100 protein-coding genes and 2 tRNA genes are annotated in these 107665 nt (G+C 35.9%); 47 read left to right on the top strand and 55 right to left on the bottom strand.

Annotated elements, in window-relative coordinates; all coding sequences use genetic code 11:
- Positions 1 to 192: hypothetical protein (locus BW951_RS23085; protein ID WP_228427567.1), on the bottom strand; the 192-nt coding region annotated here is incomplete at its 3' end.
- A gap of 389 nt (positions 193 to 581) precedes the next feature.
- Here BW951_RS23085 and BW951_RS18550 point away from each other — a divergent pair.
- Positions 582 to 962, top strand: coding sequence for a helix-turn-helix transcriptional regulator (locus BW951_RS18550; RefSeq protein ID WP_076395486.1), 381 nt, complete (start codon positions 582 to 584; stop codon positions 960 to 962).
- 291 nt (positions 963 to 1253) lie between these two features.
- Here BW951_RS18550 and BW951_RS18545 read toward each other — a convergent pair whose 3' ends face one another.
- The 6 genes from BW951_RS18545 to BW951_RS18520 form a co-directional block, all read right to left on the bottom strand.
- Positions 1254 to 2597, bottom strand: coding sequence for an ammonium transporter (locus BW951_RS18545; RefSeq protein ID WP_076395484.1), 1344 nt, complete (start codon positions 2595 to 2597; stop codon positions 1254 to 1256).
- A 109-nt stretch (positions 2598 to 2706) separates the two neighbouring features.
- On the bottom strand, positions 2707 to 3348 hold the full coding sequence (locus BW951_RS18540; RefSeq protein ID WP_076395482.1) for an alpha/beta hydrolase: 642 nt from the start codon (positions 3346 to 3348) through the stop codon (positions 2707 to 2709).
- A gap of 81 nt (positions 3349 to 3429) precedes the next feature.
- Positions 3430 to 4062, bottom strand: coding sequence for a YceI family protein (locus tag BW951_RS18535; protein ID WP_076395480.1), 633 nt, complete (start codon positions 4060 to 4062; stop codon positions 3430 to 3432).
- A gap of 78 nt (positions 4063 to 4140) precedes the next feature.
- The gene (locus BW951_RS18530; RefSeq protein WP_076395478.1) at positions 4141 to 4707 is read right to left on the bottom strand and encodes a YceI family protein; all 567 of its coding nucleotides are present in this window, start codon (positions 4705 to 4707) and stop codon (positions 4141 to 4143) included.
- A 151-nt stretch (positions 4708 to 4858) separates the two neighbouring features.
- A complete protein-coding gene (locus BW951_RS18525; RefSeq protein ID WP_076395476.1) occupies positions 4859 to 5908 on the bottom strand; it encodes a glucokinase in 1050 nt (349 codons plus the stop codon).
- 114 nt (positions 5909 to 6022) lie between these two features.
- Positions 6023 to 6586 carry a hypothetical protein gene (locus tag BW951_RS18520; RefSeq protein ID WP_076395474.1) on the bottom strand — a complete coding sequence of 188 codons (564 nt, stop codon included), beginning with the start codon at positions 6584 to 6586 and terminating at the stop codon, positions 6023 to 6025.
- A gap of 284 nt (positions 6587 to 6870) precedes the next feature.
- Here BW951_RS18520 and BW951_RS18515 point away from each other — a divergent pair, with 284 nt between their 5' ends.
- Positions 6871 to 8256 (top strand): DUF1800 domain-containing protein, encoded by a 1386-nt coding sequence (locus BW951_RS18515; RefSeq protein ID WP_076395472.1) that lies wholly within the window; start codon positions 6871 to 6873, stop codon positions 8254 to 8256.
- 90 nt (positions 8257 to 8346) lie between these two features.
- Positions 8347 to 9531 (top strand): DUF1501 domain-containing protein, encoded by a 1185-nt coding sequence (locus BW951_RS18510; RefSeq protein ID WP_076395470.1) that lies wholly within the window; start codon positions 8347 to 8349, stop codon positions 9529 to 9531.
- Between the two features lie 382 nt (positions 9532 to 9913).
- Here BW951_RS18510 and BW951_RS22905 read toward each other — a convergent pair whose 3' ends face one another.
- From BW951_RS22905 to BW951_RS18500, 3 genes are all read right to left on the bottom strand, one after another.
- Entirely contained in the window at positions 9914 to 10057 is a 144-nt protein-coding gene (locus BW951_RS22905) for a hypothetical protein (RefSeq protein WP_165763009.1), read from the bottom strand.
- Positions 10058 to 10109: 52 nt separating this feature from the next.
- On the bottom strand, positions 10110 to 11132 hold the full coding sequence (locus tag BW951_RS18505) for a helix-turn-helix transcriptional regulator (RefSeq protein WP_076395468.1): 1023 nt from the start codon (positions 11130 to 11132) through the stop codon (positions 10110 to 10112).
- Between the two features lie 260 nt (positions 11133 to 11392).
- Positions 11393 to 11725: a HopJ type III effector protein gene (locus BW951_RS18500; RefSeq protein ID WP_076395466.1), complete on the bottom strand. Its 333-nt coding sequence runs from the start codon at positions 11723 to 11725 to the stop codon at positions 11393 to 11395.
- Positions 11726 to 12084: 359 nt separating this feature from the next.
- Between BW951_RS18500 and BW951_RS18495 the strand changes: the two genes are divergently transcribed.
- The 11 genes from BW951_RS18495 to BW951_RS18450 all read left to right on the top strand — a co-directional run bounded on the left by BW951_RS18495 (position 12085) and on the right by BW951_RS18450 (position 22722).
- On the top strand, positions 12085 to 13467 hold the full coding sequence (locus BW951_RS18495; RefSeq protein ID WP_076395464.1) for an RtcB family protein: 1383 nt from the start codon (positions 12085 to 12087) through the stop codon (positions 13465 to 13467).
- A 344-nt stretch (positions 13468 to 13811) separates the two neighbouring features.
- Positions 13812 to 13920: transfer RNA gene (locus BW951_RS22900), tRNA-OTHER, on the top strand.
- 301 nt (positions 13921 to 14221) lie between these two features.
- Positions 14222 to 15973 (top strand): hypothetical protein, encoded by a 1752-nt coding sequence (locus tag BW951_RS18490; protein ID WP_076395462.1) that lies wholly within the window; start codon positions 14222 to 14224, stop codon positions 15971 to 15973.
- Between the two features lie 399 nt (positions 15974 to 16372).
- Positions 16373 to 17122, top strand: a complete 750-nt coding sequence (locus BW951_RS18485; RefSeq protein WP_076395460.1) for a nucleotidyltransferase domain-containing protein — start codon at positions 16373 to 16375, stop codon at positions 17120 to 17122.
- 16 nt (positions 17123 to 17138) lie between these two features.
- Positions 17139 to 17870: an ATP-grasp domain-containing protein gene (locus tag BW951_RS18480; protein ID WP_076395458.1), complete on the top strand. Its 732-nt coding sequence runs from the start codon at positions 17139 to 17141 to the stop codon at positions 17868 to 17870.
- 2 nt (positions 17871 to 17872) lie between these two features.
- A complete protein-coding gene (locus BW951_RS18475) occupies positions 17873 to 18307 on the top strand; it encodes an AAA family ATPase (protein ID WP_076395456.1) in 435 nt (144 codons plus the stop codon).
- Complete coding sequence (locus tag BW951_RS18470; RefSeq protein WP_076395453.1) at positions 18297 to 19046, top strand: tRNA(His) guanylyltransferase Thg1 family protein; 750 nt, start codon at positions 18297 to 18299, stop codon at positions 19044 to 19046. Before BW951_RS18475 ends, BW951_RS18470 begins: the two co-directional genes overlap by 11 nt.
- A 10-nt stretch (positions 19047 to 19056) precedes the next feature.
- Positions 19057 to 20004: a hypothetical protein gene (locus BW951_RS18465; protein ID WP_139326209.1), complete on the top strand. Its 948-nt coding sequence runs from the start codon at positions 19057 to 19059 to the stop codon at positions 20002 to 20004.
- A gap of 6 nt (positions 20005 to 20010) precedes the next feature.
- Positions 20011 to 20721 (top strand): hypothetical protein, encoded by a 711-nt coding sequence (locus BW951_RS18460; RefSeq protein ID WP_076395449.1) that lies wholly within the window; start codon positions 20011 to 20013, stop codon positions 20719 to 20721.
- A 3-nt stretch (positions 20722 to 20724) separates the two neighbouring features.
- The gene (locus BW951_RS18455) at positions 20725 to 21636 is read left to right on the top strand and encodes a hypothetical protein (RefSeq protein WP_139326208.1); all 912 of its coding nucleotides are present in this window, start codon (positions 20725 to 20727) and stop codon (positions 21634 to 21636) included.
- Entirely contained in the window at positions 21637 to 22722 is a 1086-nt protein-coding gene (locus tag BW951_RS18450) for a nucleotidyltransferase domain-containing protein (RefSeq protein ID WP_076395445.1), read from the top strand.
- 41 nt (positions 22723 to 22763) lie between these two features.
- Here the strand turns inward: BW951_RS18450 and BW951_RS18445 are convergent, their stop codons facing one another.
- Positions 22764 to 23198, bottom strand: coding sequence for a cold shock domain-containing protein (locus tag BW951_RS18445; RefSeq protein WP_076395443.1), 435 nt, complete (start codon positions 23196 to 23198; stop codon positions 22764 to 22766).
- 423 nt (positions 23199 to 23621) lie between these two features.
- Here BW951_RS18445 and BW951_RS18440 point away from each other — a divergent pair, with 423 nt between their 5' ends.
- The 3 genes from BW951_RS18440 to BW951_RS18430 all read left to right on the top strand — a co-directional run bounded on the left by BW951_RS18440 (position 23622) and on the right by BW951_RS18430 (position 25959).
- Complete coding sequence (locus tag BW951_RS18440; protein ID WP_076395441.1) at positions 23622 to 24641, top strand: pYEATS domain-containing protein; 1020 nt, start codon at positions 23622 to 23624, stop codon at positions 24639 to 24641.
- A 321-nt stretch (positions 24642 to 24962) separates the two neighbouring features.
- Complete coding sequence (locus BW951_RS18435; protein WP_076395439.1) at positions 24963 to 25529, top strand: hypothetical protein; 567 nt, start codon at positions 24963 to 24965, stop codon at positions 25527 to 25529.
- 25 nt (positions 25530 to 25554) lie between these two features.
- Positions 25555 to 25959, top strand: a complete 405-nt coding sequence (locus BW951_RS18430; RefSeq protein ID WP_076395437.1) for a hypothetical protein — start codon at positions 25555 to 25557, stop codon at positions 25957 to 25959.
- Positions 25960 to 26230: 271 nt separating this feature from the next.
- Here BW951_RS18430 and BW951_RS18425 read toward each other — a convergent pair whose 3' ends face one another.
- Entirely contained in the window at positions 26231 to 26782 is a 552-nt protein-coding gene (locus BW951_RS18425) for a hypothetical protein (protein WP_076395435.1), read from the bottom strand.
- A gap of 133 nt (positions 26783 to 26915) precedes the next feature.
- On the opposite strand from BW951_RS18425, the gene BW951_RS18420 reads away from it, so the two are divergent.
- From BW951_RS18420 to BW951_RS18400, 5 genes are all read left to right on the top strand, one after another.
- A complete protein-coding gene (locus tag BW951_RS18420) occupies positions 26916 to 28934 on the top strand; it encodes an AAA family ATPase (RefSeq protein ID WP_076395433.1) in 2019 nt (672 codons plus the stop codon).
- A gap of 2 nt (positions 28935 to 28936) precedes the next feature.
- A complete protein-coding gene (locus BW951_RS18415; RefSeq protein WP_076395431.1) occupies positions 28937 to 29839 on the top strand; it encodes an HNH endonuclease family protein in 903 nt (300 codons plus the stop codon).
- 87 nt (positions 29840 to 29926) lie between these two features.
- Positions 29927 to 30247 carry a hypothetical protein gene (locus BW951_RS18410; protein WP_076395429.1) on the top strand — a complete coding sequence of 107 codons (321 nt, stop codon included), beginning with the start codon at positions 29927 to 29929 and terminating at the stop codon, positions 30245 to 30247.
- A gap of 261 nt (positions 30248 to 30508) precedes the next feature.
- A complete protein-coding gene (locus tag BW951_RS18405; RefSeq protein ID WP_076395427.1) occupies positions 30509 to 31234 on the top strand; it encodes a hypothetical protein in 726 nt (241 codons plus the stop codon).
- 106 nt (positions 31235 to 31340) lie between these two features.
- Entirely contained in the window at positions 31341 to 31769 is a 429-nt protein-coding gene (locus tag BW951_RS18400) for a hypothetical protein (protein ID WP_076395425.1), read from the top strand.
- Between the two features lie 197 nt (positions 31770 to 31966).
- Here BW951_RS18400 and BW951_RS18395 read toward each other — a convergent pair whose 3' ends face one another.
- Positions 31967 to 34231 carry a polyribonucleotide nucleotidyltransferase gene (locus tag BW951_RS18395; RefSeq protein ID WP_076395423.1) on the bottom strand — a complete coding sequence of 755 codons (2265 nt, stop codon included), beginning with the start codon at positions 34229 to 34231 and terminating at the stop codon, positions 31967 to 31969.
- 230 nt (positions 34232 to 34461) lie between these two features.
- Positions 34462 to 34731 carry a 30S ribosomal protein S15 gene (gene rpsO / locus BW951_RS18390; RefSeq protein ID WP_076395421.1) on the bottom strand — a complete coding sequence of 90 codons (270 nt, stop codon included), beginning with the start codon at positions 34729 to 34731 and terminating at the stop codon, positions 34462 to 34464.
- Positions 34732 to 34904: 173 nt separating this feature from the next.
- Here rpsO and BW951_RS18385 point away from each other — a divergent pair, with 173 nt between their 5' ends.
- The 5 genes from BW951_RS18385 to BW951_RS18375 all read left to right on the top strand — a co-directional run bounded on the left by BW951_RS18385 (position 34905) and on the right by BW951_RS18375 (position 38353).
- Positions 34905 to 35456, top strand: coding sequence for a pyruvate decarboxylase (locus BW951_RS18385; protein ID WP_076395419.1), 552 nt, complete (start codon positions 34905 to 34907; stop codon positions 35454 to 35456).
- A gap of 289 nt (positions 35457 to 35745) precedes the next feature.
- Complete coding sequence (locus BW951_RS22895) at positions 35746 to 35895, top strand: hypothetical protein (protein WP_157967233.1); 150 nt, start codon at positions 35746 to 35748, stop codon at positions 35893 to 35895.
- 15 nt (positions 35896 to 35910) lie between these two features.
- Positions 35911 to 36054 carry a bacteriocin-like protein gene (locus BW951_RS22890; protein WP_165796558.1) on the top strand — a complete coding sequence of 48 codons (144 nt, stop codon included), beginning with the start codon at positions 35911 to 35913 and terminating at the stop codon, positions 36052 to 36054.
- 212 nt (positions 36055 to 36266) lie between these two features.
- Entirely contained in the window at positions 36267 to 37589 is a 1323-nt protein-coding gene (mgtE, locus tag BW951_RS18380; protein ID WP_076395417.1) for a magnesium transporter, read from the top strand.
- Positions 37590 to 37615: 26 nt separating this feature from the next.
- On the top strand, positions 37616 to 38353 hold the full coding sequence (locus BW951_RS18375; RefSeq protein ID WP_076395415.1) for an ABC transporter substrate-binding protein: 738 nt from the start codon (positions 37616 to 37618) through the stop codon (positions 38351 to 38353).
- A 212-nt stretch (positions 38354 to 38565) separates the two neighbouring features.
- Here the strand turns inward: BW951_RS18375 and BW951_RS18370 are convergent, their stop codons facing one another.
- Both BW951_RS18370 and BW951_RS18365 read right to left on the bottom strand, forming a co-directional pair.
- Positions 38566 to 39015 carry a GAF domain-containing protein gene (locus BW951_RS18370; protein WP_076395413.1) on the bottom strand — a complete coding sequence of 150 codons (450 nt, stop codon included), beginning with the start codon at positions 39013 to 39015 and terminating at the stop codon, positions 38566 to 38568.
- A gap of 12 nt (positions 39016 to 39027) precedes the next feature.
- Positions 39028 to 40455 (bottom strand): nicotinate-nucleotide adenylyltransferase, encoded by a 1428-nt coding sequence (locus tag BW951_RS18365; RefSeq protein WP_076395411.1) that lies wholly within the window; start codon positions 40453 to 40455, stop codon positions 39028 to 39030.
- Positions 40456 to 40509: 54 nt separating this feature from the next.
- Between BW951_RS18365 and BW951_RS18360 the strand changes: the two genes are divergently transcribed.
- A complete protein-coding gene (locus BW951_RS18360) occupies positions 40510 to 41277 on the top strand; it encodes an MBL fold metallo-hydrolase (protein WP_076395409.1) in 768 nt (255 codons plus the stop codon).
- Positions 41278 to 41356: 79 nt separating this feature from the next.
- Positions 41357 to 41436: transfer RNA gene (locus BW951_RS18355), tRNA-Leu, on the top strand.
- 135 nt (positions 41437 to 41571) lie between these two features.
- Here BW951_RS18355 and BW951_RS18350 read toward each other — a convergent pair.
- The gene (locus BW951_RS18350) at positions 41572 to 46260 is read right to left on the bottom strand and encodes an Ig-like domain-containing protein (protein WP_084196483.1); all 4689 of its coding nucleotides are present in this window, start codon (positions 46258 to 46260) and stop codon (positions 41572 to 41574) included.
- A 741-nt stretch (positions 46261 to 47001) separates the two neighbouring features.
- On the opposite strand from BW951_RS18350, the gene BW951_RS18345 reads away from it, so the two are divergent.
- The gene (locus BW951_RS18345) at positions 47002 to 48432 is read left to right on the top strand and encodes a helix-turn-helix domain-containing protein (RefSeq protein WP_228427566.1); all 1431 of its coding nucleotides are present in this window, start codon (positions 47002 to 47004) and stop codon (positions 48430 to 48432) included.
- 17 nt (positions 48433 to 48449) lie between these two features.
- Here BW951_RS18345 and BW951_RS18340 read toward each other — a convergent pair whose 3' ends face one another.
- The 3 genes from BW951_RS18340 to BW951_RS18330 all read right to left on the bottom strand — a co-directional run bounded on the left by BW951_RS18340 (position 48450) and on the right by BW951_RS18330 (position 50720).
- Positions 48450 to 49556, bottom strand: coding sequence for a calcium:cation antiporter (locus tag BW951_RS18340; protein WP_076395403.1), 1107 nt, complete (start codon positions 49554 to 49556; stop codon positions 48450 to 48452).
- Positions 49557 to 49594: 38 nt separating this feature from the next.
- Entirely contained in the window at positions 49595 to 49864 is a 270-nt protein-coding gene (locus BW951_RS18335; RefSeq protein ID WP_076395401.1) for a hypothetical protein, read from the bottom strand.
- Between the two features lie 295 nt (positions 49865 to 50159).
- A complete protein-coding gene (locus BW951_RS18330) occupies positions 50160 to 50720 on the bottom strand; it encodes a helix-turn-helix domain-containing protein (protein ID WP_228427565.1) in 561 nt (186 codons plus the stop codon).
- Between the two features lie 167 nt (positions 50721 to 50887).
- On the opposite strand from BW951_RS18330, the gene BW951_RS23145 reads away from it, so the two are divergent.
- The 4 genes from BW951_RS23145 (at position 50888) to BW951_RS18310 (ending at position 55311) form a co-directional block, all read left to right on the top strand.
- Positions 50888 to 51010 (top strand): hypothetical protein, encoded by a 123-nt coding sequence (locus BW951_RS23145; protein WP_256040334.1) that lies wholly within the window; start codon positions 50888 to 50890, stop codon positions 51008 to 51010.
- A complete protein-coding gene (locus BW951_RS18325; protein WP_076395397.1) occupies positions 51010 to 52038 on the top strand; it encodes a glycoside hydrolase family 130 protein in 1029 nt (342 codons plus the stop codon). The genes BW951_RS23145 and BW951_RS18325 overlap by 1 nt, the downstream gene beginning before the upstream one ends.
- A 40-nt stretch (positions 52039 to 52078) precedes the next feature.
- Positions 52079 to 54346: a glycosyltransferase gene (locus tag BW951_RS18320; protein WP_084196482.1), complete on the top strand. Its 2268-nt coding sequence runs from the start codon at positions 52079 to 52081 to the stop codon at positions 54344 to 54346.
- 161 nt (positions 54347 to 54507) lie between these two features.
- A complete protein-coding gene (locus tag BW951_RS18310) occupies positions 54508 to 55311 on the top strand; it encodes a hypothetical protein (RefSeq protein WP_139326206.1) in 804 nt (267 codons plus the stop codon).
- 175 nt (positions 55312 to 55486) lie between these two features.
- Here BW951_RS18310 and BW951_RS18305 read toward each other — a convergent pair whose 3' ends face one another.
- Entirely contained in the window at positions 55487 to 55753 is a 267-nt protein-coding gene (locus BW951_RS18305) for a hypothetical protein (protein WP_076395391.1), read from the bottom strand.
- Between the two features lie 87 nt (positions 55754 to 55840).
- Positions 55841 to 56071, bottom strand: a complete 231-nt coding sequence (locus BW951_RS18300; protein WP_076395389.1) for a hypothetical protein — start codon at positions 56069 to 56071, stop codon at positions 55841 to 55843.
- Positions 56072 to 56230: 159 nt separating this feature from the next.
- On the opposite strand from BW951_RS18300, the gene BW951_RS18295 reads away from it, so the two are divergent.
- Both BW951_RS18295 and BW951_RS18290 read left to right on the top strand, forming a co-directional pair.
- Entirely contained in the window at positions 56231 to 56530 is a 300-nt protein-coding gene (locus BW951_RS18295) for a helix-turn-helix domain-containing protein (RefSeq protein WP_076395387.1), read from the top strand.
- 211 nt (positions 56531 to 56741) lie between these two features.
- Positions 56742 to 57236, top strand: a complete 495-nt coding sequence (locus tag BW951_RS18290; RefSeq protein ID WP_076395384.1) for a hypothetical protein — start codon at positions 56742 to 56744, stop codon at positions 57234 to 57236.
- A gap of 21 nt (positions 57237 to 57257) precedes the next feature.
- Here the strand turns inward: BW951_RS18290 and BW951_RS18285 are convergent, their stop codons facing one another.
- The 4 genes from BW951_RS18285 to queG all read right to left on the bottom strand — a co-directional run bounded on the left by BW951_RS18285 (position 57258) and on the right by queG (position 61682).
- A complete protein-coding gene (locus BW951_RS18285) occupies positions 57258 to 58556 on the bottom strand; it encodes a cryptochrome/photolyase family protein (RefSeq protein WP_076395382.1) in 1299 nt (432 codons plus the stop codon).
- A gap of 498 nt (positions 58557 to 59054) precedes the next feature.
- Complete coding sequence (locus tag BW951_RS18280) at positions 59055 to 59702, bottom strand: murein L,D-transpeptidase catalytic domain-containing protein (RefSeq protein ID WP_076395380.1); 648 nt, start codon at positions 59700 to 59702, stop codon at positions 59055 to 59057.
- A 6-nt stretch (positions 59703 to 59708) separates the two neighbouring features.
- On the bottom strand, positions 59709 to 60392 hold the full coding sequence (locus BW951_RS18275) for a TIGR02117 family protein (protein ID WP_175608846.1): 684 nt from the start codon (positions 60390 to 60392) through the stop codon (positions 59709 to 59711).
- 345 nt (positions 60393 to 60737) lie between these two features.
- Positions 60738 to 61682 (bottom strand): tRNA epoxyqueuosine(34) reductase QueG, encoded by a 945-nt coding sequence (gene queG, locus BW951_RS18270; protein WP_076395378.1) that lies wholly within the window; start codon positions 61680 to 61682, stop codon positions 60738 to 60740.
- A 120-nt stretch (positions 61683 to 61802) separates the two neighbouring features.
- On the opposite strand from queG, the gene BW951_RS18265 reads away from it, so the two are divergent.
- On the top strand, positions 61803 to 62102 hold the full coding sequence (locus BW951_RS18265; protein WP_076395375.1) for a rhodanese-like domain-containing protein: 300 nt from the start codon (positions 61803 to 61805) through the stop codon (positions 62100 to 62102).
- Positions 62103 to 62134: 32 nt separating this feature from the next.
- Entirely contained in the window at positions 62135 to 62767 is a 633-nt protein-coding gene (locus tag BW951_RS18260; RefSeq protein WP_076395373.1) for an HD domain-containing protein, read from the top strand.
- Between the two features lie 89 nt (positions 62768 to 62856).
- On the opposite strand, the gene BW951_RS18255 is transcribed toward BW951_RS18260, so the two are convergent.
- The 13 genes from BW951_RS18255 to BW951_RS18195 all read right to left on the bottom strand — a co-directional run bounded on the left by BW951_RS18255 (position 62857) and on the right by BW951_RS18195 (position 82001).
- Positions 62857 to 63633: an alpha/beta fold hydrolase gene (locus BW951_RS18255; RefSeq protein ID WP_076395371.1), complete on the bottom strand. Its 777-nt coding sequence runs from the start codon at positions 63631 to 63633 to the stop codon at positions 62857 to 62859.
- Positions 63634 to 63650: 17 nt separating this feature from the next.
- Positions 63651 to 64595 (bottom strand): NAD(P)H-dependent flavin oxidoreductase, encoded by a 945-nt coding sequence (locus tag BW951_RS18250; protein ID WP_076395492.1) that lies wholly within the window; start codon positions 64593 to 64595, stop codon positions 63651 to 63653.
- 126 nt (positions 64596 to 64721) lie between these two features.
- Positions 64722 to 66092, bottom strand: coding sequence for a peptidylprolyl isomerase (locus tag BW951_RS18245; protein ID WP_076395369.1), 1371 nt, complete (start codon positions 66090 to 66092; stop codon positions 64722 to 64724).
- 87 nt (positions 66093 to 66179) lie between these two features.
- Positions 66180 to 67103: a PfkB family carbohydrate kinase gene (locus BW951_RS18240; protein WP_076395490.1), complete on the bottom strand. Its 924-nt coding sequence runs from the start codon at positions 67101 to 67103 to the stop codon at positions 66180 to 66182.
- 28 nt (positions 67104 to 67131) lie between these two features.
- Positions 67132 to 67689, bottom strand: coding sequence for a gliding motility lipoprotein GldD (gene gldD / locus BW951_RS18235; RefSeq protein WP_076395367.1), 558 nt, complete (start codon positions 67687 to 67689; stop codon positions 67132 to 67134).
- Positions 67690 to 68455: 766 nt separating this feature from the next.
- Positions 68456 to 69517 (bottom strand): A/G-specific adenine glycosylase, encoded by a 1062-nt coding sequence (mutY, locus tag BW951_RS18230; RefSeq protein ID WP_076395365.1) that lies wholly within the window; start codon positions 69515 to 69517, stop codon positions 68456 to 68458.
- 120 nt (positions 69518 to 69637) lie between these two features.
- Complete coding sequence (locus BW951_RS18225; protein ID WP_139326205.1) at positions 69638 to 70090, bottom strand: hypothetical protein; 453 nt, start codon at positions 70088 to 70090, stop codon at positions 69638 to 69640.
- Between the two features lie 75 nt (positions 70091 to 70165).
- Entirely contained in the window at positions 70166 to 71527 is a 1362-nt protein-coding gene (locus BW951_RS18220; protein WP_076395361.1) for a DUF5458 family protein, read from the bottom strand.
- 21 nt (positions 71528 to 71548) lie between these two features.
- A complete protein-coding gene (locus BW951_RS18215; protein WP_139326204.1) occupies positions 71549 to 72097 on the bottom strand; it encodes a type VI secretion system contractile sheath small subunit in 549 nt (182 codons plus the stop codon).
- 157 nt (positions 72098 to 72254) lie between these two features.
- Positions 72255 to 74354: a M13 family metallopeptidase gene (locus BW951_RS18210; RefSeq protein WP_076395359.1), complete on the bottom strand. Its 2100-nt coding sequence runs from the start codon at positions 74352 to 74354 to the stop codon at positions 72255 to 72257.
- A 519-nt stretch (positions 74355 to 74873) separates the two neighbouring features.
- A complete protein-coding gene (locus BW951_RS18205; RefSeq protein ID WP_076395357.1) occupies positions 74874 to 76901 on the bottom strand; it encodes a M13 family metallopeptidase in 2028 nt (675 codons plus the stop codon).
- A gap of 359 nt (positions 76902 to 77260) precedes the next feature.
- Entirely contained in the window at positions 77261 to 80659 is a 3399-nt protein-coding gene (locus BW951_RS18200) for a trifunctional glycoside hydrolase family 18/polysaccharide deacetylase/glycosyltransferase family 2 protein (protein ID WP_076395355.1), read from the bottom strand.
- A gap of 91 nt (positions 80660 to 80750) precedes the next feature.
- Positions 80751 to 82001: a CinA family nicotinamide mononucleotide deamidase-related protein gene (locus BW951_RS18195; RefSeq protein WP_076395353.1), complete on the bottom strand. Its 1251-nt coding sequence runs from the start codon at positions 81999 to 82001 to the stop codon at positions 80751 to 80753.
- Between the two features lie 114 nt (positions 82002 to 82115).
- On the opposite strand from BW951_RS18195, the gene BW951_RS18190 reads away from it, so the two are divergent.
- Positions 82116 to 82592, top strand: a complete 477-nt coding sequence (locus tag BW951_RS18190) for a DUF7832 domain-containing protein (RefSeq protein WP_076395351.1) — start codon at positions 82116 to 82118, stop codon at positions 82590 to 82592.
- Positions 82593 to 82829: 237 nt separating this feature from the next.
- Here the strand turns inward: BW951_RS18190 and BW951_RS18185 are convergent, their stop codons facing one another.
- Positions 82830 to 83693 (bottom strand): AraC family transcriptional regulator, encoded by an 864-nt coding sequence (locus tag BW951_RS18185; protein ID WP_076395349.1) that lies wholly within the window; start codon positions 83691 to 83693, stop codon positions 82830 to 82832.
- A 160-nt stretch (positions 83694 to 83853) separates the two neighbouring features.
- Here BW951_RS18185 and BW951_RS18180 point away from each other — a divergent pair, with 160 nt between their 5' ends.
- Positions 83854 to 85056 carry an MFS transporter gene (locus tag BW951_RS18180; RefSeq protein ID WP_076395347.1) on the top strand — a complete coding sequence of 401 codons (1203 nt, stop codon included), beginning with the start codon at positions 83854 to 83856 and terminating at the stop codon, positions 85054 to 85056.
- Between the two features lie 51 nt (positions 85057 to 85107).
- Here the strand turns inward: BW951_RS18180 and BW951_RS18175 are convergent, their stop codons facing one another.
- Complete coding sequence (locus BW951_RS18175) at positions 85108 to 85452, bottom strand: mannan-binding lectin (RefSeq protein WP_076395345.1); 345 nt, start codon at positions 85450 to 85452, stop codon at positions 85108 to 85110.
- 176 nt (positions 85453 to 85628) lie between these two features.
- Complete coding sequence (locus BW951_RS18170) at positions 85629 to 86009, bottom strand: SpoIIAA family protein (protein ID WP_076395343.1); 381 nt, start codon at positions 86007 to 86009, stop codon at positions 85629 to 85631.
- 111 nt (positions 86010 to 86120) lie between these two features.
- Here BW951_RS18170 and BW951_RS18165 point away from each other — a divergent pair, with 111 nt between their 5' ends.
- Positions 86121 to 87326, top strand: coding sequence for an NAD(P)/FAD-dependent oxidoreductase (locus BW951_RS18165; RefSeq protein WP_076395341.1), 1206 nt, complete (start codon positions 86121 to 86123; stop codon positions 87324 to 87326).
- Positions 87327 to 87540: 214 nt separating this feature from the next.
- Here the strand turns inward: BW951_RS18165 and BW951_RS18160 are convergent, their stop codons facing one another.
- From BW951_RS18160 to BW951_RS18140, 4 genes are all read right to left on the bottom strand, one after another.
- The gene (locus BW951_RS18160) at positions 87541 to 88725 is read right to left on the bottom strand and encodes a VWA domain-containing protein (protein WP_076395339.1); all 1185 of its coding nucleotides are present in this window, start codon (positions 88723 to 88725) and stop codon (positions 87541 to 87543) included.
- Positions 88726 to 88736: 11 nt separating this feature from the next.
- Complete coding sequence (locus tag BW951_RS18155; RefSeq protein WP_076395337.1) at positions 88737 to 89411, bottom strand: SIMPL domain-containing protein; 675 nt, start codon at positions 89409 to 89411, stop codon at positions 88737 to 88739.
- A gap of 261 nt (positions 89412 to 89672) precedes the next feature.
- Positions 89673 to 90026 carry a hypothetical protein gene (locus BW951_RS18145; RefSeq protein ID WP_076395333.1) on the bottom strand — a complete coding sequence of 118 codons (354 nt, stop codon included), beginning with the start codon at positions 90024 to 90026 and terminating at the stop codon, positions 89673 to 89675.
- A 123-nt stretch (positions 90027 to 90149) separates the two neighbouring features.
- Complete coding sequence (locus BW951_RS18140; RefSeq protein ID WP_076395331.1) at positions 90150 to 91535, bottom strand: vWA domain-containing protein; 1386 nt, start codon at positions 91533 to 91535, stop codon at positions 90150 to 90152.
- A 208-nt stretch (positions 91536 to 91743) separates the two neighbouring features.
- Between BW951_RS18140 and BW951_RS18135 the strand changes: the two genes are divergently transcribed.
- The 4 genes from BW951_RS18135 to BW951_RS18120 all read left to right on the top strand — a co-directional run bounded on the left by BW951_RS18135 (position 91744) and on the right by BW951_RS18120 (position 95808).
- Positions 91744 to 93447, top strand: coding sequence for a tetratricopeptide repeat-containing sensor histidine kinase (locus BW951_RS18135; protein ID WP_228427564.1), 1704 nt, complete (start codon positions 91744 to 91746; stop codon positions 93445 to 93447).
- Positions 93448 to 93454: 7 nt separating this feature from the next.
- On the top strand, positions 93455 to 94171 hold the full coding sequence (locus BW951_RS18130) for a PA3715 family protein (RefSeq protein WP_076395327.1): 717 nt from the start codon (positions 93455 to 93457) through the stop codon (positions 94169 to 94171).
- A 43-nt stretch (positions 94172 to 94214) separates the two neighbouring features.
- Positions 94215 to 94949, top strand: coding sequence for a LytR/AlgR family response regulator transcription factor (locus BW951_RS18125; protein WP_076395325.1), 735 nt, complete (start codon positions 94215 to 94217; stop codon positions 94947 to 94949).
- A 319-nt stretch (positions 94950 to 95268) separates the two neighbouring features.
- Entirely contained in the window at positions 95269 to 95808 is a 540-nt protein-coding gene (locus BW951_RS18120; protein ID WP_076395323.1) for a lipocalin family protein, read from the top strand.
- 65 nt (positions 95809 to 95873) lie between these two features.
- On the opposite strand, the gene lipA is transcribed toward BW951_RS18120, so the two are convergent.
- Positions 95874 to 96740, bottom strand: coding sequence for a lipoyl synthase (lipA, locus tag BW951_RS18115; protein WP_076395321.1), 867 nt, complete (start codon positions 96738 to 96740; stop codon positions 95874 to 95876).
- Between the two features lie 107 nt (positions 96741 to 96847).
- Here lipA and BW951_RS18110 point away from each other — a divergent pair, with 107 nt between their 5' ends.
- Positions 96848 to 97480 (top strand): hypothetical protein, encoded by a 633-nt coding sequence (locus BW951_RS18110; protein WP_076395319.1) that lies wholly within the window; start codon positions 96848 to 96850, stop codon positions 97478 to 97480.
- Between the two features lie 258 nt (positions 97481 to 97738).
- On the opposite strand, the gene BW951_RS18105 is transcribed toward BW951_RS18110, so the two are convergent.
- The 7 genes from BW951_RS18105 to BW951_RS18075 form a co-directional block, all read right to left on the bottom strand.
- Positions 97739 to 100252: a M1 family metallopeptidase gene (locus BW951_RS18105; protein WP_076395317.1), complete on the bottom strand. Its 2514-nt coding sequence runs from the start codon at positions 100250 to 100252 to the stop codon at positions 97739 to 97741.
- A gap of 15 nt (positions 100253 to 100267) precedes the next feature.
- Positions 100268 to 100486 carry a hypothetical protein gene (locus BW951_RS18100; RefSeq protein WP_076395315.1) on the bottom strand — a complete coding sequence of 73 codons (219 nt, stop codon included), beginning with the start codon at positions 100484 to 100486 and terminating at the stop codon, positions 100268 to 100270.
- A gap of 4 nt (positions 100487 to 100490) precedes the next feature.
- The gene (locus BW951_RS18095; protein ID WP_076395313.1) at positions 100491 to 101810 is read right to left on the bottom strand and encodes a serine hydrolase domain-containing protein; all 1320 of its coding nucleotides are present in this window, start codon (positions 101808 to 101810) and stop codon (positions 100491 to 100493) included.
- Positions 101811 to 101891: 81 nt separating this feature from the next.
- The gene (locus tag BW951_RS18090; RefSeq protein WP_076395311.1) at positions 101892 to 102197 is read right to left on the bottom strand and encodes a hypothetical protein; all 306 of its coding nucleotides are present in this window, start codon (positions 102195 to 102197) and stop codon (positions 101892 to 101894) included.
- Entirely contained in the window at positions 102194 to 102436 is a 243-nt protein-coding gene (locus BW951_RS18085; protein WP_076395309.1) for a hypothetical protein, read from the bottom strand. Before BW951_RS18085 ends, BW951_RS18090 begins: the two co-directional genes overlap by 4 nt.
- Before the next feature lie 44 nt (positions 102437 to 102480).
- Positions 102481 to 103275 (bottom strand): thymidylate synthase, encoded by a 795-nt coding sequence (locus BW951_RS18080; RefSeq protein ID WP_076395307.1) that lies wholly within the window; start codon positions 103273 to 103275, stop codon positions 102481 to 102483.
- A 114-nt stretch (positions 103276 to 103389) separates the two neighbouring features.
- The gene (locus BW951_RS18075) at positions 103390 to 103830 is read right to left on the bottom strand and encodes a hypothetical protein (protein WP_076395305.1); all 441 of its coding nucleotides are present in this window, start codon (positions 103828 to 103830) and stop codon (positions 103390 to 103392) included.
- 626 nt (positions 103831 to 104456) lie between these two features.
- On the opposite strand from BW951_RS18075, the gene BW951_RS18070 reads away from it, so the two are divergent.
- A complete protein-coding gene (locus tag BW951_RS18070; protein WP_076395303.1) occupies positions 104457 to 105923 on the top strand; it encodes a hypothetical protein in 1467 nt (488 codons plus the stop codon).
- Positions 105924 to 106080: 157 nt separating this feature from the next.
- On the opposite strand, the gene BW951_RS18065 is transcribed toward BW951_RS18070, so the two are convergent.
- The gene (locus BW951_RS18065; protein WP_076395301.1) at positions 106081 to 107430 is read right to left on the bottom strand and encodes an alpha-amylase family glycosyl hydrolase; all 1350 of its coding nucleotides are present in this window, start codon (positions 107428 to 107430) and stop codon (positions 106081 to 106083) included.
- Positions 107431 to 107665: the final 235 nt, after the last annotated feature.

The raw sequence follows: 107665 nt of genomic DNA, 5'->3' as shown, positions 1-107665 counted from the left end.
AAATTTGTATCTTTGAGAAAATAAAAAGCCCCGAAAAGGGGCTGTATGATGGCGGAAATCTTTTTTTAATAGTAATAAAATGGTAGCAAATAGTAATTTTTCGGCGTTTCGTTTTTTCTCAATCCGAGGGTTAAATATGCCCAAAACCCTTTTATTAATGGGCTTTTTTAGCTTTTTTTGCGTATTAATCAATTTCGCTTTTTCGTTTTAAGGGGAGTATAATTGTTAAAATTATTCTTGTACTCAGATCAAAATTTAGATTTAATAAATTAATTATACTCATATTTTATATAGAAATCAGTATAATTATTTTTTATTATTCAAGTTTTGGAGGAATCACAATACTAACAACTTTCTATTATATTCCTATCATAATTTCTCTTATAATTCTTTATAACTTTAGAACAGATTTAAAGTATATTCTTGTTGTCTTCCTTTTTATAATAGCACAAATTCTTATTCTAAGCATTACAAGGTATTCTTTGTTTCTTTACCCTTTTTTAAATAATGAATACCCAATAATATTATCATTAATAATCTCATTTAATGTTATATTACTTACCATTATTTTTACAATCTTGATGCTGAGAAACGAATCACAACTTCTTAACCTATCCAATGTAAATGAAAACCAGGATTACATAATTAATGATTTAAAAATTAAAGTTAATGAGTCGTTTACGGAACTGAACGAATTAGCCATGAAAAATTCACCTTCATTTGCAGTAAGATTTAATGAGGTCTATCCTTTTTTCTTTCATAAACTAAAAGAAATACAACCTGATTTAACATCACATGATCTTTACTTTTGTGCTTATCTAAAGCTTAATTATTCTTCAAAAGAAATAGCAAATTATACTCATGTAACCCTACAAGCGGTTCAAAAGAAAAAAAATAGGTTAAGAAAAAGCTTACGTATATCTTCAGACGAAGATATTTATCAATGGATTAGTAATATTTAAAAAGTAAGCACAATACAGTAAAGCATCATTTACGTTATATCAAAAACCGATATTGATTCCATATAGAAATTTGCTCATTTTTCCCAAACACAAAGATACACGATAAATCGAGATGCAAAAGCCGGAGTTGAAAATTCAGCTCCGGCTTTCTAATTAAAACTATATGAACACTTGTAGATAATCTTTTTTGTGTAAATGACGAATAGTGAATTTGTTTCGCATTCAATTGTTAATTGTTTTTAAGCTTAAATAAATTCACAATTGACCATTTACTATTCAACATTCTCTTTCTCAGCAGAGACTTTCCTCATGCTGCGAAATATCCAGTCCCATATCTTCGGATTCTTCTGAAACCCTTAAAGTGATAATACTGTCGGTAATTTTATACAAAAGCAATGATCCGAAAAACGTAAAAACAGAGACCAACAGTAATGCAGCCATATGATGGGCAAAAACTTCAAAACCACCGTGAAGAAGACTTGCTTTTTCGCCGTGTGCAAAAATTGCGGTTAAGATCATTCCCATGATTCCTCCTACTCCATGACAGGCAAAAACGTCTAAAGTATCATCAATTTTCTTTAAAGCTTTCCAATTCACCATTAAATTAGAAACAATAGCGGAAATAAACCCTATAAAAAGACTTTCTGCAACGGAAACAAAACCACAGGCGGGAGTAATTGCGACTAAACCGACAACGGCTCCGATACAGGCACCTAAAGCAGAAACTTTTCTTTTATTAATTCTGTCGAAAAAGATCCACGTCATCATCGCGGAAGCTGAAGCTATTGTTGTTGTTCCGAAAGCCGTTGCTGCCGTTGCATTGGCTGCCAAAGCCGAACCTGCATTAAAACCAAACCACCCGAACCAGAGCATTCCAGTTCCCAACATGACATAAGAAATATTGGAAGGATCGTGATGAGGTTTTTTTCTGTTTCCAACCACCATTGCGCCTGCTAAAGCTGCAAAACCTGCACTCATGTGTACAACAGTGCCTCCTGCAAAATCTTTTACACCAAAATATTTATTCAGTAATCCGTCCGGATGCCAAACCATGTGACAAAGCGGCGTATAAATAAACAGACTGAAAAGCACCATGAATAAAAGGTAAGAGATGAAACGTACCCGTTCTGCAAAAGAACCCGTAATTAATGCAGGAGTAATGACCGCAAATTTCATCTGAAACAACGCAAAAAGAATAAAAGGAATCGTAGAAGCCATCGCTTTATGCGGCAATACTCCTACTCCACTGAAAAAAGGATAGCTCAAAGGGTTGCCGATGATTCCGTAATGTTCTCCATTGATGGTAAAACCAATAGAATCTCCGAATGAGAGGGAAAAACCAACCACTACCCACAAAATAGAAATTACTCCCAAAGCAATAAAACTTTGAAGCATCGTAGAAATTACGTTTTTCTTTCCCACCATTCCTCCGTAGAAGAAAGATAAGCCGGGAGTCATTAATAAAACAAGACCTGCCGCCGCAAGAATCCAGGCAACATCTGCCCCTACAATTTTATCTTCACTTAAAAATGCTCCGGTATTCGGGAAATCTGTAATGGGACTCCAGAATAGTCCGCCAACGGCAATCAAAGCAATTATCGTAAAAGAAACGATCCATTTTAAACCTACTGTCATAAAAATTTGTGTTTTACCCCTTCAAATGTAAGGATAAATTTTTAAAAACAATAAAAATTTAAAACAAACCCCTATAAAATTAATTGAAATTTAATTTTAAAAATAAATTCTATTCTAACACCCCCTTTAAAATAGATGCAACTTCTTTAAATTTTGTAATTGGGAATAAATGGCTCCCTCCTTTGATTACATAATCGGGTTTGGAATTTTTGATCGGGAAAACAATATCGCGGTCTGCCAAGATCTGTACCACATCGGGATTTTCTTCGAACTTCCAGTCTGAGATCTTTTCAATCGACCATTTTAAATAATACGGATCTCTTACCCTGAAGTATTGCAAAACTTTAGGATTTCGGGGATCAAAGAATTTTCTTACGACGGAATACATATTGGTGGTTCTTTCGTTGAAGAAAGTAACAGGCAGAACTTTTGGAATTTTCGTGATCTGTCCGGCTTTGATGAGGCGGGATTTTTCTTTATCGGATTTAATACTTCCGAGGATCACCACTTTTTTGGCAGGTTTCAGCCTGTTGATTTCCTGCACCATAATTCCCCCGAAAGAATATCCCACCAGATAAAAAGGCTCCGAATCATCAATCTTTTCTGCCATTCTTTTTACATAATCTGAGAATTCTTCATTTTGATGAGGAATCAGCCATTCGATAAAAACCACTTCGTGATGCTTTGGAAATTCAATTTTCTCCAAAACCTTAAAATCTGCACCAAGTCCGCTTACTACATAAATTTTCATACTACTAAAATAAAAAAATCAGTCAAAAAAAATGAGCGGTTTCCAAAGAAATCGCTCATTTTGATTTATTAAAAGGTGTCCTTATTTCTTTTTAACAGGCGTTCTGTTTTCGTTATCCAAAACTGCTGTTGAAATTCTGAACTGGATATCCATTTCGTTTTTGATGAAATAATCTTTCAGAGAAGACTGGTAGAATACTTTGAAGTCTCTTCTGTTCAGTGAGAATTTAGCAGACTCGATTACTACGGTAAACTGAGTAATATAAACGTTTGCAGGGAAAGTGATGGTTTTTCTCACTCCTTTAATCGTTACATCTCCGTAAACGGTAGAATTGTACTCGCTGTTTGCCAGAGGAATAATTTTTGTTAAATGGAATTTCGCCAACGGAAATTTCTTAACGTCGAAGAAATTTGAACTTTTAAGATCGTTCGTTAATTTTACCATATCTTCATCCTGGCTTGAAACATCACCCGCCATTAAGGATTTCATATCGATAACGAATTCTCCGTCCACCAAAACTGTTTTATCAAAAGTGAATTTTCCACTTTTCAGCTTTATGGTTCCGGAATGAGTAGTAGGAACTGTTTTTACAACTTTATATCCCCACCATCTGATGTCCGACGATGTTACTTTTACCACTTTATCTCCTTTCTTCTGAGCGAAAACAAATGACATACTTACGCACATCATAGCAAACAATAGTAATCTTTTCATTCTTTTTTATTTACAATTCAACAAAAATAAAAAAAAGTGTAGAACTTCTACACTTTTAACAATCTTTTTTTGATTAAATTATTTAGCTGTTACCTTTACAAGCAAATCCATATCATCTTTCACAAGAACATCCTGCATTGTAGATTTGTAAGCCACATCAAATTTCTGTCTGTCGATAGAGAATTTATTAGACATTAAGCTTACTGTTCCGTTTGCGTATGTAATTTTTGCAGGGAAAGAAATAGCGTTGGTTTTTCCTTTTACCGTTAAGTTTCCTGTAACTAAAGAAGTATACACTTTATCGTTGTTTTTCTTTACTCCGGTGATTTTGAAAGTTGCCGTAGGATATTTTTCAACTTCGAAGAAATCTCCGTTTTTAAGGTGACCGTTCAGTTTCTGCTGATATTCTCCGGAAAGATCTGTTGCGTTGATAGAAGTCATATCCAATACGAAAGAACCGCCAACCAACTGGTTTCCTTTCAATACCATTTCTCCGGATTTTACTTTTACCGTTCCGTTGTGAGAGCTTGCCTCAGATTTTGCGATTTTATAACCCCACCACTGTACATCAGAGCTTACTACTTTTTTTGCCTGTCCGAATGCTAATCCGCTTGCTAAAACTGCTAATAAAAATATTTTTTTCATTTGAATAAAAGTTATTTTCTTGTTTGTTATTTACTGGTGCAAATGTAACTAACTGCTTTGAGAGATTTCATTGATGTACATCAATAAATACAATTTTTTTCATGAGTAATATCATCCATAAAAAAACTCCGAATTTCTTCGGAGCCTTGTTTTATTCTTGATAGTAAGCGGTGTAAAGTGCTGCACCATTCAGTGCCGTATTCGGATTTCTGTTCAGATAAATCGGAATATTTCTCAGCATTTCTTCCATCTTATCGCTGATTTTAAATTTTTCGTAAAATTTATCCTTGTTGATGTAATCTGCAATAATCTGCGGAATATCTCCGGAGATAAATAAACCGCCTGTCGCTTTTAATTTAAGCGTAAGGTTGTTGGCTTCTCTTGCTAAAAATTCAAGGAAAGTGTCCAGCGCAATCTTACAGATCAGTACATCTTCTTCTATTGCAGCTTTGTACAGTTCTTCTGCAAAGTTGCCATTTGCGAAACGATCGGCAAGCCATTCCGGTTCCGGATGTCTTTTCACGTCTCTCAGGAATCTGTAAATATTGAATAAACCTCCTTTAGACAATACATTTTCCCAGCTTACGATTCCGTAAATATTATTCAGGAACTGATAAAATTCTACCTCAACGTTTGTTCTCGGAGAAAATTCCGAATGTCCTCCTTCGGTTGCAAAAGGTCTCAGATATTTTCCGTCGAAGAAATATCCGGCTTCACCCAGACCATTTCCCGGAGCAAGAATTGCCACATTTCCGTTTTCGAGGTGTCCGCTTGTGTAGATCGGATCAAGATCTGCATCTTCTAAAAGCCCCATTCCGTAAGCCGAAGCCTCCAAGTCATTCAGCATATCCACTTTTTCGAATCCGAAATCTCTTTTGTATTCTTCAACATCCAGATTCCAGCCTAATCTTGCCGGACTGCTTTTTCCGTTCAAAACAGGTCCCGGAACGGCTATTCCAAGCCTTTTCACGTTTTCCAGATGGTTGTCCTGAATAAATTTCTTTAAAATTTCTGAAAAAGAAGCATATTCTTTCGTAGGGTAATTATTCTGGATTTCAATCTCAAGACCTCCGTTACCGGAGACGAAATATCCTAAAGTTGTAATATCTTCACGAAGGTTTGCGCCAATGATAGAAACGTTATCATTGCTACCGTTTTTTACTCCTGGTAAATAAAGTGGAAATTTTGGATTCAAAATCATAACCTCAAATTTTATCAAATATAATAATATCTTTTGTAAATTTTCGTTAGAAATAAAAAACCTTCTCAAAAATTCGAAAAGGTTTGGTTAATAATTGCTTATATTTAAATCTAACTACTTCCCTAATGGAATGTTGTAAGAAAATCCTACTCCAATGTTACCCACATTGTAGTCCTGATTAGGCAAATCGCCCTTGCTTCCTACAAAAACTTTCTGGTACTGCACAAAGAAATTCCAGTCCTGATTGTGATATCCGATCTCCGGTTTCAGATAGAAACCTCCGTTCGGTCTGTCTAAAGCAACATTAGAAGCCACTTTATCATCACCTACCAAAAATCCGTATCCTAAGTCTGTCCCAAAATAAAATCCTGTCTGTTTCGGATAAATTCTCAATAAAGCAGCCACAGGAACTACTCCTACATCATTATTAGTATATCCGTTATTATCTTTACCGAAATAGTGTGTATATCCTGTTGCGATCCCCAATCCGAATCCCGGAGTTACAAGGTTCTGATAGGCTACATCCACACCTACTGCCATAGAAGTATTGTCAGAAGGAACTGCTAAACCAACATTTGCTCCTACCTTTATCATATTATTCATCTGTGCACTTTGTGCGCTCAATGCTCCTGCAGTCAAAATTCCGGCAAATAAAATTGCTTGTTTAAACATTTTCATAACTCTGATTTTTTAAATTTTACTAAGCTGAAAGATGTAAAAATCGTGCCAAGCAAAGCCTTTACAACAACTTTAACAATGCTTAAAAACGTAAAAACATGAAATTCAATTCATTATTTTGATTAAAAAATTAAATAAGCGTTTAAAAAAATCGTTTAGTTTTCAGCTAAAGGTTAAACATTTAATCGGAAAATATTTAAAAACAGCTCTCAATATTAACAATACTTAACCGTTATTAATTTTAACCTTACTCCATCACACCCATCAAAAAGTAAATAATTGATATGATTTCTCCATCATTACCCAACAATAAACACCTTCTCTGGCGCGCAGGATTCGGACCGGGAATCAATCAGCTTGAAGATCTTTATAAAAAAGACACCAAAAGCCTGATGAATGATTTATTTAAAGAAGAAACATTTCTTTATGTAAATTATGATACGCCCGATATTGCAGAAACCGGAGATTACATGATGAATGATCAGACTCCGGCAGAAAAGAAAAAAGAAATGCAGAGAATCAGCCGACAGCAGAACGAGGAACTCAATCTGAATTTTCTTGATAAAATGGTGAACAGCAAAGAGCAGGTGAGGGAGAAAATGGCATTTTTCTGGCACGGACATTTTGCTTCCAGAGTGGTGAACCCGAAATTTAACCGACAGATTTTAAATGTCATCCGAAAAAATGCACTCGGAAATTTTAAAGATCTATTATTTGAAGTCAGTCAGGCTCCTGCAATGCTGAATTTTCTTAACAATCAACAGAATAAGAAAGATCATCCCAACGAAAATTTTGCCCGTGAAGTGATGGAACTTTTCACGATGGGACGCGGAAATTATACAGAAAAAGACATCCGGGAAGGTGCAAGAGCCTTTACAGGATGGGGATCTGATAAAGAAGGAAATTTTAAAGAAAGAAAAAATCTTCATGATGAAGGCTCAAAAACTTTCCTCGGAAAAACCGGAAATTTTACAGGCACAGATGTTTTAAATATCATTCTTGAAGAGAAAGCAACGGCAAAATTCATCACCACAAAAATCTATAAATTCTTCGTGAATGAAAATGTTGATGAAAACATTGTAAAATCTTTGAGCGAAAGTTTTTACCAGTCCGGTTACGACATTAAAAAACTCATGATGGATATTTTTTCGAGCTCATGGTTTTATGATAAAAAAAATATCGGCAACAGGATAAAATCTCCGATTGAACTTATGGCAGGAATCATGCGATCACTTCCTATGAATATTCAGAATCCTGAAAACCTCATCGTTTATCAGAAATTATTGGGACAGATGCTTTTGTACCCTCCGAATGTTTCAGGCTGGCCGAACGGGAAATCGTGGATCGACAGCTCGACTTTAATGTTAAGACTTCAGATTCCGCAGATATGGTCTGGTTTGCGACCTTTGGATTACCGTCCGAAAGAAGATGATGATTTGGATATGGGCTTGAAAAACAACACGAATTCTTTAACGAAAAGTTTTAAAAATCCAAATATTACGATCGATTGGACTCGTGTAGAAAAGATTTTTAACGGAAAGAATGTGGAGGATTATTTAATTCAGAGTTCAAAATCTCTGGATATGAATTCGGTGAAAAATTTCTCCGACAGCAGTGTGAAAATGAATGTCATTAATCTCATGTCGACACCGGAATATCAGTTAATGTAGTTTTCAGGTCGCAGTAGCAGATTTTAGCTTGCCGTTAAAATAGAGCTTTAAAACCTGCAACCTGTCATCTTTACCCTAAAACCTAAATTTATGTTAATCAAAAGAAGAGAATTTCTAAAAATAAGTTCATTGGCAACCGCATCGTTTCTGATGCCGAATTTCCTGAAAGCCATGACATTCGATGAAGCGCTGGAACCCAATCAGAAAATATTGGTGGTTCTTCAGTTTACAGGAGGAAACGATGGTCTGAATACGATTATTCCTACAAAAAATGATATTTATTTCAGGGAAAGAAATAAAATTGCCATTCAGAATTCCATGCAGCTTACGGACGAAGCGGGGATTAATCCTGCCCTCTCCTATTTCAAAGAACTTTACGATCAGGGAGAACTTTCTGTGATGAATAATGTCGGTTATCCGAATCCCGATAAATCACACTTCCGAAGCATGGACATTTGGCATTCTGCAAGCAGAAGCGATGAATATCTTGACACAGGCTGGCTGGGAAGATTTCTTGATGAAGAATGTTACAAATGCGATCATCCTACTCAGGCTCTGGAAGTGGATGATATGCTGAGTTTAGCTTTAAAAGGTGAAAAAAATAAAGCATTTGCCTTTAAAGATCCGAAAAGATTATATCAGACCAGTCAGGAAAAATATTTCAAATCGCTGTATGATCATCATCATGACGATGAAACGGTTTCCTATTTATATCAGACTTTAGGTTCCACCATCAACAATGCAGGATATATTTTCGAAAAAAGCAAGGCAAAAGATACGGAACAAGTCTACCCAAATTCTCAGCTCGGAAAAGACTTTAAAACCGTTTCTTCTTTAATTAAATCTGACATCAATACGAGAGTGTATTATCTTTCCATCGGAAGTTTCGATACACACGTCAACCAGAATGAAAGACAGCAAAAACTGTTTACAGATATTAATGATGCGGTAAAAGCATTTGTGGCGGATATGAAAAGCAACGGACTTTTTAATGATATTTTACTGATGACTTTTTCAGAATTTGGCAGACGTGTTGCCCAGAATGCAAGTAACGGAACCGATCATGGAACGGCAAATCAGATGTTTTTCATCAGTGGAGGTTTAAAGAAAAAAGGAATTCTGAATGCACTTCCCGATTTACAGAATCTGAATGAAGGCGATTTAGTCTACACCGAAGATTTCCGGAAAATTTATGCTACTATCCTTAAAAACTGGCTGAAAGCAGACTCTTCTAAAGTTCTGGGCTGGAAAAACGGGGTTTATGATTTTATATAAAAGCTTTTGATCATCCGTTATTAATTATACTACTTTTTAACGCAAAGGATCGTTAAGATTCTTTATATACTAACTGTTTTTAAGTTCGCAAAGGCGTTTCACTCAGCAAAGAACTCAAAGGTTTAATGATGAAAAATCACGGACAGTCATAAAAACTTTGTTTTAACTTTTATATAGAATCAATGAATACAAATGCAAAAGTTAACACAAATTTAGAATAACTAATCATTACATTTTGATCATATTTTGCAACTTTTGACTCCGTTGAACCTTCAGTTTGCATCAAATTTTAAAATCATTTAGAAAGCTTTAAAAATAAAAAGAGGCTGTTGCAAAAATGAACAGCCTCTTTTCTATAATTTAAATCTAACTACTTGTCATGTTAATTCGTGGATGCAGGAAGTTGCTTAGGATCTTCTTTTTTCTGACTTTTCTGATCAATTTTCTCAGAAATCTTCTTCACGATAAATTCGATAACCAAAGGCGCAACTACTGCTACAACTGCTTTTAATATTCTTGATTTCATACTGTTTATTTTTTTTATGATTCATGCAATACAATTTCTAAGCCAAGAATTATTATGAATCTTCTTCAGGAATGATAAGATTCTGATAGTTTTTTGCCGCCGCTTTGAATTTTTCTTCTAACCGCAAGCGGAGTTTTCTCGGTTTATGCACAATCAGGCTTTCTCCAAACCCCAAAAGAAGCCTTTCCAATTCAAAATTCAGCTGTACGCAGATTTTAAAAATGGTTCCCTCATTACTTTCGCTTACAATTTCCTGACTTGCATGAAACGGTTTGGTCTTCACATAAGGCGCATTGGAAGAATCTACAAAGAAAACCACATTTCGCGGAGCCATCGTTGGCGAAACGCTTACTCCCACAATATCTTTAAAATATTCGTCGCCGTCGAGATTCATATCAATATAATCAATATTTTCATCGGTCTGAATGTCTTCCATTCTGTCCAGAGCAAGATTGTAGACATACTGCTTATTGGAACAGATCAAAAACCAGCGGTTGTTAAATTCCTTCAGCAACTGCGGATGAACAATATAAGAGTCTGATTCTCTTGCCTTAAAACTTTTATATGTGATGTTCAGTACTTTCTTGTGCAAAATCGCATCATACAGAACATCAATATATTCCAATCCTTTCAATTGCTCATTTTTATCTAAATGAATAATTGATTTTTGGTTGGTGGAATGAATGGAATCTTCCAGCTTCTGGATCACCCCGTTCATTTCCTTGAACATCGAAAAATCTTTGAACTGTTTTAAAATCTGCACCGCATTATTCATGGCTTTCAGATCACTTTCGTTGACCGAAATATTATGAATGCTGTAATCCGGATCGCTGTAGCGGTAGTATTTTCTTTCGTATACTTCAATCGGTGCTTCATAACCGAATTTTTCGCTCCGCATATTCTGCAGATCGAGCTGAACAGTTCTTTTGCTTACAAAAGATTCTTTCCCTTCAAATTCAAACAAAGCTTCGGAACATTCGTCAATAAGATCTTCGAGAGTATATTTCCGGTATTTATTTTTCAGGCATTTATCCAGTGTTTTGTACCGGATGAGCGCGTTTTTGTTGGATGACATACGATGAGGTTAAGGTTTAAGTTAAGATTAAGACTGAGATTTAGATTGAGGTTGAATTTAATATAAGGCGTTGAAATTCCCCTCCTCTGGAGGGTTGGCGAAAAATCTTCGATTTTTTGACGGGGTGGTTAATAGTTGTCATTTTTCATGAAATCTTTTTTACCAAGGAAGCACTCAATCAATCTCTTCCAAATTGTTTGAGATTGCTTCGTCATTTCTGAACTGCGTTCGCAGACCTCCGGTCTATTCGCAATGACAGTTTACTTTCTACTTAAAGCTTTTCCTTCAAAAGAAATTCCTTCCCAGCCGGATTCCATAAAGTTTCTGATATTCTGATGATCCGTTCCTTCAGGATTTTTAAGAACATCTTCCCTGTAAAATTCTCCGAAAAGATTCAGCGTTTCTTCTTTAGATAAATCATTTAATTTCGCAAAACTAAAAATCTTACAGGAACCGTTATTCTGATTGGCTTCATTTACTGTATTTCCGTTCGTAAATTTTGTGGGAGTAAAATCGTAATGTTCATCAATAAAAGAAATTACATCCTTAAACTGAATTCCCTCTGCCGATTTTTCTAGTTGTTCAAATAACATATCTTAATTTTTTATTTATAAATAATTCAATTTTAAAACAGAAATCCGCTCGATCGGAGCAATATCTGTGTAGAAAAGTTTTAAAAAACTATTTCTCGTTCCTTAAGGACACTATTTTTTGAAATGATTCAGCATCCACTTTAGAGCTTTATTTGTTCCTCACAAAAATCTTTGATTTTTAAATCTGATGTGCTCTAAAATATTCTCAATCATTTAACTTAAAACTAATGTGACTCATGTGTCTACAAACTTTTATGCCTTTTGTGGTTAATTCGTCAAAAATAATTAAAATAATTTTATCTGCGCAAAAAGATTGCACACTTTAGTTCTTACTTTGCATCATCAAAATGAGAGAACACATGGAATTTAACGGAAATCATTTAATCGAATTAGGATACAGACCAGCGAAATGGTTTAAAGAAGCGATTGAATTCATCAACGAAAATAATTTAGACGAAACTCAGATAAAAGAATATCTGGAACAGTTTAAACAGCCCGAACTGATTCCGCTTCATGAAACGGCAAAAGATTTTGTGATCAACATCAGAGCAGAACACGAAAGTGAAAATGATAACGTAGAAAAAGTAATCAACACAATGAAAGTCCTGATGAAAACGCCGACTCTGGAAAACGGAGCCATTATGCCGGATGCCTGTCCTACAGGTCCTGCAGGTCATATTCCTGTTGGCGGTGTGGTTGTGGCAAAAAATGCGATTCATCCGGGATTCCATAGCGCAGATATCTGCTGTTCTGTGATGCTGACGGATTTTGGAAAAGCAGATCCTAAAGAAGTTTTGGATGCAGCCCATTCTATCACGCATTTCGGATACGGTGGAAGACCGAGAGGAGAACAGATGCCAATGTCTCAGGAATTGATGGATGCTTTCAGAGAGAATGATTTTCTGAATGACGAAAAATTAATCAGCATTGCGCGTTCTCATATGGGAACTCAGGGCGACGGAAACCATTTCCTGTTTGTCGGAATTTCCAAAAATATAGGAAACACGATGTTGGTAACACACCACGGTTCAAGAGCTCCGGGCGCAGCTTTATATGATAAAGGAATGAAGGTTGCAAACCAGTTCAGAATGGAAATTTCTCCTGAAACCTTAAGAGAAAACGCATGGATCCCTTATGAAACGGAAGAAGGAAAACAATATTGGGAAGCCTTGCAGTTAATCAGAAAATGGACGAAAGAAAACCATATTTCCATTCATGATGCCGCTTTGAATAAATTGGGAATCGAGAAAGAAGACCGATACTGGAACGAGCATAATTTTGTATTCAAAGATGGAGATTTATTCTACCACGCAAAAGGTGCAACGCCTTTGGATGATAAATTTATGCCGGATATTACAGGTCCGAGACTGATTCCGCTGAATATGGCGGAACCGGTTTTGATTGTAAAAGGAATTACCAACGAAAGAAATCTGGGTTTTGCGCCTCACGGAGCGGGAAGAAATTTCAGCAGAAGTCAGCATAAAAAATCGTTGGCGCATAAGACTATCGAAGAAGTTTTTGAAGAAGAAACCAAAGGATTAGATATCCGTTTCTTCACCAACGAAATTGATATTTCTGAGCTTCCAACTGCTTATAAAAGTGCAAAAAATGTGAGAGCGCAGATTGAAGAATACGGACTGTGTGAAGTTCTGGATGAAGTGATGCCTTATGGATGTATTATGGCGGGTGATGTTCAGAAAAATGCACCGTGGAAGAAAAAGAAGAAGTTTAGAAAAGCATAGAATTTCTTTTGTCTTGAAACAAAAGAAACAAAAAGTTCAAGACCTGGAAATTTCCGCTAAAAATTAAAACTTAATCCTAAAATTCCCAAAACTTGCGCGAATTCAAGATAAGTTCTTCGGTTCAAAAGTGCAGTCGCGCTTCAGACAATGGGAATTTTTTAACGGATTAATTTTAAATTTTCTTAACGCTTCACTTTCCGAAGTCAGATTATTGGAAGTTAAGAGTTCAAAATTATCCGTAAAAACAGATTAAGAACAATGCGTTAACAAAAACAAAACTAATAACCAAACCTTGCAGGTGTAAAAGCCTGTAGGGTTTAATGAAAACCTTTAATCATAAGGTAGGAACAGTAGCTCAGATGGTAGAGCAACAGATTACTTTTCGCTTTTGGCAAATAAAGTTCCTGTAAACTTCAAAGTTGTGGGTCGCAGGTTCGAGTCCTGCCTGTTCCTCAAAAGAATGAAAAAAAATTGTTAGATATACACAAAGGCGCAATTTATTTTAACAACTACAATTTTAAGGCGCAAGGATTTTATCTTCGATAAAATTTAATGCTGAATATTTTAGCTAAAAATGTTACACTGAGCTTGCCGAAGTGTCCGCCTTTTTAAAAAACTTTAAGGCAAAGGGAGTTCCTATAAATTATTTGGAAAATTACTCCCCGCCTTTTAAAAATTATAGGTAAAAGGAGTTCCTATAACACTTCACTTTTAATGAACCTTACTCCTCACTTATTTTTTTAAACTAAAAACAATGCAAACATTAAAATTATTCAACGCTGTACTGGCAAAAGAATCGGATGCTGAAGTATTTATTTCTCAGGATGGTTTCATCATCGAACCTTCTGCATTGTGGGCAAAAAAAGAAATTATTTCTTACTACGCTAAAGAAAAGCTGAACGGAAATGATCTCAACAAAACCTTCCATAAATCTTGGCAGAAGATTAAAGAAAGTACTAGATTCGAACTGTTGATGGAACAGCTCTTTCATTATTTTTCCACTTATGGAAGTAGATTTCAGGGTGAAGTATACATTCTGGATGAAGTGTTGAATATCCCGGATCTGAAGCTGAATTTCAAAGTCATTAAAGCCTACTCCGAAGAAGAACTTCAGGAAAAATGTCTTGCTATCCTAAGATCTGGAATCGCTTTGAAGGAAGAAACGATTGATGATTTACTATCTATTCTGCACGACGAACTGGAATATGATTTTACAGGAAAAGAAAATGTCAGAAACAAAGAAGCCATCATAAAAATTGCCGACCGTTACGATGTTTATCCTGAAAATAATGTTGAATTTTTACGTTACGTGATCTACAAAACCACAAAAGAAACATTATTAATTAAAAACAATGATTTGATTAATGATATTAAGCAAAGCAAATTCAATCCGACTTATCTTTTTGAAAGTTTCGGACTGGAAAAAATGGCGGAAATTTTTAACCGTTTCAAGCCTTTATTTTTAGCCTATAAAAACAGGGCGCCAAAGGTGATTAATAAAATTTCGAAGCTGTCAAAGGTTTATCATAAACCATTAATTTCGAATCCATTGAATAACGCAACCAATATGTTGCTGGAAAACAGCGATCTGCACTGGCTGGAAAATGCCACTCCGTTTGCTTTGTTTAAAGCTTTATCGGCTTGTTATTCAAGAATGTACGGTCAGGATACTTTTGTGTACAGAATCCGGAACGGAAAATCGTGGACGAAAAAATCAATTGCAACTTCTGTGAATGAACTGAACTACGATTTTATTTTAAGCTATTTAAAATCAAAGTATCGTTTTGAAGGAAAGAAATTCTATTTCCCTGAAGATGTAGAATTTGCCTTACCGACTTCTGAAAAGATGTTTGTAGGAAATATTCCGACGGGAACAAGATTCTTCGGAGAAAGATTAGCGGTAGGAATTTACTGGGAAAATGCATGGGGAGCTTATGATTTGGACCTTTCAGGATTAAATATTGCCGGAAAAATCGGATGGAATGCAGCTTACAACCAAAATGCCGGTCAACTGATGTATTCCGGAGATATCACTTCTGCTCCAAACGGTGCTGTAGAATATCTTTACGCAAACACAGGTTTAATGGCTCCGACTCTGGTAATGAACAACGTTTTCAACGGAAACAGCGACTGCGGATATAAAATAGTTATCGGAAAAGGCGATGCCGTTTCTTACGATTATATGATGAATCCCAACCATCTTTTTGCGGAAGCAAAATGTCAATCCGTACAAAAGCAGACCGTTTTGGGAATATTGCTGCCAAAAGACGGAAGACAGTGTTTCGTATTGCTGAATTTCGGAGCTGGACATACCCATGTTTCAGGAAATACAGAAATTTCCGTAATGGCGACGAATGCATTGTATCAGCAATGGTACGAACCGATATCCTTCAATCTTTTGATTCAGGAATTAGGGGCTGAAATCGTTTATGATAAAGAAAATGCCGACTTTGATTTTTCTTTGGAGAATCTGGAGAAAGACAGTTTTACGAAGATTTTTAAATGATAAATTTTTAAGGTTAAATAATTTTAACGCAATACACACAAAGTTATATTTATTAAAATGATTTTATTTATTTATTCGCAAGGGCACTTCGTTCATCTAATGATAAAAACAAGTCTGTTTAAACTTTTATTTAACCGCAAAAGTAACAAAAGATCTACTAAATTTTTTATTTAAAGTTGATCATTATAAATGAAAAAGCTCACAATAGTTTTTAAAAATCTTTGATTTTTTTTTAACTTATGTGCTCTTGCTTTCCATTTAAGTATTAAACTTAAAAAACTAAAGTGTAAAATCTTTTGCATCTTTTGTGGTAAAAAGTTTAGACGAGTTTTACATAAAATAATCCTGCGTAAAAAGATTGCGCAGGATATTTTTTATTTTGTATAAAATTTAAAAATCATGACACCCAAAATAATAGAAAAACTAAAAGAAGTCGAAGCAAAGCGCGGTGTAGAAATACTGCTTGCCGTAGAATCGGGAAGCCGCGCGTGGGGATTTGCTTCTCCGGACAGCGATTACGATATACGCTTCATATACCGACACGAAAAAGACTGGTATCTTTCGCCGTGGGATAAAGATGAAACCATAGAATTTATGACGGAAGACGATCTGGACGGTTCCGGATGGGATCTCAGAAAAACGTTCCATCTATTGTTGAAGTCAAACGCGGCTTTATTGAGTTGGTTCTACTCTCCTGTCGTTTATGTGAAAAATGAAAAATTTTACGATCTGTTTAAACCTTTGGCGGACAAATGCTTTTCTCCGATAGCGGTATTTTATCACTATTCAAGCATGAGCAAAAAATATCTCGAAGCATGCAGACTTGATGAGGTGAAACTGAAATCTTACTTTTACTGCCTAAGAACTACCTTAACCGGAAAATGGATATTGGATAAAGGGACAGTTCCGCCTGTTTTGTTCAGTGAATTACTGGTTTTGGTCGATGATTTTACAAGAACGAAAATAGAAAATTTAATCGCTTTAAAATCTACCAAAGGAGAATCTTACCATCATCCGAATGACTGGGAACTCTTCGGATTTTTAGAGAAGACCATACTGGATAATGAAGAAAAAGCGAAAAGTCTGAAAGGAGGAAATTCGGATAAAAACGAAATGGAGAAGGTTTTTAGAGAAATATTAATACATTAGAAATAAAAATAATGCCATGAAAAACCTCATCGCGCTCTCTCCCATGTACACGGAAGACAGCAACAATCTGAAAAAAGCATCCCTCAATTCACCCTACGAGTTGAGCCGATTCAATGCAAAATGGAATGTTCCCGAAGAATTTCGTGCAGACGTGATTGCGGTGTATGGCGAAGATATTTATGCTGAAATTGTGGCGGAACAATGCAATCTTACGTTGACAAAACCTGATGACGACTGGCTTTCAAAAGTTTCGGAGGAATTTACCCAAAGGAAAATTTCTTACGGAAAGCTGAAAGATTTCGTGCATGAAGAAAATATTTTCATCAAATGTTCCGATTTTAAAAATTTTAAAGCCGGAGTTTTTGATAAAGTCACCAACATTAAAGGTTTTGACACACTGGATCTGGAAAGCAGGGTTTTTACTTCCGAAGTGGTAGAATGGGAACTGGAAGTAAGATGTTTTGTCTTAAATAATCAAATAAAAACCCATTCTTCTTATTGGAGAAATGACGTTTTTGACACCGATCCGCTTTCTGAAAACGAACAGAAAGAACTTTTTGATTTTTTCAAAAATTTTATTCAGCAATACGGGGAAACGCTACCCAAAGCGATTGTTCTGGATTTCGGGATCATCAAAGGAAAAGGCTGGGCTTTAATTGAAGCCAATCCTGCTTGGTGTTCCGGTTTGTATAGTTGTGATGCGGAGAAGGTTTTGGAGGTTGTTGTGAAAAGCTGTATAAAGAATTAAAAATGCAGATCATCATATTCATCGGGATTCCCGCAAGCGGAAAAAGTTCCTTCTACAAGGAGCTTTTTTTCAATTCGCACATCAGGATCAGCATGGATTTGCTGAATACCCGAAACAAAGAAGGAAAACTGCTTAAGTACTGTTTTGAAACACAGTCCAAAATAGTTATTGACAATACAAATGTGACCAGAGAAAGCAGAAGAAAATACATTGAACCTGCCCGACAGAACAAATACGAAATCATTGCATATTATTTTGAAAGCAGCATTCAGGATTCTCTGGAACGGAATAAAAACAGAAAAGACTCCATCAGCGAGATCGGAATAAAAGCAAAATACACAGACCTCGAAAAGCCTTCCATTGAAGAAGGTTTTGATAAAATATTCCATGTGAAAATAAGAGACTACAAATTTGAAATCAGCGATTATGAAGTTTGAAGAAATTGAAGCGCTAATGCGAAAAAACGAAATCCTTTCGGAACAGTATATCCTTCCGGAAAACTTTATTATCGTGAGACTCGACGGAAGAGGATTTACCAGACTTACCAAAGAAAAACTGTCGCTGGAAAAACCTTTTGATTCGAAATTTAGTCAGGCAATGATCGATACCACGAAACACCTTTTTACCATCGGGTTTAGAGTGTTGTACGGTTACACGCAGAGTGATGAAATTTCTTTACTGATCCATAAAGACGACCAGACTTTCAGCAGAAAAGTAAGGAAGATCAATTCTGTTCTGGCGGGAGAAGCCAGTGCTTTTTTCAGCCTGCAGTTTCAGGAAATCTGTGTTTTCGACTGCAGAACGATTTCCATTCCGAATCGTGAAATGATCGCGGATTATTTTTGTTGGAGACAGGAAGATTCCCACAGAAATTCCCTTTCAGCCTATTGTTACTGGACGTTGAGAAACAACGGATTCAACGCAAAACAAACCACCGAAAGAATTGAAAGAATGTCACCATCCGATAAAAATGAACTGCTTTTTCAGTACGGAATCAATTACAACGATCTTCCGTCTTGGCAAAAACGCGGTGTCGGAATATTTAATAAGGAAGTTAACAAACAAGGCTACAATCCTGTAACACAGGAAACGGTAGATTGTATGAGAAATGAATTGTTTGTGGAAAAGGAATTGATGATACGAGAAGATTATAGATTATTTTTGAATGAATTTTAAAAACATAACCATGGAAAAAGAAAGTATTATCACCATCAACCAACCCCATCAGGAAACTGATTTTAATTGGGCAATAAAGCGTTATTTACCAAATTTTAAAGATAGAGAGTCTACAATTATTGGTATGCAATTTCCCTGGAAAAAAATATTTGAGGATGTCAAAAATTTTAATGAAATTTCACAAAACATAACCGACTTATACAATGAATTTACACGAGGTAATTTTTTCAAAAGCATAAATTACACGCCACAGTTTAGGGATGTTTTTATTCTAAAAACAGAACAGTTTTCCGGTTATTATTGGATTGAATTTATTTTTACTAAAAATAAATGGAACCTTAAAACAAAAAATTACTCTTGGGAAAATGAAACCTTTGTCTATGCAAACGGATTAAACAAAAAAGACGATTTTATAGTTTCTAAAATATCTTATGAAGTTTTATTTTTCTCCTTTAGAAATCCAGTGAAAGATGAAAATGGTTACAGAAAAAGGAAATACCGATTACCTGTTTACATCAATGATGAAGGTTTTTCTCAAAGTAATTATATCTTTTATTTTAGTAAAAGTGATGGCTTAAGAGGAGACCTGAGAGTAAGAAGTATTCGTTTATTAATTGATGAAGATTTTGATTATTATTTGCATATTTGTTCAAATGAATTTTCTGAAAGCTCCGGAAGAAAACTAGATTTTGTTAATCAAGGACAAATTCCGCTGAAAATTTTATTTCAATTTCTAAAAACAGTTCATGAAAATAATACATTTGGCTATTATGGCGGCGGTGCAATATTAGATCTTCCACAAACACATTTTATCTTTAAAATTAAAGAAAAAATACATAAAGCAGGTATATTATCACATTCAGACAAAAAAAATTACGAACTCGAAAATTTACAAGCACTGGAAAATACTATTTTGGAATGGATTGATAAGGTTATTGAATTTCAAAAACAAAATTAAAAACCAATGAACTACAAAATCATACACAACGAAGAAAAATTACAGCAATTCATAGACTGGCTTCCAGAACTACTGCCCAATGAACAATATTATGTTGCCCTTCTTGCAAGAAAAAAATACAACCCAGAAACAGGGCTGAAAGCCGATAAAGCACAGTTAAAACGATTTACCTCAACCAAAGAAAGACTGCTTCAGAAAATCAGGCAGCTCGAAATTCCGGCAGGTTTGTACGAATCCGGAAATACCGAAGTTTCTCAGGATAACCTCGCGATTTACATCACTCCCAACCCGCGCGACCTTCACAATGCTTCATTGTTTTTAATGAAAGAAATTTCGGAAAAACTCATCCGGAAAGATAACGCCATCAATCCCCATACGTTGGCTTTAAATCTTATTCAGACCACCACTTCACGAAAAATATTCTTTGATCTCGATATTGATTTCCGAATAGAAAACCATCAACAAGCCATTGAGAAATTCAGAGAAGACATTGCAGACTGCTTAAACCCAGACTGTCTTACCTTTATCAAAACCAATGGCGGACTGCATTGTTTAATTAAACTGGACAACATTCAGAAAGAACACCAGAAAAGCTGGTATCAGAAAGTTTCACAGCTCACCTGCGAAGAATATGAAGTCACGATGAACGGCGATAACGTTTTGCCAATGGCAGGCTGTTTTCAGGGAATTGATTTTTCACCCTATTTTTTAGATTAAATTATGTGTACCCCCAATACAGAACTACAATTCTGCACCTGTGCTGAAGGAAACATAAATGACATAAAAGACATTTACATTTGGTCTATATACCGTTATCATGGCTCCCGGGAATCATTAATACGCGGAAAAGTCATGATGCCTGTAAAAGATTTTGAAAACAGAATCTCTGCAGAACATATGACATCCAAACTTAATCACGGAAACATTTTCGATTTCGATTATACTCCTCAGGAAAGAGATACAATTCATATCAGTTTTAATGCTAAAAACAGAGCCGAATACAAATATTTCACCTTAATCTTTAGAGATGGAGTTTGGCAGGAGGGACGAAATCCATTGTTCGTAAGTATTGAAAAAAATATTGCCAAAGGAGAAGTTAAAGTTTTGTACAAAGAAGAAAATGAGTTTCTAAACCATTGCGAAAATCTAAGATGCCAATACGGAATCGAAATCCCCGAATCCGTTAAAGTTACATGTGCGAACCTCAAAGACGATTCTCAGGATCCGATTTATTCAGCCATAAAAAACTTTAAAGAATATAAAATTTTCTATAGACAGGAATTTATAGAGTATATTGTAAAAACTTATTTTAAAATTTATCCTGATGAAAATTCCGATAGGTTACAAGCAATGATTGATTCAGCGCAAAATAAATTTTCTATATTGGAAGAGAAATTTATTTCGGAAACAGAAAACTTTGCTTTTCTTAACAGATGCTTTAAGGATCTTGACAAAAACCTCGAAAAATGTTTTTTTATAACGATTCCTTTCCAAAACAAAGAAACACATCTTTTTATTAATAGTAATTTAATCGGAAGAACAGGTTTTAAAAGCAACAGAAATAACAGATATTTTAAGAATAAATCTCAAAAAATAAAATTTGAAGATTTTGAACTTTTTAAAGATTATTAAATGACCATCCAGGACCTTAAAAACAAAAACCTCATCCTTTTCGAAGCCATCTCCGGAAGCCGTTCTTTCGGATTGGCAACAGAAAATTCTGATACAGACATTCGCGGCGTGTATTATTTACCGAAAGAAGAATTTTTCGGGTTAAATTATATTCCCCAGATTTCTAACGAAACCAACGACATCACCTACTATGAAATCGGAAGACTCATCGAACTGTTACAGAAAAACAATCCCAACATCCTCGAAATTATCGCCAGTCCGGAAGACTGCATCTTACAGAAACATCCCTTAATGGATCTCCTGAAACCCGAAGATTTCCTTTCCAGACTCTGCAAAGACACCTTTGCAGGATATGCCGTTTCCCAGATTAAAAAAGCAAAAGGACTCAACAAAAAGATTCTCAATCCGATGGATAAAGAGAAAAAATCCATCCTCGATTTCTGTTATATTTTGCAGGATCAGGGCTCCGTTCCGTTGAAAAAATGGCTGCGGGAATCCTCTTCCCCCGAAAATAAGAATGGTTTACAGCAGGAAAAATGCGGCTTGGTAAGCATCGACAATACCAAAGGAATGTTTGCCCTGTTTTACGATCAGTCCGGCGATTTCAGATACAAAGGAATCATCCAGAACCTAGAAGCAAATCAGGTCTCTGTTTCCTCCGTTCCCAAAGGACAGCATCCACTTGCCTATCTTTTCTACAACCTAGATGCCTATTCTACCTACTGCAAAGATTACCGCGAATACTGGAAGTGGGTTTCCGAACGCAATGAAGACCGCTACAACGTCAATCAGAATCACGGACAGAATTACGACAGCAAAAACATGATGCACACGATTCGTTTATTACAGTCGTGCGAACAGATTTTTAAAAACAATTCTCTGAATATCCGCGTGGAAAACCGCGAAGAATTACTTGACATCAAAGCCGGAAACCGGTCGTATGAAGAAGTATTAAAAAAAGCGGAAGACCTTATTGCTTCTATTGAACATTATCATGCTGCTTCTACTCTACCCGATGTTCCGGATCTGGAAAAAACCACAAAAATATTAGTTCAGATCCGCGAGGAACTCTATAAAAACAAATAAAGCTTCATTTCTGAAGCTTTATTTTATCTATTATCTGATATTTATTTTACCAATCTGATCTCCATTGCAGAAAAACCTTTCGGAGATTTTTCCTTTTCGAAAGAAACTTTATTTCCTTTCTTAATCTGGTCAATGCAGTTGTTGTTGTGGAAGAAAATATTTTCTTTAGTCTTATCTTCCGTGATGAAACCGTATCCTTTTTCGCTTAAAAAAGTTACAATTCCTGTTTTTACAGTTTCTTCAGCCTCAATAGGAGCTGCTCCCAACTGGATATTGTTGATATCAATTTCCTCTCTTTCAGCCTGATCCGGTGGTGTAGAAGTAAGTTGTCCGTTCGCATCTACATACATGAACATTTCGTTCAGGCTTTTCCCTTTATCATTGTTTTCCTTACGCTCTTCACGGCGCATTGCTTTTTCTTTTAGTTTTTGCTGTTTTTTCTTGAAATTTTCTTTTTTAGAGAAAGAATCTGCCATATATTTTATTGAATTTTTATTTTACAGTTATTTTAAGCTTCGGAAAAATCAGGGAAATCGCCCTTTTCAATGATGGTATCCACCAAATTCCGAACCTGTTATTAAAGGGTTTCTGAGTGCTTTTATTAATGTGAATGCCCTTAAAAAGGCATAAATTGAAACGGAAGTAAATAAAATATTCTAAACGATCACAGAAAGTAAAGACAGAGATTTCTTTTAATAAGTTAACAAATATACGAAAAATAAGCACACCAAACAAATCTTTGGAATTTCAATTCATTGAATTTCAATTTATTTTAGAGATTGAATTTTAAATGAAGCCTGATGAAAAAGTAATCCGAAGATTCCAACAAAAAATAACACAAAATAGTAATGGATTAATTCTGGAATATGTAAGAATTTCGTATAAGAAAATTTATAATCATGCCAGAATTAACATTAAAACAAAAAAACAGAGATCTTAAAAGCATTTGGGATTTCTTACTCTTTTCCATTATTGTCGGAATAGTAATCTGCTTTCTTATCGGCTTAAACACCTTGAATATGAAAGGAGGAATAATGGCTTATCTGGAACTTACAGGAGCATGCATCTTTATTGGAGGAGCCAGTTTTGGAATTGGGGGGCTTTCAGGATTTTTATTTGGAGTACCAAAAATTTTAAACTCAGATACAAATAATCATGACAGAAAACCTTCAGTTACGCAAAATGATAATCTTGTTCAGATCAGTGACTGGCTTACAAAGATTATTGTCGGAGTGGGCTTAACTCAATTGAATAATATTCCTGAATTTTTAGCGCGTGTGGGAAAATATTTTTCGATAATATTTCAGAATAAAGATTCTGGCGAAAAAATAGCCATCGCTGTAATATTGTATTTTCTTATTATTGGCTTTTTATCCGTTTATCTATGGACAAGACTTCATTTTATTGGTATGGTAAAAAAAGTAGAAGATGATTTAGATAAAAAAGTCAATGCAATGGCTGAAGTCATTAATGATACACAGCAAAAAATGACCGATTTAGGCGGCGGAAAAACAATCTCTGAAAAGTTTGATGAAGTAAAAGCAGAAGTAAACAATATTGCTACGAATGATCCGGATGACCCTCAAAAATCAAAATGGGGTGGAAAATCTGAATGTAATGAAAGAAAAATTACGGCAAAAATAGAACCTTCAGAAAATCCTGCATTATATAAGGTAACCCTTGAAGTATGCAGTACAAATCCGGCAAATCCTCTTACCGGGTTTGTTAAATTCCATTTACACCCTACTTTTAACAATGATAACCCCATCATTGCGGTTACTGATGGAATTGCAAGGCTGGTTTTAAATAAAGTATATGGAGCATTCACCGCAGGAGCTGAAGCAGATGAGGGAAATACCCGCTTAGAAATAGATTTGGCAGAATTATCCGGTGTTCCACAGGAATTTAGAGACAGATAAACCTTTTTAATGATTAAATGGTTTAAAATAATAAAAAAGCTGCTCCTTTAGGAGCAGAATCTGTGTAGAAATAAAAATAAATCCGGCAATCAATCCGTAGGATTGGTATATTTAATGCGGCAATTTTTTAAAGATAGCGTTCCTACGGAACGCCGGGCTTATTTCGAATACCGCTTCTGTGTAAAAAACAAGTTTGCGAAATATCATAATTATACTTAATTTGCTCAGGATATAAAACTTTACCCCGTAGAAATTCTGCATAATAAATTCAGAAACTCTGCCCATTTAAAGTTCTCACTATAATTTTTAAACAAACAGACCATGGTTCTCGAAGGATTAAATACAGAAGGCGTACTTATTTTTGCTAATATAACCAGGTGTAAAAACTATTATTCGGATAAAGAATTCAATTATGACTATCCCGATGGATTATCAGAATTATTAAAACAGGGAATCATCCACATTATTACTACTGATGAAGCAGTAGAACAGGTCGATTTTGTTTTTAATAAAGACGAAATAGACAGCAATAGATGGGAATTTCACGATTCTTACAACTACTTAAAAGCAGAACCCGGAGATCAAATCCGCGCTGTTTCTCATGCAGATTTTACCCAAATGTGCCATAATCATAACGGTGATTTAGAAGCCCATATCGACAGCTCATTAACCCTTAAAAACATTTTAAACGGAAGCGGAGATGTAACAAAAGAAGAATATTTTAAATATGAATTGCCATTGATAGAAATACCAACGGGAATCTGGAAATTAAATGTTTATTCCCTTAAAGAAGAGCATATCCTTAGCTGGATGGAATTTTTAATCCACTTAGAAAAAATAGAATCCGTCGATATCGATAAAATCACCCTGAAGCCGCTTGAAATCTAAAATACTTTTCGAGAGCAGAAATAATATGAATTATATAGACGACAGCACAGTACCCCAATGCAAGATTGAAGAAAAGAAATTCGAATGGGGAGAACCTTACAAAGTGTATACTCCTGTTTTTCATTTTCCACATTTGTTAAATACCACACTGGAAAATTCGATCATTTTATTTGGCGAAAATAACTTTAAGAATCAATTATTGATGTTATACAATACGATCAATAATCATGAAGAGTCTGAAAGACTTACAAACTATCAGGGAGAAACATTGAACAGGAAGTCAATATTGGAATTGATAAACACATATCTTAAAAAAACTGAGACTTTAACTGCCCCTTGGGAAAAATACAACATTGGATTAACAGAGGATGATTATATAAGGCATCTTGAAGATAAGCTGGGAAAATCCCTGTATTATGTAAAAGTCTGATTGCCAAATAAAGTCTTCTCTGTTACAGTTTATTGAAAACCTTTCGATAGCGCGGATTTGAAACCGTGCTGTACTCCCAAACCGCGCTGCGCAAAGTTTCCCGACTTTGAGCAATATCAAACCCGATAGCGCGGATTTACAATCCGTGCTGTACTTCCAAGCTCAAAAATGCTTTGGTTATATCCCATTTCTTCATAAAATCCTATACAAATTCTTCTCTTTCTATGGAAGATTTCCTGATTTCCGGAACAGTAACTTTATGGGACGTAAATCATTTTTTCGCATTCGTATAAAACGAATAATAATAAAAAACAGGATACTTTTCAAAAGTTTCTGATTTACCCATGGTGTAGGCATCATGTTCATATATATTTGAAAAATCAAGAATAAGAGATTTCTTTTCCGGGAAATTGAAGATGAACTTTATTAAACTGCTCACAGCAGTTTCCGTCTCATAAGTAAATAAAAGTTGTTTTCCGTCAGCGCTGTATACTTTCTTATTATAGACTCTCGCATTCAGTTTTTTATCCACCCCCGTATCACTGGATTTTACCTTGTACATCAATGTTTCCTTACCATTCTTCATAATGTATACATCTGCATTTTTATAACTTTCATCATACTTAAAAACAACGGCTTCATTGATTTTCGTAATCATATCTGTGAATTTTTCTTCATTAGGGATCGACTGCGTTTCCGTGCCTGCAGGCATTTCGATAGGTCCTGATTTTGAAGCTGCTGCCGGTTTCTTTTTTTGTGCATTGATAGTAACCCCGAAGAATACAATTGCAGTTACAACTGAAATAAATTTGAAAATTTTCATGGAATATTTTTTTTTGCAATGTTATGTAAATTATTTAGAATAAATGAACACCGGATTGATAGTAATTAAAAGTTACGGCTTTCCGTAATATTTTTTTTGTGGAGAAATCATATCTTTATCAAAACAAAAAACCATGAGACTTGTAGCAATCTACACAAAAGACCATTTTTTATTTTCTGAATCATTAGTAAATCTTGGAGGTAAGTACATTTACAACATACAATATAAACAAGAAAATAAATATGAAGTAATAAGAACCCCTAATAGCAATTATATTGAAAACTTTTGGAGTAATAATATATCATTAGTTTCAGCAATTGTGGGAGAAAATGGAGCCGGAAAAACTAGTGTTTTCAGAAATCTAAATAAAATATTCTCACCTTATGATAGACAAGATAGAATGTTTGATGCTATTTTCATTTTTGAAAATTTATTAGAAGATAGTTATTGTTATTTCTCTGAAAAATTTGAAATTGATGAAGTTACTAAAATTCAAAGAAATCAAATTGAAACAATTTATTATTCTCCAGTTATTGATTATGATTTAACGGACATCAACTCACCAATAAGTTTGATCTATCATTACAGCGATTCAATTTCTACATTCTATCTTCAAAACATTCAAAGACATTTATTTTTTCTGAAAAACACTGAACTAGTTGAAAATCTAAAAAAATCATATGACCATTTTCCTTTTTATGAAAAATTAATAATTAAAGCGAACTCTCTCTATAAAGATGACTTTGAAAAGGTTTATATACAGACCACAATAGGAAATAACTTTTACAGAGTTAGAAATGATTTGATGGAATTGGCAAAATATAAACCCTATTGCTTTTCTAGTGAAGATGCTGTTGAGGAATATTTTAATAATCATAAAGGTGTACAAGAAGAATTGCATGAGATTTGGGATATTTATAAAAACTCAGAAGAAACATCTCATCTTCTTCATGACGGAAAAGATTTTAAAAAAAATTTGGAAGTAAACCTTCTCTCATTCTTAGTTATCAATGATACTTTTACTATGAATAATGATAATGGAGGATATGATTTTAATAAAATTTTAGAAGCAGAAAATTTTACAGACAAATTGCATCATTTTTTCAATAAATATATTATTCAAACAAGCAAATTCTTTTATAACGTTTTACTAAACGGCAAGGATGAACTAAATATTAAAGATTCTGAAATTTTATTAGAAGAATTAAAAAACAACAATAACTTGATTAAAGGCAAAATATCTGGATTTGAAAAAGTATATATAAATGAAGCAATAAAAAAGCATATAATTATTTTTAAAAATATATTAGATTTTATTGAGCAGATAAATCAATTTATAGATGATGATTCAACTACAGAATTTGAAGGTGGACTTGAAATAGATATTCAAAAGTTGGACTTGGAAGCTTTCAATAAATTTATCAAAACATATGAGTTCCTTAAAGACGAATTAACTGATTCTCTTCCTAATAAAAGCCGAGATATTTTAGAAATTAGATCGACAAAAAAGTTATCAACAGGAGAAAAAGCTCTGATTGACTTATATTCTTCTATATATGATTATTTGAAAGCACTCAGAGATCATCAATATAATGAAAATTGTATTTTTTTATTAGATGAAGCTGACTTAGGATTTCATCCGGAATGGAAAAAGAGATATATCAATGCTCTCACAACAACTTTACCTATTCTAATAAACTCTTTGAAAGATAAAATTAAAAATATCCAGATAATTTTTGCAACACATGATCCATTAACTCTGTCCGATATTCCAAATACCAATGTTGTTTATTTAAAAAAAGAACCAGCTACAACTAAAGTTTTATCAGAAGGCGAAAAACCCACGAAATCTTTTGGAGCAAATATAACTGATCTTCTTGCTGATAGCTTCTTTATAAAAGATGGTCTAATCGGAGATTTTGCAAAAGAGAAAATTGATTACCTTATTAAATATTTAAATGGTGACGAAAGTAGTCTAATAACAGATAAGATAGAAGCAAAAAAAATAATTGACATAATTGATGAGCCTGTTCTAAAATACAAATTAGAAGATATGTACTTTGAGAAATTTCCTGAAGAATATAACAAGGAAAAGGAAATAGAGGAATTAATGAGAAAAGCACAAGAATTAGGACTAAATATTCAAAGGTAAGCATGCTACATATAAATCCAACAAAAGAAGCAATTGAATTCCACAGGGAAAAAATTCTTAAACTCTTTGAAGAAACTATTAATAAAGGATATATTCTAAGAAAAAAAATTCAAAAGAAGCTTTCTAAAGAATTTCTAGTTTTTTTAGATAAATACAAATATGAATTGATAAGTGCTAGACCCGACAGATTGTTACAAATAAGTCAAGAATTTGAAAAGAAAAGAATATCAACTTATCAATTAAAATTAATAAAAAGCTTTTTTATTCAGACTGGCTATAAAAACTTTCCGAATAAAGAGTTTTTAAACTTATTAGGAATTGACACCTGTATATATTGTAATAAAAATTATACTTTAGATTTAGATAATTTAAATAATGCTCGTGCTGAGTTAGATCATTGGTTTCCCAAAGAGACCTACCCCATTCTAGCATTAAGTTTTTATAATTTAATTCCTAGTTGCCATTCTTGCAATCATATAAAACATAACAATGCCCCAGAGGGAGGCTGGGATAATGCCTTACAAAATATTAATCATCCATATTTAGAAGATAAAACTTCTACATTTTCTTTTAGTTATTTTTTCACCTCTCTTAATCAACCAAAGGCAATTATAAAATCAACTAGTGAAAAAGCAAAAAACACCATTGCATTTAATAAAATTGATAAGATTTATGAAGCTCAATCCGATAGAGAACTTAAAGACTTATTAGACTTACGTTATAAGTACTCTCAAAATTATTTAAATATTTTATTAAATAAAACATTCACAAGAGAATTCTCAATGTCTAAAGAAGAAGCATATAGAATGGTTTTTGGTATAGAAACTAAAGAAGAAGATTATCATAAACGACCTTTTTCCAAATTCAAAAAAGATATTATTGATGAATTATTAAGAAATAAATAATTTAGAAGTTAAACTATCTTAAACAATAAACTTTCACTTCACAAAGTCTGAAGACTTTACGAAACGGGTTATTTAAATTAATTGATAATGAAATCATTCAACATAAAAGAAACAATCGGAGATAAAGGTAAAATAGTATTCGATGACTTAAGTACAATAAATATATCGCTGGGCATTGAAAATAATATTGACGATTTAAAAGAAGATTTGCTGCAAGTTGAATTGGCAAACGGCAATGTATTAGATGTTGGATGGTATCCTTCATCGGATATTGAAGGATATTTTAGCGTTTGCATAATAAAAAATTATGACTGGATGGAACCATTCTATCTAAAAAAATGTAATCAATGGAATGACTTAAATGAATTAATAAAAGAAGCAATAAGTTTTAACTTGGAAAACAGCTAAAAAACAGGCTGAAAGATGTCAATGAACAAGAGGAAACAATACCCTGCTTTGCAAAGTCTCCCGACTTTGTGCAATAATAATTTAAAACTCAAAAACAGATTTTACAAGCTCTACTTTCAAAACATCCCCCTCGCCTCACCGCGAGGGTTTTTTATTTTAAAATTTAACATAATATCCTGACTACAAAATATTTACCGAAAAATAATGACCATTTCAAAATAAATTTTAAATTTGAAAGAATTTAAAAAAACACAAACATTTATGTCTTCAAGATCAGAAATAGGGCACGCCAAAAATGTGGCGAACCTGCAAAAATTAATTCAGCAGATTTCCGTTTATCCCCTTTACAATCCGCCGGTTCCCGAGCTTACCATCGATAGTCTCCAGAACCTGTACACCACTGCCAATGCGAAACTTACGGAAGTCGAGGAAAAACGCAATGCCAACAAAAATGCCATCGCTTTGCGTCAGGACGCATTCAAAAACCTGAAAACAAACTGTACCCGAATTACCAACCGTTTAGAAATTCTCGGGTTATCACAGGGAACCTTAAATCAGGCAAAATCATTGAACCGCACCATACAGGGGGCAAAAAAGAAACCCGCTGCCGTACCCGAGGAAGGCAAAGAAGCACCCAAAATCATTTCCTCTTCCCGACAGTCTTACACCCAGCAAGCTGAAAACTTCGGCATTCTTGTACAGTTGCTCGAAACCATTCCCTCCTACACACCGGATGAAGAAGAACTGAAACTAACAACCCTTAATACCTACAAACAATCATTGGTAACCACCACTCAGGCAGTAGACCAGACCGAAGCAGAACTTAACCTCAAGTTCATCGAAAGAAACAGAATACTGTATGCAGAAGGAACCGGACTCTATCCCATCGTCCAGAACGTAAAAAAATATGTAAAAAGCCTTTACGGAGCCACCTCTCCCGAATACAGCAATGTAGCGGCAATTAAATTTTCGATGATAACAGAATAACATCCTTCTAAAGAACAGAGGATTAAAACCAGAAATCTTTTTGTAAAAGTTAACAACTAAAATAAAAACATCCTGACGAATATTCAGTCAGGATATTTTTTATATTTTGATCGCTAAAAGTTATATTGGAGCAACTGAAAGTTATATTCTTCCAACTGTAAACAATATTCTTACTCCTGAAAGTTATATTCGATCAACTGAAACATATATTCTTCCAACTGTAAACAATATTCTTGCTCCTGAAAGTTATATTAAAGCAACTGAAACTTATATTCTTCCAACTGTAAACAATATTCTTGTTCCTGAAAGTTATATTAAAGCAACTGAAACTTATATTCTTCCAACTGTAAACAATATTCTTGTTCCTGAAAGTTATGTTCGATCAACTGAAACTTACATTCTTTCAACTGTAAACAATATTCTTACTCCTGAAAGTTATGTTCGATCACCTGAAACTTATATTTTTTCAACTGTAAACAATATTCTTTATTCCTTCAATTTAAACTTTAAAGTCAAATATATAATTCTTCCTTAAACTGCTCCGTAGGAGCAATATCTGTGTAGAAAGACACATCCCCCACAATAACAGAACTCCGAAGGAGTTCAATATCACCCCTCCGATATCATCACAACGCAATCTGAAACCTCATTTTCCCTATCTCCACCGACAAACCCCATAAAAAAACCACCGGAAATCCGGTGGTTTTCATATCTGTTAATATCAGAATAATCTTAAGCTTCAGATGAAGGATTATTATCTCCCGCAGGTTTTTCACCTTCCGGTCTTCTCTGTCCTTCCGGTCTGTTTGGTCTTTCAGATCTGTTGTTCTGTCCTTCCGGTCTTGGTCCTCTTTGTTCACCTTCTTTCTTCTCAGGTCTTGGAGGTCTTGGCAACAAAACTTTTCTGGAAAGCTTCATTTTCTTACGGTCATCATAACCCATAAATTTCACTTCCACTTCATCACCTTCGTTATAAGGAACTTTGTCTAAACGAGCCCATTCGATCTCAGAAATATGAAGAAGACCTTCAGTACCTTTAGCAATCGCTACGAAAGCACCGAAATCCATTACCTTCACAACCTTACCTTTGTAAACTTCCCCTACTACAGGAACAAAAGTAATCTCATTGATTTTTGCAATCGCCTCGTTGATTTTTTCTCTGCTGACACCGGAAATTTCGATTCTTCCGATTTCTCCAATTTCTTCAATTGCAATAACAGTATCTGTATCCTTCTGCATTTGCTGAATGATTTTTCCACCAGGTCCGATTACAGCACCGATGAAATCTTTAGGAATTTCCATCATTACCATTTTCGGAGCGTGAGGTTTCACATCTTCTCTTGGAGCAGCAATTGTTTCAGTAATTTTATTTAAGATATGGATTCTTCCGTCTTTAGCCTGTAAAAGCGCTTTCTCCATAATATCCATTGATAATCCCTGGATTTTGATATCCATCTGACAAGCTGTGATTCCGTCTGCAGTTCCTGTTACCTTAAAGTCCATATCACCTAAATGATCTTCGTCTCCTAAGATATCAGAAAGTACCGTGAATTTCCCTGATTTTACATCAGTTACCAACCCCATCGCAATACCTGAAACTGGTTTTGTAATCTGAATCCCCGCATCCATCAATGCCAATGTTCCGGCACAAACTGTCGCCATTGAAGAAGAACCGTTTGATTCTAAAATATCAGAAACGATACGGATCGTATAAGGATTTTCTTCAGGGATCATATTTGCCAAAGCTCTCTGAGCAAGGTTTCCGTGACCAACCTCTCTTCTTGAAGTTCCTCTCAAAGGTCTGGCTTCACCCGTTGAGAACGGCGGGAAGTTATAATGTAAGAAGAATCTTTCGTCATAGTTTGCCATTACGCTGTCTACCATGTTCGCATCTTTTACCGAACCTAAAGTTACAGCCGTTAAAGATTGCGTTTCACCTCTTGTGAAAATTGCAGAACCGTGCGCTCCCGGTAAATAATCGATTTCGCTCCAGATCGGACGAATCGTTTCAGGATCACGACCATCAAGACGGATTTTATCATTCAAAATCATCTGACGCATCGCTTCTTTTTCCACATCGTGGTAATATACTTTTACGAAAGGAGTTACTCTTTCAAGCTCTTCTGCATCTTCTGCATACTGAGCAAGGAATTCTTCACGGATCGCCTTGAATTTTTCGCCTCTTTCTTCTTTGCCTGAAGGAGTTTTCGCTACTTCATATACTTTATCGTAAGTTTCTTTCCAAACTTTTTCACGGATTTCCTCGTCATGAGTTTCGTGAGAATATTCTCTTTTCGGGAATGATTTTCCTACTTTTTCAGCTAATCTTTCCTGAGCTTCAACTTGTTTTTTAATTTCAGCGTGAGCGAAAGTGATTGCTTCCAGCATTTCCTGCTCAGAGATTTCTTTCATTTCACCTTCCACCATTACGATAGAATCTTTAGTAGCTCCCACCATAATATCAAGATCAGAATTCTTAAGATCTTCGAATTTAGGATTAATAGAAAGCTCACCGTCAATTCTTACCACTCGTACTTCAGACATCGGTCCGTTGAAAGGAATATCTGTAATAGCAATCGCTGCAGACGCCGCCAAACCTGCTAAATCATCAGGAATCGACTGTCCGTCATAAGAAATTAATGAAATCATTACCTGAACTTCCGCATGGAAATCTTCAGGGAACAAAGGTCTCAAAACTCTGTCTACCAAACGCATCGTAAGGATTTCCTGATCAGATGGTCTTGCTTCTCTTCTGAAAAAGTTTCCGGGGATTTTACCGCCTGCATAGAATTTTTCTCTGTAATCTACTGTTAAAGGTAAAAAATCTACACCAGGATTGGCTTCTTTGTTGGCTACAACAGTTGCTAAAAGCATTGTTCCGCCCATTTTTACGACTACAGATCCGTCAGCTTGCTTAGCTAATTTACCTGTTTCAATTGTGATTTCTCTGCCGTCTGCAAGAGTAATCAGCTCTGTAATTGCTTGAGGTACACTCATAAATTGTTTTGTGTTGTACTCCGTATTGAGTACTTTAATTAATTATATTTCGTCTAAATTTTCGTTTGCAAAGATAATGTATTATAATGATTTTTTTAAATTTTTGTCTGTAAAATCTTACCTGTCTATCCCATAATTTCCATATATTCTGCACCGAAAACCACTTCTGATTACGAAAACAAAAAAGCAACCTCTTCCGAGATTGCTTTTTATGTGAAAATCTTTGTAGATTATTTTCTTAAACCTAATTCAGCAATAATTGCTCTGTATCTTGCGATATCCTTATTTTTAAGGTAATCTAATAAACTTTTTCTTTTACCTACCAGTTTCACCAAAGATCTTTCTGTGTTGTAATCTTTGTGATTGCTCTTTAAATGAGCAGAAAGGTGGTTGATTCTGAAAGTGAAAAGTGCAATTTGCCCTTCAGCAGTTCCTGTGTCCTGTGCAGATTTTCCGTGTTTTGCGAAAATTTCCTGCTTTTTTTCTGTTGTTAAGTACATTCCAATATTGTTTAATGATTATTATGTAACGGGTGCAAAAGTACGACTATTTTTTTATTCTGCCAACATTATTGATTTCATTTATTGATTTTGATAGAAAAAAATGTTAAAAATTTCTTAAAAAAATTATGCTACCCCACTAAAAGGCAGTAATTTTGCATACGAATTTAGTGATGAGAAAATTAATAACATTTACCACCTTTACTTTAGCTCTTTTTGCAGGTTTTTCTTTATTAAAAGCTCAGAAAAGCCATGAAAACAAGATCAAAAAAGTTTTATATTTCAATCCTGAGGTAGAACCCGACCTTCAGGAAATTAAAGAACCTACCAATACGGCTTTCTTCAGCGCAGTTTCTGATAATTTAAGCGAAAGAAAAAACAAAATGCTGAGAACGGAAACCCAGATTTCTTTTGACAGCATCGACAAGCAGACCGTTTGGGATTACTGTAAAAACAACGATGCCGATTTTGCCATTGTTCCGAAAGTAAAATATTTCAAAGTGGGAATCGGAAAATATGTTTTTTCCAATCAGGTCGTGGTAAGCATGAAACTATTTGATGCAGAAGGCAATCTGGTTACCGAAACGGATTATGACACGTATAAAAAGAACATGAGATTGCTTGGTTCTACTGTAAATTCTGTAAAAATAGGAACCAACGGAGCCATCAAAGGAATTTTAAAACAGCTAAAAAAAATTAAACCTTCTGCAGAATCCGGATTTTAATTTCCGGCAGTTAAAACTATCATGCAAATCATTGAATCTTATAAAATTAAATTCATCCCTGTGTGAATAATTAAAAATATTTTATTAATTTAGTCTGAAACAATTCATTCAAACTATCTCAATTGAAATTTCTTAGCATTTGCAGTTTTTGCAGGTGCTTTTTTATTGAATTGTTTTTATTTAAATATATTCATCGGTAATCCAACGAATTAAAATCACTTAATTTTCATTTATAGGTGAATAATTAAAACCTTTTTTGTATTTTTAGCTTACATTAAATCTAAATAATATGAAAAATTCAAACCTGAAAAAGCTCACCAGAAAAGAGCAGGAAAAGATCAACGGCGGAGGTCTTCAGAAATGTCATTACCATTTTGAATGTCCGGGAGGATCCTGCTGTCAAAATGTTTGTGTCTACTACAACTGTCCAGAAGTTTAACCCAAAAAGATTGTTATGAAAAATCTAAAGAAACTAACAAGAAAGGAGCAGGAGAAAATCAATGGAGCCGCTTTGGTACAGTGCACGAAAAATTCGCATTGCTTCGGTGGATACTGCTGCAATTATGCGTGTTATATGTATGCATGCATTGAACCTTAGTGTTTGAGAATGCATGCTGAATGGTAAAGTTCAGCAATGCCGTAAAAAAACAATAATCTATTACTTTTGAAATTTAATTTTTTCAAAGCATCCGCTTTTTTGCAGATGCTTTTTTTATTCTCAGAAATTTAAATAATCCTTAAATTTTGCAGTTCTTTGGGCAATTTTAAAAATTTGGGTTATTTTTGCACTACTCTTAAAAATTTGACGTTTTGAATTCTAAAGACGAACTTATCTTCAACCCTGCCGATATTGCCGAAACTCTTAGCGAACTTCACGCAGATGAGAGGCTTTTGGCATTTCTGAAAGTTCCGAAAGAATACAAAGCAGATGTTTTTTCGCATCTTGATCCCGATTTTCAGGAAGAAACGATCAGAAGTATCGGGAGCGATGAGGTTTCAGAAATCCTGAATGCGATGACGCCGGATGACAGAACAGCTCTTTTTGAGGATTTTCCGGATGAGCTTATTAAGTATTCCATCAATCATCTTAATCCACAGGAACGCAGAATAGCCCTTAAATTATTAGGCTACGATTCTGATTCTATTGCCCGTCTTATGACGCCTTATTACATCCAGATCCGTAAAGAATGGACAATTAAAAGATGTCTTCAGCAGATTAAAAAAGTGGGAAGTAAGGTAGAGACGATGAATTATCTCTACGTTGTGGACGAAAGAAACCGGCTGATCGATGATATTGCTTTGGGAAGTCTTTTGTTGGCAGAAGAAGAAACTTTGGTTTCAGAAATTACGGATAATCATTTTGTTGCGATTACCACAACGACGACTAAAGAGGATGCTGTACAATATTTCGAAAAATACGACCGTGCTGCACTTCCTATTATTACAGAAGCGGGAGTTCTGGTAGGAATTGTAACGATTGATGATATTCTCGACCAGATCGAACAGCAGAATACGGAAGATATCCAGAAATTCGGGGGATTGGAAGCTTTGGACGTTCCTTACACGCAGACTTCTCTAATCGAAATGGTAAAAAAGAGAGGAATGTGGCTGATTATTTTATTTTTCTCTGAAATGCTTACGGCTTCGGCGATGGGCTATTTTGAGGATGAAATTCAGAAAGCGGTTGTTCTCGCACTTTTTGTTCCTTTGATTATTTCCAGCGGAGGAAATTCCGGTTCACAGGCTGCAACTCTGATTATCAGAGCAATGGCACTTCAGGAAATTACTTTAAAAGACTGGTGGTACGTGATGAGAAAAGAAATTTTCACAGGTTTATCATTGGGCGGTATTTTAGGAATCATCGGTTTCCTGAGAATTATGATCTGGCATAAAGCAGGTTTTTTCGACTACGGAATTCACTGGGCTTTTGTAGGGTTAAGTGTAGGCGTTTCTCTGGTGATGATCGTCCTTTGGGGAACACTTTCGGGTTCTATGGTTCCTTTTATTCTTAAAAAATTAAAACTCGATCCGGCAACTTCTTCCGCTCCTTTTGTGGCAACGTTGGTGGATGTAACAGGATTAATCATTTATTTTTCTGTTGCAGGACTTTTCTTAACGGGCAAACTTTTGTAATTTTAAGCGACATCTAAAATAGTACAATGAAGGTAGTTTCTTTGGTTCCCTCAATTACTGAGGCTTTATTTGATTTGGGTTTAACTGAAAAAGAAGTGGTCGGAAGAACGAAATTCTGTATTCATCCCGCTGAAAAGGTAAAAGATGTACCGGTTATCGGCGGTACGAAAAACATCAATATTGAAAAAATAAAGGCTTTACAGCCTGATCTTATTTTAGCCAATAAGGAAGAAAATGTAAAAGAACAGGTGGAAGCTTTAATGCAGGACTTCAAGGTAATCGTCACCAATGTTGAAAATATTGAGGACAATTATTATATGCTTAAAAATTTAGGTAAAATCTTTCATCAGGAAGAAAAAGCACAGCTTTTTAATCTTAAAATCTATGATGTTCTCAACCACGCAAAAATTGAATCTCCCATAAAAGTTGCCTACTTAATTTGGAATAATCCTTATATGACGATAGGTTCCGATACTTTTATTCATAAAATTCTGGGTGAGATCGGTTTTGAAAATATTTTTAAAGATCGGAAACGTTATCCTGTTATTCAGACAGAAGATCTTGCGGAAGCAGAACTCATAATGCTGTCTTCCGAACCTTTTCCTTTTAAAGAGAAACATATTAAGGAACTAAAAAAGTTTTATCCTGATAAAAAAATAATGATTGTAGACGGAGAGGCTTTTTCCTGGTATGGAACGCACATTGCGAAGTGCGAAAATTATTTTAAGGAACTTATTTCTGATCTTAAACACGAATTTTACTAATTTTTTTCACGAATGGCACTCACTCTTTTTTTATAGATTTTCTAAGTTTTGGCTGATGTCAATTATTCGTTTGTTTATGAAAATGGACTAAAGTCTGTTTCTATTGATCCCATTTCAAAAGGAAACTTTGATCTATCCTATCCTATCATACAAAAGACTCCGGCTCTTCGAGCCGGAGTCTTATATTTTACACACTTTAAAAGCGAGAGTTTTTACAAAATTTTAGAAACTTCGTTACACAGCCATTCCAATAATTCTCTGTCTTCTTCTGTAAAAGGATCAATCTTATGAGAATCGATATCAATCTGACCGATATTCTGTCCGTCTTTGAAGATTGGAACCACGATTTCTGCTTTGGTATCGATAGAACAGCTTAAATAATTACTTTCTTCGTGTACATCGGGAACAACAAACGTTTCATTGGAAACGGCAACCTGACCGCAGATTCCTTTACCGTAAGGAATGATGGTGTGATCCGTAGGAGCTCCAACGTAAGGTCCCAGTTTCAACTCATCTTTATCTCCGTTTTTGAAATAAAAACCCGTCCAGTTGAAATAGGATATTTCCTGATCCAAAAGGTGACACACTTTCTGAAGTTTCTCTTCTGTATTATGTTTCGGACTTTCAAGAATAGACGAAAGTCGTTTTTTTAATTCTGACATTTTTTTACTGTTTTAAGAAAATTGTTTTAAGGAAAGTTCTTCTTTGTAGCCGAACATTCCACGCTCTTTTATCATCTCTGCCACTCCTTCCGGAAGCTGATTTTCCCATCCTTTCATATTGCATCCGATTTTCTTCAGGATATCTCTGGAATAAATTTCCAAAAATTCCGGATTATAATTGGTAATATCTACAATACGGTTGTTATGCTTGAAATATTTATATAATTCCTTAAGGTTTTCTTCCACTTTAAGGTTATCGGAATCCAGTAATTCGTGAGTTTCCGGATCTTTATAAGGATAGAGGTATACTCTCATGCCGTTTCGGAAAAATTTCCCGAAAGCTTCCAGAATTCCTCCCGATAAATTTTTATAATATTTTTCGTCGAATACCATCAAAAGGTTATTCACCCCCATTGCAACGCCGATTTCTCCGCTTGTGTAGGAAGCAAAATAATCAATCAGTCGGTAATATTCAGAATAATTGGATACGATTACGGTATATCCCAATTTGCCGAGAACATCTACCCTATCGAGAAAATCTCTTTCATTAATGTCTCCGTCCGCTCTAAGGTTTGAAATGGTAATTTCTATTAAAACTTCAGTTTCATCCTGAGTACAGGTTACTTCTTTCATGAACATATCGAGCCCGTTCTGAAGCATATCGATGTTCACCTTCGTTACAGGTCTGAAGCTTCCTCTTACCGCAAAAATATTTTTCTTGTACAAAATATCCGCAGGAAGCATATTATTCCCTTCCGAATTGAAAATCACGGCATCCGTCATTCCGTTTTTAACCAACTGTAAAGACATCAGTCTGTTATCCACATACGCAAAAGCCGGTCCGCTGAAATCGATCATATCAATTTCAAGATTGTCTTTTGCAACGTCGTCGTATAAAGATTCTATTAAATTTCGTGGATTGTCGTAGTAATGAAAGGCTCCGAAAATAAGATTTACCCCCAGATTTCCAAGGGTTTCCTGCTGCAACGTGGCATCATTTTCCTTGAATTTTACGTGAATAACGATTTCATTGTAATCTTCGTTCTCCTTTACCTGAAAACGGATTCCTACCCAACCGTGACCTTTCACTGTTTTATCGAAATTAATGGTGGTAACGGTATTGGCGTAAGAAAAATATTTTCTGTTGGGGTTGCTCTCTCTGGAAATTCTTTCTTCGATAAGGGCTACTTCATAGCGAAGCATTTTTCGAAGTCTGTTTTGGGTAACGTATCTGTTTTTTACCTCTTTTCCGTAGATGGCATCACTAAAATCTTTGTCGTAAGCCGACATCGCCTTAGCAATTGTACCGGAAGCTCCCCCTGCTCTAAAAAAGTGTCGGACTGTCTCCTGCCCTGCTCCAATTTCTGCGAAAGTACCATAAATAGTAGGATCTAGATTAATTGTTAATGCTTTTTGTTTAGGAGTTAGTTTCTGATACATTAGGACATTAAATTTTTCGTAAATTTACCAAAATTAAACCAACCTCAAAAGAAAATGAAGTTGAAATTTTTAGGAACGGGAACTTCGCAGGGTGTTCCTGTGATTGGCTGCAGTTGTGAAGTGTGTACTTCAAGTAATCCCAAAGACAGTCGTCTTCGGTCTTCTGTGATGGTAACCACCGATGAAGACAAAAAAATCCTTATCGACTGCGGACCCGATTTCAGACAGCAAATGCTTACCCACAAGGAAGATCATGTAGATATTGCTCTGCTTACTCATGAACATAATGACCATGTTATCGGCCTTGATGATATGCGTCCCCTTATTTTTAAAACCGGAAAAGATATTCCTTTGTACTGTTCTTCAAGAGTTGCCGACGAAGTTAAAAACCGTTTTCCTTATGCGTTTGCGGACGAAAAATATCCCGGAGCTCCGGCTTTTGAACTTCATGAAATTGAAAATAAACCATTCACAGTTGTAGATACAGAAATTACCCCGATTGAAGTCATTCATTTTAAAATTCCCGTTTTCGGTTACAAATTTAAAAAGCTTGCTTATATTACAGATGCAGGATTTATTTCTGAAGCGGAAAAAGATAAGCTGAAAGGTCTGGATATATTGATTTTAAACTGCATCCGTAAGTCTGATCCCCATCCTGCCCATTTCATTTTGCCGGATGTTATTAAATTATTTGAAGAACTGAAACCTGAAAAATTATTTTTAACCCACATCAGTCATCATTTAGGATTGCATGACGTTGAAGATAAACTACTTCCATCCGGAATGCACCTTGCCTACGATGGTTTGGAGATTATTTTTTAAAATTTTTCTTTAAAAAACTTTGGAAAATAAAGAAAAGTTTCTATATTTGCACACCGATTCAAAACAAGGTAACACACTTGCCCAGGTGGCGGAATTGGTAGACGCGCTGGTCTCAAACACCAGTTCTTAGGAGTACCGGTTCGATCCCGGTCCTGGGTACAAAAAACCTCTGAAATCATTTGATTTTCAGAGGTTTTAAATTTTTAGGGTGGTTACTGGCCTAAAGTTTTTAATACGTAAAGTCATTATTCAAAATAAAAACCGCCCCATTTAAAAACGAGACGGTTTATTTATTTAATTTTTAATGATTTTCTTAACCTTTATTATGTTCTTATCCGTTATTATTTTTAGCAGATACTCACCTTTAATTAAGTCATTAGTATTAATCGTTTTCTGCAATAAACTTCCTTGTTTGAGGAGTTTGCCAGATATATCATACAATTCATAAGATTTCAGACCTTCTCCTTTAACCGTAATGAAACTGTTAAAAGGATTTGGATAAACATCTATAATGTTATCTATTTCTACATCCGGATTTTTTTCCAAGGTATTTTTTGCTGTACGATTTGTACCTGTAATAATTCCTGTATTAGAAGCAGTTCCTAAAAGTTGTCCAAATTTCGATTCCTCTTTTACGCATCTTACATTCATTGCATTCATCGGATGATTAATAAATGCATCATTCATTGATACTAGTTTGGATGAGGTAAGACTGTTTGTAAGAAAAGCCAGATTATAGGCGGTTCCATAGGAATTAGCAGATCTTAGTGTAGCTGTCCATACTCCTGAAATACCTAATTTCATAGCTGCAGATATCACATCATTATTACTAAAGCCTCTAAATCCTGTTACGGGATAGTTTCCGATTTTATATTTCAGGTTCGGATTACTTGTATTAGCAGAATTACCAAACTGATATCCATAGACCGTGCTAGTATTTTTAACCGTATTGCCTAAATAATAAGGAACACCACCATTATAAATATCTGTTGGATTTTTAATCTCAAAATCCACTTCCTGTACAATCCCCATACTGTGAATTCTAAACGGATCTACTGATGCATTCTTTTTATAAAACCCATTATACCATGGAGAACTTCCTTTATTATCATCTAAATGATTCGGGTCATTAGGATCATTGTCCACTACTCCAATTGAAGTATCCGGAACTCTCCATCCTCCCGGACAAGGATCAAATACAGACTTAGATGCAGCATGCCCCCATCTGTCCATCATTTGGTTAGGAGTAGAATACAGCCAGTCTTGTCCATAAAAAGCATTAAGACTTGCACGGTTTGTATATTTTGTACCCGGAACCATAAAAGCCAAAGGATTTTCTGCAGAATATTTCAGATTATTCATGATGTTTTCTGCTTTAGTAATTCCAACATTACCATAATCTGTATCTCTTCGTTTGATATAGGTATTTCCATAGGTATTTCCCGTAAGTTCAGAAAACGATGATGGATATACATTTCCACTGGCATCAGGTCCTGATGAAGTCCAAATACTGTAATTTCCTGTAGCAGCCATTCCATTAGAGACAATTAGACCTGGAGTAATAAAGCTGGGTATAGGATCTTTTCTACCCCACTGATACTGCATTCCGCCAGAATTATTAATCATTATTAATTCTGCCGGTGTTACAGATTCTGGATTAATAACATTCGAAAAAGCATCAGTAGCACCAAGATTTCTATCCATAAAGATATTTTTCATTGGCTGAGCTCCGGAATTTGTAAAATTAACATAATTGGCATTAGCAGGCAATAATACATCTTCTGTCTGATATGCAACTTCATCTACATTGGTATTGGTTACCCAAATATGCCAACTCCAGTAAGCAGGAGCAGAAACATTTCCGTTATGTAATGAAACTACCGCATTTCCGGATTGATCGGGAGCTACTTTTACCGAGATGTAAGCGTCTTTTATATTTTCCTTATTAGCTGGAGCATTAATTACTTTGATATTAGAGATTAAAGATCTGTTGTCTGACCAATAAACGTTTACTTTAAGATTACTGAAATCACGCATTCCATGATCTGAAAGATATTGATTATAAACAGAAAATGCTTTACTAATCGGAATTTTTATTTCCCTTTCTGTAGTCGCTCTTGTAACTAAATATGTATTCGGATCTTTAAGTCCTTCCGTATAATTTACATCCGCTGCATTGGTAAAGAAGCTTGTCGGGAAATCATATCCTTTTGCATATTTATCTTCTACACAACGGCATGCCATAGCTCCTGACAAAGCGCTAGATTCATATGCATGGGTATAATATCTACCTATCATATTTTGGTATGGTGGTGTAGCTGGATCGGGTTTTGATGTAAACTGTCCCGCATCTCCATACGCAGAAAAAAAGTATGAGTAAGGAGTAGATGAAGCAGTAACAGTTGCAGACTGAATAATAATTTCGTGAGGGTCCTGATGATAAAAATCACCGGTAGAGCCTACTACATACTTACCATTACCCGGATAAACCCCCATATTTCTCGGAAAACTTCCTGAATAGGTATTTGTAAAATCTATCCCTAAATTAGGATAAATTTTCACTCCGTTCAGAGCCTGATTAATTGTGGTTGGCTTAGTATTAACAAAAGATGCCAGATCATTCGCTGGACTGCCGGAATCTCTTCCCCATGGAGAAAAAGTATTGCTAACTGTTGTTGCAAATGTATTGTTGATGTAAGACGGTACTCTCCAGTTATTCGGGCAAGGATCATAAGATGTTTTTGGTTTGTATGTATTGACAGTACTTCCTGCTGTATTGATAGCAAGCTGAGAATTATCTCCCCAAAGATCAGATTTTTTTCTTGTCGCATTATCTGTTCCTATGTTTTGAACAAACCATGCATGTCCGGCTACTGTATTTGTAAAAATGAGATCCAGAGGATTATTTACAGAATACTTAATATTACTATTAATATCACTGTAAGGTCTTTGCATACTGGTTATCTTATTCGTTGTTCCGTTTCCTGTATAATCATACAAATGTTTTTTTGTACCTATGGTTCCACTGATCTCGTATTTCGAGCTATCTTTATATTCAAAGGCAGGAAAAGGATCTTTTCTTCCCCACTGATACATTAACCCACCGGATTTATCCCAGTTATAACCGGTAAAGTCTTTATTTGTAGCACCTAGATTTCTGTCCATCCACTTCGGAGTAAACTTCTTTACCACTCCATTTTCTAGATAACTTGCTGTCTCTGCGCCCGCTCTAACATTTCCATAGGTTACACCATTTGATGGATTATCTGTAACCCAAACATGCCAGCTCCAAACAATTTTATTATTAATTTTCAATGCTACAACAGCATTTCCCTCACCTTTTGCTTTATTTATCTCTACCTTAATTTTTGCATCCTCGCCGGATCCTTCCATTGGGAGACTATAATTTGTAGAACGGATAATACCGGCAACATCTTCCCAATAAACTTCTGCTGTTGGCGTACCATTAAGAACTGTGGCATCATTTAGCAACCCATTCTGATCTTTCCACATCGCATAGGCTTTTTTTACAGGAATATAAAATCCGTCATTATTCAGATTAGGATCGAAAATATAACTGTTGGGCGCCAATCTCCAATCTCTTGCTGCCGTAACATCTATTTTCCCGTTTAATGTTATCTGTCCACATCCCCCATTTGTAGCAACTGAATAATTAAATGTACCTACAGCCGTTGGTGTTTCGCTAATTGTAAGCGTATTATTATTTACAACCCCTGTAACTCCTGAAGGCAGACCGTTTACAACTATATTTGCAGCATTACTAAATGTGTAAACAATTGGCAGAATCGGTGTATTTACATCTACCGTCTGTGTATTGGATCCTGATGATAATGCTAAAGTTGCCGGAGGATTTACCACCACATCTATTTTTGCTCTTGTGCTCTCGCAGCCGTTTACTGTTTGGCTTACATAGTAAGAAACTGCACCGGAGTTGGCTGTTGACGGTGTAGGCGCTGTAGCACTTCCCGTTCCTCCTGTAGCTGTTGTATACCACAATAATCCTGTTCCTGTGGCAGAAAGCGGAGAAGCTGTATCATTCTGACAATAAGTAATAGGTGTCGTTATTCCGGGTGTATCCGGAGTAGCATTTACTATAACGTCTATTTTTGCTCTTTCTCCCTCACAGCCGTCAATAGTCTGGCTCACATAATATGATGTAGTACCTGAATTTGCTGTAGAAGGTGTTGGTGCTGTATTACTTCCCGTTCCTCCAGTAGCTGTGGTATACCATAACAATCCTGCTCCTGTAGCAGAAAGCGAAGACGCTATGGTGTTCTGACAATAAGTAACAGGAGAATTTACCTCCGGTACAGGACTTGTACAGGACTGTGGAGTATAGCCTACCAAACCATAAACATTCAGAGCGTTGGTTACCCCTCCATTATTTGTGAACAATTTTACTTTTATAATGTATGTTCCGGCAGAAAGCGGTTTATTCAAAACTTCCGGACTCCGTGAATTTAGCCAGCCTTTAGCCCCATCACTCATCCATGCGGTCTGTGTAATTAATTCTTCTGTATTAGGCGAAACATCTGTCCTAACGAGATAAGTCCAGTTTCTCACAAAGCTTAATGACCGGAAATTAAGCGTAGCATTAACGGCACCATTGGGTATTGTAAAACTCTTGCTGTAATAATAGTAATAGCCATCTCCTGCAGTAGCCCAACCATCTTTATCCGTAATCCATCTGCTTTGTGACGCACTGCCAGTAACCGTTAAGCCTGGAGAAGACCATCCCGGATAAGTATGTCTGGTTTTGGTATTTACCGGAGTCGTTTCCCCCGGTCTTACAACTGACCAATCCGGATCAGTTACGGAAACTCCGTCGGTGACATCCGGCGGCGGCGCATTCATCAGTGTACCATCATCATTTTTACCGGTACTCAGATCTATTGTTACGGTTTGGGACAATAAAAATCCCTGAAATAACAATAATGATAACAGAAATAATTTAGTTTTCATTTGTTGTTTATTAATTTACACTACTCTTTTTTAAGGATTTTCGTTTACTCCTGGTTTTATAGGTTGATGTGATTTTTAAATTTTTTGATGTTTTTAGGCAGATTGACCAATTGATCCGCTATTCGGATTTAAAAAAATTCGAAAGACATTTTGAGCTTTGGTTTTAATATTTAGAAACTTTAATAACAGATTATTCTTTATGCAAGACGCAATATTAATTCTGACTTTGGTGAAATTTTATGTTCAAACTTATTTAAACATTTGGCTAGGTAAAATAAAATGTTCATCATATTTATAAATTTGGAATTCAATTTCATAAATAGTACAACAATTAAAACAATGATAAACAATATTTTAAAATTGAAATTAAAATATTATTACCGCAAAGATGCTTTTGGGTAAAAAAACATTTGTTCTTTCGAAGATTGTTAAATTTTAAGTACATTTGAATAGAAAAAAACACATATGCTCTTAAAAAAAATACTCGTTATATTTTTTTTTATTTCTGTAAAAATTTATTCTCAAAGCCTAACTGATCTAGAAGAATCATATAAGATCGACAGTTTAATAAAGAAAGATCAATGGGAACTTGTACATCACAAACTGAGTAACGAAAACATCAACTTCAAAAGAATTTCAAAATATAATATAAAGTATGATTTGCTGATTAAAATTGATTCAGCTTCTTCTTTATATCGAAAAGGAAAATTTTCGGAGGCTGAAAAATCGGCAATATCTTTTTTGAATTTACTCCAAAAAAATAAGAATAAAATAGCGTTTTCTTATTATGAAGCATTAAGGCATATTGCCATTACGCGGCTGTTTTATATTGAAAAGAGAAAAGGAAACATCGCACAAGGACTGAAATTTCTTAATAATTTGTCCATCGGAATGAGCCCGGTATACAAAAAGAAGCAATTAATTTTTTTTGCTGTAGCATACATAGAGCTAAGAGATTATAAAAAAGGGATTGATCTTCTCAACATACACCTAAACAACATCCGTAATGACAGCAACAACGTGCTTTATACCAAGTTTCTAAAGGCAAAAGAAACTGCGGCAGCTTATAATACAAAAAGTGATGCTTTTATCAATTGGTACAAAGATACGGGCGCAATAAAATTTCTGGATTCCGCACAGAAAAACTATGAGAAAGCTTATCTTCTAATGAAAAACTCTGAGAATTTTTCAGCATATTCCCAATCCCTTCACAAAAGCAGAAAGGCTCAAATAGCTTTACTTAGAAAAGAATATGACCTATCGTTATCTCTTTTTAATGAATGTGAAAAAGATTCGGTTTTAATGGAAAAAAGTTTTTCAAGAGAAATGGTTTGGCTCGCTAAAGCTGAAATCTATACCCATCTTAAAAAAAGCGATTCGGCATTTAAATACCTTGAAAAATTAACTGCTGATATTCAGAAATCCAGATGTTCGCACGAAAATAAGCTTAAAGTCTATTATTTATTAAGTATCAACTATGAACATACTGGGAATATCGAAAAGGCTTATAAGTATTCAAAACTGAGCTTGTCAGAAATAAAAAAAGAAAACGTTCAAAAAAATGCAGGAAATTTTTTTCTGGGAGTTTATGAAAAAGAAGAAATAAAAAATAAATCTGAAGAAATGCTCCAAAAGAATAACACGAATTTATTATTATTGTTTGCATCATTACTCCTGATTTCTACCATTTTTTATAAAATATATTACCAGAAAAGAAAAAATAAAGAAGAAATTATTAATATCAGGAAAATCGAAAGTAATATTCCAGATATACAGCCTATTACAGATCAAAAAGTTACAATCTCCACATCAATAGAAGATGAAACCGTTGCTTATATCCTTTCAAAACTCGATTCGTTAGAATTTAAAAAGAGATTTTTATCCAACAGCTTCAAACTCGCCAACATTGCCAAACAGTTGAATACCAATACCACATATCTGTCGCAAATAATAAACCAGTATAAAGGGGTATCCTTTTCTGAATATGTAAATACTCTGCGAATAAATTATATTATAACAGAATTGGATAAAAATCCTCTAATCCGTAAATATAATATTGAGGTAATCTCTAAAGAAATAGGATATAAAAGCTGTACAACTTTCATAAATGCCTTTAAAAAAAGAACCCAAATGACGCCTTCTGAATATATCAAAAATCTGGAAAAAATGTAAAAATTTAAACTGCCTCTTTATGGCACAAGCGTCGTAAACAAATAAAGAAAAAATATAGAGAGCAGAACCAGTCCCTGCATGATATTGGTGCGACCTGTGGCTAAAGAAATGGTGATAATAAACAGCGACAATCCCAAAAGCAGTGTTGATTTTATACTGATGCCCAACGTCATACGGAAGTCGGCAAACACCGAAACTAAAGCAACTGCAGGAATGCTGAGACCTATACTTGCCAAAGCCGATCCGAAAGCGAGATTAAGACTTGTCTGCAACCTGTTGTTGTAGGCTGCCCTTATGGCGGCAATTCCTTCAGGCAGCAGGACAATTCCGGCTATAATAATTCCTACGATTGATTTTGGCGCTCCTGCTTTCAGGACAAGAACATCCACATCTTTCGAAAGGTATTTTGCAAGCAAAACTACAATCCCAAGACATAAAATAAGAAATAAAACGCTCAAAAGCATTACTTTCCGGCTGGGTTTTTCGGGGAGAAAATCCGTTTCTTCAGAAAGTTCATCATTGCCTGTTTTGGGAATCGGTGCTATAAAAAAAGCGCGGTGCCTGATTGTCTGAACCATTGTAAAAGCAATATAAAGCGCCAAAGAAATGACCGATATAAAAACAAGCTGAAGAGAAGTATATTCTCCATTGTCGTGACTTGTGGTATAATTGGGAAGAACCAGAAGAAACACTACGACAACGATAAGCGTTATCATAGCCGTTCCCACTCCCTGAAGCGTAAAAAGCTGCTGTTTGTAGCGAATAGATCCAACGATGATACAAATTCCTATAATCCCTGTAAGAATAATCATCACCGCTGCAAAAACTGTGTCTCTGGCGAGACTTATTGTTTCCAGACCTTTTGAACTGAGCATAATTGAAATAATCAGTGAGACCTCTATCACCGTTATGGCAAAAGCAAGAAGCAAAGTTCCGTAAGGTTCTCCCAGTCTGTATGCAATGATCTCGGAATGATAAACTGCCGCCAATACAGATCCTACAAGAAAAACAGTAAGCAACAGAGAATACCAATGACCGCCGACATAATAATGTGCGAGATAAGCAACCCAAGCTATTAAAGGAACAATAACTGTCCAGCTGAGCAAATGTATTTTGTTATTCATAGAAGAAAAATATGGGATGAACGAATGATAGCCAACTGTTATATGACATCATAATCATTCGTAGTGGTTATGAAATGATGCTCTATAAAATTTTCACAGCCATCACAAAGAGCAACTAACTGTTGTCTGCTGCAATTCTCAATATCAAACTCTTCTTCCACTTCAATGGTAAATTCTGTTACCTTTTCTGTATTAATAAGCTCCAACCCCATCAGTTCATTGAGTGAAGAAAGCACTCTGCCTTCATTAAAAAGCGGCATTTTGCGCATAACAGAATCTTTGAATCTGTATAGTTTTATTGTTTTCATATGTTGATTTTTGTTGAAATAAAAAGACAGGGCACAAAGCACCTGCCCTTTTCATAAAGTCCGTTAAAACATATTTACTATTTGATAGACCTTATTGCAATCCGTATAAAATGAGCGTTATTGAAATAACAATCTGCACATCCCTGTTATTTAATAACACCTTAATGAAATTAGAATCAGCGGGCTGGGATTTTTATCCGTAAACGCCTGCAATATATTGATATTCAAAGATGATGAAATAGTTGGCGTGGATGCTACACATTTCTGGAAAAAACTTACATATTTCACAGGTTTTTTAAAGATCCTCAAGATTTTTAAGCCGTTGTTTTTTCAGATTTCTGTAGAAGGAAGGCGACAGTCCCGTTATTTTTTTGAACTGGTTAGAAAGATGTGCAACGCTGCTGTAGTTAAGTTTATAGGAAATTTCGGTGAGGTTAAGCTCACCATACAAAAGCAGCTCTTTCACTTTTTCCACTTTGTTAATGATGATGAAATGCTGCAGTGTCATTCCCTTTACTTCAGAAAATGTATTGGCAAGATAAGTATAATCGTAGCCCAGTTTTTTACTCACATAATCTGAGAAATTTTCTTTCGGAAGAGCTTCAGAAAAATGGATCATTTCTGTGACTACATTTTTGATCTTTTCGATCAGGATGCTTTTCTTATCATCCAGCAGTTCCAGTCCGGTTTTAAGCAGATTGTCTCTCAACTGCATTCTTTGTTCTGCGGTAATATCATCCAGCGTTTCCACCAGACCGAGATCTACCACCGCATTTTTTATGTTCAGTTTTTCCAGCTCCTGATGGACAACCATTTTGCAGCGGAGACTTACCATATATTTTATGTACAGCTTCATAATCCAACCCTGTTTTCAGCCCGTTAATCCATACGTCAACAGCCACTCTTTCAAAGTTAGCGCTTTAATTTTTAATATCTATGATTTATGTAATAAATTGAAAGACAATTACAAAGAATTCTTTTTTTAATAGACCATCTTTACGTATAGATAAAAATATTTTTAAAATGTCAAAAGAAAAGGAAACAAAGAAAAAATCCGATAAAACACCACCGGCAAAATCATTAAAGGAAAAACGCCAGGACAAACAAAACAAGAGGAAGGATAAAGAAAACGAGAGCCGAGAATAATGCTGAAAGTAAAAAAAGAAGGAATTATCCTCAGAAAAACCGAACTGAGTTTCGAAAACGAAGGCGTTCTGAATCCCGCAGTTATTAAGGAAAACGGAAAAATACACCTCTTCTACCGCGCCGTTGCCAAAGGTAATTTTTCAAGCATCGGATATTGCGTACTTTCGGATCCGACAACGGTGGAAGAAAGATCAGAATCTCCGGTCATCGTTCCCGAATCGGATGAGGATAAACACGGCATCGAAGATCCGAGAATAGTAAAAATAGAGGATGTATTCTATCTTACGTACACCAGTTACGACGGAATCAACGCCTTAGGAACCTTATCTGTTTCCAAAGACCTGAAATTCTGGGAAAATAAGGGAATCATTGTTCCGAAAATCCCTTACGAAAAATTTAAACTGTTATCTGAAGCTGAAGGCTTGATCCCTGAAAAATATAAAAGGTACAACCAGTTTCAGATCAGCCATACCGACAGCGATCCTATTTTTTTGTGGGACAAGAACCTCATCTTTTTTCCAAGAAAAATAAACGATAGATTTTATTTCATTCACAGGATAAGACCCGATATTCAGATTGTAAGCACAGAGAACATTGAGGATCTTACTACCGAATTCTGGGAAGATTATTTTTTTCATTTTAATAATCATATCCTTTTATCTGCCAAATACGACCACGAGTCCAGCTACATTGGCGGAGGCTGTCCTCCCATAGAAACAGAATACGGCTGGCTGATGATCTATCACGGCGTTCACGATACGGTTAACGGTTATGTATACAGCGCCTGTGCCGCCCTTCTGGATCTTGAAAATCCTGAAAAAGAAATTTCCAGACTTCCCAACCCGCTTTTCAAACCGGAAGAAGAATGGGAGCTGGAAGGCGAAGTCAGCAACGTCTGTTTTCCCACCGGAGCCGTAGTAGAAAAAGATCGGCTGTACATCTATTACGGTGCTGCAGACGAGAGAATTGCCGTCGCATCATTAAGCATTGATAAATTACTGAAAGAGCTGATGATGTACGCCGTATAATCATCATTTAATAAAGAATCAGTAAAAAAAGAAATAATTTATGAGTAAAGATATCCAATCAGACGTGGAGGAAAAAGCAATAAGACAGGCTGAGAAAAACAAAAAACACAAAACTTATCATAAATCAGAGATTGTCTTTGTAAGTACTTTTCCTCCAAAGGTGTGCGGAATTGCCACGTACACGCAGGATCTTGTAAAATCGCTCCGTTCGAAATTCGGGGAATCATTCGATATGCTGGTTTGCCCGATGGAAACAGAAGAGGAAAATTATACCTATGAAGAAAAAATCCATTATAAGCTGAATATCTCAGATGCTTTTTCGTATCTCGAACTGGCAGCGCAGATTAATAAAAACAACAAAATAAATCTTGTGATGATTCAGCACGAGTTTGGATTCTTTAATGAAACCGAGAACGGGCTTTATCTTTTCCTCAGAAACTTAAAAAAAGATATTGTGGTAACTTTTCACACCGTTCTGCCGGATCCCGATGAAGAACTGAAGCTGAAAGTAAATGAAATCGCCGGATTTTCTAAGCATATTATCGTGATGACGGCTATCTCTGCCGAAATTTTAATTAACGAGTATGAAATTTCTCCGGATAAAATTATGATGATTCCGCACGGAACACATCTCCTGCCTTTTACCGACAAAACAGCGCTGAAAGAAAAGTACGGACTTAAAGATAAAAAAGTTCTGTCGACATTCGGGTTACTGGGACCGGGAAAAAATATCGAGACCACCTTAAAAGCATTACCCAAGATTATCGCCAAAAATCCTGATGCTGTTTTCCTGATCCTCGGTAAAACCCATCCTGCCATCGTAAGAAATGAGGGGGAGAAATACCGTGAATTTCTGGAAGACCTTACCTGTAAGTTTCATCTGGAAAACAATGTGCGCTTCATCAACGAGTATCTTCCTTTGCCGGAACTGCTGGAATATCTTCAGCTTACCGATGTTTATCTTTTTACCTCCAACGACAGAAATCAGGCGGTAAGCGGAACGTTTTCCTATGCCATCAGCAGCGGATGCGCCATTGTTTCTACGCCAATTCCTCACGCAGTGGAAGTTTTAAAAGAAGAAACCGGAATTATCATCGGTTTTGAAGCACCGGAACAATTGTCTTCCGCAGTCAATGTTTTATTGGCAAATGAAGAAAGCCGGAAAAAACTCCGTCAGAAATCATTGGAAAAAATGGCTCTGACCGCTTGGGAAAATGCTTCTATCTCGCACGCTTTACTGTTTCAGAAGTTCAGAAATGACGAAACAGCGCTTCATTACAGCTTACCGGAAATCAATCTCGGACACATCCAGAATATGACCTCAGATTTTGGAATGATACAGTTTGCCAAAATCAACGAACCCGACATCAGCTCCGGTTATACACTGGATGATAATGCACGGGCAATGATTGCGATGTGCAGACATTTTAAGATAACCAGAGACAAATCTGATCTTCAGCTGATTTCAATTTATTTAAAATTCATCAAATTTTGTCAGCATACCGATGGAAGTTTCCTGAATTATGTAAACGGACATAAACAGTTCACCAATCAGAATTATGAGACCAATCTGGATGATTCCAACGGAAGGGCAATCTGGGCTTTGGGATATCTGGTTTCATTAAAAGAAATTCTGCCTTTGGAATATTCTGAAACCGCTGAGAAAATTATTGAAAAAAACCTGATCTGGGCAGAAAAAATTCATTCTACAAGAGCGATGGCGTTTATGATTAAAGGACTATATTATCAAAATTCAAAGAACAATCTTCCTTTGCTGAAAGAATTTGCCGACCGGCTTGTAAAAATGTATCAGCACGAATCCGGAAAAGACTGGCATTGGTTTGAAAGTTATCTTACCTACGGAAACAGCCTTCTTCCGGACGCGTTGCTTTGTGCGTGGATCGCTGCTAAAGAGGAAATTTATAAGGAAACAGCTAAATCTTCTTTTGATTTTTTGCTGTCTAAAATTATGATCAACGGAGAGATCAAAGTAATTTCCAACCATGGATGGCTTCAAAAAGAAACCTCTGAAAACGACTTCACCATTGGTGGAGAACAGCCGATTGATGTTGCCTATACCATTTTGGCATTGTCTACATTTTATAAAGTTTTCGGTGATGAAAAATATCTGCAAATGATGATGAATTCCTTTGAATGGTTTCTGGGAAAAAATCACCTGAAACAAATTATCTACAATCCGGTAACCGGTGGCTGCTACGACGGGCTTGAAGAGAAAAATGTCAACCTCAATCAAGGCGCAGAATCTACCGTAAGTTATCTGATGGCGAGACTGAATATGAACATTTAAAAGGGTGTTCAGCCTAAAAAACATTTGTTATCCGTAATTTTTCATACCTGAAATAAAAATTTAGCAGTCAAAAATCCTTGTGAACCGGCGTTAAAATTCAGCATTGTGATTAATAACGGATAAGCCCTGAAGATTATGTCTAAAAAATAAAAATCCTGAAAATGAACCATCGAGTCCCAACCAGAAAAAATAAATTCCGCCAGCTCGGAAAGAAAAATGCCATTAGTAAAATCCGCCACGCCGAATTTGTATCGCTAATTTACATCAGAAATACCAATATCGCGATGGATAAGGATCTGCAGGAAATTCTCCGGATTCTGAAGGAACTTCAAGTGCTTAGCCGAAAATCGAGAATGGTATTTAAAACCAACTGTACGCTGAGCCAGCATATTCTTTGGGAAGTTTTAATTAATAAAATCAATGATAATATAAACTGCATCCGGTTGCAGGTAGAATATATAAAAGAGAATACGATTAAAATAAATCATTTCAACCATTCGCTGTTCTGGAAGCAGAATGAAACTTTTCTGAATTTACTGAAGGAAAGCTTTGAAAAGATAGATGAACTGAGTTCTCAAATTCTGCCACAGGAGGAAAGACTGACGTGGAAAACAAATATCGGAAGCAATCAGGAAGAATTCTTTTACATGATGCTTCCACTCTTAAACATCTGCAAAATAGAGCTAGATTTTATTAAAACGCACACTCCCGCCAATCTGAAGAAAGTGATGCAGAATGTAATTGAAGATATCCCCCAAATCAGTTTCAGGAGAAAATACAACAGATACGGACACGCTTATATACAGGCGTTAGAACAATACAAGAAGGAGTTTGGAGAAAAGCACAGTTTCTGGGATATTCTGGTGAAGGTTTTAACAATCGATATGAGAAAATCGCCTTCGGAACTCGTCATGCTTGGCAGATGGATTGATGGTAAAAATAAACATATGATTAACAGCAAGTAAAGGGTTTCATCTTTTTGCGATTACAGAAGCACAGTTTCATCTTACGTTCAGCTCCAAAAAACAATCAAAGTTCAGGCGATTTTCCACATCTCTTATATAGAATGGTGATTGATGGTCGCTTTATTTTAATTTCTCATCCGCATTTCAGGATTTCTCCTGCCTTTTTCATCATGGTCTACAAGATTTCAGTTTCAGCCTCATTCTGAAGATTTTCCTTTGGTTCTGGATTTTCTTCTGCATCTTCTGCAGCATCTTCATTCAGAAATTCGGGTTGAGGTTTAGATAATGAGCTTAAAAAAGTGATGGTGGTACGGTTTCCGTTTTCGTCTACTTTTACCACCAGTGATGTGCAGCAGGGCGATGCTTTGAAATAATTTTCAAATCTTCTGCCGCATTTAAAGCATTCTGTAATAATGACTTCCTGTGTCTCGAAATTTTCCATGGCAATTGTGTGTTTTTTTTGTGGAACAGCTCTGTAAAGAGCAAAATATAATTTTTCATCAAATAATTGTGTTTTCAGAATCCGGGCTTAAGTCTCAGTCTCTACCTGTATCTTATTGAACAACGAAACTTTGTAAAGGGCATCAATCACCGCTTCATCATTTATCAATCTGTTTCTCACTTTTCTTATATAATCGGGATCTTCTTGTTTCTTCAGAATTATATTAACAGAACCTGTGTAGCGCGCTGGTAACCATTTATCAATAAAATCAAATCTTTCATTGATGGTGTTCTGATAGGGATATATCAATTTGCTCATACAAATAAATATTTTTGTTTAACCTTTTTTCGTAATTTTGTGTCTATCTCCATGAGATAATTATAAAACAAATATACAAATATATATTTAAAAACAATAATTAATTGAAGTTTTAACAATTATTTATTAAATAAAATTAAAAAGAAGAAATTATTCGATATGAAAATTCACGAGAAGATACGCGAGTACAGCAAATCAAAAGGAGAAACTCTGAGAGAAATAGCCGAAGAATACGGTATGACGCCGCAGGCTATTCAGCTTTATTTTTCAGGAAAAAATGCAATACCTCTCAATTTTCTGGTTTGGTACCTAGAAAAACATCCGGATCTGGATCTTTATGCGCTTTTTGATAAGAACAGGGAAAGCATTGTTTCTGAACCGAAAACGCCGTACAATAAAAAAACTAAAAAACAGGAAGTAATAGACCGCATTGTAGAAATCCTGCAAAAAGAAATGTAATATACACTGAAGATTAATTACCCAAATACATCAACCGGAAAAATTAAAACAAATAATCTTTCCGGTTTTTATTTTTCTGTAACTGAGGAAAGTAGGAAGCCTGAAATTCTTTTGCCAATTAAAACAAAATTAGTTTTCCTCTTTTTAACAATTTATTTATCTTCGCACCTCGAAATTTAAAAAAGTTAGTGGCTCAAAAAAAATCACAAATATGACCAATGCTTCCCATAAACTGATTCCTATGACGGATTTTGTTATCGAGTATTATTCGCATGAAGGATATGCAGACCTTCAGACGCTTAAGTTGATGAACAATTACGCCAATCTTCTGAAAAAGGAGCTTACTTTGGGAATGTTTGTTCCCGTAGATTCTTCCGGCGAAATCCTGAAAGAACCCAAGAACTACGAATCCTGGAAATCTCTTGAGCACAATTCCAAAAAAAGAAACGATGAAGAAAGCAAGGCTTTCGAAGAATATAAAATCTATCAGAAAGCCGAAAAAAAATGTCTTTTTGAAGGATTTAAAATTGCTTACAACGGGTATTCCGTAGTGAGAATTGTTGCTTCTTACAATACTTCAATCGAACTTTCCTTCAATAAAAACGAAAAGACATTTCAAAACTTCAAAGACATCGAATCGCTAACTTCTTTTAATGAAATCTATCTGAACAGTGCCGCTTTAAAGAAAATAGGCATTCATAAATAGCTCTCAGTTAAACTTTCAGTATTACTCTTTCACCGCTTTTCCGTACACTTCCAAGGCTCTTTTTCTGGCAAAAGTATGCTCCACGATCGGTTCTGCATTGATGTCCTTTTCGGAAAGCCATGTTTTGATGTATTTTAAATCTTTATCAAATTTTTTCGTCTGCTCAGAAGGATTGAAAACCCTGAAATAAGGCGCTGCATCGCAACCGCATCCTGCAGCCCATTGCCAGTTTCCGTTGTTGGAGGACAACTCGTAGTCCAGAAGTTTTTCTGCGAAATACGCTTCTCCCCATCTCCAGTCGATTAAAAGATGTTTGGTAAGGAAACTCGCGACAACCATTCTTACCCTGTTGTGCATAAATCCGGTTTCATTAAGCTGTCTCATTCCCGCATCTACAATAGGATAGCCGGTTTTTCCTTCACACCATTTTTTAAATTCTTTTTCATCATTTCTCCACTTAATGCCATCGTATTTTTCTTTAAAAGACTGGTTCACCACTTTCGGGAAATGATATAAAATCTGCATAAAAAATTCTCTCCAGATCAGCTCATTCAGCCAGACTTCATTGTGTTTCTCTGCAAATTCCACACATTGTCTTACGGAAATGGTTCCGAAACGAAGCGCAATTCCTAAACGGGTTGTATGATCCATTGCCGGAAAATCCCTGTATTGATCGTAATCATCAATAGTCTTTTTCTCCAGTGAAGGCTTTTTAAATTCCAGATCTGTTTTTTCAAAGCCTAAATCTTTAAGCGTTAAAAATTTGGAAGGCGAATATTGATGAAATTTTGAAAAATCGACCTCCATTTTTTTGAAGGTAACGGATTTGAAATTTTCTTTCCATTTTCTTGAATAAGGAGTGTAAACGGTGTAAGGTTTACCGTCATTTTTTACCACATCATCCTTTTCGAAAATAACCTGATCTTTAAAATCCTGAAAATTAACATCATTTTTTTTCAGCAGATCCTGTATTTCTTCGTCTCTTTTTATTGCCTGTGGTTCATAATCCCTGTTGCAGAAAACAGTATCAATTTCAAAATCTTTAATTAATTTTTTGAAAGCTTCAACAGGCTTATCGTGAAAAACCGTTAATCCGCTTTTATGTTTTTTAAGCTCGGTATGAATTTCTTCCAGAGCCTGATAAAAATAATCTACTCTTCTGTCTGATTTATCTTCAAGCTTATCAAGAATTTCCTTATCAAAAATAAAAACCGGAACTACTTTTAAACCGGCTTCAAATGCATGAAACAATCCTGTATTATCTTCCAGTCTGATATCTCTTCTGAACCAGAAAATATTTACTTTTTCTTTTTTAGACATAATGATTTGTTAACCCTGTTTTCTCTACAAAAATCAGACTAATTTTTCTAATTGTAAAGAGATTGTATTTAATTTATAATTTATTTTTACCATTAAGAAATTAAGCCTCTTTAGCTTAAAAAACTTAATAAAAATCAATGTGTTGATTCCTTAATTATAATCAGTTTAACTAACTTAAATTCTTAATGTTAAATTTAAAAATTAACAAAGTTTATTTTAGAATTTAAAATTTTTTTGAAATAAAAATATTCTTATTGGAAAACGCAAAGTTTTTTAATTTTAAACAATGTTTTAAGGCGCAAGAAAATCAAAGATTTTCAATAAGGATTGATGCTTAATTTTATCGCAGATAAAATCTTTGCGCCTTAAGATAAGACAGTATTTAAAGAATATTTTGCGTCTTTGCGCTGGTTACAGCTATTAAGTTTAAACAAGTTTTTAATCAAGAAAAGCTATAAAACTTTTATTTAGCAATATTTAAATAGGCTCTAAATTTTTTTAATTATAAATCCACATCAGAACAGGCTTTTTAGATTTCTGAAGCATCAAATCTATTTCTTTCATCGCATTATTGGAGATGGTAGGACAACCCCAACCTTCGGGCGAACCTTTAGGGAAGACTTCTTCATCGCTCATCAGATTCCAGGAATGAAAGACGATGAATCTTTTCAGCGCATTGCTGTTGGTTTTTTCCAGACCGTGCATGAGATATTTTACATGAATTCCCCAGTCGCTGTAACCTCTCCCCTGAATTTTGTATTTGCCGAGTGATGAAAGATGACTTCCGTCTTCATTGCTGAATTTCGGATGGTCTTTAGATTCGTCACTGCTCCACTGGTTTTCTCCGCAACCGTGACCAACCAGATATTTTTTTGAAGCAGAGTTTGTTTTAAAATCCCACACAACCAGTCTTTTCACTCCGGAATGCAGACTCATATCAATCAGAATGCAAAAATCTGTACTGAACTGATTGGATTTGCAGAATGTAAGTGCTTCTTCGGCTTTCGATTTTGTTTTATTTAAATCAATTTCCGGTTTCTTTTCCTGCTTTGAGATTTCTGAAATCTGTGGCTTGATGGTATTTTTCGCTTCCTGTTTGCATGATAACAGGAAAAGAAATGCCGTTATCCAACTTAAAAAATTCACAGAAAACTATTTGTAATGTAAGAAAATTCCGTAATCTGAAGGTGTCCAGAATGCCGCTTTCTGATCCGCCGCTTTCAAGGCATCATTTGCCCAGGTGTTGCAGGTATTCAGGAAGCTGTATTTTCCCTGTGCATCATAGAACGCATCATCATTACCGTAAACAGCATTTGTAGGAACAAGATTGTAGTTTCCGTTTTGGTCTTTATCAAATTTAGCATCTACAAAATCTACCAGTTTTTTATACTGATCCTTGCTGATCATAATTTTTTTACAGTCGTCGCCTTTATTCATGGTTTTATAGAAAGTACAGTGCATTGCCGATTCGCTAAGCCAGAAAGCGGCTTTAAAAGCCGTCGAAAATTTAAGATCCGCCCACGTCGGAGTGTCGAGATAGAATCCTTTATCTCCCCATCCTACTCCTACATAATTGTAATCTGTACTTTTGGATTTTGTATTGCTGAACGGGATTTTTGTACTCCAGTCCTGTACATCATTTTTTACAGGCATTACAATATCCGTATGAACGCCGTTGGTATAAATATAAACAGGAATTTCTTTCTTCTGTCCGTCATCCTTCGCTGAAACTTCAATGAATGGTAAAAAGTAGCCTAAGGCGACATACAGAACAACAATTCCTACAATAATTCCTATGGCTTTTATAATGAGAAGTAACATCTTTTTCACGTTCATGGTTTTTAAAGTTAATAAAATTTAATTAATAATTTTTCGCAAAAGTATTTGTTTCAATCGGAATTTTCGCTAAATTTAAGTACCAAATATTCAAAAATATGCACAAAAACATGAAATCCAACAAAAGATTTAAAGTAAGAGTAAAAGTAGCGCCCAAAAGAATCCAGAAAAAACGCTAGTTTTTCAGCCGCCTAATTTTCAGAACAAAGTTTTTTGATCTGAAAGTTTTTTAAAATTCTTACCCACTCTTTCCCTCCTTAAAAATCTATTTAAGGAATGGGCGTTCAACCTTATTATTCTGGAACTTCAAAAATTCCAGATAAGGGTTTATCCGCCAAAATGTAATTATTTTTTCTCTGAGGATTTTTCCAGAAACTCTATATTTCTTTTCAGACCTGCAAATTTTGTTCTTTTAACAGGAGATTTGCGGAAAATCTCGGAAAAAAGCTCCTGCGTGAGCTCCTTCCATTCTCCTTTTTTAAAGTTTTTTAAAGCTTGGTTCGGTTTGAATTTGGTTTGCTGATGAGGTAACGAAAAGCGGTTCCACGGACAGACGTCCTGACAAACATCACAGCCAAACATCCAGTCGTCCATTTTATCCTGAAAATAATCCGGAATGGAGTCTTTCAGCTCTATCGTTGCGTATGAAATACATTTGCTTCCGTCAATCAGCTTTTCTGAAACAATCGCATTGGTAGGACAAGCATCAATACATTTCCTGCACGTTCCGCAATGATCGGTCACCGGATGATCTGCAACAAGTTCCAGATCGCAGATAATTTCGGCTAAAAAATAAAATGAGCCGCTTTGTCTGGTAATTAAATTTGCGTTTTTTCCTACCCATCCGATTCCTGATTTTCTCGCCCAGCTTCTTTCCAGAACCGGCGCAGAATCTACAAAAACACGAAATCCGAATTCCCCGATTTCCTCCTGAAGTTCTGCAACCATCGATCGCAGAATATCTTTGATGACTTCATGGTAATCTTCAGCATAAGCATATTTCGAAATCTTAAAGTTTTCGAGAGTGGAAATTTTTTCCTCGGGAAAATAATTGTAGGAAAGAGAAATTACAGATCTGGAGCCTTCTACCAATAATCTCGGATCCAGCCTTTTATCAAAATGATTTTCCATGTACTTCATTTCGCCGTGAAAGTTATTTTTCAGCCAGTTTTCGAGTGGTTTTGCATCTTCCTCAAGAAAGTCTGCTTTTGAGATCCCACAATTCTGAAATCCAAAACTTTTTGCCTTGGATTTTATAAGCTGTGTATATTTTTCTGCGTTTGAAGTCATGATTTTATAGTGCAAAACTAATATTATTTTATAAATTTGTTTGAACTTAATTCAGAGAATTGCTTTACAGGCATTTTTCATATACCCGTCAAATAATTTAATTCTAAATATTAATATATTATGTCTTTATCAGAAGTTATAAAATCAGGAAATTATGCATTAATTGACGTTCGTGAACCTATGGAACTGGAAATGGACGGAAACATCGAGGGTGCTAAAAATATTCCTTTGGGAGAAGTGGAAGACAGACAAGAAGAAATCCTGTCTATTGATAAGCCGGTGATTTTGTTCTGCAGAAGCGGGAACAGAAGCGGAAAGGCTTTGGAATACCTTACCTCTCAAGGTTTGAAAGATGGCTACAACGGCGGAGGCTGGGCTGAGCTGAAAGCAAATCTGGAAGCAAATCAGGGAACTTTTTAAAAGTTCCTTTTTTTATCTGAAAATTTTTGAAAATGAACCTGAAAGAAAGATTTCTGCGAAACAGTCTTTTATATACCGAAGATCAAAATCTTATTGGAGATCTGTGGTCTGAAATTGAAAAGAAATATACTGAAAAAGGGAGACATTATCATAATCTTGAGCATCTGGAAAATATGTTCTCTGAACTGGATGCTGTAAAAGATGAAATTGAAAATTTTCCTGTTATCTCATTTTCTGTTTTTTACCATGATATTATCTATGATGCTACATCAAAATCAAACGAAGAGAAAAGCGCTGAATTTGCTGCGATAAGACTGAAAAAACTTAATGTAGACTCTCATTTCATTCAAAAAATTTCGGAGCAGATTATTGCCACAAAATCGCATCATTTGTCTGAAGACAGCGATACCAATTATCTTCTGGATGCCGATCTTTCGATTCTCGGAAAAGATTCTGAAGTATATTTTGATTACACGAAAAAAATCAGGAAGGAATATTCCATCTATCCCGATTTGTTTTATAAGCCAGGAAGAAAAAAGGTTTTAAAACATTTTCTGGAGCAGAAAGATATTTTTAAAACCCCGATTTTTAAAGAAAAGTATGAGGATATTACGAGAAAGAATATTCAGATGGAAATTGATGGGCTTTTATCTTGCATTTATTGACCACCCCGTCAAAAATTCTTTGAATTTTCGCCACCCCTCCAGAGGAGGGGAATGTAATGCTGCTGAAATTTTACCAACTATTTTCAGTATTATGCCTTTACAATTGAGTTGATAAATTCTGCGGATTTTTGCAGAACAGCATCTGGGATTTCTTTATGCGGGGTATGTCCGATGTTCGGGATGATGAATTTTTCTGCGGTTCCGCTTACCTGAGAAATTGTTTTTTCAACCTGATCCAGTGTTCCGTATTCGTCATTTTCTCCCTGAATAAATAACAATGGCGAATTTATATCTTTCAGGAGGTATTCAATATTCCAGCTTCTGAATCTGTCGCTTAACCAGATTTCCGTCCAAGCTTTTACCATCATTTCAACTTTATCGCCATGATATTTTGCGAGACGTTCCGGAAGATTGGTGGTTTTGTAAGCTTCAAAAGCATTTTTTACACCATTTACGGTTATCTCTTCTACGAAAATATGTCCGGCTTCACACAGAGTGGCAGTAACTTTTTCAGAATATCTGGCGGCGAAAATCAGGGCAATTGTTCCGCCGTCGCTGTGTCCGAAAAGGATTATATCATTTATATTCAGTTCTTTTAACAGATCATTCAGGAGATCGGCTTCCTGCTCCATATAATTATTTTCTCTTTCATAGGTAAGCATAGGAAAAGATTTTCCGTAGCCTAAACGATCGTAGACCAAAACATTACATTGTGTCTGCGAAACCAGTTTCTCAGGAAAATCTCTCCAAAGCTGAGTGCAGCCTAAAGAATCGTGCAAAAAGACGATGGTTGGTTTATTTTCAAACGAATGACGGTATTCTGTATAAAGTTTTTTTCCGTTGACATTAACAATCCTTCCTTCCATCAACTTTCAGATTAATTTTATAAACTTGGCGTATTGATTTCGTTAAATTCTTTAAGTAAATTCTGAAAAACAGTTTCTACGGGAAGAACTTCATCAATTAACGCAGAAACCTGCCCGATTTCGAGTTCGCCTTCTTCCATATCACCTTCGAACATCCCTTTTTTGGCTCTTGCACGTCCTAAAGAAGCGATTAGAGACTCTTTGTTTCTTCCAACGTTGTAGATTTCTTCAAGCTCGTTAAAGAACTTATTTTTAACCATTCTTACAGGCGCCAGTTCTTTAAGGGTAAGATGGGTATCTCCTTCCTGAAGTTCTGTAATTTTATTTTTCCAGTTTTCATGGGCACTTGCTTCTACAGTGGCAGCGAAACGGGAACCGATCTGAACGCCGTCTGCGCCTAAAATCATGGCTGCTTTCATCTGGGAGCCTAAAGCAATTCCTCCGGCAGCAATCAATGGTTTGGAAATATGTTTTCTTACATTCGGGATCAGGCAGAATGTAGTGGTTTCGTCTCTTCCGTTGTGACCTCCTGCTTCAAATCCTTCCGCAACTACGGCATCTACTCCTGCCTCTTCGCATTTCATGGCAAATTTCGTTGAGGAAACGACGTGTGCAACCTTCAGACCTTCTTTCTGCAAAGTTTCGGTATATGTTTTGGGGTTTCCGGCAGAAGTAAAAACAATTTTCACTCCTTCTTCCAGAATAATCTGAATTACTTCATCCAGATTAGGATACAACATCGGAACATTTACCCCGAAAGGTTTGTCTGTAGCCTGTTTACATTTTTGGATATTTTCCCTTAAAATATCGGGGTACATGCTTCCTGCACCGATTAATCCGAGACCGCCGCAATTGGAAACGGCAGAAGCCAGCTTCCATCCGGAATGCCAGATCATGCCTGCCTGAATGATAGGATACTGTATATTAAAGAGTTGTGTAATCTTATTTTGTTGTGAATTCATCTGGTGAAGCTTTTTTGCTGAATTAAAATCTATGAAACTGCTCATCTTGTAAAAATAATAAAAATAGCGGTTTTCAGAAGATTTTGGGCATAAAAAAACCTTCAGAAGTTCTGAAGGTTTTGATGATTATTTTTTAATTGAATCTCTTTTCCAGTTGGCTTTAAAATTACATGAATCGTAACGCCCGTCGATGGAGATAAATGTTGTCGGAAGTTTTGAATTAACAAATTTTTCGATCATTTCATTTCGCTTTTTATTCAGCGCCATCTGCTTTACTCTGTCGTAATCTGTTTCCAGTTTGATCTGGTGAGCAGGAATGACATCTTCCACTTTTACGATTTTCACCACTTTTCTTTCTCTTTCATCCATATCATCAAAAGCGGTTGTAATATCTCCTTTGTTTAAACCTGCCAATTCGTAGCTGATTGTTCCCGGAATTGTTTCTCTCTCGATTTTGCTGGATCCGTCTGCTCCCGGAATAACTCCCGCGTTGAATTTGGTTCTTTTATCATCTGAGAATCTGAAAGTAGCATCCTTGAAAGTCATTTTTCCGTTAAGGATTAAACCTCTGATGCTGTCCAGTTTCGCTTTCGCTGTTTTAATTTCTTCATCTGTAGGAACAGCCATTAAAAGGATGTGTCTCGCTTCGTAGATTTTTCCTGATTTTTTAACAAGCTGGATAAGGTGATATCCGAATTCCGATTCTACAGGTTCTGAAATTTCTCCTTCCTGAAGATTTAAAGCGGCTGCTTCGAAAGGTTTTACCATCTGTCCTTTGGAAATGTTTTTCATCAAACCTCCGTTGGACGCAGTTCCTTTATCTTCGGAGAAAATCCTTGCCTGACTTTCGAAAGATTCTCCTCCTTCGATATCTTTTTTGATCTTTTTCAGCTTATTGATGAGTTCATCTTTATGAGCCTCAGTAAGCTTAGGATACATCATGATCTGAGATAATGAAACCTCATCTTTGATCTCGGGAAGCTGACTTTTATAGAGATTATAAAAATCCGTTACCTCGTTTGGCGTTACGTCCGCTTTGTCTGTAATTCTCTGAATTTTAGCCTGTCCGTAATATTGGTCTGTATCGATTTTCTCGATCGCATTTTTCATTTCATACCCGTTTCTGAACTTGTAGGCAGCCAACATTGCTTTTTCATCAGGAAACTGAGAAAGCAACTGCTGATATTTTGCATTCGCCTGTTCTTTAATTGCCGCAGAACGGTTATCAATCAGGGTATCTTTTTTCGCTTCGTATACCAAAAGCTTATTATTCAGTAAGTTTTCCAAAAACTCACACTTATCTATATTGGAAGCTCCCTGCTGTTTTGCATAATTCATCTGCTCGTTAACGTCAGATTCCAATACAATTTCATCACCGATAACAGCAGCAATTCCGTCCACTAAATCTCCCTGTTTTAACTGAGCGTTCATCATATTTGCACCAAACAACATGATGAAAATTCCAAAAAGAAAAGTGATCTTAAGTTTATTTATCATTTTACTATTTTAAACAAGTTGCAAATTTAGAATTCTTAATGAATTACACTAAATTTTTTATTATAAATATTTCTTAAAAAGAGGTATTTATTGTACTTCTACGTCGAAAGTTGTCAATTCTTTAAATTGCTTCAGTCTTCCGAACACATCCGATTCGGTTACTTCCTGAATTCTTTCTGTCCCGAATTTCTCAACCGTGAAAGAAGCCATTGCCGAACCTACGATTAATGCAGACTTCATGGTTTCGAAATCAAATGTTCCTTTTTTCGCTAAATATGCGGCAAAACCTCCTGCGAAAGTATCTCCCGCTCCGGTAGGATCGAAAACCTCTTCCAATGGTAAAGCCGGAATAGCAAATACTTTATGATCGTGGAAAAGCAAAGCTCCGTGTTCTCCTTTTTTGATGATAACGAACTTTGGTCCCATTTCGTGGATCTTTTTAGCTGCTTTTACCAAAGAATATTCTCCTGAAAGCTGTCTTGCTTCTTCGTCGTTGATTGAAATCACGTCTGTTTTGGCAATCATCTGCATTAGTGTTTCCAAAGCCGTGTCCATCCAGAAATTCATTGTATCCAGAATAACAAGCTTCGGACGGTTGTTCATTTTTTCAAGTACGGAAAGCTGTACTCCCGGGTGAAGATTTCCTAATAATAAGATCTCTGCATCCTGCATAGAATCCGGAATTTTAGGATCAAAATTTTCAAGAACGTTTACTTCAGTTGCCAAAGTATCTCTTGTATTCAGGTCGTTGTGGTATTTTCCCGCCCAGAAGAATGTTTTCCCTTCTTTTACGATCTCAATTCCTTCTATATTAACGTCTCTGTTTGTGAACATATCAAGATATTCCTGCGGAAAATCTCCTCCTACTACAGAAACGATCCCGGACTTAACGCCCAAAATGGATGAAGTGATCCCGATGTACGTGGCTGCACCTCCTAAAATTTTATCTGTTTTTCCAAATGGCGTCTCAATTGCGTCGAACGCAACACTTCCTACAACTAAAAGTTTCATATTTTTTTCAAAGTATTTTAAAAGTAAATTATTTTTTCCATTCAAATGTGTCCAGCAGATGTTTCATATCTCTTTTGATATAATCTACCGCAGGAGCCAAAGAATCCGGTTTCGGTCTTGTGTTAAAATATAAATAGGCAGTCACAAAGTGTTTGGTACTGTCTGTAATGTAAAACTGAAGATTGGAAGCGCTCTGACCTTTGAGTTCATAAAAATTTCCGTATACCTTTTTTTCAGGATATTCGAAAGATTTTGTGTCGATTGCGCTTGCTTTAATGGTATGTTCATAAACCATTTTTTCTGCTTCCTGAATATGGGCTGCAAAATCATTCTGTATCGGGTAATACGTTACAAAAACTTTGGCTTTCATTTTCGGATAGTTCAGATAGTACCAGCAAGGCTTTTTTGCATCGGTAATGTTTGCAAAATCTGAATATTCAAATGTATAATTACAGTTGTTTTCGAATTTCTGATATTTCGGTGCGGGATATTCCAGTCGAAGTTCTCCGTAAGGCTTCGGAACGGGATCTTTTCCGCAAGATACCAAAAGTAAGGCTGTAAAAATAAAAATGGCGTTTTTAAACATTTTGCAAAAGTACAAATTAGATTTCAGATTTCGGAAGACAAATTTCGGGATTTCAATGGGTTTTGAAATTGAGATTGAATTTTAATTTGGAGGCTTTGTTTTTGAACACTAAGAACGCAAAGATTTTTCTTTTAAAACTTAAGTTTGCTAAGGCGTTTCACTTAAATAAGCACACAGAGCGTTTTTTATTAAATCCTAATTATTTTTTAAGCTTATCCTTCTGTTTGCCTGCAAATCCTTAATCTTTCTTAACTGCTTAAACGTTCTTAATGGTTTCTTTTTAAACGCAATAGGCGCAAAAGTTTCTTTGAAATTATTGAAAACATTCTTCGTTCGCAAGGGCGTTTCACTCAGCAAATGATAGATATTGTGAATGAATATTCATTTTAATCATGTAATTAATTTTAACACAAAGTACGCGAAGATTTTTCTTTTAAAACTTAATGGATATTTTTAAGTTCGCTAAGGCGTTTCACTTAAATAAGCACACAGAGCGTTTTTTATTACATTCTAATTATTTTTTAAGCTTATCCTTCTGTTTGCCTGAAAATCCTTAATCTTTCTTAACTGCTTAAATGTTATTAATGGTTTCTTTTTAAACGCAATAGGCGCAAAAGCTTCTTTGAAATTATTGAAAAATTTCTTCGTTCGCAAGGGCGTTTCACAAAGCGAATGATAAACATCTAATCATAAAAATTTTATATTTTTTGAGATTGCTTTACTTCGACGCGCTCAGCACAGGCTCGCTTCGCTCATCACAATGACATTACCAAATTCTATATGCCGTTTCATAATTCTGGATATAATTCTCCAACGGTTTTGGGAAGGATTTTTCGTGAGAGCCTTCAACATCGGTTACGATGTAATTATTTTGAGTGATGAAATTGTGCCATATTTCTTCTGATTCTATTTCTACATTAAAAATTTCTATGCTTAAATTTTTGTGCGTGAGTTTATGGCTTACATTTTTTACACTTTTGATAAACGGAATTAAATCATCAGAAATTTCAGGCGGAAATTCAAATAGCTTTTTCCAGATGAAATCATCTTTTCTCTGTTGAATTAAAAACTGACCATTTCTATGAACGAAATAATATTTCAGCTCCAAATCAGCGGCTTTTACTTTTTTTGTTTTTACCGGAAATTCAGAAACTTTATTCAGGGAAAAAGCCAGACAGTCTTCATTCAAAGGACATTCGCTGCAAAGAGGATTTTTAGGCTTACAGATTTCGGAACCTAAATCCATCATCGCCTGATTGAAATCACCGACGCTTTCAGGTAAGATTAAATGAGCGAGTTCAGAAAAATAATTAAAAGCTTTTGAACTTGAAATATCAAAATCATCTGCAAAAATACGGCTCAGTACACGATAAAAGTTTCCGTCCACAGCCGGAATTTTACCTTCAAAACAAATACTGGAAACTGCAGCGGCTGTATATTTTCCGACTCCTTTTAACTTTAAGATTTCATCGTATTCATGAGGAAAAACGCCATTATAATCGTTCATGATCTGTTGCGCTGCCTTATGAACATTTATCGCTCTGGAATAATAGCCTAATCCTTTCCAATACAGTAAAACTTCGTTTTCGTCTGCTTCGGCAAGGGTTTTTACATCCGGAAAGCGGTGAACAAAATTATTATAATGTCCTAATCCCTGAGCAATTCTGGTCTGCTGAAAAACGATCTCACAAATCCAGATTTTATAAGGATCTTTGGTCTGTCTGAAAGGTAAATCGCGGGCATTTGTCTTATACCAGTTAAGAAGTTTATTGCCGATGTGTCTGAAGTCTGATTGTTTTGTTTTTTCCAAAGGTTTGTCTGTCTGCATATTTATGCTTCGACAAGCTCAGCATGACAACGCTAAAAATTCACTTTTAATAAAACGACTAGTATTAGAAATGTCATGCTGAGCTTGTCGAAGCATCTGTTTATTAAATACAAAGATAATTTAATTTTCTTTTTGAACTGAATAAACAGGAGCCGCTTTCAGCCACTGATATTTTAAATGTTTTTCTTTTGCAATGAAGCGGTATCCTTCCAATTTTTTGAGATAAATATAGGAAGTAGAATCTTTTTTGAACATCAACTGTTGATTAGAAAGAAAACTGAACGGAAAAGCCACCATAGAATCTCTCGTCGTTTTCTCTACTTTGCCATTATTAACCATGTAAATAAAGATAGATTTTCCGCGACCCTGAGACTGATCGATGAGTTTAATATTTGATGAAGAAACCACCATATCACTTTCATCAAAGCATTCCTGCGGTTTCATGATGTAAGCTTTTCCTTCTTTTATTTCGTCGGCAAAAAGATCAATGGGATGATTTTGCTGTACTCTTTTATCTTTACAACTGAAAGTCATAAAAATTACGGACAAAAAGTAGAATAGCCTGCCTTTCATATTTCTATTTTTAACGATTTGGTAGAAAAAAACCGATGAAAAATTGCATCGGTTTGTGTATTGATTGGTTTAAATTTAGTCCTGAAGATATTCAGCATCCCATTCGTTTCCGTCGTCTCCTTTGTGTCCGTCTAATTTGATAACGAAACTTTTTGTAGGGAAATAAGGCGTAAGACGAATATCCAGCCAAACTCTGTCTTTGTTTACTTTATCCTGCTCAAAACGAACAATTTTGAATTTTTCGATCAGTTTATCCGGTCCCTTAATTCCGTCAAGGAAGGTTACGATCTGTCTTCTCAAATCATCCTCATTTCTTGCGTTCCAGTTTTCGAAAGCTCTTCTGTTTAGGAAATCGAGCAAAACTTTAGTTACGTAATCGAATACGCGAACGACAGAATAGGTCTGAAGCCCGATGTTGTCTCCTGTAAACAGGGTTTTTGCAGAGAAAGCCATAATTTTTCCGTATTCGTTCACCATGGGAACCAGTCCCATTTTTTCCAACTGGGAAATTTCACTTTTCTTCAATTCGAATTTTACGGCGTCCACTTCATTGATGTTTCCGTGCTTTTTACCTGCTGCAACCTGAGACATTAATGTTTTATGAATTTTTCCGGCAAGTGAAGTTGATGGCGGAAGTTCTACATTTTCCTCCTCTCCTACTTCCTCAGCTTTTCCGCGTCCAACCAGCCAGTTACAGGTCATGATGACATTACTTCTGTGCAATTCTCCTCCTGTAAGATTGGCAGAATGGAATAAATCCACCACGTCATCCGGTTTATCAAGATTTGCGAAATCCGTTACCATCATTACTTTGTTTTCGTTACAGATTTTCGCCCATTTTTCAATGACTTTATTGGATCCCAAATATCCCGGAATTGCTAAAATAGAGTAATTGTCTCTAAGGTCTAAACGGTCGTAGTAGTTCTTAAATTCTTCTGCAATGGCATCGATAAATATAGGATTATCCAAGTCTGAAACCTGATCTAAACTTGCATTAACAATACTTACGTTATCAACTTTATCAAGCTCGGTATTTTTGTAGAATTGAGCGACCGTTCTGTAGTTTGTTTCCATTTGACGGACTGCATCAAGCGTATTTTTAAGATTTAGTTTTAAATTCTGATCGGCAGCCTGCGCTTTAGCTTTGCATGTTTCTGCCATCTTATCTGCAGAATCGTTTCCTTCCAGAAGATTTACCCAAAGATTGATTTTCTGAAGAAGTTCTTTTCTTTCATCTGCTTTATTGCTGTCATTAAGGAAGATTTCCTTTCTGGCTTTTCTGGTGGGATTCATGTTTGCGATTCCGTCTACAACAGATTCTACAAAACCAAAACCTCCTATTTTATTGAGTTCGGCAAGCGGATTACTTTTCGGCTGACCTGCGTGTTGCTGCTGTCCCTGTTGTTGGTTTTCAGCTGCCTGTAATTTACTATCCATGATTAATGTAACGTCTTTAGATTATTTTTCAAGTTCCTGTGCCACTTCTTTCAATACCTCTACGAAGGCAGCTCTTGTCTGATCGTTTTCCAGCATATTACGCAGAATTTTATTGGTTTTAAGCTGGCGTACAATTTTGTTGTACTGTTCCTGCTCCATGCTTAATTGCTGCAGATAATCTGATTTCTGAGTGAGATTTTTTGGGGTAAAGTCCGCGAGATTCTGAAAACGGAATTCCTCTTCTACTACATTACCGTCCTCCGTTTCGTGCTGAACGCTTACAGAAGGCTGGAAATGTCTGAAGACGTCATCTACTGTTTTTAATCCTGTTACAATTTCAGGGACGTAAGATTCGTCGGTTGTAAGCTGGCTTACTATCAGCGATTTATTCTCCTGAATCTGCTGAATAGCTTCATTGGCGTCTACTTTTACTTCGTTTCCGCCAACGCCATAATTAAACATTGCCATATTATTAATATTTTGAGATTTTCGATGTTGGTGTGTATTGTCTTTATCAGCATCAAATAGCTGACCAATCCAATGTTTAAATTTAAAAAAAAACTGTAACATACAAAATTTTGTTAAGATTTTTCTTGAAATATTAACTTTTTAAATTAAATATCAACTAAAAAACTGATATTTTGTGATGTCACTAAACTATGAAAAATTAAATAAAAAACGCACCATTTCTGATGCGTTTTTCATTTCTAACAATTTTTGGCTTGTCTTACCAAATTTTTATTCTGTCCTGCGGAGCTTTATACATTTTGTCTCCCGGTTTGATATCGAATGCTTTGATGAAAGAATCCTGATTGACCAACGGACCGAATGCTCTGAAAATTCCCGGCGAATGCGGATCTGTTTTCACCTGATTGGTCATATACTGATCTGTGGATTTTGTTCTCCAGACTGTTGCCCAGCTCATGAAGAATCTCTGATCCTGAGTAAATCCGCTGATTAAGCCCGGATTTCCGTGATCTTTAAGATACATCTGAAGTGCATCGTAAGCCACTGCAACTCCTCCCAAATCCCCGATGTTTTCGCCACTCGTGAATTTTCCGTTTACGAAGCTTCCTTTTACCGGTTCATAAGCGCTGTACTGTGCTGCCAATTGTGCTACTTTTGCGTCGAAGTTTTTACGGTCTGCATCGGTCCACCAGTTATTTAAGTTCCCGTCTCCGTCGAATCTTGAACCGCTGTCATCGAATCCGTGAGAAATTTCGTGACCGATAACGGCTCCGATTCCTCCGAAATTAACAGCTGCATCTGCTTTTGGATTGTAGAAAGGCGGCTGAAGAATGGCGGCAGGAAAAACGATTTCGTTGTTTGATCCGCTGTAATAGGCATTTACGGTTTGCGGCGTCATTCCCCACTCTGTTCTGTCTACCGGTTTTCCTATTTTATCTAAATTTTTCTGATATTGCCAAGCTGAAACATTCTGAAGATTGGAATATAAGGTTGCTCCCTGTTTCGGAGCTTCTACTTTTAACTGGGTGTAATCTTTCCATTTATCCGGATAAGCAATTTTCACGGTGAATTTTGATAATTTTTCCTGTGCTTTTACTTTTGTTTCCGGAGACATCCAATCCATCTCGTTGATATGTGTCTTGAAGGATTTTAGAATGTAATCGATATACATTTCCATCTGTGCTTTTGCTTCCGGCGTAAAATATTTCTCGACATATAATTTTCCGAACGCTTCACCTAAAACGCTGTTTACCAAAGAAAGCCCTCTTTTGTTCATCGGACGCTGTTCTTTTTGCCCCTGAAGATATTTGGAATAGAAATCGAATCTTATCTGCTCTAAATTTTCATCCAGATTGCTTGCATTTCCATTGATTAAGTGGTATTTCAGATAGTCTTTCAGTAAAGGAAGATTTTTCTGGGTAAGGAAGGAATCCATATTCTGGTAATACTTCAACTCGCCGATAATGACTCTGTCGGTATTTACTCCGGCATCCTTCAGATATTTCGGAAGATTAACGTTTTTAACCAAAGCAGGCAATTCTGATACGTTTTTAGGATTGTATCTTAAATTGGCATCTCTGTTCTGTTCAAGCGTTAATAAATAGTTTGCCAACTGTTTTTCGAAATCCACTACGTTTTTTGCTGCAGATTCTGAATTTTTATAGCCTAAAACGCCGAATAGTTTTCCGACATAGGTCTGATATTCTGCTAACGTTTTGGTGTTGGCTTCATTTACTTTCTGATAGTAATCTCTTCCCAGTCCAAGATCGGGACCGCCAAGATAGACTGCGTTCATTTTAGAATCTTTCAGGTCTGCACCTACTCTCCATCCGTAGAAAGAGTTATCGCCCACTTTTGTCGCTTCAAGCAGATATTTCTGAAGATCGCCGATGTTTTTAATGGCATCAATTTTTGCAAGATCTCCTTTAATCGGAGCCAATCCTTCTGCATTTCTCTTGTTGGTATCCATAAATGAGGCATACAAATTCTGGATTTTCTGTCCTTCGGAACCTTCAGGATAAGATTCTGACAAGATTTTGTTCAGGATGTCCAAAGAAGCATCGTCTACATTTTCTCTGAGTGCATTGAAAGAACCCCAACTTGCTTTATCGGAAGGAATCTGAGTGGTTTTTACCCAGTTTCCGTTTACATAGCTAAAAAAATCATCTTGGGGACGAACAGTTTTATCCATGTACGATAGGTTTAATCCTTCTTCTTTTGCTTCCATTTTTTCTGGCTGTACAATTTCAACTCCTTTCATCGGCTCAGGTTTTTGAGTATTGGCAGTTTTTGTTGTTCCACAAGAATTTAAAAATACCAAACCTGAAAAGGCAAGTACTCCGATATTTAGCTTTTTCATTAAAAATTGTTTTTGATTTTACACAAACTTACCAAATATACAAATTAGTTTATAAATGATAAGTGATAAATAATAATTGATGAAAAGGATGTAAATAAAACTTGCTATTTTTATTATCTGATCTTGATTTGCGGTTAAAATGATATTTGATTTTGATTGAGTAAGACAACAAATCGTTTAGTATTTCACGCAAGGAGCGTGAAGTTTTCTTTTCAAAATGATTCCGTTGATTTTTTTGTTCGTAAAGGTACTTCGACAAGCATAAACTATTCACTCCGCAAATGATACATAGATTTTCTGAATTAAGGATAATTTCTATTCATTTTCCTGATGCTGAAAAAAATGACTGAAATCCTAGCCGCGATTGCAGCAATTGTCTGAGCTCATTTCTTTGGATTCGGCGCGGCTCCGCCGCGCCGAATCCAAAGAAATAGCGAGTGCGGAAAGCGCGAAAAAGCTCCAAAAAAAACAAAAAAACCGCTCATTGCTGAACGGTTTTGGCTGTATCTAAAATGGTGATTACCAGATTTTAATTCTTTCTGCCGGTTTTTTGTACAATTTGTCTCCTTCTTTTACATCAAACGCTTTGTAGAAAGCATCAACATTGGTTAAAGGACCGAAACTTCTGAAATATCCCGGAGAATGCGGGTCTGTTTTTACCTGATTGATCATGTATTTTTCGCTGGATAAAGTTCTCCATACTGTTGCCCAGCTCAGGAAGAATCTCTGATCCTGCGTGTAACCGCTGATAACTCCCGGATTTCCTTTGTCTTTTAAATACATCTGAAGAGCATCGTAAGCGATGTTTACGCCTCCTAAATCTGCAATATTTTCTCCGTTGGTAAAGGTTCCGTTCACGAAAGTTCCTTTTACTGGCTCGTATTTGTCGTACTGTGCGGCAAGAGCTTTTGTTGCTTTTTCGAAGTTGGCTTTATCTTCCGGAGTCCACCAGTCTACCAAGTTTCCGTCTGCATCGAACTGTGCACCTGAATCATCAAATCCGTGGCTCATTTCGTGACCGATCACGGCACCGATTCCACCGAAATTCACCGCAGCATCTGCTTTAGGATTGAAGAAAGGCGGCTGTAGGATTGCAGCAGGGAAAACGATTTCGTTGTTTACCGGATTGTAGTAAGCATTTACAGTTTGCGGCGTCATTCCCCACTCTGTTTTATCTACCGGTTTTCCGATTTTAGCTAAGTCTTTGTTGTACTGCCATTCTGCAATATTCTGAAGGTTGGCATATAGATTTCCACCTTTTGATTCCGGCGTGATGGTTAATTTGGAATAATCTTTCCATTTGTCCGGATACGCAACTTTTACCGTGAACTTATTCAGTTTCTCCATTGCTTTTTGCTTGGTGGTAGAAGACATCCACGTTAATCCGTTGATGTGAACCGCGAAACTTTTCTTTAAGTAATCGATCAGTTCAACCATCTGCGCTTTAGCTTCTGCCGGGAAATATTTTTCAACGTATAGTTTACCGAAAGCTTCTCCTAAAGATCCGTTAATTAATTCGTAACCTCTCTTATTTAAAGCTCTCTGCTCCTGCTGTCCTCTTAAATATTTGCCATAGAAAGCGAATCTCATGTCTCCTAATTTCTCACTTAAATAAGCCGCGCTTCCGTGGATCATGTGGAATTTAAGATAATCTTTAATCACAGGAAGATTCTGCGTATTGATGAATTTATCTAAATTCTTGTAATATCCTAATTCTCCGATAATTACTTTATCTGTATTTACGCCAACTGCTTTAAGATAAGCCGGAAGGTCTACATTTTTTACCAAAGCTGAAAGCTGAGCCATTGTTTGTGGATTGTACTGAAGCGTATTATCACGGCTCTGCTCGTTGGTTAAGTATGTTTTTGCGATGCTTTTCTCGTAATCTACGATTCCTTTAGCGGCAGCATCAGCATTTTTATATCCTAGTTCTTTTAACATAGAAGCAACATATTTTGTATATTCTGCTAAAGCTTCTGTGTTTTTTTCGTTTACTTTCTGATAGTAATCTCTTCCAAGACCTAGAGATGCATCACCAAGATAAACAACGTTCATTTTAGAGTCTTTAAGATCTGCATCTACTCCCCATCCGTAGAAGTTATTTTCTCCTTCTTTGGTTACAGAGATTAAATATTTCTGAAGATCTCCAACGGATTTAATGGCATCAATTTTATTCAGATTTGCCTGAATCGGTTTGATACCGTCTGCATTTCTCTTTGCCATGTTCATGTACGTTGCGTACAGGTCCTGAATTTTCTTGCCTTCTGTTCCGTCAGCAAATTTGTCTTTCAGAAGAGAGTTCAGAATCGTCATGGAGTTGTTGTCTGTATCTTCAGCCAGTTTGTTGAAACTTCCCCAAGTTGGTTTATCGGAAGGAATTTTGGCAGTCTTCATCCAAGTTCCACTCACATAGTTATAAAAGTCATCTTGCGGACGTACTGATTTATCCATCAAGCTAAGGTCTAAACCTTTGTCTGTCGCCTGAGCGTTCACGGTTTGTGAACAAATTCCTCCTATTAAAAGCAGAGAAAGCGTTAATTTTTTCATTATAATTACAATTTATACAATAAGTGTAACTTTTTTTTATTTCGTTACTTTTTACAAAAACAAATTTAATTAAATATTAAGATCTGTTTATATTTTAAATATATTTTCACAGCATTTGTCGTCCTGAAAGAATTTAAGCGTAGTATGAAAAGTAATCATGGAAAGATTTGTGCTTAGATCTTTACAGGATGACAAAGTTTATGGTTATTTCGTGATTTTCAAATGTATGATATCATCTTAGCCCTGATTGCAAATTTGTTTAAGCTCATTTTATAGGATTCGGCGCGGCAGCTTTGCTGCCGCACCGAATCCTGTAAAATAGCGAGTGCGGAAAGCAGGAAGCAGCTCCAAAAAATATTTTAAGATGTTGCAATTTCTTTTACGTTTCCGGTACGTTTTAAAAATCCCCAGGTCTGCATTTCGCCTTTCAGTGCTTTTCGGAGACTTCTGAACAATACAATATACATCAGCCAGCGATATCCGAAACGCTGAGGAATCACATACAGCAGGTTTACCAATTTCTCTCTCTGCATGATGAACGAAATAAAAGCCAGAGACGCATCCACCAAAAAGAAAATTAAATAATAACTGAATATTTTTCCACCATTTCCGGATAATATTCCAAAAAACATGATGACATCGGCAAGCGGCGAGAAGAACGGAATAATGTACTGAAAGAGTAAAATATTCGGCATTGCCCAAAGTCCTAAACCTTTGTATTTCGGGTTAAGGAAAGTCTGTCTCTGTTTCCAGAACATCTGCATGATTCCGTACGTCCATCTGAAACGTTGTTTTAAAAACTGTTTTACGCTTTCCGGAGCTTCTGTCACTGCTACTGCACGGTTTTCGTTGGCAACGGTGTACCCTTCTCTCAAGATTTTAACGGTAATATCGCAGTCTTCGGCTAAAGTATCGGAAGAATATCCGCCAACTTCTTCAATTACAGATTTTCTGAAAGCTCCGATAGCACCGGGAATTACAGTAATGGCATTGATATTCGCATATGCTAAACGATCAAAATTCTGACTGGTTGTATATTCAATAGACTGCCATTTTGTAAGCCAGTTTACAGTATTGCCCACTTTTACATTTCCTGCAACGGCTGCAATTTTTTCATCCGGATCCGAGTTTAAAAATCTTGCAATTAAATATTTTACGGCATCTTTTTCCAGTTTCGTATCGGCATCGATGCAGACCACATATTCCTCATCGGTTTGTGAAATCCCAAAATTTAAAGCAGTTGCTTTTCCGCCGTTGGTTTTGCTGAAAATTTTCAGTTTCGGATGATCAGAAAAGGACTCTTTCGCTTTTTCATAGGTTGAATCTTTGCTTCCATCATCCACCAGAATAATATTGAAATTGGGATAGGTTTGTTTTAACAGATTGTTTAATGATGAAACAATGTTGACTTCTTCATTGTACGCCGGAACAATAATTGAAACCTTCGGATAGGATTCTAAAACGGGAAATTCTCCCGATTTTTTCTCTTTTCGACGTTCTTTAAACGCCCAGAATAACATAATAAGCAATCTGATGAGTCCTAATGCGATAAAAATGGTAAACAAAGCCACTAAAAAATGACTGATTCCATAAATAATGGTTGCCAAAAGAAGATTAAGCTGCATCACATAATAGGCTCTTGTTTTCGGAATGGAAGGCATCAGTTCCGCTTTGTTTTTATGCAGAATACTGGCAAGATTGGTAAAATGATATCCTTGTTTCTGCAATGTCGGGATTAAAACTTTCAACGCTTTTACGGTTTCTTCACGGGTTTCGCCTCCTGCATCGTGAAGGAGTATGATGTTTCCGCGTTCGGCTTTTACACCTGCTAAAACACGTTTTACAATTTCATCGGCTTTTATTCCCGGCTGCCAGTCTTCGGGATCGATGTTTTCACCAATATCAAGATAATTCTGCTGTCTCGCCAATGCAACCGGAACAATTTCTTCTGAAGTTGTTGGCTCAGAATCGGCATTGTAAGGCGCTCTGAACAGAATGGTACTGTGTCCTGTGATACATTCGATCAATAATCTTGTCAGTTTCATTTCCAGTAAAGCTCTTTCGGGGCTTACTTTTGCCACATTTTCATGGGTAAATGTATGATTGCCAATTTCATGACCTTCTCTGTAAATTCTTTTAACCAAAGGAAGGTTTTTTTCGGCATTTAATCCTACCAAAAAGAAGGCAGCCGGAACATGATATTTTGACAGTATGTCTAAAACCTGCGGTGTGTAGGTTTCATCGGGGCCATCATCAAAAGTTAATACCAGTTCTTTCTGTGGAGCTTCTCCGTATTTTTTAACTTCGTAAGAACTGGGATAGGTTACATAATTTTCATCGGTAATGATTTTTTCTTTGGGATCAATCTCAAGGGCAATTTTTCCGTCATGAGGCGTATTCAGAACATCCAAAACTTCGCCGTCACCAATGTAATCGACCATCGTCTGACCTTTTACATTCTCAAGGGTTTTTAAATTTAATTTTGATAATCCTGCAAACGTAAGATCTCTATCGTAAAAATTCCAGATCCGGCTGTCCTCGCTTCCCAATCTCCAAAGCGCAGTTCCGGCAAGAGGATATTCTGAAGAAAAGCGCATCGTATTAAAAATAGAAGCTGCATCGTTGAAAAATACAGTATGTGTATTGTTTTTCGAATCTGTGTAAGAGTAATTTAAATTAAAAGTATTGTCGTCGAAATTAATTTTCGCTTTGCTTGCACTCGCTTTGGTAATTGCCTGCATATACGTCACGGAATTATTCTGTTCCTTGTCTGTACTCCAGTCGTATCCGTAAGCTCCCAATCCTAAAATGATTTTGTTGGGGGAAGTCTTTGCCAGAATTTTTCCGGTCTGTGCTTCGATCCATTTTTGAGAGGAAACGGGTCCTGCATCGCTGTCTGCAGAATATTCATCATACGCCATCAAGACAAAATAATCTACATAAGGATTTAATTTCTGAATATTGTAATCGTCATTATCCGTCATGATATCCATGGAAACCAATAATTTATTCTGCTTAAAAGTTTCGGACAGCTCTTTCATGAAAGCGATGAGGTTTTCATCAGAATCCAGATTCATATCTTCAAAGTCGATGTTGATTCCTTTGAAATTGAGTTTCTGGCATTGCAGGGTTAATTTCCGAATAAGATGGGTTCTTTTTTTCGGATCTTTCAGCACTTTTCCCAATCCCTCAGAATGGAATTCCTGTTCAAAGTTATTGCTGAGAATCGGCATTGCGGCAACTCCTGTTCTTTTAATAACTTTATAACCGGCAGGATCCACATTGGTTTTCAGATCGCCATTTTTCGGATCGAGGAAAAACCACTCCGGAAAAACAAGATTGATGTGTCTGATATTTCTTTTTAAAGACATTAAAGACTGCGGATCCCAAGCAACGTAGAACGCAGAACGTATTCCGCCCGGAAATTGTGCCCAGTTGCGGTTTTGGTTTTTAAGTCTTTCGGCTCTTGCTTTTTCGATTTTAGCAAGGTTGGTGTGCATTGTTTTTTCGGAAATGAAACTTCGGAATCCTTTATATTCTTTGGAAATTCTATTTTCCTGAAGATAGGGTTTGCTCGCTGTAATAACGGCTTTGTAATCTTCTTTAAAAGGAATTTTGGGGCTTCTGTCCCATTTCATCATAAGACCGAGTGCCAGAAAAAGCAATATGGCGATGAAGATAAAGATTCGGCTTCCCCACTGAACGTTTCTCCAGCGTTTTTTGCTGTCAGTCTGAAAAATCTGCTTTGAATTTTCCACGATTTTGATATTTTTCTCATGAACGTCAAAAACCGTGAAAAACCTATGCAGAATTAATTAAAAAAAAATTAAAAAATTAACTGATTATGAATCAATTATTCACCAAAAGGGCAACAAGATCCTGAATGACTTTCTGGGATACAAAGTGCATAAAATCCAGTCGATCCAGATGCGGCATATACAATTTTGAAGTCACTTCCTGATCTTTAATTCTGATGGTGTAAAAAACAGTTCCCACTTCCTTTCCGTCCTCTCCTTTTCGGGGACCTGCAACTCCGGTTGTAGAAAGAGAAATATCTGTATTGAAGAGTTTCTGACAGCCTTCTGCCATTTCCGCAGCGACCTGCTCACTTACGACCGTAAATTCTTCTACGGTTTCTTTTTTTACTTTGAGAATATCGATCTTTTTTTCTGTAGCATAAGAAACAATGCCGCCTAAAAAGTAATTTGAGCTTCCGGAAACAGAAGTAATCATTTTTGCGAGTTCTCCGCCTGTACAGCTTTCGGAGGTAGATAAAGTCAATTTTCTATCTGTTAAAATATCGGCAAGGATTTTTTCTATTTTATCCTGTGAGGTAGCAATTACATGATCTTTTACTAAAGGAAGTAGCTTCTGGATTTCGTCTTCCAACTGTTGCTGCAAAATACTGTCGTCCTCTCCGCTTGCAGTGAGTCTCAGTTTAACGCGGGTTCCGACAGGAAGATAAGACAAAGAAAGGTTTTCCGGCAAGGCAAGTTCCCAGTTTTCAATTTTGTCTGCCAAAATACTTTCGGGAATTCCGACTACGGAAACAATTCTTGTGGAAAGGTAATGGAGACTGAATTTATCTTTTAAAAAAGGAACAATCTGATCTTTAATTAAAGGTTTTACTTCATAAGGAACTCCGGGAAGACTGAAAAGCAGTTTTCCGTTTTCTTCCATCATCATGCAGGGTGCAGTTCCGTTATGGTTCTGGAACACTTTGGATTTTGTAGGGACAAAAGCCTGTTCGCGGTTTCTTTCCAGAATTTCTGTTCTTCCGCGTCTTTCCATATATGCTTTCAGATGAGCGAAAGTTTCTTCGTCTAAAGCGATTTCGTCATTAAAAAATTCGGCAATGGCTTTTTTGGTTTTATCGTCTCTTGTAGGACCCAAACCTCCGGTTGTTATGATGATATCTCCCAGCTCAAAAGCAGAAGAGATGGTCTTTTTAATGGTTTCAATCTGGTCTGAAATGGTAAAAATCTGTATAACTTTTATCCCAATATTTTTCAGTTCGGCAGCAATAAAGTTAGAATTGGTGTCTACGGTGCTTCCTGAAAGGATTTCGTCACCAATGGTGATCAGAACGGCATTTTTCATATAATAAGGTCGAAAAAAATTTTTCTATACAAATGACGGAATTTTCCCTGTGACGGGCAATATAAATTGATTTTTTCTATTTTTGGATAAAATTGTTTAAAACTATCATTCAATATGTCTAAATATGATGATGCTTCATGGCATTACGGCAGCGATTTTCCTGAAGAACTTCCAATAAAAAACGGAGCAACCCACACCGGAATGTTTCTGAACTGGTGTATTAATAACGATTTCATCTCGGAAGAATTTAAAGAAGATCATGAAGAAGAAATTCAAAGTTTAAAAAGAAGAGAAATTACCGGCGCTGAATTCATCATGGATTTCATGGACGGAAAGTTTTCTGAATATGATCTGAACGAAACAGGAAATGCTTTTGCCCATGATTATTACAAAGACGACACGGATTTCGGAAACCGATTCAGCTCTTTCGCAGATGATTATGTGAATTTATTCGATACAAAAGCGGAAGAGCATGATTACGAATATGAAACATTTTATCACATCGAAGATACGTACGAAAATTATGATCTTATGAAGCAGGTTATCGATTATCGTTTTGAGGAATGGAAAGAATATAAAGGATTGGTTTAAAATAAATATCAGTAAAATAATCGTCTAAACTTTTTTACCGCGAAAGATCTAAAAGATTTTAATACTTTAGTTGTTTAAGTTTACTACTTAAATGGAAAAAAGAGCACATAAGTTTAAAAAAAATCAAATATTTTTTCTCTTTGCTGACTTTTGAAATACTTTAAATTTAAATAAATCCAATAAAGTCTTTTGTCTCTTTTGAGGTTAAATTTAAAATGAATTTAAACAAACTTAGTTTTAAACTGCACTACTTTCAACCCTGCTCAGATGTTTTTTCTTAAAGGCAGAAGGTGTTTCTCCGATGTATTTTTTAAATAATTTATTGAAATATGAAAGGCTTTCAAAACCTACCTGAAAGCAGACTTCCGTTACACCGGAATTTTGCAGCAGTAATAATTTCGCCTGATTGATCCTGTAATTATTGACAAAATCTGTAAAGGTCATATTGGTCTGCTTTTTAAAATAACGGCAGAATGCGGGAGTGCTTAAATTCACGTTTTCTGCGATAATATTTACGTTGGGATTTTGGTCATAATTTTCATGAATATAATCGTAAATGGTTCCCATCCGGATTTTATCATTTAAAAACCACTTGATGCGGGTGTCTTCATTATTCAGTTCTTTTACTTCGGCGGAATCTGCAAGAATCTGCAAAATTTCGATCAGCCCTACAAAAGCATGAAAAGAATTTTCGTTTTTTATCTGGTGTAGTTTTTCAACAACTTTTTGTTTCGTTTGTCCGGAAAAGGATAATCCCAGATAAGAACGTTCCAACAGGTTTTTAATGTTTTCAAATTCCGGAACAGGCATAATGTATTCCTGAAGAAAATTTTCGCGCATCTGCAAAACCATCTGTCTGCATTCGGTCTGAATTTTATAATCAAAATTAAGGTGAGGAACATTGGAACCGATGAGCAATAGATCGCTGTCTTTGAAGTCTGAAATATTTTTACCGACGTGACGGATTCCGTTGGAAACTTCTACGTAAACAAGCTCTATTTCAGGATGATAATGCCAGAAGAAACAGTTTTTAAGGGATGGTGAAAACAGCTTAAAAGATTTTCCTTCTTCAAATTCAATATTTTCTTTCTGAATTTTCATTATGTTCTCTTTTGATTAATATTTAATTCAAAATTAATTAAAAAAGTTAATACAGAGCAAAAATGAGTCATCTCCGTTAAAGTATAAATGATTATTTCTATCGATTTTTGCACTTTAAAAGAAACAATAAATTATTCAGGATCGTTAAAAGGATTTTAAAATGAAGATAGATAAAAGAATAATACCGTTGGCAATAGGCGGTCTTGGAATCGGAACCACCGAATTTACCATTATGGGGCTGCTTCCCGATATTGCAAGAAGTTTACAGATCAGCATTCCGGAAGCGGGACATTTAATCTCGGCTTATGCTTTCGGAGTGGTTGTAGGAGCTCCGATTTTAATTGGATATTCTGTAAAATTTCCGCCAAAAAAGGTTTTGATTGTTCTGATGATGATTTTTACCCTGTTTAATGCATTATCGGCAATTGCTCCGGATTATAACACGATGATGATCATCCGTTTCCTTTCCGGACTTCCGCATGGAGCATTTTTTGGAGTGGGAACTGTGGTTGCCACCCGATTAGCCGCAAAAGGTAAAGAAGCGTTCTATATTTCGCTGATGTTTACAGGACTTACGGTTGCGAATCTCGCGATGGTTCCGCTGGTAACGTATATCGGTCATGCATTTCACTGGAGATGGTATTTCGCCATTGTTGCTGTGATCGGGTTATTTGCCTTATTATTTTTAAAACTCTGGCTGCCTATGCTTGAAACCAATGAAAATACTCACTTCATGGAAGAAATGAAATTTTTGAAGAAAAAGCAGTCATGGATGGTTTTGATGATTACTGCGATTGGTTTTGGAGGATTATTTACATGGTTTAGCTACATTACGCCTTTGATGACCATTGTTTCGGGGATTAAAGAAAATCAGATGGCATATGTGATGATTCTCGCCGGAGCCGGAATGGTTGTAGGAAATTTAGTCGGCGGATATTTGTCTGACAGACTGAGCCCTGAAAAGACCTTTGTTTTATTACTTTTCTTAATGATGAGTTCTTTAGTGGGCGTATTTTTCCTTTCAGAATATCAAACGGTTTCATTGGTACTGACGTTTATCTGCGGTGCACTGTCGATGTCGGTTGCTGCACCGATTAATATTATGATGATGAAAGCCGCCCCTAAAAGCGAAATGATGGCTGCTGCTTTTATGCAGGCCGGATTTAACTGTGCGAATGCTTTGGGCGCGTTTTTGGGAGGAATACCGCTGGAAAACGGTTATTCTTTCAACTATCCTTCGTTGGTGGGTGTGGGAATGACGTGTATCGGATTGATGATTGCATTCAGATACAAACAGTTATACAGTTCACAAAAAAAGGAAGAAAAAGAAATTATAGCAGAATGTGTTTCCTGCGATCAATAAAAGAATCAGCAGTTTCCTCCGGAAACTGCCGATTTTCATAATTTTAATTTTTTAGAATTTAAATGTGCATCCGCAAACGCTCATTTTACCTTCTACAACGGTAGTCCATTGTCCGTTCCACGTTCCTCCGTAAGACGCGCAGATTGCAGGACAAACTTCTTTAGCATCTTCGTTGCTCCAGATAGGACCGGCCAAAACATCTAAAGTGTACTCGGAGTCTCCTGTAGGCTGAGTATTCAGTTCAACGCCGATTACACTCATCTGTCCTTCAACAATGGTAGTCCATTGTCCGGTAAACTTTCCTAAGTGTGCTGCCGCGATACGCGGACCTAATTTTTGTGCTTCGTCATTGCTCCAAAGTGGCCCCGCAATGATGTCTAATTTGAATGTTGACATAATTTTTAGTTTTTTGTTTGTTTAACATTACAAATATAGTCACAATAATGAGAAATATTCTACGTAGAATGTACCAAATTGATAATTAAGTATTTATACTTACCATTTAATTTTCAGATCAATAAAAAAGGCTGCCTTAAAAAGACAGCCTTTCCGTTGTTTTTATAATAAGCAGATTACGCTTCTACTTCATTTCCGTTTTTGCACCAGTACAAAGCGTTGTACAGGTTACCTTTCGGGAAAGATTTGAATTCTCCCGGCATCAGTACACTGAAAATTTCAGTAAAATTCTGTACATGCTGATTGTCGGTAAGAATTGCCGCCCTGTTCCATTTGGTTAGATTCTTCAGTCCTAAAAGAGCGTCTTCCAACCATGCACCGGCTGTAAAATTATCCAGATCTGTATCGATATACATTAAATAATTTAGTTCTCCAAATTGTTCAATCTTTGCTTTTACACGAGGAAAAACAAGATTCTCAAAATCTTCTTTCGTTACTGCTCCTGTTGCATTAAAAGCAGCAACATTTTCCGGAGCCTCTGGAATAATCGTTATCATATTTTTATTTTTAATGTGGTTTGATTGAAGGGTGAAAACAAATATTAAACCAATATTAATTTTAGATGAATAAAAGGCGCAATTATTGTTTATACAGAGAAAAACAGTACTATGGATCTTAAATCTAACGAACCTTTCTGGCTTTTGAAAAACGGATTGATTTCTTCATATCCTTCTTTAAAATCCAATGAAGAATGTGATGTGCTGATTATCGGAGGCGGCATTACAGGAAGTTTAGCAGCCCACCAAATGATGGCTGAAGGGTACAAAACAATTCTTATTGATCAACGCGAACTCTGTAACGGAAGTACTTCAGCAACTACTTCCATGCTTCAGTATGAAATAGATGTTCCTCTTTTTGAACTTATTGAAAAGATAGGAAAAAAGGGAGCTGTAGCAAGTTATAAGGCATGTTCGGATTCTATTGATAAGCTTGAAAAGTTAGCCGGTGAAATTAAGTCGGGTTCAGGATTTAAAAGAAAAAAATCTCTGTATTATGCTTCCAAGAAAAAGGATGTTGCATGGCTGAAGAAAGAATTTAACGCAAGAAAAGACGCCGGTTTTAAAGTAAAATGGCTTGAAAGTGATGAGGTTTCAAAACAATTCGGATTTAAAAACACATACGGCGGAATTTTATCTGAGCAGGGAGCAAGTATTGATGCATTTAAGTTTGCACATGAATTATTTAAGCTAAATGTAAAAAAAGGTTTACAAATTTTCGACAAAACAGAAATGACAGATGTTGAATATTTTAAAGGATATAATTTAATTACAGTAGATTCCGGTTTTCAGATCAGGGCTAAAAAAATCATTTACTGTATCGGTTATGAAAGCAAAAATTTAATAAAAGAACATTTTGTCAGTCTGAAAAGTACCTATGCTCTTGTTTCGGAAATTGATAAGAAAAAATTTAAAAATATCAGCAATACTCTGGTCTGGAATACTGATGAGCCTTATATGTATATGCGGACAACGGATGATGGAAGAATGCTAATCGGAGGCGGTGACGAAGATTTTTATGATGCTGAAAAACGGGATTCGCTTTTAGATAAGAAACAGAAGGAGATTTTAAAAACGTTGAAGAAAATAAAACCTGATTATCATTTCTACACAGATTTTGTCTGGGCAGGAACTTTTGGAGAGACCAAGGATGGGCTGCCTTATATCGGGGAACATCAGGATTTTAAAAATTCTTATTTTATACTGGGTTTCGGAGGAAACGGAATTACGTTTTCCGTGACGGGAATGGAAATGGTTTCTCAATTTATGAAAGGTAAAAAGCATCTGCTTTCAAAGTATTTTAAATTTGGGAGATGATTTTGAAATTTTTCAGTTTTTCGGCGAAGGCTAAGCCTTCGCCGAAAAACTGAAAAAAACTCGCGGCAATGTTGCCGCGAGTCTACACACTCAAAATATTTGTTGTTCAGAAATTTTGAAAACAACACTTTTGCCTCATTGCATTAGCTTTAATGGTTATTAGTTTTTAATCACTTCTGATATTTAAATTTAATTTCTGCTGATAATCTTTCAGTTAGAGGCTATAGCCGTTTTTCTTTGCCAGTTCCAGAACAGACCTTTCAATTGCTTTTCCAAGATCATCGGCTTCAGAATTTCCTCGTTTTTTCATTTCGGCATCAATGAAATCCTGTCTCTTTTTAGACAATACTTCAATTTCTTTCTGAATTTTTTCTCTTTCGGCAGATTTTTCGGCAACCGCTTTTTTAATTTCCTCTTTGCTTTTGCCTTTCAATTCGGCAGGAAGTTCTTTAGCTTTTACGTCCGACATGAAGTTCACATCCTTTTCAGCGCGGTCTACCAAATCCCAATGATCGTTTTTATAGGCATTTTTCTTAGATTTTGCGACCGTTCTTTCCACGGCGTTGGAAACCGACTGCACTTCGGCATTTTTGTCCTGAAGCATCTGTTTGTTTTTAAATTCCGAACCGTGACTTCCGTAATAAATGTAGGTGTCATTCAGTTTGGTGTTGCATTCTGAAATTCTGACATCATAGGGAGTTTCTATATAAATTACTTTCTGGTCGCTGTCGATATTGAAATATTTCCCTTCGCCCAAAGAAGCGCCGTTTTGCCAGAAAGTCTGTATTCCTTCATCGCGGCTTCCGCAGAAAATTGTGTTGGTATAAATATTCTTTCTTTTGGCAGTTGGAATCACTTCTTTATAGCTGATTTTTCCCTGATCGAAAGGCTCGTTTCCCGCAATATAAATCAGCTTCATGCTTTGGTTATTCTCATCCCATTTCAGATTCATCGAGGCATCACGGATCACGGCTCCGCAATATTCGCTTCCGCCGTTGGTTCTCAAAGCAAACAGTTTTTCCGAAACCAGATCCAGATCCTGCGTTAAAGGAGTTACCTGCCGGATGTAATTTTCATCTCGTAAACCGTCATTTCCGTATTCATACAAAGCAATTTCCACTTGTGGCGCTTTGCCGTTGTATTTTAAGGTCGTTAAAGTATTCACGATATTCCAGAGTCGGGATTTTGCCTGATCGATCAGTCCGTCCATGCTGTTGGAAGTGTCGAGAAGCAATGCCACCTGAATTTTATTTTCTTTAATCTTTATTTCTGAAGGTTTATCGACATTCTGAACCACTGTTCTCTGAACCGCCGGTTCTTTATATTCAAATTTTGAGTTTTGTACCCCGAATAAAGCGGCGGTTCCGGCTGCTAATGTTAAAATTTTAAAAGCTGTCATGATTTTGTGTTTTAAAGGATTTCGTATTTTGTTTTAATGCTGTATTTCAGCTTGATGTTATCAATATTTTCAAAAGAATAATCTACATTGGAATCTGCTGCCTCAAGCTGGATATTGGATACTTTTGCTCTGAAGTTCATCGGCATGATCATATCACTGGTATAGTCTTCAATTTCTACGATCTCAAGCGGAGTTCCGGTTCTTTTGCCCATACTTTCCAGAAGATAGTCGGCTTTTTCCTTTGCCGCTTTCAAGGCATTGATTTTTACGGTTTTTCTGAAATCTGTAATCTTTGTATTTTTAATTTCTGAAATATTGATGCTGTTGACCCACTTTTGGTTCAGGCTTTCAAAAAGATTTCCGATATCCGTCTTTTTTGTTACCTTAAACTGAAAATCTTTCGTAAAAAGTTTGGTTTTGGAATAAATATTCTGATACATCGATTTGAATTTGATGTCTTCGTTTTTTACGCCATTGCTTTTCAGGATTTCAAAAAGCTGTTTCTCGTTGTCTGCCAATTGATTTTTGTTATCTCCTTTAATTCCGAGATTGAAAATAATTTCATCCGGCTCTACTTCCATTTCTGCAATTCCGGTTACTTCAATAAAGTTTTTCTTTGTTTCCTGTGCGTTGATCATACCTCCTATCAGAAATAATCCGATCAGTAAAAAATGTCTCAGTTTCATAATTTTCTTTTTTTAATTTTAAACTTCTAGAGTAAAATTACGCCGATTTCAGAGTGAAAATCGGGAGACTTGGTGAAATGAAGGTTTGGCTTGGTGAAATCAAAAAAATTAGAAATAATGATCATTTTAACGCAATGTTTGCAAAGATTTTCATTGAAATTACTGTGAATATTCTTCGTTCGCAACGGCACTGCGGTCAGCAAATGATAACTGAAACTAATGTTTATAATGAATAAAAAAAACAGTCCTGAAAAGAACTGTTTATCTGTTGGTAAGAATAATTGATTTTCCGCTTGGCGTGACGAGTTTTTTCACCTCAGAAAAAAGTTTGGTTCGGATGATGAGCTCATCATCATTTTCTGAAATGGTGTAGGTTTCGGAAGTTACAAACGCATCGTCGATATCATGCTCAAAAAGTTTGGTAGAACCGGACTGATCTACCGAGTAAAAATCTACTTTGTAATCATTAAGTCCGGTCTGATAAAATTTGTAAACAATTTTTTCATTGAGATCGCTGGAAATGATCTTGGTTTCAATGAAATTGTTCTGTTCAAGAAACGAACAACTCTGCAGGAATAATACAGGTAAAAGAAAAAAGTAAAACTGTTTTTTCATAGTTATGTTTGGTTTTAGCAAAGGTATGTATTGCTAAATGGTTGATTGTTAACAGAATTTCAATTTTCATATTACAATTTTTTCATATAAGAGTTGATAAAGAATTGAGATTGCCCAAAAGATCTAATAATAGGATCTTGTATTCTTTCCGGATGAATATTTTAAGGCGATATTATAAATTCTCTTCAGATCTTCGTCGTTTTTATCGCAGAAAGACTGATAATAACTGATGATGTTTTGCATGGATTTTTTGCTATTTCCCATATTGGTTTGTGAAAAATCTTTTGCTGCTTTTTTGAGTGCTGTCGTCATTTTAGCAATCTGAAAATTTTTCTTTAATTCTTGTTGAGTTGTTTCCGTCATTTCATCATATTCTTTTTTAGAAGAAATATTTTTCACTTCATCATTCTTTTCATAAACCAAAGAAGCCGTAATTGAAGAATTTTCTAATTCATTTTTCTCAACTTCCATCAGGAAAATCTGGGTTTGTCCGCAATCTAAATTTTCAAGTTCTACTTCTATTTCATGATCAGAAATATATTTTGGCTGATAACCGTAAAATGTTTTAATGTTCATTCCTTCAGGAAGATTGATCGTTAGTTTCGGCTTTTTTCCAATATTGTATAAAAGGCTTTCCAATTCATCTTTAAAGGTCTTTTGAATATCTTCTTCTACATCTCCGATAAAATAATTGGAGCCTCTTCCGTAAGTGGCGATTCTCCGTAACAGATCAAAATCCAGTTGTTGCCCGACTCCGATGGTACTGATGTCTATTCCTTTATCGTTAAATTCTTTCGACTGTTTCAAAATTGTTTCAGGATCTGTAATTCCGGAATTTGTCATTCCGTCGGTAAGAAGAATTACTTTGCTGTTGTAGTCTTTGGTATTGTGTTTTTGCGCTTCCGAATAGCCCATCATCATTCCCGAATGAATATTGGTGGAACCCGAAGGATAAATACTTTCAATAATTGCATCTAAATTTCCGGCAACATCTTTTATTTTTGATGATTTTAAAACAAGATTCGCAGTATCATCAAATTTTACAATGGAAATGAGATCTTCAGGTTTCAATCCTTTTACAAAAACTTTCAGTGCCGTTTTTACTTTTTCAAGTTTTCCGCCACCCATAGATCCGCTGTTATCAATGACCAGAGAAACATTTGCTTTGTTGGAGTTTTCTCTAGCCGATACATTTTGCGTTGCAAGACCGATTTGCAGTAAAAAATTGTCGTCCGAATTCAGAATTGTATTGTCATAATCAATGCTTAAAGCTACTTCATTTTTCTTCGGAATTTTAATCTGATGTTTGTGGTAATTCATAAAATCTTCTACAATAATCGTGTTTTCATTAAGAAATCCACTTTCATTTGCACTTGAAAGACCGTTGCTCACTGTATGGGAAACAGAGCCTGAAGAAACTCCTAACTGCGCTTTTGAGATATTGAAAAGAAATGTTGAAGAGAAAAGGTAAATCAATGTACTTCTGTTAAGAAAAGATAAATTTTTCATGATGATTAAATTTGAATTATACTACAAACTTAGCCTCATAAATCCCGCAGAAAATACAAAACTTGGTGAATGAAGAATTTCACTTGGTGAATAATTTTTTGCACATTATATATATGTATATCTTTGTTTTATGAAAATGTGTCATCTTTTCGCCATCTTTTGTTTACTCATCTTTGGGAATATCTTTTATGCTCAAAGCAACAAAACTGTGGAAGACATCCAGTTTCAGACGAAGAAACTGAAGAAAGCGGTCGATACAAAAGACGAATCTTCACAGGCAGATTCTTACTACAACATCGGAGAATCGTTTTTCAACAACGGAAATTTTCAGAAAAGTGAAGAATATTACACCAAAGCAAAAAATATCTACGAAAAATTAAACGACAAACCGAATATTGAAAAGGCAAGCCGAAAACTGGCACAGTCTCAGGAAAAGCAGAATAAAATTTCTCCCGCCATCAGCAATTACAACAGAGCGGCAGAAGTAAGTTATTCTAAAAGCCGTGCCTTGAATTCCAATGACGTGACGAGACTTTCCGTAAATTCTGCGGAAGCTAAAGAGGAAGCCATTCAGAACAATATTCAGCTTAACGAGAAGGAAAAAGACAAAGGAGGCGAACTGGCTGCGAATTACACGCAGATGGCGGATATTAATATTCAGCAGAATGATATTCCAAAAGCGGAGGTTAATCTTACAAACGCCTATAAAATTTCTAAAAAAGAAGCGCCGCAACAGGCACTGGAAATCAATCAGAAATTGACGGATTTTTACGTTGAAAATAAAAATTTCGACAAAGCGATTGAAGCAAAAAAGACCGTTTTAAAAGAAAATTTCGTTAAAGAAAATTCAAAAAAACAGGTAGAACAGATCCAGGAGCTTGCCGATATTTACATTAAAAAAAATGATCCGAAAGAAGCCATCGATCTTTTAAAAAAATCATACGGAATCGCGCTTGAAAAAGGTCATACACTGGAAGCGCAGAAAAGCGTAAAAAAGCTCGACAGTCTTTACAACGTTTCTGAAAATACAGATGCTTCGGTAAAATTGTACCGCGATTTTCTCGGAAAACTGCCGGATCTGGTTTCAAAAGACAAAAGTCTGGTTGATGAAAAAATCCTTGAAGATACCGAACAGAGAATTGCCCAACTGGAAAAGGAAAAACAACTGAAAGATGAACTCATCCGAAAGAAAAATGTTTTCAACTACAGTTTGATTTTTGCATTGATTGTTTTAATCGGGTTAATTATTTTCATTTTCAGAACCCTTAAAAAAGTTCAGATCAAGAATAAAAAAATCGCTTTGCAATCGCTGCGCCGCGAGATGAATCCGCATTTTATTTTTAACAGCTTAAATTCTGTGAATCATTTCATTGCCACCAATAATGAACTGGAAGCCAACCAATATTTAACCAAATTTTCAAAATTAATGCGCGGCGTAATGGAAAATTCCACTGAAGATTTCATTCCTTTTCAGCAGGAGCTGGATTTATTACAGAATTATCTGGCGTTGGAAAAAACACGTTTTGCCGATAAATTCGATTATGAAATTCATGTAGACGAAAGTTTAAACACTCAAAGTCTTAAAGTTCCGGGAATGCTGGTTCAGCCATTTTTAGAAAATGCGATATGGCATGGTTTACGTTACAGAACAACCAAAGGATTTTTGAACCTCAGCTTTGAAAAAGAAAACGAGCAGCTCAAAATAACCGTTGAAGACAACGGAATCGGGATCGAAGAAAGCAAAAAACAGAAAACAGAACATCAGAAAACAAGAAAAGGTCGTGGAATGAAAAACACCCTCGAAAGAATCGATCTGTTAAACGATCTGTATAAAAAAGAGATTTCCTGCACGGTGAAAGATAAAGAAAATAATTCCGGTGTTTTGGTGATTTTGAAATTGAATTTAATGTAACCACTGAATGAAGAGAAAAATTTTAGCCTTTGTATTTTTAATTTCATCTTTCATGATGTTCGGACAGGAAATCAATTCTGCCCGTTTTGAAACTATTGTTAAAGCACTGAAAATAAACAGATCACAGATCAGAACAGAATTTTACGCAGAAAAGAAAATGCCGAATGAGAAAGATTCTTACCTCGTTGTATTGCCTATTTTCGATGGACAAGAGGACGAAGGAATGTATACTATAAGAAATTACATCCTGATTACCGATGAAAAAGGAAATATTAAAAATAAATATTACGATCCTGAAGAAATTACTTCGGATGCAATAGGATTAAGCGGAATAACAATTGATACAGGTTTATATACAGTCAGGAAAGACATCCGTGCTTTCGGAATCAGAGTCAGCTTTCGGGGACAAAGCCAGCCGAATCCTTATTCAACAGAAGAGCTTTCTCTTTTTTATAGGGAAAATGGGAGCCTGAAAAAAATTCTGAACAGATTCGAAGTGTATTCGTACGGCGGAGAATGGGACACAAGATGTAATGGAGCGTTTCATGAGACCACTTCCACAATAGTTCTCGACAAAAAAACAACCGCTAATTTTACAGATCTTATCATCAAGACACAAAATATAAACAGGAGAACAAAACTGATAAAGGGCGATTGTAAAGACTTTGAAACCTCAAAAACAACTTTCAAAACTTTAAAATTCTCTAGCGGAAAATATCAATAGTTTTTTCCCGCAACCTAAAATCTGCCACCTAAAACCTAAAAGTATGAAAATAAAAGCTGTAATTGTAGACGATGAACTTATTGCAAGAGATGTTCTGAGGAATTATCTTACAAAATACTGTCCTCAGGTTGAAATTTTGGGTGAAGCCGAAAATATCAAAGAAGCCGTTCCGTTGATTGCCGAGAAACAGCCGCAACTGGTTTTTCTGGACGTTGAAATGCCTTTCGGTAATGCTTTTGATGTCCTGGAAGCGACCAAAGACTTTTCCTACGAAACGATTTTTATTACCGCTTTTTCGCAATATTCTTTACAGGCTCTTAATAAATCGGCAAGTTATTACATTTTAAAACCTATTGACATTCAGGAACTTATTTTAGCGGTTAATAAAGTGGCAGAAAGTCTGGAAAGCAAAGAAGAACTTAACCGGAATAAAATCCTACTCGAAAATTTAAAATTAAAACCCGAAAAACAACAGTTGATTCTCCCGACTTTGCAGGGTTTCGATGTGGTGAAAACGGAAGACATTGTAAGACTTCAGGCGGATGGAAATTTCACGCAGGTGTATCTTACCGATGGTTCCAAAAAAATGGTCTGCCGTTTTTTAAAGCATTTCGATGATTTGCTGGAAAATCCTTTTGTAAGAGTTCACCGTTCACACATCATCAACACAAGTTTTGTAAAATCTTACCATAAAAGCGGAACGGCAACACTTTCCGACCATACGGAAATTGAAGTTTCCGGAAGTTTCAAAGACAATTTTCTGAAAGTTTTTTCTTGATTTTTGGGCAGCTTAAAACTTCGTTTGTAAACTTCGATAAAAGCCTTCACTTTTCTCTCATTTATGCCTTCCGCTCCCGCTTTTTTGTTTTACAAAAAGAGTTTCGCTCAAGTCGGGCTGCAAAGATTCAACATTAAAAGAATTGACTTATCCATTTTATCAATAAAGGCTTCGATAAGCTTCTTACAATGTTAAAATATTGCGGTTAGTATTCGAAATGTCACCCTGAGCTTGTCGAAGGAATTATTAGAAAACTGCTTACCAATCGTTCAGGCATCATTTTTGAACTTTTCAGGACGACTACAAAAATATTTCTATTATGAAGACTTTTCAGAAAATAGCAATCCCTGTCTCTCTGGGTATTTTAGGATTATTTATTCTCAATTCATGTTCCGTAGGAATTCCCAAAGGAGCAACGGCTGTGCAGAATTTTAATGCAGATAAATATTTGGGAACATGGTATGAAATAGCCCGTTTCGATTACAAATTCGAGAAAAACATGGATAATGTAACAGCAACCTACTCTAAAAACCCGAACGGAACCATAAAAGTAGATAACAAAGGCTACAACTACGTTAAAAAAGAGTGGAAGGAATCCATTGGTGAAGCACGATTCGTTGGAAAAGAAACGGAAGCACGTCTTAAAGTATCGTTTTTTAAGCCGATCTGGGCAGGATATAATGTGGTAGATATCGACGATAATTATCAGTACGCTTTGGTCATGGGAAACAACCTTGAATATCTTTGGATTCTGTCCCGAACAAAAGAAATCCCTGAAAGCATCCGCCAGAGATTTTTAGAAAAAGCAAAAAATGTAGGTTATAATACAGATAAATTAATCTGGGTTAAACATAATTAATCTGAATTAAAATATCAGACAAAACCAAATAAAAAATCGCTCCAAAAACGGAGCGATTTTTTATTTTAATGAATATGTTTTTCTGCGTGATAAGAACTTCTTACCAAAGGTGAACTTTCAACATGTCTGAATCCTAAACTTCTTGCAAAATCCCCAAATTCATCGAACTCTTCGGGAGTAATGAATTTCTTTACAGGAAGGTGTTTTTTTGTAGGCTGTAAATACTGTCCTAAAGTAATTACGTCCACATTTGCGTTTCTGATGTCTTCAATCGTCTGGAAAACCTCCTCTTTAGTTTCTCCCAAACCAAGCATTACACCTGTTTTTGTTCTTCTCTGTCCTGCTTCTTTTAAATATCTTAAAACCTCAAGACTTCTTTCGTATTTTGCCTGAATTCTCACTTCTCTTGTCAGACGTTTTACCGTTTCCATGTTGTGAGAAATTACTTCCGGAGCTACATCTACCAATCTGTCGATGTGTTTTGTGATTCCCTGAAAGTCCGGAATCAAAGTTTCCATTGTGGTTCCCGGAGAAATTCTTCTTACTGCATTTACGGTTTCTGCCCAAAGAATAGATCCCATATCTTTCAGATCATCACGGTCTACAGACGTTAAAACAGCGTGCTTTATCTTCATTAATTTGATGGAACGTGCCACTTTTTCAGGTTCGTCCCAGTTTACATCCATCGGTTTTCCGGTTTTTACCCCGCAAAACCCGCAGCTTCGCGTACAGATATTTCCAAGGATCATGAAAGTAGCTGTTCCTTCTCCCCAACATTCGCCCATATTCGGACAGCTTCCGCTCTGGCAAATGGTATTTAATTTATATTTATCAACCAAAGTTCTCAGTTCTCGGTAGTTTTTTCCGGTAGGAAGTTTTACACGAATCCATTTTGGTTTCTGAACGGTAGTATCCTGAACTAAATTCTCCATTTATTTCTCAAATTGAGGTTCAAAGTTAGTGATTTTTTTATCGAAACAATCAAAGACAGGCATTGATGAAACACATAATTTCGTAATTTTAGAGTACAAAATATCTTATGAAGACTACATTCTGCATTGCAGCCCTTATTTTCAGTACATTCTGTTTTGCGCAGAAAGAATTTCAGCCGAAAAATTCAAAGATCAATGAAACTGTTGAGGGTGATCTTGACGGAGATAAAATCCCTGAAAAAGTATTAGTTTATGATATTCCGACCAACGGCGATTCCGGAGATCTCCGCGAAATTCAGATTCTGAAGAAGGTAAATAATAAATGGACTGTTTTGGAGAAATCCCAAAAAGCAATTCTGGGCAGTAAAGACGGTGGAATGATGGGCGATCCGTATCAGGGAACCGAGATAAAAAACGGGATTCTGGAAATTAGCCATTACGGCGGAAGCAGTTGGAAATGGGGCGGTACAGACAAGTACAGATTTCAGAACGGTCATTTCGAGCTGATAGGCTTTTTCTCTGAAAGTGGAAAACCAGAAGAATATTGGACAACAGTAGATTTTAAACTTTCCACAGGTAAGATTATTTATGAAAAGGAAGTCGTTAACAAAAAAGAATACGGAAATTCGAAGAAAGAAGTTTTCATTAAAAAAGGAATGAAAATCAATCTGCAAAACAGAAATCAGGAAAAAAGAAGAGAAATTCTGATTCCCAAAACAAAGGAAAAGATTTATATCTGATGATATTAAAGTAAAAAAGCACCTCTTTGCAGAAGTGCTTTTTTAATAAACTTGTTTAAACTTTTTTACCACAAAAGAAGCAAAAGATTTAAACACTTTAGTTTCTTAAGTTTAATCATTCAATGAAAAAAAGAGCACATAAAAGATTTTTCTCTTTGCGGACTTTTGAAATATTTTACATAAATCCAATAAAGTCTTTTTTACCTTTTGCGGTTAAATTTAAAATTAGTTTAAACAACTTCAATATAATTTTAAAGGTTATTTAAAATCTTCAATGGATTTGTTGATCGCATCGATTTGCTTATTGATGCTTGCTGCATTTTGAGGATTCTGCTTCAGAAGTTCCATTTTTTTGGCAAGACCGTCTTTCAGCATTTGGGAGATCATCATTTTCGCCTGAGGATTGTTCCCGATCTGTCCTTTTGCCTGATTCAGCATTTTGGTGATGCTTTCTGTCGCTTTCAGATTATCAGAACTCATAATCCAGTTGTAGCCTTCTTCCGCACTTTTGCCCAGTTCAGGATTCTGGAATTTAATGAAGGGATAAAATGCGGCTACCTGTGCAATATTAGACATTTGAGAAGTTACCTTATTTTTAACTATCACCGGTAAAAGTTTAGACAACAAATTTTCAGGAGCGCCTTCCAGATCAATTTTATCTGCTAAAGCACTTGCTTTTGCGGGATCTATTTCAACAATAGCGCTCACCGAGCTTCCTTTCACCGCGTTTGAAACTGCATTTACTCCTTTTTCGAAAACCGGAAGGTATTTTTTATCTTTTGTTTTTGCCAGAGCTGAAATCGCTGCAGCCTGTACTAAAGTTTTAGGATCATTAGAAGCTAATTTTTCTACTTCTGCTCCCATTGCTTTAAATTGCTCAGGATTTGATAAATCCATTAACTGCAAAGCTTTTATTCTTGTTCTGAAGAATGGATCTTTAAGAGCGGCTGCCAATAATTTTGTAGCTGCCGGATTTTTTCCCACCTGATCTTTGATTCCGCTTACTGCAAGATATCTGCTTTTAAATTCTTTTGATCCCGCATACTGCATTGCATATTGCTCCGGCGTTTTGGTATCGGTAATGTCTGCCACCAAAATTCCGTCGGCATTAATATTTATCAGATCGGCATTTTTAGAAACATCAAAATTAAAGGTATTTTTGGCTTCTGCATTTACCCACACATTGTATCTTTTCGGCTTTCCGTTATCATACACATCGATTGCCAGAGGAAACTGGAACGGCTGATCCTGCGTCTGCTCTATGGTTACAGCAACCTGTTTTTTAACCGGTTCGAACGTGTAAGAATATTTAATTTTAGGGTTTCCGTGCCCGAAATACCACTGATTGAAGAACCAATTTAAATCTTTTCCTGAAGCTTTTTCAAAAGATAATCTTAACTGATGCGCTTCTGCGTTCTGATATTCATACGTTTTAAGATAGTCGTTCATTCCTGCGAAGAAAGCATCATCTCCCAGATAATTTCTCAGCATATGAAGAATTCCGCCTCCTTTCTGGTACGTTACCAAATCGAAAACATCTTCACGGGAATCATAATTGAAGCGGACAAGATCTTTATCAAAATTTCTCGGCGTTGTAAGGTACATATTGACATCTTTCATCTGATGATAATCTGCCTGATCTTTTCCGTATTTGTATTCGTTCCAAAGGTATTCGGAATAATTGGCGAAAGATTCGTTTACCGTAAGATTGCTCCAGCTTTCTGCCGTTACGAGATCCCCGAACCATTGGTGAAACAATTCGTGGGCAATGGTATCTTCCCATGTATTTTCGTCGATGAGCTGTCCCGGTTTCTGCAAAATATCGCTTCCGTGTAACGTTGCCGTTGTATTTTCCATTGCTCCGCTTACGTAATCTCTTCCGGAAATCTGAGCATATTTCGACCATGGGAAATCGTAGCCTAATTTTTTAGAGAAAAACTCGATCATTTCCGGAGTATTTCCGTAGATCTGCTTTGCATATGGCTCGTATTCTTTCTCAATATAATAATCTACCGCAATATTTTTCCATTTATCCTTCACAATAGCGTACTCTCCCACTCCCATGAAGAAAAGATAGGTAGAATGTCTTTTATCCATCACCCAATGATCGGTTCTTAAACCGTTTGCTTCTTTTTGAGAATCTTTCAGCAATCCGTTGGAAAGGGTTACGTATTTATCAGGAACCGTCATGTAAATTTCCTGCGTTGTTTTCTGGTTGGATTTATCAATGGTCGGAAACCAGGCTGAAGAAGATTCCGTTTCACCCTGCGTCCAGATTTGTGTTGGCTTATCCGGATCTGTTCCCTGTGCGTTAATGAAATACAGACCTTTTGCATCACTGATGGCTGCACTTCCCTCCTGTTTTACTTCATTCGGACGTGCTGTATATTTAATGTAAACTGTGTAATCCTGATTTTTCTGATAGGTTTTGTCTAAAGTAATTTTTAAAACATCATCCTTATAATCATACTTTAAAGGAGATTTTTTTCCATTGATATCCAATGCGACTTCATGGATCAGCATTCCTTTTGCATCAAGCGTCAGTTCGTTGGTCGGATAGAAAAAAGGTGCGGCAGTAAGCCATTCTTCCCCGTTCATCTGTTCTTTCTGATAATCGAAATTTACTTTTAGCTTCGTGTGTTTCAGCTCCGTTACTTTGGTATGAGTGGCTCTGTATACTTTTTCTCTTCCCGAAGTTTCGGTTTGTGCGGCTGCATTTGCGGAAAATAAAATTCCGCCCAGTAAAGCAATCGATAAAATGGCTTTTTTCATTATTTATTTCTTAAATTATTTTTTAGTTAAAATATCAAAAATATCGTTTACCAATGTTTCGTAATCTCCTTTTTTGAACTGTTCTTTGGTTTTGGCAAAAGCTTTTTTCAGCTCACTTTCCGGATTTTCTTCGTCGATAATTTCTATGGATTCTATGCCTTTCATCTGAAGAATTGCATTTTTCAGTGCTTCAAGATCGGCAGTTTCTTCGGTATTTATTTTTAAATATTTCATTGTTTTATTCTTTTGTAAACGTATTTTTTGTCCCTCCCTGAATAATGACAAACTGTTTTTTTGCCGGATAGAAATCGATCACAATTCCTGCCATATCAAATTTAAAGCTTGTCTCGGAAATTGCTTCTAAAGGGAATGCACTTTGTCCTGTTGCCTGAGCCATGAGTTTTTTATCTTCAATAAAAATGGTAATCTTTAACGGGATACCTTTGCTGGAATAAGTTCCTGTAAACTTCTGAAGATCATTCTCGGAAATTTCATAGGTTTTAAAATTGGGTATTTCGAAATCTTTTCCCATGGCTGTTTCAATCATTTTGATGGAAATTTCATTGGTATCCATTTCCGACTGATTGGTGCTGAAAGCGGTGGCAATTTTCAGATCCGGAAAATAAAACAATGCAGAACTGAAGTTATCTATTCCTCCTGTATGACCAAACCCGGAATAGTTGTCGAAAGGAACTTTCACCAAACCATATCCGTAATCATCCACAAAAGTTTTCATTTTTTCAAGACTGGATTTTTTCACCAATTTTCCATTTTCGAGACCAAGAATAAAAGTGAGGAGATCTCTTGGAGTAGAGATGATATTTCCTGCTCCAATCGGAATACTCATATCCGTTTCAGATGAAGCTACATATTTTCCGTTGATGTATTGGTACGCTTTTGCCTGATCTTTCGATGGATCTATTTTTCCTCCAACTTCTGTAAGCGTTAATTTTAAAGGTTTTGTAATTTTATCTTTCAGCAAAAAAGCATACGGTTTTTTGTAAATTTTTTCGAGAATAAAACCGAGCAGAATGTAATTAGAATTGCTGTATTCGTGTTTTGAAGCGGGTTCAAAATCGCTTTTGTATTTTTTTATAATGCTGATTAAGCTGTTCTCAGTCTGAGGTTTGGTGTTATACTGCCAAAACTCGGCTTCACTGGTCAGATTATGAATTCCTGTTCTGTGCTGCAGTAAATTTTCGATGGAAATTTTTTCAGCATTTGGAATTTCAGGATAAAATTCTGAAAGTTTCTGATCTAAGGAAATCTTTTTTTCCTCAAAAGCTTTCATGATTAAAACGGCAGTAAATGTTTTACTGATTGATCCGATCCGGTATTGGGTATTTACATTCGCTTTCTGATTTTTCTCAACATCTGCAAATCCTACAACTTTCACAAAGGTAGGACGGTCGTTTTCTGCAAAGGCAAAGCTTCCCATAATTTTGTGATGTGCATACAAAGAATCTATGTAAGCGGCTAATTTTTGCTTCACATTAGCCTGAGAAAATGCAGTCGTTGAAAGACTGATGACAGACAGGAAAAGTAACTTTTTCAACATACTTTTGAGATTTGCTGAATGAGTTGAAAAATTTCAGGAGATGTTACAAAAAAAGTGAAGTTTTCGGCTTCACTTTATTCTTTATTTACTGAGAAAATATTTTAGCCTTACTGGATTTTGTCTGCAATGCCAGAATAATTTAACCACTATTTCGTTGGTTTTAATTTCATACATCATCTTAATCTGATTCTTGCCGATAAGGGTATACTTTATATCAGGAAAATTTTCTAAAGATGGATGCTTTACAATATTGTCTTTTATTGTCTGCCTGAATTTTTTAATATCGTTTTCTAAAACGGCAATTTCTTTTGCAGTCCATTTAGAATTTAGAAAATCTATAATTTCACTCAACGATATTCTCGCTGTTTCTGAAATTGTTATTTTCATTTTTTATGAAAAATTTCATTTAATAAATCGTCTGTTAATTCCTGAGTTTTCCCGTTTTTATAGTCATTCTCACTTTGCTCCATTACTTTTGCAAAATATTCGGAACTTTCAATTTCCTCCCAGGAATAGGTTTTATGATCTTCTGAAACTTCAATATGGGTAATACCTTTTATCTGCGACAAAAGTTTTTTAATGAAAGCCACATCTGCATATTCGTCTAAACTGATTTTAATTTCCATACATTTTGAATTTAGATCAAAGTTAATGATATTATGGCAACATTTTAAATCGCAACAGGCGCTTTAATTCCCGGATGCGGATCATAATTTTCCAGTGTAAGATCTTCAAAATCGAAACTGAAAATATCTTTAATTTCAGGATTCAGCTTCATGGTAGGAAGTGGTCTTGGTTCTCTGGAAAGCTGTTTTTTAACCTGCTCAAAATGGTTGTTATAAATATGAACATCTCCAAAACTGTGAACATAATCTCCAACTTCCAGATCGCAAACCTGCGCAACCATCATGAGCAATAACGCATAGCTTGCAATGTTAAAGGGAACTCCCAGAAAAACATCGGCACTTCTCTGATACAGTTGAAGCGAGAGTTTTCCATCCGCCACGTAAAACTGAAATAATGCGTGACACGGTGCTAAAGCCATGTTCGGGATTTCAGCAACATTCCATGCGGAAACGATAAGTCTTCTGGAATCCGGATTTTTTTTAATCTGATCGATAACGTCCGTAATCTGATCCACGATTTTTCCATCTGCTCCGTTCCAGCTTCTCCACTGCGCTCCGTAAACCGGTCCAAGATTGCCATTTTCATCTGCCCATTCGTCCCAGATTGAAACACCATTGTCCTTCAGATATTTGATATTCGTGTCTCCTTTCAGAAACCATAGCAATTCGTAAATAATGGATTTCAAATGCACTTTTTTGGTGGTTACCAAAGGAAAACCTTTCGATAAATCATATCTCAGCTGATAGCCGAAAATACTTCTCGTTCCGGTTCCGGTTCTGTCGGTCTTGTCGGTTCCGTTGTCTAAAATATGCTGTAAAAGGTCTAGGTAATTCTGCATGTTGAAGGATTATTTTGAGTGTCAAATTTAGAAAAATCTTAATGATTTTCTGCTATCATAAGTTAGGAAAAAAGTAGTAATGAATGTGAACAGATTTTATGATTCAAAGAAATTTCACTTTACTTCTACAATCTTCTGAGTGATATTATTGACAGAAAAATTCTGGTTTTCACTTAATCCATGCATTGCTTTTGCCAAAGGCGATTCTGTGGAAATCGTCATGATTTTCTGGTGATCTATCACAATTTCTCCCGCCGATGCAGAAATATAGAAAAGTCCTTTATCCGTTTTTACTAAGGCTCCGTTTTGCACTTTTGATGATGGATCGGATGATATTTTCTGCACAATAGATTGCTGGTTTAACGATTCGTTCAGTTGCCTTTGCAGATTATTGATTTCCTGCTGAAGCATTTCTCGCCCGGTCTCATATTTATCGCCCATTGAGCTTTTGGTATCATTATTTGAAGCGCGCGTTTCCTCGATCAGTTTTTCAAGTTTCTGAATTTTTTCAGCAATTCTGCTTTTTACGGCTTCCAATATTTTTGATTTTTCCATCTACAAAGCTTCATTTTAAAATATTCTTCTTCAAATGTATTAAATAAAATTAATCTGATCATGATTATTTTTTAACATAACATGATAGAAAAATTTTAAAATAGAATGTTTAAACTCATTTAAATTTGTTTATCTGTTACTCATTATAATGATTAATTATGACAAATTGCGGACTACCATTAACCGCAAAGCAACCCTATTATTTTATTGAGAAATAAAGCAAAGATATTTTTGGCAGAGACGAATGATGAAGTGGTCAATTAATAGCAAATGTAATCTGCTTCCCTTTGCTTTGCTTAAAATATTAACTCTGAAAACATAGACTTTGCGTTTGAAACTTACAGTTAGAATTATACTGAAAAGTATAAACACCTTTATAAATAAAATCAGTTGAATTATTTGCATTGATATTTTCCTTTTAAGTCGAAATCAATTTCAGATTATTTTTTCGAATCAATTTTTAATATTTAACATAATATTATTTTAAACATTAAAAATCTACCTTTAAAGCCAAAATAAAATATTAAAAAGCGGTTAATTATTAAATATTCTTTAAATTATATTCATATTTATTATTAAATAAACAATAACCCATATATTTGCGCACAAAATTTTATTAAAATACCATGACAAAAAAATTATTCGCTATTGCATTGATTTCGAATTACTGCCTGTTTTTTTCTCAAGTTGGAATTAACACTCCCAATCCGCATCCGTCTTCGGCTCTTGAAATATCTTCCGACTCCAAAGGATTGCTTCTTCCAAGACTTACAACCGCATCCATTAATAATCTTTCTTCGTCTGCCAATGAGGGACTAATTGTTTTTGATAAGGAATTAAAGTCTTTTGTAGGCTGGGATGGAACAAAATGGATCAACCTCGGATATGAGGAGATTAATACGGTTCCCACAGCAACGAATCTTGTAATCGGGGGCAACCTTTCTGTCGGAGCTTCTCTTACAGGAAACTATACGTTTTCAGATGCTCAAAGCAACCCTGACAATGCGAGTACATTTATCTGGAAAAGAGCTGATGATAATTCAGGGACAAATGTTATAATCATTCCTGCTGCAAGTGCACAAAACTATACTTTGGTTGCAGCTGATCTTGGGAAATTCATCCAATTTTGTGTAACACCGGGCTCTACCATTGGAGCTTCACCGGGTTTACAAAAGTGTTCTGCATGGGCAGGTTCTGTAATTGCCAATCAAGCTCCTACAGTTAGTAATGTATCAATTTCCGGAGCAACCAATACCGGGCAAACTCTCACAGGAAACTATACATATACTGATATTGAAGGTAATACCGAAGGGACATCAATTTTCAGATGGACAAGATCTGATGATGCATCCGGAACAAATGAAACGACGATATCTGGTGCTACTGCAAAAACATATGTCTTAGGAAATGCAGATGCTACAAAATACATTAAGTTCTATGTAACTCCGGTTGCTACGGCAGGAACAACAACAGGAAACGAAACAGGTTCAGGTTATGTGGGCTCTGTGGTTCTGACTCCGGTTGCTTTAGGAAGTTGGGATACCTCGAGTATTGCGGGAGGAACAGGTAATTTCGGTCCTTCACCTTGGAACGGAACTTTAGCTACAGGAATTCAGAGTGCTAAAATTGTAAGAGATAGCGGAGCTACCCAATCCGGATCCGGATCTGCCGGAGCTTGGGGTTCAGATGGTCTCAATTCAACTTCTCAGGCATTAGCGGAGGCAGCAAATGATACATGGACATTTGAATTTGTACCACAAACGGGGAAAAGCTTATCGATTACTTCTATAGAAGCATACAGTTTCAGAAAGTCGGCAAGCGGTCCTAAGAACGGTCAATACCAGTATAAAATCGGTACTTCAGGAACGTGGACAGATATTTCAGGTGCGGTAATCTCAGGAATCAGTGGTGCATCACAAACAACTGCCAATCAATCTGCTATAGATTTATCCGGAATAACAGCTTTACAAAATATTACTGTTGACACTCCGGTTTCCATAAGACTTGTTTTATGGGGAGCTACTGCAACTACCGGAACAGCTTATATGGGATATACTAACCAAACCATTAGCATTAAAGGTTTTGCCCAGTAAAATTATAATATGCAAAAAAATAAAACAACAGGCTGTCTATGACAGCCTGTTGTTTTTAAGTTTGTTTAAACTTTTATCTAACCATAAAAGGGAGTGTGTTAATATGCAAATTATTTTTTTTAATTTGCTTAAACAGGTATTTTATTAAAATTTAAACCTATTTTTCAAAAACCGCGTAATCTCCGGGTTTAAAATTAAAATCTTTTCCGTTACTGAAGTCTCTTTTTGTCTTTTCAAAAACATTCTTAAAGCTTCCTGAAAGATGTTCGTCTTCGATAGAGAAATTTACAGGATCTTTGGACATATTGAGAACAACTAAAACTTCATCGTTTCCGTTTTTCCTTATATATGCTAAAATTTTATCGTTAGCGGTTGTGTTGAGAAGATACGTGGTAACATTGGAATCACCTCCTCTTAGTGCCGGATTTGAAGATTTTAAGTTGAGGAGTATCTTATAAAAATCTGCGTTCTGATAAACGTTGCTCCATTTGATGACATCTTTTTCAAAAAACTCCAGACGCTTCATATTGGGTAATTCCTGACCGGAATATAATAACGGAACGCCATTCCAGGTTGCAGAAAATACAGCCATCGGTTTTGTGATCACTCCATATTTTTCATATTCTGTTCCGTTCCATGAGTTTTCATCGTGATTGGTTGTGAACCAAGCCCTCATTGAACTGTCTCCAATCGCCGAATATTTTCTCAGAAGATCCGTAAGTTCTGAAAGCGGCTCATTTTTTTTGTAGTAATCTGCGGATTTGTGCATCCATTTCCAAGAGTAGCTTGCATCAAAAACTTTCCCGTATTCCGGACTTTCGAGTTCATCGAATTCGCCCAGCCAGAAAAGTGGTTTTACTTTTTCTACTTCAGGACGCGCCTGCTGCCAGAAATCTACCTCAACCCAGGAAGCAAGATCGCAACGGAATCCGTCGATATTGGTTTCTTTTACCCAGTATTTCATGGCATCAATCATTGCAAGACGCATTTCTTGATTTTTATAGTCTAATTCGATGATATCATCCATTCCGGAAGCGATATGAAATTTTCCGTCCGGATCTTTTAAATAGAAATCGGGATGGGTTTTTGTCCAGATATGATCCCAACCGGTATGGTTTGCAACCCAGTCGATAATCACTTTAAAGCCTAATCTGTGTGCTTCATTCACCATGTGTTTGAAATCATTCAGAGTGCCGAATTCGGGATTGATGGAGGTATAATCTGAAGCGGCATAAGGACTTCCCAGACTTCCTTTTTTATTTTGCTGTGCAATCGGAGTGATCGGCATGAACCAGAGTGTTTTCACACCCATTGATTTGAGTCTCGGCATTTCTTTTTCGAATGCTCTGAAGGTTCCTTCTTTTGTATATTGTCTTACGTTTACTTCGTAAATGTTTGTGGTGTGTTTCCAGTCTTTAGGTAAATCCGTCATGTTTTTTACAGCTTTTTGAGAGGTGCAGGAAAGAATTCCCAGACCTGTTACAGCGATTAAAATTAACTTTTTCATTAATTCTCTTTTAACAAAAATAGGGATTGTGATCGGAAAAACAGAACCCTGAACATTGAATTTTAAAAGGAAGGTAAAATTATATTATGCAGTAAATTGTATTCTGACCTGTTTTGTACAAATGTCTGAAACCTTAGCCGCGATGTTCTATGTTAATACGCAAATTAATCAGGTTAAAATTTTAAAGTTTTTTTGATAATCTGGTTGATAAGCCATTTTGTTTTTTACCACACCG

The organism is Chryseobacterium gambrini, assembly GCF_900156825.1.
Lineage (GTDB): Bacteria > Bacteroidota > Bacteroidia > Flavobacteriales > Weeksellaceae > Chryseobacterium > Chryseobacterium gambrini.
Note: the sequence above shows the minus strand (reverse complement) of the source record. Positions and strands in the feature narration are given on the sequence as shown.

Bases quoted from the DNA above. Each gene is read 5' to 3' on its own strand.
- BW951_RS18500 (WP_076395466.1), bottom strand. From the start codon at position 11,725: ATGTTATTTGAACAACTAGAAAAATCGGCAGAGGGAATTCAGTTTAAG.
- BW951_RS18385 (WP_076395419.1), top strand. From the start codon at position 34,905: ATGAGAAAATTAATAACATTTACCACCTTTACTTTAGCTCTTTTTGCA.
- BW951_RS18300 (WP_076395389.1), bottom strand. From the start codon at position 56,071: ATGAGCAAATTGATATATCCCTATCAGAACACCATCAATGAAAGATTT.
- BW951_RS18430 (WP_076395437.1), top strand. From the start codon at position 25,555: ATGAATTATATAGACGACAGCACAGTACCCCAATGCAAGATTGAAGAA.
- BW951_RS18440 (WP_076395441.1), top strand. From the start codon at position 23,622: ATGCCAGAATTAACATTAAAACAAAAAAACAGAGATCTTAAAAGCATT.
- BW951_RS18395 (WP_076395423.1), bottom strand. From the start codon at position 34,231: ATGAGTGTACCTCAAGCAATTACAGAGCTGATTACTCTTGCAGACGGC.
- BW951_RS18085 (WP_076395309.1), bottom strand. From the start codon at position 102,436: ATGGAAATTAAAATCAGTTTAGACGAATATGCAGATGTGGCTTTCATT.
- BW951_RS18360 (WP_076395409.1), top strand. From the start codon at position 40,510: ATGAAGTTGAAATTTTTAGGAACGGGAACTTCGCAGGGTGTTCCTGTG.
- BW951_RS18410 (WP_076395429.1), top strand. From the start codon at position 29,927: ATGAAATCATTCAACATAAAAGAAACAATCGGAGATAAAGGTAAAATA.
- BW951_RS18245 (WP_076395369.1), bottom strand. From the start codon at position 66,092: ATGATAAATAAACTTAAGATCACTTTTCTTTTTGGAATTTTCATCATG.
- BW951_RS18155 (WP_076395337.1), bottom strand. From the start codon at position 89,411: ATGAAACTGAGACATTTTTTACTGATCGGATTATTTCTGATAGGAGGT.
- BW951_RS18075 (WP_076395305.1), bottom strand. From the start codon at position 103,830: ATGGAAAAATCAAAAATATTGGAAGCCGTAAAAAGCAGAATTGCTGAA.
- BW951_RS18545 (WP_076395484.1), bottom strand. From the start codon at position 2,597: ATGACAGTAGGTTTAAAATGGATCGTTTCTTTTACGATAATTGCTTTG.
- gldD (WP_076395367.1), bottom strand. From the start codon at position 67,689: ATGTTTAAAAACGCCATTTTTATTTTTACAGCCTTACTTTTGGTATCT.
- BW951_RS18180 (WP_076395347.1), top strand. From the start codon at position 83,854: ATGAAGATAGATAAAAGAATAATACCGTTGGCAATAGGCGGTCTTGGA.
- BW951_RS18250 (WP_076395492.1), bottom strand. From the start codon at position 64,595: ATGAATTCACAACAAAATAAGATTACACAACTCTTTAATATACAGTAT.
- BW951_RS18445 (WP_076395443.1), bottom strand. From the start codon at position 23,198: ATGGCAGATTCTTTCTCTAAAAAAGAAAATTTCAAGAAAAAACAGCAA.
- BW951_RS18470 (WP_076395453.1), top strand. From the start codon at position 18,297: ATGAAGTTTGAAGAAATTGAAGCGCTAATGCGAAAAAACGAAATCCTT.
- BW951_RS18205 (WP_076395357.1), bottom strand. From the start codon at position 76,901: ATGAAAAAATTAACGCTTTCTCTGCTTTTAATAGGAGGAATTTGTTCA.
- BW951_RS18325 (WP_076395397.1), top strand. From the start codon at position 51,010: ATGCTGAAAGTAAAAAAAGAAGGAATTATCCTCAGAAAAACCGAACTG.
- BW951_RS18265 (WP_076395375.1), top strand. From the start codon at position 61,803: ATGTCTTTATCAGAAGTTATAAAATCAGGAAATTATGCATTAATTGAC.
- BW951_RS18460 (WP_076395449.1), top strand. From the start codon at position 20,011: ATGAACTACAAAATCATACACAACGAAGAAAAATTACAGCAATTCATA.
- BW951_RS18140 (WP_076395331.1), bottom strand. From the start codon at position 91,535: ATGAAAAATTTATCTTTTCTTAACAGAAGTACATTGATTTACCTTTTC.
- BW951_RS18350 (WP_084196483.1), bottom strand. From the start codon at position 46,260: ATGAAAACTAAATTATTTCTGTTATCATTATTGTTATTTCAGGGATTT.
- BW951_RS18540 (WP_076395482.1), bottom strand. From the start codon at position 3,348: ATGAAAATTTATGTAGTAAGCGGACTTGGTGCAGATTTTAAGGTTTTG.
- BW951_RS18290 (WP_076395384.1), top strand. From the start codon at position 56,742: ATGACCAATGCTTCCCATAAACTGATTCCTATGACGGATTTTGTTATC.
- BW951_RS18220 (WP_076395361.1), bottom strand. From the start codon at position 71,527: ATGGATAGTAAATTACAGGCAGCTGAAAACCAACAACAGGGACAGCAG.
- BW951_RS18415 (WP_076395431.1), top strand. From the start codon at position 28,937: ATGCTACATATAAATCCAACAAAAGAAGCAATTGAATTCCACAGGGAA.
- BW951_RS18175 (WP_076395345.1), bottom strand. From the start codon at position 85,452: ATGTCAACATTCAAATTAGACATCATTGCGGGGCCACTTTGGAGCAAT.
- rpsO (WP_076395421.1), bottom strand. From the start codon at position 34,731: ATGTACTTAACAACAGAAAAAAAGCAGGAAATTTTCGCAAAACACGGA.
- BW951_RS18240 (WP_076395490.1), bottom strand. From the start codon at position 67,103: ATGAAACTTTTAGTTGTAGGAAGTGTTGCGTTCGACGCAATTGAGACG.
- BW951_RS18365 (WP_076395411.1), bottom strand. From the start codon at position 40,455: ATGTATCAGAAACTAACTCCTAAACAAAAAGCATTAACAATTAATCTA.
- BW951_RS18215 (WP_139326204.1), bottom strand. From the start codon at position 72,097: ATGTTACAGTTTTTTTTTAAATTTAAACATTGGATTGGTCAGCTATTT.
- BW951_RS18080 (WP_076395307.1), bottom strand. From the start codon at position 103,275: ATGCAGAATTACCTAGACCTTTTACAGCATATTTTAGACAACGGAACC.
- BW951_RS18195 (WP_076395353.1), bottom strand. From the start codon at position 82,001: ATGAAAAATGCCGTTCTGATCACCATTGGTGACGAAATCCTTTCAGGA.
- BW951_RS18495 (WP_076395464.1), top strand. From the start codon at position 12,085: ATGGAATTTAACGGAAATCATTTAATCGAATTAGGATACAGACCAGCG.
- BW951_RS18475 (WP_076395456.1), top strand. From the start codon at position 17,873: ATGCAGATCATCATATTCATCGGGATTCCCGCAAGCGGAAAAAGTTCC.
- BW951_RS18510 (WP_076395470.1), top strand. From the start codon at position 8,347: ATGTTAATCAAAAGAAGAGAATTTCTAAAAATAAGTTCATTGGCAACC.
- BW951_RS18160 (WP_076395339.1), bottom strand. From the start codon at position 88,725: ATGACAGCTTTTAAAATTTTAACATTAGCAGCCGGAACCGCCGCTTTA.
- BW951_RS18340 (WP_076395403.1), bottom strand. From the start codon at position 49,556: ATGAATAACAAAATACATTTGCTCAGCTGGACAGTTATTGTTCCTTTA.
- BW951_RS18285 (WP_076395382.1), bottom strand. From the start codon at position 58,556: ATGTCTAAAAAAGAAAAAGTAAATATTTTCTGGTTCAGAAGAGATATC.
- BW951_RS18095 (WP_076395313.1), bottom strand. From the start codon at position 101,810: ATGTTGAAAAAGTTACTTTTCCTGTCTGTCATCAGTCTTTCAACGACT.
- BW951_RS22905 (WP_165763009.1), bottom strand. From the start codon at position 10,057: ATGAAATCAAGAATATTAAAAGCAGTTGTAGCAGTAGTTGCGCCTTTG.
- BW951_RS18435 (WP_076395439.1), top strand. From the start codon at position 24,963: ATGGTTCTCGAAGGATTAAATACAGAAGGCGTACTTATTTTTGCTAAT.
- BW951_RS22895 (WP_157967233.1), top strand. From the start codon at position 35,746: ATGAAAAATTCAAACCTGAAAAAGCTCACCAGAAAAGAGCAGGAAAAG.
- BW951_RS18100 (WP_076395315.1), bottom strand. From the start codon at position 100,486: ATGAAATATTTAAAAATAAATACCGAAGAAACTGCCGATCTTGAAGCA.
- BW951_RS22890 (WP_165796558.1), top strand. From the start codon at position 35,911: ATGAAAAATCTAAAGAAACTAACAAGAAAGGAGCAGGAGAAAATCAAT.
- BW951_RS18170 (WP_076395343.1), bottom strand. From the start codon at position 86,009: ATGATAACGATTATTCCAGAGGCTCCGGAAAATGTTGCTGCTTTTAAT.
- BW951_RS18130 (WP_076395327.1), top strand. From the start codon at position 93,455: ATGAAGAGAAAAATTTTAGCCTTTGTATTTTTAATTTCATCTTTCATG.
- BW951_RS18120 (WP_076395323.1), top strand. From the start codon at position 95,269: ATGAAGACTTTTCAGAAAATAGCAATCCCTGTCTCTCTGGGTATTTTA.
- BW951_RS18485 (WP_076395460.1), top strand. From the start codon at position 16,373: ATGACACCCAAAATAATAGAAAAACTAAAAGAAGTCGAAGCAAAGCGC.
- BW951_RS18295 (WP_076395387.1), top strand. From the start codon at position 56,231: ATGAAAATTCACGAGAAGATACGCGAGTACAGCAAATCAAAAGGAGAA.
- BW951_RS18210 (WP_076395359.1), bottom strand. From the start codon at position 74,354: ATGAAAAAGCTAAATATCGGAGTACTTGCCTTTTCAGGTTTGGTATTT.
- BW951_RS18310 (WP_139326206.1), top strand. From the start codon at position 54,508: ATGAACCATCGAGTCCCAACCAGAAAAAATAAATTCCGCCAGCTCGGA.
- BW951_RS18425 (WP_076395435.1), bottom strand. From the start codon at position 26,782: ATGAAAATTTTCAAATTTATTTCAGTTGTAACTGCAATTGTATTCTTC.
- BW951_RS18070 (WP_076395303.1), top strand. From the start codon at position 104,457: ATGACAAAAAAATTATTCGCTATTGCATTGATTTCGAATTACTGCCTG.
- BW951_RS18260 (WP_076395373.1), top strand. From the start codon at position 62,135: ATGAACCTGAAAGAAAGATTTCTGCGAAACAGTCTTTTATATACCGAA.
- BW951_RS18255 (WP_076395371.1), bottom strand. From the start codon at position 63,633: ATGGAAGGAAGGATTGTTAATGTCAACGGAAAAAAACTTTATACAGAA.
- BW951_RS18505 (WP_076395468.1), bottom strand. From the start codon at position 11,132: ATGTCATCCAACAAAAACGCGCTCATCCGGTACAAAACACTGGATAAA.
- BW951_RS18370 (WP_076395413.1), bottom strand. From the start codon at position 39,015: ATGTCAGAATTAAAAAAACGACTTTCGTCTATTCTTGAAAGTCCGAAA.
- BW951_RS18490 (WP_076395462.1), top strand. From the start codon at position 14,222: ATGCAAACATTAAAATTATTCAACGCTGTACTGGCAAAAGAATCGGAT.
- BW951_RS18530 (WP_076395478.1), bottom strand. From the start codon at position 4,707: ATGAAAAAAATATTTTTATTAGCAGTTTTAGCAAGCGGATTAGCATTC.
- BW951_RS18190 (WP_076395351.1), top strand. From the start codon at position 82,116: ATGTCTAAATATGATGATGCTTCATGGCATTACGGCAGCGATTTTCCT.
- BW951_RS18480 (WP_076395458.1), top strand. From the start codon at position 17,139: ATGAAAAACCTCATCGCGCTCTCTCCCATGTACACGGAAGACAGCAAC.
- BW951_RS18550 (WP_076395486.1), top strand. From the start codon at position 582: ATGCTGAGAAACGAATCACAACTTCTTAACCTATCCAATGTAAATGAA.
- BW951_RS18465 (WP_139326209.1), top strand. From the start codon at position 19,057: ATGGAAAAAGAAAGTATTATCACCATCAACCAACCCCATCAGGAAACT.
- BW951_RS18535 (WP_076395480.1), bottom strand. From the start codon at position 4,062: ATGAAAAGATTACTATTGTTTGCTATGATGTGCGTAAGTATGTCATTT.
- BW951_RS18125 (WP_076395325.1), top strand. From the start codon at position 94,215: ATGAAAATAAAAGCTGTAATTGTAGACGATGAACTTATTGCAAGAGAT.
- BW951_RS18420 (WP_076395433.1), top strand. From the start codon at position 26,916: ATGAGACTTGTAGCAATCTACACAAAAGACCATTTTTTATTTTCTGAA.
- BW951_RS18455 (WP_139326208.1), top strand. From the start codon at position 20,725: ATGTGTACCCCCAATACAGAACTACAATTCTGCACCTGTGCTGAAGGA.
- BW951_RS18520 (WP_076395474.1), bottom strand. From the start codon at position 6,586: ATGAAAATGTTTAAACAAGCAATTTTATTTGCCGGAATTTTGACTGCA.
- BW951_RS18065 (WP_076395301.1), bottom strand. From the start codon at position 107,430: ATGAAAAAGTTAATTTTAATCGCTGTAACAGGTCTGGGAATTCTTTCC.
- BW951_RS18225 (WP_139326205.1), bottom strand. From the start codon at position 70,090: ATGAAAGGCAGGCTATTCTACTTTTTGTCCGTAATTTTTATGACTTTC.
- BW951_RS18145 (WP_076395333.1), bottom strand. From the start codon at position 90,026: ATGAAAAAACAGTTTTACTTTTTTCTTTTACCTGTATTATTCCTGCAG.
- lipA (WP_076395321.1), bottom strand. From the start codon at position 96,740: ATGGAGAATTTAGTTCAGGATACTACCGTTCAGAAACCAAAATGGATT.
- BW951_RS18105 (WP_076395317.1), bottom strand. From the start codon at position 100,252: ATGAAAAAAGCCATTTTATCGATTGCTTTACTGGGCGGAATTTTATTT.
- BW951_RS18275 (WP_175608846.1), bottom strand. From the start codon at position 60,392: ATGAACGTGAAAAAGATGTTACTTCTCATTATAAAAGCCATAGGAATT.
- BW951_RS18305 (WP_076395391.1), bottom strand. From the start codon at position 55,753: ATGGAAAATTTCGAGACACAGGAAGTCATTATTACAGAATGCTTTAAA.
- BW951_RS18335 (WP_076395401.1), bottom strand. From the start codon at position 49,864: ATGAAAACAATAAAACTATACAGATTCAAAGATTCTGTTATGCGCAAA.
- BW951_RS18185 (WP_076395349.1), bottom strand. From the start codon at position 83,693: ATGAAAATTCAGAAAGAAAATATTGAATTTGAAGAAGGAAAATCTTTT.
- BW951_RS18090 (WP_076395311.1), bottom strand. From the start codon at position 102,197: ATGAAAATAACAATTTCAGAAACAGCGAGAATATCGTTGAGTGAAATT.
- BW951_RS18375 (WP_076395415.1), top strand. From the start codon at position 37,616: ATGAAGGTAGTTTCTTTGGTTCCCTCAATTACTGAGGCTTTATTTGAT.
- queG (WP_076395378.1), bottom strand. From the start codon at position 61,682: ATGACTTCAAACGCAGAAAAATATACACAGCTTATAAAATCCAAGGCA.
- BW951_RS18110 (WP_076395319.1), top strand. From the start codon at position 96,848: ATGAAGACTACATTCTGCATTGCAGCCCTTATTTTCAGTACATTCTGT.
- BW951_RS18450 (WP_076395445.1), top strand. From the start codon at position 21,637: ATGACCATCCAGGACCTTAAAAACAAAAACCTCATCCTTTTCGAAGCC.
- BW951_RS23145 (WP_256040334.1), top strand. From the start codon at position 50,888: ATGTCAAAAGAAAAGGAAACAAAGAAAAAATCCGATAAAACACCACCG.
- BW951_RS18165 (WP_076395341.1), top strand. From the start codon at position 86,121: ATGGATCTTAAATCTAACGAACCTTTCTGGCTTTTGAAAAACGGATTG.
- BW951_RS18330 (WP_228427565.1), bottom strand. From the start codon at position 50,720: ATGAAGCTGTACATAAAATATATGGTAAGTCTCCGCTGCAAAATGGTT.
- mutY (WP_076395365.1), bottom strand. From the start codon at position 69,517: ATGCAGACAGACAAACCTTTGGAAAAAACAAAACAATCAGACTTCAGA.
- BW951_RS18405 (WP_076395427.1), top strand. From the start codon at position 30,509: ATGTCTTCAAGATCAGAAATAGGGCACGCCAAAAATGTGGCGAACCTG.
- BW951_RS18525 (WP_076395476.1), bottom strand. From the start codon at position 5,908: ATGATTTTGAATCCAAAATTTCCACTTTATTTACCAGGAGTAAAAAAC.
- BW951_RS18515 (WP_076395472.1), top strand. From the start codon at position 6,871: ATGATTTCTCCATCATTACCCAACAATAAACACCTTCTCTGGCGCGCA.
- BW951_RS18320 (WP_084196482.1), top strand. From the start codon at position 52,079: ATGAGTAAAGATATCCAATCAGACGTGGAGGAAAAAGCAATAAGACAG.